This is a genomic window from Nitrospirota bacterium (assembly GCA_035516965.1).
In the GTDB taxonomy this organism is placed as follows: domain Bacteria; phylum Nitrospirota; class UBA9217; order UBA9217; family UBA9217; genus MHEA01.
This window is the reverse complement of sequence record DATIZR010000049.1, coordinates 1-84,240: the sequence shown is the minus strand read 5'-3', so window position 1 is coordinate 84,240 and position 84,240 is coordinate 1. Positions and strand designations below refer to the sequence as shown.

72 protein-coding genes and 1 tRNA gene are annotated in these 84,240 nt (G+C 59.6%); 17 read left to right on the top strand and 56 right to left on the bottom strand.

What is annotated here, in order from left to right; translation table 11 throughout:
- Positions 1 to 376 precede the first annotated feature (376 nt).
- Positions 377 to 1,636 (bottom strand): ISNCY family transposase, encoded by a 1,260-nt coding sequence (locus tag VL197_07770; protein ID HUJ17877.1) that lies wholly within the window; start codon positions 1,634 to 1,636, stop codon positions 377 to 379.
- 116 nt (positions 1,637 to 1,752) lie between these two features.
- On the opposite strand from VL197_07770, the gene VL197_07765 reads away from it, so the two are divergent.
- Positions 1,753 to 2,676, top strand: a complete 924-nt coding sequence (locus VL197_07765; protein HUJ17876.1) for a hypothetical protein — start codon at positions 1,753 to 1,755, stop codon at positions 2,674 to 2,676.
- A gap of 9 nt (positions 2,677 to 2,685) precedes the next feature.
- Here VL197_07765 and VL197_07760 read toward each other — a convergent pair whose 3' ends face one another.
- The 3 genes from VL197_07760 to VL197_07750 form a co-directional block, all read right to left on the bottom strand.
- On the bottom strand, positions 2,686 to 3,732 hold the full coding sequence (locus VL197_07760; GenBank protein ID HUJ17875.1) for a DUF362 domain-containing protein: 1,047 nt from the start codon (positions 3,730 to 3,732) through the stop codon (positions 2,686 to 2,688).
- Between the two features lie 102 nt (positions 3,733 to 3,834).
- Positions 3,835 to 4,623 carry an inositol monophosphatase family protein gene (locus tag VL197_07755; protein ID HUJ17874.1) on the bottom strand — a complete coding sequence of 263 codons (789 nt, stop codon included), beginning with the start codon at positions 4,621 to 4,623 and terminating at the stop codon, positions 3,835 to 3,837.
- A gap of 154 nt (positions 4,624 to 4,777) precedes the next feature.
- The gene (locus tag VL197_07750; GenBank protein HUJ17873.1) at positions 4,778 to 4,966 is read right to left on the bottom strand and encodes a helix-turn-helix transcriptional regulator; all 189 of its coding nucleotides are present in this window, start codon (positions 4,964 to 4,966) and stop codon (positions 4,778 to 4,780) included.
- A gap of 175 nt (positions 4,967 to 5,141) precedes the next feature.
- Between VL197_07750 and VL197_07745 the strand changes: the two genes are divergently transcribed.
- A complete protein-coding gene (locus VL197_07745; protein ID HUJ17872.1) occupies positions 5,142 to 5,390 on the top strand; it encodes a helix-turn-helix transcriptional regulator in 249 nt (82 codons plus the stop codon).
- A 13-nt stretch (positions 5,391 to 5,403) separates the two neighbouring features.
- On the opposite strand, the gene VL197_07740 is transcribed toward VL197_07745, so the two are convergent.
- From VL197_07740 to murJ, 28 genes are all read right to left on the bottom strand, one after another.
- Positions 5,404 to 6,246, bottom strand: a complete 843-nt coding sequence (locus tag VL197_07740) for a NapC/NirT family cytochrome c (protein HUJ17871.1) — start codon at positions 6,244 to 6,246, stop codon at positions 5,404 to 5,406.
- A gap of 78 nt (positions 6,247 to 6,324) precedes the next feature.
- Complete coding sequence (locus VL197_07735) at positions 6,325 to 7,338, bottom strand: aspartate-semialdehyde dehydrogenase (protein HUJ17870.1); 1,014 nt, start codon at positions 7,336 to 7,338, stop codon at positions 6,325 to 6,327.
- A 129-nt stretch (positions 7,339 to 7,467) separates the two neighbouring features.
- Complete coding sequence (gene asd, locus VL197_07730; GenBank protein ID HUJ17869.1) at positions 7,468 to 8,580, bottom strand: aspartate-semialdehyde dehydrogenase; 1,113 nt, start codon at positions 8,578 to 8,580, stop codon at positions 7,468 to 7,470.
- A 37-nt stretch (positions 8,581 to 8,617) separates the two neighbouring features.
- Complete coding sequence (locus VL197_07725; protein HUJ17868.1) at positions 8,618 to 8,965, bottom strand: hypothetical protein; 348 nt, start codon at positions 8,963 to 8,965, stop codon at positions 8,618 to 8,620.
- Between the two features lie 18 nt (positions 8,966 to 8,983).
- Complete coding sequence (locus tag VL197_07720) at positions 8,984 to 10,060, bottom strand: 3-isopropylmalate dehydrogenase (GenBank protein ID HUJ17867.1); 1,077 nt, start codon at positions 10,058 to 10,060, stop codon at positions 8,984 to 8,986.
- Between the two features lie 70 nt (positions 10,061 to 10,130).
- Positions 10,131 to 10,394, bottom strand: a complete 264-nt coding sequence (locus VL197_07715; GenBank protein HUJ17866.1) for a hypothetical protein — start codon at positions 10,392 to 10,394, stop codon at positions 10,131 to 10,133.
- Complete coding sequence (leuD, locus tag VL197_07710) at positions 10,391 to 10,891, bottom strand: 3-isopropylmalate dehydratase small subunit (protein ID HUJ17865.1); 501 nt, start codon at positions 10,889 to 10,891, stop codon at positions 10,391 to 10,393. Before leuD ends, VL197_07715 begins: the two co-directional genes overlap by 4 nt.
- A 125-nt stretch (positions 10,892 to 11,016) precedes the next feature.
- On the bottom strand, positions 11,017 to 12,273 hold the full coding sequence (leuC, locus tag VL197_07705) for a 3-isopropylmalate dehydratase large subunit (protein ID HUJ17864.1): 1,257 nt from the start codon (positions 12,271 to 12,273) through the stop codon (positions 11,017 to 11,019).
- Positions 12,274 to 12,482: 209 nt separating this feature from the next.
- Positions 12,483 to 14,015 carry a 2-isopropylmalate synthase gene (locus tag VL197_07700; GenBank protein HUJ17863.1) on the bottom strand — a complete coding sequence of 511 codons (1,533 nt, stop codon included), beginning with the start codon at positions 14,013 to 14,015 and terminating at the stop codon, positions 12,483 to 12,485.
- Between the two features lie 126 nt (positions 14,016 to 14,141).
- Positions 14,142 to 14,891 (bottom strand): CDP-diacylglycerol--serine O-phosphatidyltransferase, encoded by a 750-nt coding sequence (gene pssA / locus VL197_07695; protein HUJ17862.1) that lies wholly within the window; start codon positions 14,889 to 14,891, stop codon positions 14,142 to 14,144.
- Positions 14,888 to 15,532 carry a phosphatidylserine decarboxylase family protein gene (locus VL197_07690; GenBank protein ID HUJ17861.1) on the bottom strand — a complete coding sequence of 215 codons (645 nt, stop codon included), beginning with the start codon at positions 15,530 to 15,532 and terminating at the stop codon, positions 14,888 to 14,890. Before VL197_07690 ends, pssA begins: the two co-directional genes overlap by 4 nt.
- Positions 15,533 to 15,635: 103 nt before the next feature.
- A complete protein-coding gene (gene ilvC, locus VL197_07685) occupies positions 15,636 to 16,652 on the bottom strand; it encodes a ketol-acid reductoisomerase (protein HUJ17860.1) in 1,017 nt (338 codons plus the stop codon).
- Positions 16,653 to 16,691: 39 nt separating this feature from the next.
- Positions 16,692 to 17,375, bottom strand: coding sequence for a hypothetical protein (locus VL197_07680; protein ID HUJ17859.1), 684 nt, complete (start codon positions 17,373 to 17,375; stop codon positions 16,692 to 16,694).
- Positions 17,368 to 17,841, bottom strand: a complete 474-nt coding sequence (gene ilvN / locus VL197_07675; GenBank protein ID HUJ17858.1) for an acetolactate synthase small subunit — start codon at positions 17,839 to 17,841, stop codon at positions 17,368 to 17,370. The genes VL197_07680 and ilvN overlap by 8 nt, the downstream gene beginning before the upstream one ends.
- Positions 17,842 to 17,896: 55 nt before the next feature.
- The gene (gene ilvB, locus VL197_07670; protein ID HUJ17857.1) at positions 17,897 to 19,636 is read right to left on the bottom strand and encodes a biosynthetic-type acetolactate synthase large subunit; all 1,740 of its coding nucleotides are present in this window, start codon (positions 19,634 to 19,636) and stop codon (positions 17,897 to 17,899) included.
- A 47-nt stretch (positions 19,637 to 19,683) separates the two neighbouring features.
- Complete coding sequence (gene ilvD / locus VL197_07665; GenBank protein HUJ17856.1) at positions 19,684 to 21,336, bottom strand: dihydroxy-acid dehydratase; 1,653 nt, start codon at positions 21,334 to 21,336, stop codon at positions 19,684 to 19,686.
- Positions 21,337 to 21,583: 247 nt separating this feature from the next.
- The gene (locus VL197_07660; protein ID HUJ17855.1) at positions 21,584 to 21,823 is read right to left on the bottom strand and encodes a DUF465 domain-containing protein; all 240 of its coding nucleotides are present in this window, start codon (positions 21,821 to 21,823) and stop codon (positions 21,584 to 21,586) included.
- A gap of 226 nt (positions 21,824 to 22,049) precedes the next feature.
- Positions 22,050 to 22,565, bottom strand: a complete 516-nt coding sequence (gene rimI, locus VL197_07655) for a ribosomal protein S18-alanine N-acetyltransferase (GenBank protein HUJ17854.1) — start codon at positions 22,563 to 22,565, stop codon at positions 22,050 to 22,052.
- Positions 22,538 to 23,236, bottom strand: a complete 699-nt coding sequence (gene tsaB / locus VL197_07650; protein ID HUJ17853.1) for a tRNA (adenosine(37)-N6)-threonylcarbamoyltransferase complex dimerization subunit type 1 TsaB — start codon at positions 23,234 to 23,236, stop codon at positions 22,538 to 22,540. Before tsaB ends, rimI begins: the two co-directional genes overlap by 28 nt.
- Positions 23,237 to 23,321: 85 nt before the next feature.
- Complete coding sequence (locus tag VL197_07645; GenBank protein ID HUJ17852.1) at positions 23,322 to 24,050, bottom strand: DUF4253 domain-containing protein; 729 nt, start codon at positions 24,048 to 24,050, stop codon at positions 23,322 to 23,324.
- On the bottom strand, positions 24,031 to 24,330 hold the full coding sequence (locus VL197_07640) for an acylphosphatase (protein HUJ17851.1): 300 nt from the start codon (positions 24,328 to 24,330) through the stop codon (positions 24,031 to 24,033). Before VL197_07640 ends, VL197_07645 begins: the two co-directional genes overlap by 20 nt.
- A 37-nt stretch (positions 24,331 to 24,367) precedes the next feature.
- Entirely contained in the window at positions 24,368 to 25,951 is a 1,584-nt protein-coding gene (locus tag VL197_07635; GenBank protein HUJ17850.1) for a pseudouridine synthase, read from the bottom strand.
- Between the two features lie 52 nt (positions 25,952 to 26,003).
- Positions 26,004 to 26,537 carry a DUF523 domain-containing protein gene (locus VL197_07630; protein ID HUJ17849.1) on the bottom strand — a complete coding sequence of 178 codons (534 nt, stop codon included), beginning with the start codon at positions 26,535 to 26,537 and terminating at the stop codon, positions 26,004 to 26,006.
- Positions 26,538 to 26,669: 132 nt separating this feature from the next.
- A complete protein-coding gene (locus VL197_07625; GenBank protein HUJ17848.1) occupies positions 26,670 to 26,846 on the bottom strand; it encodes a hypothetical protein in 177 nt (58 codons plus the stop codon).
- A gap of 156 nt (positions 26,847 to 27,002) precedes the next feature.
- Positions 27,003 to 28,463, bottom strand: coding sequence for an IMP dehydrogenase (guaB, locus tag VL197_07620; GenBank protein HUJ17847.1), 1,461 nt, complete (start codon positions 28,461 to 28,463; stop codon positions 27,003 to 27,005).
- A 170-nt stretch (positions 28,464 to 28,633) separates the two neighbouring features.
- Entirely contained in the window at positions 28,634 to 29,272 is a 639-nt protein-coding gene (locus VL197_07615; GenBank protein HUJ17846.1) for an MBL fold metallo-hydrolase, read from the bottom strand.
- 128 nt (positions 29,273 to 29,400) lie between these two features.
- Positions 29,401 to 29,943 carry a methylated-DNA--[protein]-cysteine S-methyltransferase gene (locus VL197_07610; protein HUJ17845.1) on the bottom strand — a complete coding sequence of 181 codons (543 nt, stop codon included), beginning with the start codon at positions 29,941 to 29,943 and terminating at the stop codon, positions 29,401 to 29,403.
- Entirely contained in the window at positions 29,933 to 31,519 is a 1,587-nt protein-coding gene (gene murJ / locus VL197_07605; GenBank protein ID HUJ17844.1) for a murein biosynthesis integral membrane protein MurJ, read from the bottom strand. The genes VL197_07610 and murJ overlap by 11 nt, the downstream gene beginning before the upstream one ends.
- 284 nt (positions 31,520 to 31,803) lie before the next feature.
- Between murJ and rpsT the strand changes: the two genes are divergently transcribed.
- Positions 31,804 to 32,073 carry a 30S ribosomal protein S20 gene (gene rpsT, locus VL197_07600; protein HUJ17843.1) on the top strand — a complete coding sequence of 90 codons (270 nt, stop codon included), beginning with the start codon at positions 31,804 to 31,806 and terminating at the stop codon, positions 32,071 to 32,073.
- A gap of 85 nt (positions 32,074 to 32,158) precedes the next feature.
- Here rpsT and holA read toward each other — a convergent pair whose 3' ends face one another.
- The 5 genes from holA to VL197_07575 form a co-directional block, all read right to left on the bottom strand.
- Positions 32,159 to 33,157, bottom strand: coding sequence for a DNA polymerase III subunit delta (holA, locus tag VL197_07595; GenBank protein ID HUJ17842.1), 999 nt, complete (start codon positions 33,155 to 33,157; stop codon positions 32,159 to 32,161).
- Positions 33,158 to 33,262: 105 nt separating this feature from the next.
- Positions 33,263 to 33,808 (bottom strand): LPS assembly lipoprotein LptE, encoded by a 546-nt coding sequence (gene lptE, locus VL197_07590; protein HUJ17841.1) that lies wholly within the window; start codon positions 33,806 to 33,808, stop codon positions 33,263 to 33,265.
- Between the two features lie 121 nt (positions 33,809 to 33,929).
- The gene (gene leuS, locus VL197_07585; GenBank protein HUJ17840.1) at positions 33,930 to 36,407 is read right to left on the bottom strand and encodes a leucine--tRNA ligase; all 2,478 of its coding nucleotides are present in this window, start codon (positions 36,405 to 36,407) and stop codon (positions 33,930 to 33,932) included.
- Positions 36,408 to 36,589: 182 nt separating this feature from the next.
- On the bottom strand, positions 36,590 to 37,261 hold the full coding sequence (locus VL197_07580) for a PilZ domain-containing protein (protein HUJ17839.1): 672 nt from the start codon (positions 37,259 to 37,261) through the stop codon (positions 36,590 to 36,592).
- A 182-nt stretch (positions 37,262 to 37,443) separates the two neighbouring features.
- Positions 37,444 to 37,974, bottom strand: coding sequence for a DUF4124 domain-containing protein (locus tag VL197_07575; GenBank protein HUJ17838.1), 531 nt, complete (start codon positions 37,972 to 37,974; stop codon positions 37,444 to 37,446).
- Between the two features lie 165 nt (positions 37,975 to 38,139).
- On the opposite strand from VL197_07575, the gene der reads away from it, so the two are divergent.
- Positions 38,140 to 39,537 (top strand): ribosome biogenesis GTPase Der, encoded by a 1,398-nt coding sequence (der, locus tag VL197_07570; GenBank protein ID HUJ17837.1) that lies wholly within the window; start codon positions 38,140 to 38,142, stop codon positions 39,535 to 39,537.
- Positions 39,538 to 39,856: 319 nt separating this feature from the next.
- On the opposite strand, the gene VL197_07565 is transcribed toward der, so the two are convergent.
- A complete protein-coding gene (locus VL197_07565) occupies positions 39,857 to 40,435 on the bottom strand; it encodes a hypothetical protein (GenBank protein ID HUJ17836.1) in 579 nt (192 codons plus the stop codon).
- A gap of 401 nt (positions 40,436 to 40,836) precedes the next feature.
- Here VL197_07565 and VL197_07560 point away from each other — a divergent pair, with 401 nt between their 5' ends.
- Together VL197_07560 and VL197_07555 are read left to right on the top strand one after the other, a co-directional pair.
- Positions 40,837 to 48,747: an acyl-CoA dehydrogenase family protein gene (locus VL197_07560; protein ID HUJ17835.1), complete on the top strand. Its 7,911-nt coding sequence runs from the start codon at positions 40,837 to 40,839 to the stop codon at positions 48,745 to 48,747.
- 160 nt (positions 48,748 to 48,907) lie between these two features.
- Positions 48,908 to 50,110 (top strand): methionine adenosyltransferase, encoded by a 1,203-nt coding sequence (locus tag VL197_07555; GenBank protein ID HUJ17834.1) that lies wholly within the window; start codon positions 48,908 to 48,910, stop codon positions 50,108 to 50,110.
- Positions 50,111 to 50,629: 519 nt separating this feature from the next.
- Here the strand turns inward: VL197_07555 and aspS are convergent.
- The gene (aspS, locus tag VL197_07550) at positions 50,630 to 52,393 is read right to left on the bottom strand and encodes an aspartate--tRNA ligase (GenBank protein HUJ17833.1); all 1,764 of its coding nucleotides are present in this window, start codon (positions 52,391 to 52,393) and stop codon (positions 50,630 to 50,632) included.
- 339 nt (positions 52,394 to 52,732) lie between these two features.
- A complete protein-coding gene (locus tag VL197_07545) occupies positions 52,733 to 52,906 on the bottom strand; it encodes a hypothetical protein (protein HUJ17832.1) in 174 nt (57 codons plus the stop codon).
- Between the two features lie 275 nt (positions 52,907 to 53,181).
- Between VL197_07545 and VL197_07540 the strand changes: the two genes are divergently transcribed.
- Positions 53,182 to 53,934, top strand: a complete 753-nt coding sequence (locus tag VL197_07540; GenBank protein HUJ17831.1) for a cytochrome c biogenesis protein CcdA — start codon at positions 53,182 to 53,184, stop codon at positions 53,932 to 53,934.
- A complete protein-coding gene (locus VL197_07535) occupies positions 53,928 to 54,347 on the top strand; it encodes a MerR family transcriptional regulator (protein HUJ17830.1) in 420 nt (139 codons plus the stop codon). Before VL197_07540 ends, VL197_07535 begins: the two co-directional genes overlap by 7 nt.
- A 124-nt stretch (positions 54,348 to 54,471) precedes the next feature.
- Here the strand turns inward: VL197_07535 and VL197_07530 are convergent, their stop codons facing one another.
- The 4 genes from VL197_07530 to VL197_07515 form a co-directional block, all read right to left on the bottom strand.
- Positions 54,472 to 55,143 carry a molybdenum cofactor biosynthesis protein MoaE gene (locus VL197_07530; protein ID HUJ17829.1) on the bottom strand — a complete coding sequence of 224 codons (672 nt, stop codon included), beginning with the start codon at positions 55,141 to 55,143 and terminating at the stop codon, positions 54,472 to 54,474.
- Positions 55,144 to 55,218: 75 nt separating this feature from the next.
- Positions 55,219 to 56,082: a 1,4-dihydroxy-6-naphthoate synthase gene (locus VL197_07525; GenBank protein ID HUJ17828.1), complete on the bottom strand. Its 864-nt coding sequence runs from the start codon at positions 56,080 to 56,082 to the stop codon at positions 55,219 to 55,221.
- Positions 56,083 to 56,163: 81 nt separating this feature from the next.
- Positions 56,164 to 56,883 carry a futalosine hydrolase gene (gene mqnB, locus VL197_07520; GenBank protein HUJ17827.1) on the bottom strand — a complete coding sequence of 240 codons (720 nt, stop codon included), beginning with the start codon at positions 56,881 to 56,883 and terminating at the stop codon, positions 56,164 to 56,166.
- 81 nt (positions 56,884 to 56,964) lie between these two features.
- Entirely contained in the window at positions 56,965 to 57,093 is a 129-nt protein-coding gene (locus VL197_07515; protein ID HUJ17826.1) for a hypothetical protein, read from the bottom strand.
- A 193-nt stretch (positions 57,094 to 57,286) separates the two neighbouring features.
- On the opposite strand from VL197_07515, the gene aroC reads away from it, so the two are divergent.
- The 6 genes from aroC to VL197_07485 all read left to right on the top strand — a co-directional run bounded on the left by aroC (position 57,287) and on the right by VL197_07485 (position 63,617).
- Positions 57,287 to 58,477, top strand: coding sequence for a chorismate synthase (gene aroC, locus VL197_07510; GenBank protein ID HUJ17825.1), 1,191 nt, complete (start codon positions 57,287 to 57,289; stop codon positions 58,475 to 58,477).
- A 135-nt stretch (positions 58,478 to 58,612) separates the two neighbouring features.
- A complete protein-coding gene (locus VL197_07505) occupies positions 58,613 to 59,128 on the top strand; it encodes a shikimate kinase (protein HUJ17824.1) in 516 nt (171 codons plus the stop codon).
- Positions 59,115 to 60,197 carry a 3-dehydroquinate synthase gene (aroB, locus tag VL197_07500; GenBank protein HUJ17823.1) on the top strand — a complete coding sequence of 361 codons (1,083 nt, stop codon included), beginning with the start codon at positions 59,115 to 59,117 and terminating at the stop codon, positions 60,195 to 60,197. Before VL197_07505 ends, aroB begins: the two co-directional genes overlap by 14 nt.
- A gap of 18 nt (positions 60,198 to 60,215) precedes the next feature.
- Positions 60,216 to 60,908 (top strand): hypothetical protein, encoded by a 693-nt coding sequence (locus VL197_07495; GenBank protein ID HUJ17822.1) that lies wholly within the window; start codon positions 60,216 to 60,218, stop codon positions 60,906 to 60,908.
- A gap of 219 nt (positions 60,909 to 61,127) precedes the next feature.
- A complete protein-coding gene (locus VL197_07490) occupies positions 61,128 to 62,549 on the top strand; it encodes an HD domain-containing protein (GenBank protein HUJ17821.1) in 1,422 nt (473 codons plus the stop codon).
- A gap of 159 nt (positions 62,550 to 62,708) precedes the next feature.
- Positions 62,709 to 63,617 carry a selenium metabolism-associated LysR family transcriptional regulator gene (locus VL197_07485; protein HUJ17820.1) on the top strand — a complete coding sequence of 303 codons (909 nt, stop codon included), beginning with the start codon at positions 62,709 to 62,711 and terminating at the stop codon, positions 63,615 to 63,617.
- Here VL197_07485 and VL197_07480 read toward each other — a convergent pair.
- From VL197_07480 to VL197_07435, 10 genes are all read right to left on the bottom strand, one after another.
- The gene (locus tag VL197_07480) at positions 63,598 to 66,141 is read right to left on the bottom strand and encodes a DNA internalization-related competence protein ComEC/Rec2 (GenBank protein HUJ17819.1); all 2,544 of its coding nucleotides are present in this window, start codon (positions 66,139 to 66,141) and stop codon (positions 63,598 to 63,600) included. The genes VL197_07485 and VL197_07480 overlap by 20 nt on opposite strands.
- 100 nt (positions 66,142 to 66,241) lie before the next feature.
- Positions 66,242 to 67,591: a phosphoglucosamine mutase gene (gene glmM / locus VL197_07475; protein ID HUJ17818.1), complete on the bottom strand. Its 1,350-nt coding sequence runs from the start codon at positions 67,589 to 67,591 to the stop codon at positions 66,242 to 66,244.
- On the bottom strand, positions 67,588 to 68,244 hold the full coding sequence (locus VL197_07470) for a CdaR family protein (protein ID HUJ17817.1): 657 nt from the start codon (positions 68,242 to 68,244) through the stop codon (positions 67,588 to 67,590). The genes glmM and VL197_07470 overlap by 4 nt, the downstream gene beginning before the upstream one ends.
- Positions 68,245 to 69,039 (bottom strand): diadenylate cyclase CdaA, encoded by a 795-nt coding sequence (cdaA, locus tag VL197_07465; protein HUJ17816.1) that lies wholly within the window; start codon positions 69,037 to 69,039, stop codon positions 68,245 to 68,247. It abuts the gene before it with no gap.
- A 94-nt stretch (positions 69,040 to 69,133) separates the two neighbouring features.
- Positions 69,134 to 70,309: a dihydropteroate synthase gene (folP, locus tag VL197_07460; protein ID HUJ17815.1), complete on the bottom strand. Its 1,176-nt coding sequence runs from the start codon at positions 70,307 to 70,309 to the stop codon at positions 69,134 to 69,136.
- Positions 70,310 to 70,318: 9 nt separating this feature from the next.
- Positions 70,319 to 72,115, bottom strand: coding sequence for an ATP-dependent zinc metalloprotease FtsH (gene ftsH, locus VL197_07455; protein ID HUJ17814.1), 1,797 nt, complete (start codon positions 72,113 to 72,115; stop codon positions 70,319 to 70,321).
- Between the two features lie 150 nt (positions 72,116 to 72,265).
- Positions 72,266 to 72,811 (bottom strand): hypoxanthine phosphoribosyltransferase, encoded by a 546-nt coding sequence (gene hpt / locus VL197_07450; protein HUJ17813.1) that lies wholly within the window; start codon positions 72,809 to 72,811, stop codon positions 72,266 to 72,268.
- 60 nt (positions 72,812 to 72,871) lie between these two features.
- Complete coding sequence (gene tilS / locus VL197_07445; GenBank protein HUJ17812.1) at positions 72,872 to 74,272, bottom strand: tRNA lysidine(34) synthetase TilS; 1,401 nt, start codon at positions 74,270 to 74,272, stop codon at positions 72,872 to 72,874.
- Positions 74,273 to 74,383: 111 nt separating this feature from the next.
- Positions 74,384 to 74,459, bottom strand: a tRNA-Met gene (locus VL197_07440).
- 123 nt (positions 74,460 to 74,582) lie between these two features.
- Positions 74,583 to 75,200, bottom strand: coding sequence for a TraR/DksA family transcriptional regulator (locus tag VL197_07435; protein HUJ17811.1), 618 nt, complete (start codon positions 75,198 to 75,200; stop codon positions 74,583 to 74,585).
- A gap of 225 nt (positions 75,201 to 75,425) precedes the next feature.
- Between VL197_07435 and VL197_07430 the strand changes: the two genes are divergently transcribed.
- From VL197_07430 to VL197_07420, 3 genes are all read left to right on the top strand, one after another.
- On the top strand, positions 75,426 to 78,422 hold the full coding sequence (locus VL197_07430) for a ChaN family lipoprotein (protein ID HUJ17810.1): 2,997 nt from the start codon (positions 75,426 to 75,428) through the stop codon (positions 78,420 to 78,422).
- Positions 78,423 to 78,502: 80 nt separating this feature from the next.
- A complete protein-coding gene (locus VL197_07425; protein HUJ17809.1) occupies positions 78,503 to 78,745 on the top strand; it encodes a hypothetical protein in 243 nt (80 codons plus the stop codon).
- A 190-nt stretch (positions 78,746 to 78,935) separates the two neighbouring features.
- Positions 78,936 to 79,757 carry a DUF3786 domain-containing protein gene (locus VL197_07420; protein ID HUJ17808.1) on the top strand — a complete coding sequence of 274 codons (822 nt, stop codon included), beginning with the start codon at positions 78,936 to 78,938 and terminating at the stop codon, positions 79,755 to 79,757.
- A gap of 148 nt (positions 79,758 to 79,905) precedes the next feature.
- Here VL197_07420 and VL197_07415 read toward each other — a convergent pair whose 3' ends face one another.
- Together VL197_07415 and VL197_07410 are read right to left on the bottom strand one after the other, a co-directional pair.
- On the bottom strand, positions 79,906 to 83,625 hold the full coding sequence (locus VL197_07415) for a PAS domain-containing protein (protein ID HUJ17807.1): 3,720 nt from the start codon (positions 83,623 to 83,625) through the stop codon (positions 79,906 to 79,908).
- 408 nt (positions 83,626 to 84,033) lie between these two features.
- On the bottom strand, positions 84,034 to 84,240 hold a 207-nt coding region (locus VL197_07410; protein ID HUJ17806.1), incomplete at its 5' end, for a hypothetical protein.

Genomic DNA, 84,240 nt, shown 5'->3' with positions numbered 1-84,240 from the left:
ACTGGTAATTTCGCACACCAAATCTCGTTTTCCCGAGTCTGGTCTAAGTTAACAACAAAATTGAAAATGATTTCATCTTTATAAGAGTTAGAAGTGCATACCGAATCGAATTGCATTAACTTCTCCGGGGGCTCGACCTTTTGGGTCACCAAAAATGTTGCACATCCTGATAGTAGCATCTGCAAAGCTAAGAGTGCGATAGACATCAAATATGTACGGAAAAAAGGCATTTATTTCACACCTCGAAAGTTGTTTAGCAAACGCAAGTTTTTTTGACAACTATATGTCAGTACTAATCTTCTGTCAACGATGTTGAAAGAGTATGTCAAGCCAAAGTAGAAATGTCCTATTCTAAGCAAAGTAAAAATGTCCGCTTTTAGGAGGCAACGGGAAGTTGTACCGATGCTCTTCTGAGTCTTTTCCATGGGTGATCAGCCGGTTGATACTTCCTGTCAATTAATAGCGGCTTTTCTAGCTTCTCTTTAGCTGCTCGTTTCTTAACCTCCCGGTATCTTAAATCCAGGCCTCGGTGACTTATGTGTAGAGATCCATCCATGCGTTCTTCGACAGCGACCTTTTGGGCTTTTACGGCGTCTTTGATTTGGTAGAGTTTGCCGTTGTAGGCGATGGTGAAATCATTCCGCAGCGTACGCTCCTCGCGAATGCAGAAAATCTTGTCGAGTTCTCTCATGGACAGCGCGAGTCGGTGTAAATCGACTTCCGAAACGGGCTTTACCTTGAATCTCGTGTTGTGCGTTGGCAGATATTTTATCAGGAATTCATTTGCCCGCTCAACGCTGTTAACCCCGGCAAGCCTCATCTCTTTAACCAGACGATCCTGAAGCGTTCGAAAACTTCTTTCTACTCTGCCTTTTGCTTGGGGTGAATTAGCATGGTGGACCGTTACCACGAGCTCTGCTAGACTCCTCTCAAACTGGCTCATGGGTTTTTTATCTTCCAACTCATCCTCGATGCTCGGCTTGGCCGGGGATTTATACGTTGAGTGTTTGTCCAAATAGACGCTCTGGGGAATGCCGTAGCGCTTGATATACCGCTTGAAGCTGTCCATGGCTGGCATCGTCCCTTCATAGTCATAGAAACGACCAGACACCGTTCCTGTGGCATCATCAATATATCCCATTAGTACACACTCAGGACCCCGGCCTTCGAACCAGTCATGATGGGAACCATCCATCTGGACCATCTCACCGAAATGATGCTTTCTCTCGCGCCATTGCCGATGCTTTCTACCCTTGCGCTTCTCATAAGGGATGTTTTCCTTATTCAGCCATAGACGAAGAGTCTCCTTGCTTACTTTGATTGCATGAACGTCAAGAAGCTTCTCGCTGGCAAAGGTAGGGCCGAAATCATTGTACTTCTCCCGATACAGCGTAAGTGCTTTCTCTTTGATCTTCTTGGGGACACGACGATTCGAGCTCTTGCCGCGGGATCGATGGCTGATGCTATCGTCTCCTTCTTCTCGTACCCGTTTGAGCATCCGCCGAAGCTGCCTGCTGCTCAGACCAACAAGCTCCGCAGCCTTGGCCTGGGTGATCCTCTTATCCAATGCCTGGTGGATAACGTGCAGCCTTTTTGACTCTCTCCGGCTCATAGTAATCATGTCCTTTTTCGTCACACTCCCCTCCAATTGCATCGGGGCATTGTAACTTAAAATAGGACATTTCTACTTTGCCAGAATAGGACATTATCATTTTGCTGTTACATAGAATTGAAACTTCGTATAATGGGACCATGAACGAGCCGGAGGAGACAAGAGTCGAGCGGGCGTCCGCTGCGGGAGCCGATGAAGTCCGGCTGTATATCCACGATCCGTCTCCCCGGGTGGTCAGGTCTCTCCTCCAGGGCAGAAATGTGACCGAGGAGGATGTCCTGATCGTGGCGGGCAGAAAGAACCTTCCTTCCGATGTCCTGGAAATGATCGCAAAGGACAGGCGCTGGTCCGAGAGTTATCCCGTCAAGCTTGCCCTTGCCAGGAACCCCCGGTCGCCGCTCACGGTGTCCCTTTCGATCGCGCGTTTTCTCCGCGTCTTCGACCTCGAGGAATTAACGCGCAGCCCCCACGTCCCCTCCGTGTTCCGGCACAAGGTCGAGAGCATGCTCACCGAGCGCATCCCGACCATGCCGCTGGGAAACAAGAAGACGCTCGCCAAGAAGGCAGCAGGCGCGGTCCTGCTCAAACTGCTCCAGGAGCGGATCCCGGAGGTGGTCCGGCTCTGCCTCAATAATCCGCACCTCGTCGAGGCCCACCTGTTCAAGGTCATCGCCCGTGTGGATACCGTACCGGAAACGATCCTCCTGATCTCACAGCACTCGGTCTGGTCGCGCCGCCCGCTCATCCGCTACTCGCTGGTCCGGAATACCCATACACCCCTGTCGACATCGATCCGTTTTTTGAAGGACATGAAGCTTGTGGATCTCCGCGAGCTCTACGCGGATCCGTCCCTTCCGGTCACCATCAAACCCTTCGTGTATCGTGAGTTGTTGGAGCGCGGCAGCGATCCCGCAAGCGCTGGACAGGATCAGTTCTATGAGATCGGTGACGAAGAGGTTCTTGACCTGGACCCTGACAAGGTCGCAGCGGAGCTTGAACCCGGGGAAGACGATCGAGCAAAGGAAGATGACACCGGGGAAAAGAGGGATGAGTCCCCGGGCTGAACGGGATGCCTATCTCACGATCTTGAGAGCCCATCCCCTGCCGACAGTGATGGCGCCCTGGGGACAGAACTCCTGGCAGCAGAAGCAGCGGATGCAGTCTCGGTAGCGGATCTCGAGCTGTTTTCCCGCGTCACTGATCGCTCCCTGAGGGCAGTGTCCCTGGCAGATCCCGCACCGGATGCAGGCCCCGTGATCGATGACCGGCCGTGTGGTCAGGGCGTCCTTGAGAAGCCCGCGGGCCCATTCGGGCAGGCGCCATTCGAGATGTTCCCGGGGCGGGAGCCGAAAGCCCCTGACCGAAACCGCGCCAAGAGACTCCCCGGAAACCGCGATTCTGTGGAGATGCGTCTCTCCGATTCCGGCCTCGGCCGCAGCCCTGATGACATACAGCAGCGCGGGGTCCGCGCCGAGGAGAGCCCCCGAGACCACATCCACGGCAACGGGGTCCGCTCCGGCCAGTACGAGCCCGATCGTCCGGGGGTCGCCGCTCCCGGGTCCGTTCCCTTCCATGCCCACGACCGCATCCATCACGGTCAGACGAGGCTTGATCAGTGCGCACAGTTCGACCAGCATCCGCGCAAAGGCCTCGCGGTTTACGCCGGCGTTGAAATGCCACTGGACCTTGCGTCTTCCCGGGATGCAGCCGAACAGGTTCTTGACCGCGCCGGTGATCGTCATCATGCCGTGGGTCTTGAGCTTGGGAACGTTGATGACGGCATCGGCGTCATGGACCGCACGGGCTATCTCAAAATGATGGAACTGGCCGCGGTTCTTGATCTTGACCGCCTGCTCAAAGTCCGCCAGATCCGCTCCTTCCTCCTCGATGACCTCAAGGATGCCCGACTTCTCGCAGACCCGGCGGAGTTCGCCAAACCCCGGACTGTCGCCCACCACGGCCTCGGCGCCCGCCTCATGAACAAGGCGAATGACGGCGCGAAGGATCTCGGGGTGCGTTACCACGGCCCTGTCCGGCGGGCTCGCCTTCAGGAGATTGGGCTTGATAAGCACGCGTTCGCCGGGCCTGATGAATGCCGCAATCCCGCCGAGCAGGACCACGGACCGGCGAACTGCGTCCTGGATTCGATCGCGATCGTAGTCAGAACAGCGGGATATGGAAACAAGGGAAGATATTGTGCCACTCCTTTGGCTGGAGCATGCTTACGCCTTACGCCTTACGGCATTTTGAAGCACCTCGACCATCTGCTGGTGGATCCTGCCGTTGCTCGCGAGGATCTCGCCTGCATCGAGGGAAACCGGATTTCCCGCAAGGTCCGACACAACCCCGCCGGCCTCGCGCACGATCAGGCTGCCGGCTGCCACGTCCCAGGGCTTCAGTTTGAGCTCCCAGAACCCGTCGAACCGGCCGGCAGCCACGGAGCACAGGTCAAGAGCCGCAGACCCATCCCGGCGGACCTCCTGGGAGGCCATGAGCAGATCATGAAAGAAGTCCATGTTGTTCCTGTCGCTCACGGTTCGATCGTAGGGGAAACCCGTCGACAGAAGACTCCGGATCAGGGTGTCAACGGAAGAGACGCGCACCTTCCTGTCATTCAGATAAGCACCTGAACCCTTTTGGGCGGAAAAGAGCTCGTCCCTCATCGGGTCGAAAACAACGGCCACGATGACCTCGTTCTGGTGTTCGAGCGCGATGGAGACAGAGAAGCAGGGATAACCATGGGCGTAGTTCGTGGTCCCGTCCAGGGGATCGATGATCCAGCGAAATTCCGACCCGCCCCGCAGGTCCGTTTCCTCCTCCGCTATCACGCCATGCTCCGGAAAGGCGGCGCTGATCGTTCCGACGATCGCCCGCTCGGACCGCATGTCCATCTCTGTCATAAGGTTGATATCGCCCTTATACGTTATCTCCCGGGCACCGCCGAGGTTCTCCCGCAAAATGGAGCCCGCTGTCCGCGCGGCCTGGCACGCAACGCTCATGAAATCGGTCATCAATCCTCCGGTAAACGATGCGCGATAGTACCACATTCAGGGACGGGAACAAAAACAAAAAGGGTAAGGTTTGTTCAACCTTACCCTCCTGCAGAATGAGTCCAGGATCAGTATTTCCGATGGAACGGAAAAGAAGCGAACCGGTGCGCTGCGGTTACTGCACGATTCTTTCCATTTCCACACCGAGATAGTCTGCCAGAAGCTTTACCGTCCTGGGCTTCATGGTCACACCCTTCAAGGTTCGCGATACCGTCACCTTATGCATGCCGAGCCTGTCAGCGATTTCGGTGTAGCTGAGACCCCTCTCCAAACGCTTTTTCTCCAAGACATCAATCTTGTACATAGCTCAACCTCCACTCATAAGGTTTCAACCTTTTGAAACTATTGAAGGTACCAAAACCCGTTAATATGTTAACAAAATTACTATAGCACAAATCTTTGCATTTTTAAACAACCAATATAAAAATATTTTGCAACTTTTTGTTGACAAACTGTTCAAAGCCATGTATAAATGAAATATGACACTAGCCGAAAAACTCCAAAAAATGCGCATCAAGAACAAGCTGTCCATGAGCGAAGTGGCGAGGATGTCGGAAAAAGCCGTGGATAGGCGGGGAAGGATCACGCAGGGCTATATCTCCCGCCTGGAATCCGGCAAAGAGACGAATCCGAGCCTCATGAAGCTCATGACGCTCTGCCGGATCTACAAGATCCGGCCGAACGAGCTCTTCCTGAGCGGCACGAAAAAAACCCGCAAATCCCGATAGGCAGCAGGGCTGGCTATTGGGCCGTCCACCGGTGGGGGATATGGCAGGTCTTGCATGACCTGTTCCCGCGATGGGCAGCGGGATTATGCGCCTCGAGAACTTCCCGTGTATGACAGCGGTAGCAATCTTCGTCCGTGGGCTTGATGCGCGCGTGCGGCTTATGGCACTCGTAGCAGTTCAGGCGCGCCATGGGAACCTTGTCAGGGAACGATGTCTTTGACGATTTCCGGTGGCAGCTCAGGCATCGCTCGCGGTCCGGGATGAACGCTTCCTGTTTCTTTGGCGAGAACGCATGGCACCGGAGGCAGGAAATGTCCTCCATCCCCACTCCGTGGATCTTCCAATCCTTGTGGCAGCGCAGACAGGCGTCACGGTCAGGCCTGAATGCATGCACCTTCCTGCTGTGACAATCCTTGCAGGTCAGCTTTTCCGTGAATACGTGCCGCGCGTGGCCCGTTGATTTATTCACGCTCACCGATCCCTGCGAGGCATCATCCCAGTGACACCTCGTGCAGGCCTTCCAGGGTGTTTCGTTCCCATGCGGCTCGGGCGTCTTGCGGTCCGTCGTAAAGATGAATTTGACCAGCAGCCGGTTCTGCTCGATCATGCCAAGCTGGTGGCAGTCCTGGCAGACGATGTTCCGGTGGCCCGAGAGCTTCCACGCCGTATAGGCCTCTTCCATCAAGTGGCAGCTGTTGCAGAACTCGGGGTTCTTCTGGATGTAATTGTAGTACCGGACGGCCAGTATGATCCCCAGCACCGAGATGACGAGCAGGAGGGAGATCAGGACCGTCTTGTCCCTGGGGCTGAGTCCCCGCTCAAGCCTGTCGAACAGTTTTGAAATGAGCTTGTACATAGAATAGTGCACAAAGGCCAGAAGCCGGACGCCAGACCGTTTTTCATCGGTCCTTTGTCCTCCGGGTTCCTGTTTTCTTTACTTTATCAGCATCTCCGCGATCTGGACCGCGTTCAACGCGGCGCCCTTCCTCAGGTTGTCCGACACGATCCAGAGATTGAGCCCGTTCGGGACCGATTCGTCCTCCCGGATCCTGCCCACGTAAGTCTCGTCCTTTCCCGCAACGTCGATCGCGAGCGGATAGAGGTTCCTCCCCGGATCATCGTACACGAGCATGCCGGGAGCCGCAGACAGCAGAGCGCGTGCCTCGTTGGCAGTTATCTTCTTCTCCGTCTCGACGTTAACGGACTCCGAGTGGCATCGAAACACGGGCACGCGGACCGTCGTGGCCGTCACGCGAAGGGAATCGGCTTCCAGGATCTTCCGCGTTTCGTTAACCAGCTTCATCTCTTCCTTTGTATAGCCGTTGTCCAGGAAGGAATCAATATGGGGAAGGCAGTTGAACGCGATCTGATAGGGATACACTTTCGTCTCCACGTCCCGGAAATTCAAGAGCGCCACGGTCTGCTGGGCGAGCTCATCCATGGCCTTCTTGCCCGTGCCGGACACGGACTGGAAGGTGGTTACGACAACCCGCCTGATCGTAGCAGCATCATGGATCGGCTTGAGCGCCATGACCATGGCAATCGTGGAGCAGTTGGGGTTGGCGATGATGCCGGCGTGCTTCCCGAGGGCATGTGCGTTCACTTCCGGAACGACGAGCGGGACCCCGGGGTCCATGCGGAAGGCGCTCGAGTTGTCCACGACGACAGCCCCCGACCGCACCGCGGCAGGAACGAATTCGACGCTGCGATCCGAACCCGCTGAGAAGAGCGCGATGTCAACACCCTCAAAGGAATCCTTCGCGAGCTGCTTGACCGTCCGGGACTTGCCGCCGAACTCCACCCGATCGCCGGCGGATTGTTCCGACGCGAGCAGCACGACGTCGGCGACCGGGAAATGACGCTCCTCCAGAATCTCGAGCATCTCCCTGCCGACGACACCGGTAGCACCCGCGATGGCGACGACGTATTTACTCTTTTTTTTAAGCATTTTTCGAAAAAGCAAGCCTTCTTAACCACGAAGGTCACGAAGAGAACGAAGGAAAGATTCAAGCCTCAGAAAAACTCTGACCTTCCTTTAAGAAATTCTTCGTGTACTTCGTGGTTAACGTCTTATGCTTTATTTCTCCACCACGATCCGGAGCATTCTCCTGAGCGGTTCGGCAGCACCCCAGAGGAGCTGGTCGCCGCAGGTGAACGCGTTCAGGAACGTGGGACCCATGTTCATCTTCCGGAGCCTGCCCACGGGCACCGTGAGCGTGCCCGTGGCCGCCGCCGGCGTCAGCTCCCGCATCGTGATCTCGCGCACGTTCGGCACGACCTTCACCCACTTGTTGTGCTTCGCGATTATGTCCGTGATCTCGTCGAGCGGCACATCCTTCTTCATCTTGATCGTAAGCGCCTGGCTGTGGCAGCGCATGGCGCCGATGCGCACGCAGGTGCCGTCGATCGGAATCGGGTTCTTCTCGCGGCCCAGGATCTTGTTCGTCTCGGCCTGGCCCTTCCACTCTTCCCTGCTCTGACCGTTGTCGAGCTGCTTGTCGATCCAGGGGATGAGCGAGCAGGCGAGCGGAGCGCCGAAGAATTCCTTGGGATAGGCGTCGGAACGGACATGGTCGGCGACGGTGCGGTCGATCTCCAGGATCGCGCCGGAGGGGTCATCCAGGAGTCCCTTGACCGATCCGTGGGCTGAACCCATCTGCTTCAGCAGCTCACGCATGTTGTTCGCGCCCGCGCCCGAGGCGGCCTGGTACGTCATCGCGCTCATCCATTCCACGAGATCGCGCTCGTAGATGCCGCCCAGCGCCATCAGCATGAGCGAGACCGTGCAGTTGCCGCCGATGTAGTTCTTGACGCCCCGGGCAAGACCGTTCCTGATCACATTGATATTGACCGGATCGAGGATGATGATCGAGTCGTTCGTCATGCGGAGCGTTGATGCCGCGTCGATCCAGTAACCATTCCAGCCTGCCTCGCGCAGCTTTGGATAGATCTCGCTCGTATACTCGCCGCCTTGGCAGGAGATTATGGCATCCATGGCCTTCAGCTCGTTGACATTCTTCGCGTCCTTGAGCGGGGCAACATCCTTCCCGATATCCGGCCCCTTCCCACCCACGTTCGACGTGGTGAAGAACACCGGGTCAACGTGGTCGAAGTCCCTCTCTTCCTTCATGCGGCCCATGAGCACCGAGCCCACCATGCCGCGCCAGCCGATAAAACCTGTTCGCATCATTGCAACGCTCCTCGTAAGATTCAAGTTCCCGACAGCATCATTCCATCGATCGCAATCTCCGGGAAACAAAAAGCCACAGAGCTGCGGAGAAGATCGCTATTCCTGCTGCAATAAAACCAAGCCATCCTTCACCTTTCAGCCAGGACAACAAGGATACGAGTGCCGACAACAAATAGCCTGCTGCTATCAACTGTATTTCTCTAGCAGATAGTACAGATTGGCACTTTGGGCTGGACTTACTCCTGATGCGAAGCAGTATGCCGCGGGCCCCTTGCGTATAGAATAGTGCCGCAACCGCAACGGTCAGCCACGAGAGCATCTTTACCAGGAAACTGTAAAGCAGAAGGCCCGAAGCAACCGTGATGAACAACAGAGGAATATACATAGGGAATCCTGTACCCCTTTATAACATCCCCGCCACCATGTCCCCCACCTCGGTCGTGGACATGCCCATCTTCCCGGCTGCCTGGCTTTTCATTTTCTTCATGGTCGCGATCATGGCCGATTCAATGGCCTGGGAGGATTTTGGTTCTCCCAGCGAATCGAGCATCATCATGGCCGCACCGATCGCCGCCATGGGATTGATCACGTTCTGGCCCGCATACTTCGGTGCACTGCCGCCCATGGGCTCGAACATGGACACGCCTTCGGGATTGATGTTCCCGCCCGACGCCACGCCCAGTCCGCCCTGGATCATGGCACCGAGGTCGGTGATGATATCGCCGAAGAGATTTTCCGTGACCGCCACATCGAACCACTCGGGATTCTTCACGAACCACATGTTCGCGGCATCAACGTGGTTGTAGTCGCGCTTGAGCTCCGGATATTGCTTCCCGCCCATCTCTTCGAACGCACGGTACCACAGGTCCCCGCAATGGGTCAGCACATTGCGCTTGTGGATCAGGGTGATCGGTTTTGCGGCGTATTTCGCGTTCAGTGCATTCCGCTTCCTCTTGAGCTCGAAGGCATACTTGAGGCACCGGTCCACGGTGCGGCGGTCATACACCATGAGCTGCGTCGCGATCTCCTCGGTCGTGCCCACGCGGGTGGCGCCCCCATGGCCCGTGTAGATGCCGCCGGTGTTCTCGCGGATGACCACGAAATCGATGTGTTCGGGCCCCTTGTCCTTGAGCGGCGTCTCGACATTGGGATAGAGCTTCACCGGACGAAGATTGATGTACTGGTCAAGGGCAAAGCGTATCTTGAGCAGAATGCCGGTCTCGAGGATGCCCGGCTTCACCTCCGGATGGCCTATCGCGCCGAGGAACATGGCATCGAACTTCCTGAATTCGCCGATTGCGCTGTCCGGCAGCGTCTCGCCGGTCTTGAGATACCGCAAACCGCCGAAATCGAATTCGGTGAACTCGAGCTTGAACCCGCCCTTTGCGGCAGCGGCCTTCAGGACCTTCATGGCTTCTTTCACCACCTCGGGCCCGGTCCCGTCACCGGGGATCGTTGCGATCTTGTAGGTCTTGGACATCTGTTATGGCTCCTGAAAGAGAATTAAAGACCGGTCACTTGCAAAGATGCAGTGGTCTAGATCTCATTGTTCACTTCGCGTTCTTTGCGTCTTTGCGAGAAATGAAGTATTGCTTTTTTCCCGCGCTGCAATTGTTCGTCCGCATCTCGTTGCACCCCTCGTCTCCGGAGAGAAAACCGAGACCGCAGCCGTCATGCCGTACGGGTTCGTCCGATTGCAGTTTCATGGGGTCGAGGTTCTTGCTGAAGTACACGCAGGGGTTGCAGAGAGAAGTGCCGGCAGGATGCTCTTCCTTGGGTTGGAGCGCTCTCATCAGCTTGAAGCAGGCTGTCAACGCAGGCCCGCCTTCTTCCTGGTGTATGCCATGAGCCCGCCGGCCGCGATCAGTTCCTGCATGAAGGCCGGCACCGGAGCAACCTTGAAGGTCTTGCTCGACGACAGGTTCCGGATCACGCCGGCGTCGGCGTCCACTTCGATCTGGTCGCCTTCCTTGATCCCGTCGACAGCCTCCGAGCTCTCGAAGATCGGCAGTCCCATGTTGAAGCAGTTCCGGTAGAATATCCGCGCGAAGCTCTTGGCAACGACGCAGGAGATGCCTGCCGCTTTGATTGCGATGGGAGCGTGCTCGCGGGACGAGCCGCAGCCGAAGTTCTTGTCCGCGATCATGATGTCGCCGGGCTTCATCTTCTGCATGAAGTCCGGGTTCGTCGAGTCCTCCATGCAGTGCTTGGCCAGTTCCTGGGGATCGGATGTGCTCAGATAGCGGGCCGGGATGATCGCATCCGTGTCCACATCGGCCCCGAATTTCCATGCATTGCCTTTGAATTTCATTGAAAACCTCTTTCACCACAGGGATCACGGAGAAAAACACCGGATTTATTGGTTCTCCCTGAGTCCTCTGCCTGCACCCAGCGTTTACGAGTGGAACCGCGAGTGCAGGGTGTGGTTGCCCTTTATTATTTCAGTTCTTCCGGCCGTCCGATCCTGCCGAGTACTGCCGATGCCGCGGCGATCGCCGGGTTCGAGAGATAGACCTCGCTCTTGGGATGGCCCATGCGGCCGACAAAGTTCCGGTTCGTCGTGGAAATAGCCCGCTCTCCGGCTGCAAGGATGCCCATGTGGCCGCCGAGGCAGGGACCGCAGGTTGGCGTGCTGAATGCCGCGCCTGCGTCGATGAAGATATCGACGAGCCCTTCCTTGATGGACTGCTTGTACACGGCCTGGGTGGCCGGGATGACGAGCATGCGGACATAGGGATGGACCTTGTGGCCCTTGATCACCTTGGCCGCTTCGCGGATGTCCTCGATCCTGCCGTTCGTGCAGGATCCGACCACGGACTGATCGATGTTGACGGAACCAAGCTGACTGACCGGTTTCACGTTCTCCGGCAGGTGCGGGCAGGCGATCTGGGGTTCCATGCCCGTGAGGTCGTACTCGCGCACGTCCGCGTAGCTTGCCTTCCTGTCGCTCTTGTAGAACTTGTATTTGCGCTGGGCCCGCTTCGCAACGTACTTCTCGGTGATCTCGTCGGGTTCGATGATGCCGTTCTTTCCGCCCGCCTCGATCGCCATGTTGCAGATCGTGAGCCTGCCGGCCATGGGAAGCTTCTTGATCACCTCGCCGGTGAACTCCATGGCCCGGTAGAGCGCGCCGTCCACTCCGATATCGCCGATGGTCCTCAGGATGATGTCCTTGCCGCCTACCCACTTGCCGAGCTTTCCCGTATAGATGAACTTCATGCTCTCGGGCACCTTGAACCAGGCTTCGCCCGTGATCATGGCCGCGGCCACATCGGTGCTTCCCACACCCGTGGAGAACGCGCCGAGCCCCCCGTAGGTGCAGGTGTGGCTGTCCGCGCCGATCACCACGTCACCGGGGACAACGATGCCCTGCTCGGGCAGGAGCGCATGCTCCACGCCCATCCTTCCGACTTCGAAATAGAGCGACAGGTCATGCGCGCGGGAGAACTCCCGGAGCATGCTGCACTGCTCCGCAGACGCGATGTCCTTGTTCGGCGCGAAGTGGTCCGGGATGAGCGCGATCCGCGAGGGATCGAACACCTTTTTGGCCCCGGCGGCGCGGAATTCCTTGATCGCGATCGGCGCGGTGATGTCGTTCGCCAGAACGAGGTCGAGCCTGGCATTGATCAGCTCGCCGGGTTTGACCTCTTTTTTGCCGCAGTGGGCGGCCAGTATCTTTTCCGTAATGGTCATCATAGGTTTTTGAATATACAATATCCCCTTGTCAGATTCAACCCTTTTTCCTTGTTTCTCTCCTCTTTTTTTCCACTGACCCGCATGTCCCCGGAACGGACCTGCAAATTATTACCGGTGTTCGCCTTGGCGAAAGGGAACGTCCCGCGAAGTGCCGGCGCCAGGCAGGAACGGGAATGAAATAAGGCCGCCTGTTCCGCTCTCCCCGGCTATGCGCTGCTCTTCCCTTTCCCCTTTTTCCAGTACTCCAGCTTGTTCAAGGCGTTCACATAGGCCTTCGCGCTCGCCACGATGATGTCAGTGTCCGCGCCGTGGCCGGCGACCTTCTTGCTGCCTTCCTCGACCTTCACCGTCACCTCGCCCAGGGCGTCCGTACCGCCGGTGATGCCCTTCACGAGGTAGGCGTCGAGCCTGCTCTTCGTACCGGTGATGGTCGCGATCGTCCTCAGAACTGCGTCCACGGGTCCGTCCCCCTGGCCTGTCTGCTTCATGGTCTTTCCGTCCGCCAGCATCTCGACGACAGCGGTCGGTGTGCTTCCCGTACCGCTCTCGGCGTGCAGGCTCTTGAGCACATAGACCTCCTGGATCTGCTGCATCTCATCGGACACGATCGCGTCGAGGTCCTCGTCGAACACCTCCTTCTTCTGGTCCGCGAGCCGCTTGAACCGTTCGAAGGCCTTGTTCAGTTCGTCGTCGGAGAGCTCGTATCCCATGTCCTTGAGCCGGTCGCGGAACGCATGCCTGCCCGAGTGCTTGCCGAGCACAAGATTTGTCTTGACCAGGCCGATCGACTCGGGCGTCATGATCTCGTAGGTCGTGCGCTCCTTCAGCAGCCCGTCCTGGTGGATGCCGGACTCGTGAGCAAAGGCGTTCGCGCCCACGATCGCCTTGTTCGGCTGCACCGGGATGCCGGTGATCTTGGTCACGAGTCTGCTCGAACGGGTGATCTCTTCGGTGCGGATCTTCGTCTCCGCGTGGAAGAGGTCTTTTCTGGTCCTGAGCGCCATGACAACTTCTTCCATGGAGCAGTTACCCGCCCGTTCACCGATGCCGTTGATCGTGCATTCCACCTGCCCGGCTCCGTTCCGGATCGCTGCAAGCGCGTTCGCGACGGCGAGCCCGAGGTCGTTGTGGCAATGGACCGAAATGACCGCCATGCCGATGTTCCTCACCTTGTCCCTGATCCCCTTGATCAGCGCGCCGAACTCCTCGGGCATGGCGTATCCCACCGTGTCCGGGATGTTCACGGTCGTGGCCCCGGCCTCGATGACGGCCTCAACCACATCATGCAGATAAGCAGTCTCGGTGCGCGTGGCGTCCATGGGAGAGAACTCCACGTCCTCTACATACGTACGGGCATGTTTGACCATCTCCACGGAGCGCTTCAGCGCTTCTCCGCGCGAGATCCGGTACTGATGCTGCAGATGGATGTCGGACGTCGAGTGGAAGGTGTGGATGCGCCGCTTCGGAGCGTTTTTGAGCGCCTCCCAGGCGCGGTCGATGTCTTCCTTCCTGCAACGGGCGAGGCTGCAGATGACCGGGCCCTCCACCTCGGCGCCGATGCGTCTGATCGCCTCGAAGTCGCCGGGCGAGCTGATGGCGAACCCCGCCTCGATGATGTCCACGCCGAGCCGGGCGAGCTGTTTTGCCAGGGTGATCTTTTCCTCGACATTCATGCTTGCGCCCGGGGACTGTTCCCCATCTCGGAGCGTGGTATCGAATATTCGTATGATGGTGCTCATTGTTTCCCTCCGCGTCGTGATTCAGCTCATCCGACGCATTCTGTACGAGAAAGAAAAAAAGAGATCCCGTTGCTCCCGTGATCTCTCAGCCCTTTACCGCGATAACCGTTTTCCGACAGAACCCGATTACGCAGAGGCCTCCCTGGGTTTCAGCAACAACTTGTACAGCGCTTCGGTGATCCCCACCAGCATATAGGAGATGGACACCAGGAAAAGGACCAGCGCCGGATGATAGGCGACCACCGCCAGGAACGCCGCGATGCCCACGAGGATCCCGAAAGGCCGGCGCTCCTTCAGGTTCGCCTCTTTCAGGCTGTGGTACGTGATGTTGCTCACCATGAGCCCGGCCAGCAGGAACGTCAGGGCCAGGACCCAGTAATCCATCCGGACGGCGTTGGCGAGCCGATCGAGCCTCAAGCGCTCGAAGATCTGGATGATCTCCTCATAGGCGACCACCGTGGTCGCGATCACCAGCGCCGAGGCGGGCGTCGGGAGGCCGGTAAAATGCTTCTTCTCGGTGCTGCCCATCTGCACATTGAAGCGGGCGAGCCTGAGCGCCGCGCAGGCCACCAGAAAAAAGGACCCCAGCCATCCGAGCCGGCCGAAGGACTGCAGCGTCCAAGTGTAGACCAGAATGCCCGGCGCCACGCCGAAGGAGATCACGTCCGCCAGGGAGTCGATCTCGATCCCGAACCGCGTCGCCGTGTGGGTAAGCCTCGCCACCCACCCGTCGAGCACGTCGAAGATGGTCGCCGCCATGATGGCCCAGGCCGCGAGATCGTACTCGGCATTGAAGGACCTGACGATCGAGTAGAAGCCCAGGAACATGCTCATCAGTGTAAGGAGGTTGGGGAGGATATATATCCCTTTTCTCATTTCAGCACTCCAATGATGTCCCGGGCGCCCTTGATGCGGTCGCCGACCTTGACCTTGAGCTCGGCATCCTTCGGGAGGAAGAGGTCGACGCGCGAGCCGAATCTGATGAGGCCGTACCGCTCACCCTTGCTGATCCGATCGCCCGGCCTGGCATAACAGACGATGCGCCGAGCGATCAGCCCCGCGATCTGTTTCACAAGCACCCTGCTCTTCCCGTTGGCGATCACCATCGCCGTCTGCTCGTTGTCCAGTGATGCCTTGTCCACGGAGGCCACGTGGAACTTGCCGGGATTGTATTGGACCGACTCGACCGTGCCGCCGATCGGCGAGCGGTTCACATGCACATTGAACACGGACAGGAAGATGCTGATCTGCTTCACGTCCTGCTTCAGGTATGTGGGTTCGTAGACGTCCTTGACCACGATCACGCGGCCGTCAGCCGGGGATACGACGACAGCGTTTTCATCCGGCACGGTCCGCTCCGGGTCGCGGAAGAAAAAGAGGACGAACAGCGTCAGCACCAGCAGAACGAAGCCCGTGTTCTTCCAGCCCAGCACGAACAGCACGATCGTAACGACCGCGAGCGGGACGATAAAGGGCCAGCCCTCGGCTGCAACGGGTATTCCGTGATTTTTCATCATACTAAATTCCTGTTGTCACTACAGATGGACACGGATGACAATGAGCTTATCTCTTTGCTTTTCATCCCCGCAGGTCCGTGCCCATCCGTGGCCAGGGGATCTTCTAGTTTTTGCTCTTATCCACCAGCTTGTTCTTCTGCAGCCAGGGCATCATCTTGCGCAGGCGCCCCCCGACCTCCTCGATGGGATGGGCCTGGCCTTTCTTCGTAAGCGCGTTGAAGGTCGGCTTGTTCGCCATGTTCTCGAGCATCCATTCCTTCGCGAACTGGCCGGCCTGGATCTCGTGCAGGATCTTCTTCATTTCCTTCTTCGTCTCCTCGGTGATCACCCGAGGCCCGCGCGTCAGGTCGCCGTACTGCGCGGTGTTGCTGACCGAGTACCGCATGTTCGAGATGCCGCCCTCATAGATGAGGTCCACAATGAGCTTGAGCTCGTGGAGGCACTCGAAGTAGGCCATCTCCGGTGCGTATCCCGCCTCGACCAGCGTCTCGTAGCCGGCCATGATCAGGGCGGTGGCGCCGCCGCAGAGCACCGCCTGTTCGCCGAAGAGGTCCGTCTCCGTCTCCTCACGGAAGGAGGTTTCGATGATGCCCGCCCTGCCCAGGCCGATAGCGCAGGCATAGGCGAGCGCCATGTCCTTGGCATTGCCCGACGGGTCCTGATGGATGGCAATCAGGCCCGGAACGCCTTCGCCCTTCGTATACTGGGAGCGCACGAGATGCCCGGGGCTCTTCGGGGCGGCCATGAAGACGTTCACATCCTCGCGTGGCACGATCTGGCCGAAATGGATGTTGAACCCGTGCGCGAAGGCGAGGTAGGCCCCCTTCCTGATGTTGGCCTCGATGTCCTTCCGGTACATGCCGCCCTGCAGTTCATCGGGAACGAGGATCATGATGATATCAGCAGCCTTGGCTGCCTCGGCCACTTCGACCACTTTGAGCCCGGCCCCCGCCGCCTTTTCCCAGGACTTGCTCCCCTTCCGGAGGCCGACCATCACATCGACGCCGCTCTCCTTCAGGTTGTTGGAATGGGCAAACCCCTGGCTCCCGTAGCCGATCACGGCCACCTTCTTGCCCTTCAGCAGATTCTGATCGGCATCCTTGTCGTAGAAAATTTTCATCCTGTCCCCTTTCACGAGCTAAGCAATGGTTTCATCCGTTTACTTGAACCTGGCCTGCAGCTCCTCATCCTGGAAGAGCTGATTGATCGCCGCCGTCAGCGCTTCCGTCATCGTTTCTTGGACGAATGTGGTCGTATAATTGACCCTCGAGCGTTCGATCATGCTGTTCACGTTCAGGACGCGAACGATCTTCTTCTGGACCGGATCGGCGGCCACGATGCGAAGCTCCACTTTTGCCGTGACCTTCGTGTTCGCGAATGCCGTGAGCGACTCCACCCAGAGCGTCTTGATCTCGCCGCCGATCACCAGCGTCGCTCCCTCCGCAGGGACTCCCGCCTCGGTCAGGTCCCATGCGGCGGAATCCCTCCAGGCGATTCCGCGCGCTGACAGCGCCCTGTCCAGCGCCTTCGTGAGCTTCTCCGACACGGTTCCCTGGACGACCAGGTCGTTGACCGAGTCATTCAGGGAGTCGAACCGCTTGCCCGCGACCGACACAGGCTTCCCGCGTTCGTCCTTGAAGGGGCTGATCCCGACGATGGCCTTCGGCGTCTGTTCCACGGTCGATCCTTGCTGCTGCGCATAGGAAAAATTAACCAGGATCGGCCCCTTGCGGGCACAGCCGGACACAAGGCCGGCAATGAGCGCCGCCGCAACCATGATCAGGGAAATGTATTTTCCCCGCTTCCGTCCCGTTTCCTGCAGATCACACCCCGCATTATTCACGAGTGATGGCCACCTTGCCGGTCCGGACGATCTCCTTGATGCCCATGGGCTTCAGGAGCTCGATGAACGCCTCGATCTTCTTCTCGTCGCCCGTCACCTGGAACGTGTAGCTCTTCTGCGTCGAGTCGACGACCCGCGCGCGGAAGATATCGCCGATGCGCAGCGCCTCGGCCCGGTTCTCGTTCGGCGCGTTGACCTTGATCAGGCACATCTCGCGCTCGACGAACTCCTTTTCCGCGAGGTCCGTCACCTTGATGACATCGATCAGTTTGTTCAGCTGCTTGATGATCTGCTCCAGGATGCGCTCGTCGCCCGTTGTCACGATCGTCATCTGTGAGATCGTGGAGTCGAGTGTGGGCCCGATCGAGATCGTCTCGATATTGAATCCCCGCCCGCTGAACAAGCCCGATACCCGCGACAGCACGCCGAATTTATTTTCTACCAGAACCGAGATGATATGTTTCATATGATCCCCTGTCGTTTCGGTAGCTTGCCAGCTTGCAAGCCTGTCAGCAGATACATTATTTCACCGCTCTCAGCTTCTTCTCTTCCTTCTTCTTTTCTTCCCCGAAGATCATCTCGTGGATGGAAGCGCCGGCCGGCACCATGGGGAAGACCTTCTCGTACCGCGCGGTCACGAAGTCCATGAAGACCGTCCTCTTCGCCTTCAGCCCCTCTTTCAGCACCGCTTCCACTTCCGAGGGCAGGGTCGCGCGCAGTCCGATCGCTCCATAGGCCTCGGCCAGCTTGACAAAGTCGGGCGTGCTGCCGAGGTCGACGGACGAATACCGCTCCTGGTAGAACAGCTCCTGCCACTGCCGCACCATGCCGAGGAACCGGTTGTTCAAGATCACGACCTTGACGGGGATGTTGTTCTCGATCGTCGTCGCGAGCTCCTGGATGTTCATTTGGATGCTGCCGTCCCCGGAGATGCTGAACACGTTCTTGTCCGGGTGGGCGACCTTGGCGCCGATGGCCGCCGGGAACCCGTATCCCATGGTCCCGAGCCCCCCGGAGGTGCACCAGTTGCGGGGTTTGTCGAACTTGTAGTACTGGGCCGCCCACATCTGGTGCTGGCCCACGTCGGTCACAATAATGGCATCGCCGCCGGTGATCTTGTAGAGCTGCTCGACCACGAACTGCGGTTTGATCACATCGTCGGCATATTCGTACGTGAGGGGCCGCTCTTCGCGCCAGGCATCGATCTGCTTGAGCCAGCTCTTCCGGATCGCCTCCCAGGGCTCCTTGCTCTTATGCAGTTCCTTGTTGAGGTCTATCATGACGTGCCGTACATCGCCGACGATCGGGATGTCGACGCGCACGTTCTTCCTGATGGACGTGGGATCGACATCGATATGGATGATCTTGGCCTCAGGCGCGAACCCCTCCACCTTGCCGGTCACCCGGTCATCGAACCGCGCGCCGATGGCGACAATGAGGTCCGAGTTGTGGATCGACATGTTGGCGTAATAGGTCCCATGCATGCCGAGCATGCCGAGCGACAGCGGATGGGTGCCGGGGAAGCCGCCGATGCCCATCAGCGTGTGGGTTACCGGGATCCTGGTGATCTCGGCGAATTCGCGGACCTCGTCCGCGGCATTCGAGAGGATCACGCCGCCGCCGATATAGGCCACGGGCTTCTTCGCCTTCGCGATCGCCTCGGCCGCCTGCTTGATCTGCCACTTGTTGCCGCTGACCGTCGGGTTGTAGCTCCTGATCTCGACCTTATCGGGATAGTGGAACTCTGCCTTGGCCGTGACCACATCGCGGGGAAGGTCGATCAGCACGGGACCGGGCCTTCCCGTCGAGGCGATATAGAAAGCCTCCTTGACGGTCCGCGTGAGGTCATTCACGTCCTTGACCAGGAAGTTGTACTTGGTGCAGGGGCGCGTGATGCCGACGATGTCGGCCTCCTGGAATGCGTCGTTGCCGATGAGCGCGGTCGGCACCTGACCTGTGAACACCACGATCGGGATGGAGTCCATGTACGCCGTGGCAAGGGCCGTGACCACGTTCGTGGCGCCCGGGCCGGATGTCACGAGCGCGACGCCGACCTTCCCCGTGGAGCGGGCATAGCCGTCCGCCATGTGGACGCCTCCCTGCTCGTGCCGCGGCAGGATCATGCGGATGTCCTTCTGCTCGTAGAGCACGTCGAAGATCTTGAGCACGACGCCGCCGGGATAGCAGAAGAGGGTGTCCACCTTTTCCTTCTTCAGGCTTTCGAGGAGGATCTCAGCACCGGTTATCTCTTTGTTTGACATGGTCGCACCTTCTGATGGCATGCTGGTTTGCCGGCCGGTAAGCCTGACTACGCTTTTACAATCGCTCCGGTGTTCGCGGACGTGACCACCTTTGCGTACCGGGCGAGCCAGCCGGACTTTATTTTCGGCTCCCGCGGCTTCCATTTCGCAAGCCGCTTCCTGAGCTCTGCCTTGGACAGTTTGATCTCCAGCCTTCGGTTCGGTATGTCGAGGAGGATGCGGTCTCCGTCCTTCACTGCCGCAATGGGCCCGCTCTCGGCCGCCTCCGGCGAGATATGGCCGATACAGGGGCCGCGCGTCCCGCCCGAGAACCTGCCGTCCGTCAGCAGAACGACCGATTCTCCCAGCCCCATGCCGGATATGGCGGAGGTGGGAGAGAGCATCTCACGCATGCCCGGCCCGCCCTTGGGTCCTTCATAGCGGATCACGATCACGTGGCCCGGTTTGATCTTGTTCGCGAGGATGGCCTTCATCGACTCCTCTTCAGAGTCGAACACGACGGCCGTGCCCTCGAACTTTTTCATCTTGTCGCTCACCGCCGTCTGCTTGACGACGCAGCCATGCGGCGCAAGGTTGCCGGAGAGCACCGCGATCCCGCCCTCTTTGTGGTAGGCGTTGTTCAAGGTCCGGATGACGTCATCGTTCCCGACACGGCCTGCCCTCGCATGGTCGACGATCGATCTGCCGCTCACGGTGGGTGAAGGCTTGAGCACCTTGGTGAAGCGGGACAATACACCCGGTATGCCCCCCGCAGCATCCAGGTCCTCCATATAGGTAGGACCGCCGGGCAGCATGTTGCACAGATGCGGCGTCGTACGGCTGATCGTATCAAAGGTATCGATCGACAATTCGATACCAGCCTCATGGGCGATCGCCGGGATGTGGAGCGTCGTGTTCGTCGAGCCGCCGAGTGCCATGTCGATGCGGATGGCGTTCTCGAAAGCGTTCTTGGTCATGATCTTCCGCGGCGTGAGATTTTCCTTCACCATGCCGGAGATGCGTTTTCCGCTCTCAAAGGCGATCCGCCGCTTCTCGCCCGAAACGGCCAGCGCCGTTGCGCATCCCGGCAGGCTCATGCCGAGCGACTCGGTGACGCAGGCCATGGTGTTCGCCGTATACATGCCCTGGCACGAACCTGCCCCCGGGCAGGCGCAGGTCTCGAGTTCTGCAAGGTCGAGCTCGGACATCTCGCCCTTCCGCACCTTGCCCACGGCCTCAAAGGCGCTGATGAGGTTGATGCGGCTGCCGCGGTAGTTGCCGGAGTGCATGGCACCGGCGGTCACGACAATGGTCGGGATGTCGATCCGCGCCGCCGCCATGAGCATGCCCGGTGTGATCTTGTCGCAGTTCGTCAAGAGCACGAGCCCATCAAAGGCGTGGGCCATTGCCACGGACTCCACCATGTCTGCAATCAACTCGCGGGACGCGAGCGAATAGTGCATGCCCAGGTGGCCCATGGCGATACCGTCACAGATACCCGGCACCCCGAAGAAAAGCGGCCATCCGCCGCCGGCGTGCACGCCTTTTTCGATAAACCGCTCGAGATCGCGCATGCCGATATGGCCGGGAATGAGGTCGTTCCAGCTCGTGGCAATGCCGATCATGGGTTTGTCGAGTTCGCTCCGTGTGATGCCGGTAGCGAATAAAAGAGCCCTGTGCGGCGCACGCTCCAGGCCTTTTTTGATCCTGTCGCTTCTCAAGGGGATATGGCTCCTGTTCAGAAAAAATGACGGCGCCTGCTGAAACGTAAGCGCCGGTCCGTGCCGATACTTCGCAGCGAAGATCGTCAAGGGAACTTCTCAACAATTTGTTATTTTTAACATAGATACGGGAACAGAGTCAATAAAAAAATCCCCCCTACGCTTCGTCGTAAAGGGGGGATTTGTCCGATTTTCCCGGTTGTAAAATATAAAAGGCAGGGTTTCCGTCACCCCGCCTCATCCTTCGTCAGGCTCGTCCTACTGTTGACTGCCTGATCAAGTCCATCATTCTGTCCTTTGCTGCCAGCTTCATTTTCTGGATCCGCTTCCGTTCGAATTCTTCCTCGGGAGTCAGGTACCGGTGGGATTCAAAGGTCATCAACGAGTCTTCCAGTTTCTTGTGCTCCTCTTCCCATTTCTGGAACTCAGGATTCTCGATCCTGAGTCTTTCCATAACTACTGCTTCTTCTTTTACCTCCGCATTCATACGCATAGCCCTCCTTTGACCGGTTAAGTTAGGGGACAGGTTATCAGCGGTGTAACAAGAGCAACTCGCTATTTGGTAAAAAAAATGTACCACACTTGCCGGGAAAAGGCAAGACTCGTTTTAAGCCTGTAACATGTTGAAAATACAAATATATTATTTGAAATGCCAAATTAAATTCCCGATTGAATGGTGCCATCGGGCTCTTTCCTGCGGCGACATGATGTGATCACCATGCGCAGTTCGCAGAGCTTACCGTTTTTACGATATGCTCCAGCGCTCCCTGTTCGAGCGTCATGATAACGGCATCCTCGACAGGAGCATCGTAATAGTCCCTCCTGATGGAACTCCCGGTGAATCCGAGATCAGAGTATAATTTCTGCGCGCTGCTGTTCGATACCCTGACCTCAAGGAAGGCCTTCTTTGCGCCTTTCAAGGAAGCCTGCAGAAGTGCCGCGAGCACGAGACGGCGGGCGATGCCGTGTCTGCGAAAGGCGGGCGCCACGGCGAGGTTCAGAATGTGCATTTCATCCGCAACCAGCCAGGAGATGATATACCCCGTCACACGCCGCAATGCGGGGTCATCAGCGAGCGAGACGAGCAGCAACGAGACCATGCTGCGGAACTCGGAAAGGAAGAGATTTCTCGACCAGGGATGACTGAAGGATTCCTGTTCGATGGCGAGCACCTGGTCTATGTCGCTTTTCTTCATCCGCTCTATCGTGATGACTGTCTCTTTTCCCATGCAACCTCGGCTTCCGGCCGTCGAATATACCGTGGCGTCAGGCTGTCCCCTTCCGCCATTTCCCCGCGCGTTATCATACCGAGTCCGATCTCGGCCACCGCGGCCGCAGAGGGCAAGATGGCCGACAGCGGAGCGAACAGCGCGTTGCTCCCGCACCGCTCTTCGATCTCCGCCCGGAAGATGCGGGCCCCTTCTCCGGTGAAGATCGTCCTCCCCGCGATCCGTCCTCCCAGTTCGACGATCGTTATTGCCGTCTCGGGGAGCAGTCGGATCACGCGGTCGCCCTCGAACTGGTAGATCGCGGCGTACACCTCGTTCTTCCGGGCGTCGAGCATCGGGCAGACCGGATAGACGGCATAGGGAAGGTTCCAGGCAAGCGCCTGAAGCGTCGGGACCGCTGCCGCGGGTTTGTTCGTCGAGAACGCCAGCGCCTTGACGGTAGCAAGGCCAATCCTGAGGCCCGTGAACGAGCCCGGCCCGATGGCCACAGCGAAGCCGTCCATATCTCTCAAAGTCATGCCCGTATCTTTCAGCACCCGGTCCACCGTGGACATGAGCCGTTCGGAATGGGTGACCTCGATGTTCAGGCTGTACTGCGCGACAACGCCTTCTGCCGAGACGACCGCGACGCTTCCGGTCTTGGTCGATGTTTCGATCCCGAGGATGTACATGCACCCGCCTTGTCGAAAAGAACCGTATAAGAGAAATTTCTTCGCCGCCGTGGTGATATCCCTAGTGCAGGAGGAAAACGGAGTGTCAGTCCCAGATGAGGAAAAAACCGTTGGTCTTCCGCATGCGCTCTGCGATCTGTTCCACCGTCTGAGGGCCGTGTTCGCGTATATCGGGAGCGAAGGCATACACTTTTTTTGCGAAGGCCTTCATGTCTTCCGGCTGCCGGGTGAACTTCGCCTCGACCCAGTCTGGTCCCGCTCCGGTGACCATGAAGCTGCTTTCCTTCTGCTGCTCTTTGAGCCAGGCAATGATTGTCTTGGTATCGAGACCGTAATTGGCTGCCTCCGTCCCCTGGATCTTGAGAAGGTCGTAGGAGTTGTGGCCCCGTACGACAGTCACGATGTCGGGCAGGCTGCCGTAGCCCCGGTGGCTCTTGAAGATCAGGAGCCCTTTCACGCGAAGGCCAGACCGATAGGCCTGGATCAGATCGTCCGACTTTTTTGTGCGAACGCTGAAGCCTGCGAGTGTCTCCTTTTCGAACCCCTTGGCGCCCTTCAGGTTCTCCGAGGGGATCTCGACGGTCACAAAAAACGGTTCAGCCTCTGCTCCCGCGGACAGCTCGACCTGGCCGATCAGGTCTATCGGAAAGCCCAACTCCGCCCGCTGCCCCGGAGAGAGAACCGGATGCTTTGTCTTGATGACCACTGCCGGCTCCGGCTTCTTGGGCTCCACGGGCTTTTCGGTCCTGCACGCGAACTCGAGTGCGAGGACCGCGAGGAGCAGGCAGAGGTATTTACCGACTGTAGCGGACATCGAACAGCGTGAACTCCCCTTTATAAGACTCCCATTGAAGATCGACCTTCAGGACCCTGGCTCCCGGCGGCCCCTTGTAGCACCAGCCGACGATCTCCTCGACCTTCTTCTTTTCTCCCTCGAACAGGGCCTCGACGCTTCCATCCGGCAGGTTCCTGACCCAGCCGCCAACTCCAAGGCGAAACGCCTCCTCCCGCGTGCTCGCCCGGAAAAAGACTCCCTGGACCAGACCGTGGATGACAACATGAGCGCGCAGCTGTTCCCGGTCGCGGCCCTTCACCCCGCCTCACCTCGCCCGCAAGCATGACAACCGCATTCTATCGCCTCGTTCCAGGCCTGCCCGGCCCTTTCGTTCCACTTCCAGGCCCCCGCGGTATCCGGCGCGCCGCTCCCCGGCCTCCGCTGTACGTGCTCTTGTTAGGACGCGGGCCGGAACTTGTTTTTCGTTTTTCGCTGCCGGTTCCCGGTTGGGGTCTTGCGGTGCCGAATGGAGGCCGGCGGCCGCCCCATCCCGATGCGGTACTTGCCGGCGTTCGTCTCGGTTCCGGACCGGTGCTTCTCTCTTCCCGCCGGGAGGAACCTTCACTTTTCCGAACGGCGTTGTTGTCCCTAACTCCCTGGTTCTTGCGCAACCCGCTTCGGGTGTCGTGCATGACCATACGGCCGGACCCAGTACTGCCGAATGCCGTCCGGTGTCCGCCCGATCCCGATACAGGAGGTCTTCCCGGGGTTCGTCTTGAATCAGAACCGATGGTTCTCTCTTCCCGCGGGGAGAAACCTTCGCGCTTCCGAACGGTGTTGTTGTCCTTCACTCCCTGGCTCATGCGCAACCTGCTTCGGGTGTTGCTCGTGACCATCCGCCCGGATCCCGTACTGCTGAATGCGCTCCGGCGTTCGCCTGATCCCGATACAGGAGGCCTCCCCGGAGTTCGTCTTGGCCCCGGGCCGTGGCCTCTCTCGCCCCGCCGGGAGATGTCTTCGCTGCGCCGGGGGGAAGTCCTAGCCGTTATTCCCTGGTTCTTCCTCAACCCGCTTCGGGTATCCGGGATACCGGGCCGCCGGGTCGTCAGCCTTCGCTCTTCTTCCCGGCGTCCGCCGCCCTCGTTCCCGGTTTTCCCGTCTGCCCTGCGCGCCGGCACAGCCGGCTTATACACCTTGATCTGCCGACCGCTCTCGTCGGTCTTCAGAGCCGTATCCCGCAGCGCGCGAATTTCATCGCTGGTAAGATGGCGGAACCTTCCCTCCGGCAGGTCGCCGAGCAGCAGACTCCCGGTCCTGGTCCGCTTGAGTTTGATGACCGAACTGCCCACGTGATCGAACATGCGCCGGACCTGGCGCTTCCGGCCCTCATGGATCGTGATCTCGATCCAGGAGTTCGCCTCCTCCTTGCGGACCTTCTTGACCTTCGCGGGCGCGGTCCTGCCGTCCTGGAGAAACATACCTTTTTCCAGCGTCTCAATCTGGGCATCGCTCAGGACGCCCTTGACCTTTGCCAGATAGGTCTTCGGGAATTCGTGCTTGGGGTGGGTGATCAGGTGTGCGAAGTCGCCGTCGTTCGTCAGCAGCAGCAGACCCTCGGTGTTGTAATCCAGCCGGCCGACGGGATACACGCGAGTCTTGACGCCGGACACGAGGTCCTGCACCGTGGGCCGGCCTTCCGGGTCGGACATGGTCGTGACAAATCCGGCTGGCTTGTTCAGCATGATGTACGTGGGGGGCTGTTTTGGGTTGATCAGCTTTCCGTCGACCTTGATGTGGTCCCGCGTGGAGTCGGCCTTCGTGCCGGGCTCGGTCACCACTTGGCCGTTGACGCGCACCCTGCCCTCGGCGATCAGCTGTTCCGCCGTGCGGCGCGATGCAACGCCTGCCGCCGCAATGATTTTCTGTATTCGTTCCTCCATGAATTTCCTCTCTCCGGCGCTGCCCTTCGGCCCGCGAGAAATCATTATACCGTCAATCTCCCTTAAAATCAATTTGACCGCGCCCAGGCGCACCTATTCTCTCGATAAAACCCCCTATGACGGCCGGGTCTTGAAGCGCTTCTTCGTCATGCACAGGAAGGGACGGGAAGCTCCTCAGAACAGCCTCGGTGAACAGACCCGCAGCCTTGCCGGCCGCGCTGCCCGAAGGCGTAACGATCTGCGCATCCCGCACGGCGCAGCTCGGGGAGCGGGCCTTGAACACGAACCCGCGGAGGTCCAGCTTCTCGAGATCAGACAGCTTTTTCTTCGCCCATATCATCAATCGTACGGTATGGTCGATTCCGGAGGAGATCGCAACCAGCCTCCTCGATGCCCCGTCATCGATGATCTGCATGGGCTCCCTCGGCACGGGCAAGCCGCACTCCGCCTCGGGGCACACCGGCACCCACTCCACGAGCTGGCCGAGTTTGTCGCGAAGATACGGATCGAGCCTGTGCCCGCCGTCGTACCGAACGGGGTAGCCCAAAAGGCAGGAGCTTATGGCGATCTTGATCTTGTCTGACATGTGACCTGCGGGAAGATCATCAGGACGGCATCCGGCTCAACGACGCCGTTGCAGGAAGACTGGCCATCAGGAGGCGATTCGGGCAACCAGGGATATTCAGGCACCTCAGGCGCGGCAGGGTCTTGCTGCTACTTATCGCCGCTTCGCCAGCCACTCCTTGAGCCGAGGGCACTTGTTCATTGCCCGGTTTCCCTCGCAGTCGCCGCAGAGGGTCATGTCCTGGCTGCAGGGCTCGAAGCCCTCATGCAGAGGCAGGGCCTTCGACATCTTCGGTCCACGGGTTTTCTTGAACGGGATTACTTTGGACATGTTAAGTCATACGCGGCGTGCCCGCGGCCGCCGGTTCAAGGAAATGCAGATCGGCAAGGATACGAAGGGAGGGATTGTTCGCCCGTGACAGCGTCGATGATGCTGACACGGCGCCTTCTCTCCACACAGTCCCGGTCCGGGGTGAAAAGGGCCTGCTTAGTCCATCCGGTAGTTCGGCGCTTCTTTCGTGATCACCACGTCGTGCACGTGCGACTCGCGCAGGCCCGCGCTGGTGATCTTGATGAACCGCGACCGCTCCCGGAGGGCCTGCAGGCTCTCGCAGCCGCTGTAGCCCATGCCCGCCTTCACGCCGCCGATAAGCTGATGTACGCTGGCCGAAAGGGTCCCCTTGTACGGCACCCGGCCCTCAATGCCTTCCGGAACGAGCTTGGCCTTCTCCTCCTCATGGGACTGAAAGTAGCGGTCCTTGCTGCCGCGCTCCATGGCGCCGATGGAGCCCATGCCGCGATAGAGCTTGTAGCTCCGGCCCTGGTACAGGATCGTCTCGCCGGGGCTCTCTTCCGTGCCGGCGAAGAGGCTTCCGATCATCACACAGGAGGCGCCTGCGGCGAGTGCCTTGGTGATGTCTCCCGAGAACTTGATCCCGCCGTCGGCAATGACCGGGATGCCCGTCTTGTCCGCTTCCTTGCAGCAGTCCATGACCGCCGTGATCTGGGGCACGCCGGCCCCGGACACGACACGTGTCGTGCAGATGGAACCGGGGCCGATGCCGACCTTCACCGCGTCAGCGCCCGCCCGGATAAGGTCCTTTGCCGCTTCCGACGTCGCGATGTTCCCCGCAATGAGATCGAGGTCGGGGTATTTCTTCTTGATCGCCCTGACCGCGTCGATCACGCCCTGGGAATGGCCGTGAGCGGTATCGACCACGACGACGTCGACGCCGGCCTTCAGGAGCTCAGGCACGCGTTCAGAATGATCGCCCACACCGACAGCAGCGCCGACACGCAGTCGTCCAAGCTTGTCCTTGCAGGCGTTTGGATATTTGATCTTTTTCTCGATGTCCTTGATGGTGATGAGGCCGCGCAGGCTGAAGTCCTTGTCCACGATCAGGAGTTTCTCGATCTTGTACTTCTGGAGGATCTTCATGGCCTTCTCGAGGGTCGTGCCGAGCGGGGCCGTTACCAGGTGGTCCTTGGTCATCACCTCGGAAACCTTGAGCGTATACCTCGTTTCGAACCGGAGGTCGCGGTTGGTGAGGATACCGACGAGTTTGTTGCCCTTGGTCACGGGCACTCCGGAGATGCGGTACTTCTTCATCACATCCAGCGCATCGGAGATCTTGGCGTCCGGCGAGATGGTGATCGGGTCGATGATCATGCCGCTTTCTGACTTCTTGACCTTGTCCACCTCCTCGGCCTGGACATCGATCATGAGGGCCTTGTGGATGAACCCAAGGCCGCCCTCCTGGGCCAGGGCGATGGCGAGCTTCGCCTCGGTCACGGTGTCCATGGCCGCGCTCACGAGCGGGATATTCAGTATGATCCGCTTGGTAAGCTGGGTCCGGACATCCACGTCCTTGGGCAGAACATCGGATTTCGCGGGAAGCAGAAGGACATCGTCAAAGGTGAGACCGTCTCGAATCGGACCGACAACCATTGCTATTCTCCTTTTTCTCCGTGCAATCGCAGGAGACCCTCGGTAAAAGCAGGCTGGAAATGCTTGAATTCACGAACCGCAGGGTTCATCTGTTCATCTGTGTTGATCTGTGGTTGATAAACGGGTCTCTTAATTTACCACAACGCCCGTTAAAGCTCAAGGGAAACCAGTTATTCAAACCCCGACTGATCGTTCAGAAAAGGGTTTTCCCGCCGCTCATCGCCGATGGTTGACGCGGGACCGTGGCCGGAAAAGACCTTTGTGTCATCAGACAGGGTCAAAAGGTTCGTCTTGATGGAGCGAAGCAGGGTCGCGAGGTCGCCGCCCGGGAAGTCGGTCCGGCCGATGGAACCGGCGAAGAGAGCATCGCCGGTGAAGACGATGCCTTCTTCCAGGAGGCAGATGCCTCCCGGGGAATGCCCGGGAGTGTGCAGGACCCTGAGTGAGACCTCGCCGGCCCTGATCACGTCACCGTGTCTGACAAAGCGGTCCGCCGGAGGGGAGGAAACGGACTTCATGCCGAACATGGCTGACTGACGCGGCGCGGACGCGAGCACCGCGGCGTCGCCCTCATGGATCAGGATCTCGGCGCCCGTGGCTTCCTTGATCGCTTTGTTCGCACCGATATGGTCGAAGTGGCCGTGGGTGTTCACGATGTACTTGACCTTCAGGCCCTTCTCCTTGATGATGAGGAGGATGTCCTGCGCATCGTCGCCGGGGTCGATGACCACGGCTTCCCTGGTCTTCTCATCGGCCAGAATGAAGCAGTTTACCTGGAGTGGACCTACGACGAGTCTCATGAGCAGCATTTTTTTGTCCTTTGATGATGAGAGATCAGAAACCAGGCTGCGAACAGGAGTGCAAGAACTCCGAGAGAGCTACGCGCAGTCGCTTTACCCCGTGCGGGGATACTGTCCACGACCTGGCCGGGGACGGCTCATCTGCGACCATGCCCGCGTTCCCGCTTCAACAGCACTTTCTTCATCCCGATCCCGCCCGAGAACCCTCCCAGACTCCCGGACGACCCGATCACGCGGTGACAGGGAATGATGACCGGGATCGGGTTCGCACCCAAAGCCTGGCCCACGGCCCGGGCAGCATGAGGGTTCCTGATCCTGCCGGCGATCCATGCGTATGACCGCGTCTCGCCGAAGGGGATCGCCGATGCCGCCTTCCAGACCGACTGCTGGAAGGCTGTATAATAGCGGGTATCAAGGGGCAGGTCAAATGCAACGGCGTCGCCGGAAAAATACTTCTGAAGGAGAACAACTGCCTTGCTCAGGAGCCGCTCCGCTTCTCCCGCCGAACTCCGGACTCCGGGCTCACGACTATTCAACTCTCGCCCGACCGACTTCCTGTCCTTCCTCGGCAGAACGACCAGCGCCACTCCCGAGTCGGATACGGCGATCCCGGCCCAGCCGAGATCGGTTCTGAATATTTTTTTTGCTTTTCCCTTCACACCGGGCATCTTATGTCTCACGCTTTCTCCTCTTCTTCACCATTCCCCAGAGAAACGTCAGTTCCTCGCTCCTCAGTGCCCACATTGCTGCAACATAGAAGAGCGCGCTCACGACCATGGCGCCGCCCAGCAGTTCCGCCTTGTACAGACTGCCGCCTTTCATGTCCCAGACCGGATTCCGGCTGACCCACCACCCGATCGCTCCCATTGCCACGGACGCCGGGATGATCTTGAGCAGCGAGTTGACGATCCTGCGGGCATCGATCCTGCCGATTTTTTTTCTGAGCTGAATCGTAAGAAGGCTGACATTCAGCATCGATGCGAGCGAGTTCGCCAGCGCCAGGCCCCCATGGGCGAGCGGCGTCATGAAGACGAACGCGCTGCTGAACACCATGTTGGCAATAAAGGCAACAAGCGCTATCTTGACCGGCGTCTTCGTATCCTGGAGCGAGTAGAACGCCTGGGCCACGATCCGGTAGCCGGCCATGGACCAGAGTCCGACCGCATAAAACAGAAGCGCCGCAGCCGTGCCTTCCGTGGAAAGACGGTCGAAATGACCGTGCTCGAGCAGAAGGTTCACGATGGGGATGCGAAGGGTGATCAGCCCGGCCATTGCCGGGAACATGATGAAGAATACCAGCCGAAGGCCGAAAGAAAAGGTCTCGCGGAAATCGCTCATCTCCTGCCGTGCAGCCTGGGAGGACATGGTCGGCAGCACTGCCGTGGCGATCGCGATGCCGAAGATGCCGAGGGGAAAATGGATGAACCGCATCCCGTAGAAGAGATAGGTGATGCTTCCCGTCGCCAGGAATGAAGCGAAGATCGTGCTCGTAAAAATGTTCAGCTGGTTGACCGACGAGCTGAGAAAGACCGGGAGCACGAGCGTCCCGATCCTTTTCACGCCGGGGTGCGTGGGCTCGAACCGAGGCCGCGGCATCATGCCCTGCCTGCGGAGCCCCGGCACCTGGATCAAGAACTGGAACAGTCCGCCGATGACCACGCCCACGGCCACGCCGAGGATCGGTTCGGACAGGAAGCGGATGCTGAGCACGACGGCAGATATGGTCATAACGTTCAGCAGGACCGGCGAGAGCGCGGGCGAGAGAAAGGACCTGAGCGAGTTCAACATGCCCATGGCGAGGGCGGCGACGCCGATGAACAGCAGGTAGGGGAACATGATCCTCGTGAGCGCCACGCCCAGCAGGTACTTATCGTGGAACTCCGGCCGGTACTCCCAGCCGAGCGCGATCAGCTTTACCACGTAGGGTGCGAAGAGAACGCCGAGGCCCGTCAGGACGACGAGCACTACGAGCAGCCGGGCAAAGACGGCATTCGCCAGACGGCGCGCGCTCTCCCTCGACTCTTTGGTAAGGGTCTCGGTGAATACGGGGATGAACGCCGCCGACATGGACCCTTCGGCCAGGAGTTCGCGCAGCAAGTTCGGAATGCGGTAGGCGACATAGAAGGCGTCTGCCGCGATGGTCGTGCCGAATGCCCAGGACATGACCATGTCCCGCAGATATCCCATGACGCGGGATACCAGCGTGGCGATTCCGACGACTCCGGCGGCTCTGGCGACCTTCACATTCTCAGTCATGCTGATTTACCTTACACGGACGAAATGCATTTTGAACCACCGGTGAAGACGAATAGATCGTGGATATAGGGACACAGTCGGGAATTCCCGGAGCGTAAACCAGAACCGGGAAATCCCTGTGAACCGGATTTATCCCTGTCCGGATTGCCCTGCCATAATAAAAGGCTGAAATGAAGAGTAAATGTACCAGAAAAGGGCCGGTAAGAAAAGGATTTTTTTCTTGACACCCGTGCATACTTTATGATAAAAGACTACTCTGTTTTTAACCCTGAAGGAGGCACGCAGTGGCAACCCATAAGTCAGCGATCAAAAGGCAGAAGCAGGCCGAAAAGAAGCATGAGATAAATAAAGCCGTGAAGTCCAAGCTCAAGACCCTGGCTAAGAAGGTGGAACAGGCCGTCGAGGCAAAGAACACCGCCGCAGCCAAGGAGGCCATGGTCAATGCCATGAAGGCCTACGACAAGGCCGCATCCGCCGGCGTCCTGCACAAGGGCACCGCTTCGCGCAAGATCTCCCGCCTGTCCACGAAGGTCGGCAAGATCAGCGCGGCGTAATTCATACCGGCATCATCAAGAAAACACGAGAGCGCCTTCGTAGTCCGAAGGCGCTCTTTTTTTCGTCATCTCTTGAGCGTCTCCCTCAGGCGCCGCACAACCGCAGGATCATCCGCTCCAGTACCAGTCTGCCCGGAATGCCGCTCGATTTAAGCGCCTTATCCGTGGACAACAATACGGCGAAGGCCTCTCGCAGTTCGTCCAGATTGTAGCGCCGCACTTGCTCATGAAACTGGGGTGCCTGATGAAAAATAATCCTCAACTTCTTGACGATCTCATCCTTGCTCGCACCTGAAGCCTCCATCGTCTTAGCCTGAAGCAGCCGCCGGAAGTTCCATGCGATGGAGCCGAGCAGGCCAACCGGCGCCTCCCCTTCCTGGATCAGCCGTGCGAGGATCAGGAACGCCTTTTCCCGGTTCTTCGCACCGATAGCCGCCGCCAGGTCAAAGGATGTGTACTCCCTGAAGTCTCCTACCACCGCCTTCACATCGTCAAAGGTGATCGCTTTCCTGCCCTTGATATGAATCTCGACCTTCTCGAGCTCATTGCCGATCTTCCTGAGGTCATTGCCGGTGGTCTGCCACAGGTACTGGGCCGCATCCCGCTGCACCGAGAGACCGCGCCCTTTTGCCCATCCTTCGATCCACGGCACCATCTCGCGGTCAAGCAGCGGGAAGAACCTCGCAACCGCCCCCCTGGCCTCTACCGCGGCCGTCACGGTCTTCTTCTCATACCTGCCCTCGTTCGAAACCAGGACGAGACAGGTGCTCGGCGACGGATCCTTCAGGTAGGGCACCAGCTCTTCGAGGTCCGCGGCCTTGAACGCGTCGAAATCCCTTGCGATCACCAGCCGTTTTTCTGACATGAAGGGAAGCGTCTGGCAGAGGTTGACAAGCTCCGAAGCACGCGTATCCCGGCAGTAGAGCGTGTTGAAGTTGAAATCGCTCGCTCCGGGATCGACGACCTTCTTGATGATGAGGTCGATCGCTTCCTGGACCAGGAACTCCTCCTCGCCGTAAAACAGGTACAGGGAGAAAACCTTTCCCTGCTTCAGGCCGGAGATGAGATCAGAGTACTTGAGCATAGGGTTGGATGTTCAACCGGCAAAATATCAATGTCAAATAACTATGCTATGACCGAATGCCGGGGTGTCCCTGTTAAGCTTGACCATGGACATTTGAGCGTTTTATCAAAACCCTTCCAGCACCCTGCTCCGAAGGGTCCAGGCGATGTCCTGCGCGGCCTTTTTCACGGCCGCATCCTTTGACACCCGCGTTGCCGTGACGTTCTGCATCGTCACCGCATAATCCGAGAGGAACGTGGACTCGACCCCCGGCTGTTTCCAGAGTATCTTCTTTGCCCGGAGGTCCTCCAGGGTCGCCTCGACGACGATGCTGATGCGGTACTGCTGGACATAGGTCTGGCCGTTGAAGACGGTGTAGGAGAGCGGCGTCGCCTCGTACTTGGTGATGATGCCGCGAAGGACGAGTTCGGCGTCCTCGGGACCCACGATCTTCAGCCTTCCGTCGGTCATGAATTCCTCGACAACGGCCTGGGTCACTTCAACGTCAACATACGGCTCGTTCGTGGTGTTCAAAAAGACGGGGACAGCGAGCTTCTTCGCCCCCTCCGGCACGACCGCACCGGTGCCGGAGAAGTGGTAGCCGCAGGAGGCCACAGCCAAAAGAAGAATCGGGAGGAGTGCTGTTTTCACGTCGCTCAATCTTTTTTTCATGGTGACTCCTGAGTTCCATACTCCCAACACATCCAAAGAGAAAATGCAGGAAAGCACTCATCGAATTGAGCGCACCTGCACACTCAGAGGTAAGCGCGACGGTTTTAGGAGTGGTTAAGCCCTACACCACCACATTCACCAACTTGCCCTGGACGACGATGACCTTCTTGGGTGTCTTGCCGTTCGTGAACTCCCGGACCTTCGCATCTGCAAGCGCGGCGGCCTCGATGTCCTTGTCGGAGGTCCCCGCCGGCACCATCAGTTTGCTCCGGACCTTGCCGTTCACCTGGATGACGATGGTGATCTCGGCTGCGACAATCGCTTCAGGATCATACTGCGGCCACGCCGCATTTGCAATGCCCATTCTATTGCCGAGCGATTCCCAAAGCTCCTCGGCAAAGTGCGGCGCAAAGGGGGAGATGAGCAGGGTGAGCGCATCGATTGCGGCTCTGAGCACCGGCCCCTGCTTGCGGGGACTGAACTCGTTGCTCGACGTATAATCGTACATCTCGTTCACCATTTCCATGAGCGCGGCGATGGCCGTGTTGAAGTGGAACTCCCGCTCGATGTCCTCGGTCACCTTCTTGATCGTAAGATGGGTCTTGCGGTAAAGCCTGTCGCCCCGGCCCTCTACGCCGGCGGCCCTGATGCCCTTGACGTCTTCGCTGTATTTGTACACGATCGCCCAGACGCGGTGAAGAAAACGGAATGCGCCGTCTACGCCCTGGTCGCTCCAATCGAGGTCGCGCTCGGGCGGCGCCGCAAAGAGCGAGAACAGCCTGGCCGTGTCGGCGCCGTACTTGTTTAGGATGAAGTCGGGATCCACCACGTTCCCCTTGGATTTGCTCATCTTGGCGCCGTCCTTGATCACCATGCCCTGGGTCAGCAGGTTCTGGAACGGCTCATCGCCGCTGAAAAGGCCGAGGTCGCGGATCACCTTGGTGAAGAACCGCGCATACAGCAAGTGGAGCACGGCGTGCTCGATGCCTCCTATGTATTGGTCCACGCTCATCCAGTATCCGGCGGCCTTCTTATCAAAGGGCGCCTTGTCTTCCCGCGGGGAGCAATAGCGCAGGAAATACCATGATGAGTCCACGAAGGTGTCCATGGTGTCCGTTTCGCGACGCGCTTTCCCGCCGCACGTTGGGCACGTTGTTTCCACGAAGGACTTCGATTCCGCGAGCGGCGAGCTGCCCTTGCCCGTGAGTTCCACGTCCACGGGCAGCCGCACGGGAAGATCCCTCTCCGCGACCGGAACGGCTCCGCAGGCACCGCAGTAGATGATCGGGATCGGCGTGCCCCAGTAGCGCTGGCGCGAGATGCCCCAGTCCCGGAGCCGCCAGTTCACGGTGCGTTTTCCGATCTTGCTCGACGCCACATGGTCGGCGATCTTTTCTTTCGCCTCGGCATTGTTCAGTCCGTCAAATTTCCCCGAATGCACCAGCGTGCCGTCCTCGACATAGGCCTGCTTCATGGTCCCGGGGTCGAGGTTTTTTTCGGGGTTCTGGATCACGACGCGGATGGACAGACCGTACTTCCTGGCGAATTCGAAATCGCGCTGATCGTGGGCAGGCACGGACATGATCGCGCCGGTCCCGTACTCCATGAGCACGAAGTTCCCGACCCAGACCGGGACCCTTTCATTGTTCAGGGGATTGATCGCGTAGGCTCCGGTAAAAATGCCTTCCTTTTCCCGCGTCTCGTCGGTCCGCGCGGCCTTGTCCTCGCGCAGCACGCGCTGCACGAAGGCCCGCACCTCGTTCGCCTGCGGCTTTCCCGCAATGAGCGATTCGAGCATAGGGTGCTCGGGCGCGACGCTCATGAAGGTCACGCCGAAAAGCGTGTCCGGCCGAGTGGTGAAGATCGTCAGCTTCTCGACGGTCCCTTCGACCGTAAAGTCGGCTTCCACGCCCGTGGACTTGCCGATCCAGTTCCGCTGCATGGTGAGCACGCGCTCGGGCCAGCCGGGAAGTTTATCACAATACGACAGCAGTTCCTCCGCATAGGCGGTGATCTTGAAGAACCACTGCTCGAGCTCTTTGTGCTGGACCACGGAGCCACAGCGCCAGCAGAGACCGGCCTCCACCTGTTCGTTCGCGAGCACCGTGGCGCAGGACGGGCACCAGTTCACGTAGGAGAGCTTCTTGTATGCGAGGCCGCGTTCGTACATCTTGATGAAGAACCACTGGTTCCAGCGGTAGTACTCCTCGAGGCACGTCGTTACCTCGCGGTCCCAGTCGTAGGACAGGCCGAGCCGTTTCAGCTGGTTGTCGCGCATGAAGGCGATGTTCTCCAGGGTCCACTTCTGCGGGTGGATCCCATGCTTGATCGCCGCGTTCTCGGCCGGCAGGCCGAAGGAATCCCAGCCCATGGGGTGGAGCACGTTGAACCCGCGCATCCGCTTGTAGCGCGAGATCACATCTCCGATGGCGTAGTTCCGCACATGGCCCATGTGGATCCTGCCCGAGGGATAGGGGAACATCTCAAGGCAGTAGTACTTCGGCTTCGAGGCTTCCTCGGACACCTTGAAGGTCTTTGCCTCGGCCCACGCGCGCTGCCAGCGTTCTTCCACCTTCTTGAAATCGTACCGTTCTTCCAAAAAAGCCTCCCCTATCAGTAAAGCGCTGTACCTTCCCAAGCGGAGCTAACCCGTCACGAGCCTGCGGTCGCCTCTTTACGGCAAACAACAGATTTCGCTCTGATAGTGCCCAGCTATTTTGCCTCATGCATGATGCGCTCGGCACTCCGTGCCTTGAGCAATTGCGATTTGTCCCGGGTCCCTCAGTGTTTCACCCCTGCCTTCACAAACTGTTCGATGATGATCAGTTCCTTGGTGTTCAGGTTGATAAAGCTGACGCCGCTGATGACCCGCGCTCCGGAGCCGGACACCCGCACCACGATACAGTCAGCCGTGATCTCCACGTGACCGAGACTGAATGAACAGGTGATGGCGTCCCCCTTCCTCAAGGCCCGGTCGGTCTCGATCAGCATGCCGGAGATGCTGATGTTTCGGGACATGGCGAAAAAGGACTTCTCCTGCTCCCGGCCCTTGACCGATGCGCGGAGCAGCACCCGCATCTCCTTGCGCCGCGGGATCACCAGTAGTTCCGACACCTTGGAGAAGAACAGGACCGGGTCTATGGGTTTAGGAATGACGGCGTTGGCCTGTCCCCCGGCGCAGTCGGCGGCACCAGCCGCGGAGGAGTCGCAGACCATGACGATGGAGACCCTTCTCAGGTCTTCGTCCTCACGCAGGAGCGAGCAGAGCCTGGGGCCTCCCATGAGCGGCAGGTCCGCATCCGTGATGATGAGGTCCGCGCGATGGACCCCGTGAAGATTCAGGATCTCTTCCGAGGTTCGGGCGGGATAGGCCGTGACGCTTCCCCGGCTGAACAGGGTTTCGTGGCCGCCGATTAAGTGCAGGACGCTCCGCGCGATTATGACTTTTTTCATGATTCTCGGGATTGGTGCCGAGGTCCCGGACTGGCAGAACACCGGCCTTCCGGAGTGGTTAGCCCTGAGAGAGGCCGATTCTCCCAATGGCGATAGACAATCCTGTTTATCAGGACTGCCGGGGGATACCAGCCGCCACCAAGTGCGGTTTGCTTATTGCTCCTCCCGGGGTGAAGCCCTGCCTATTCCCGAAGCCACCCGGGATAGGCATCTGCCCTGCGTGCTTCCTCGGGAAGGTCGACCTCGAGCATGCGCCTGGTCTGACTCATGTCCTTTTCGATCTTCAGCTTCTTTTTTTCGAGGCTGGAGCGGGTCTTTTTCTTCTTCGTTGCGATCTTCTTCGGCTTCTGGTCCTGATCGTCCAGCTGTTTGAGGACCAGGTCGTACTCATCCTGCTGGTTCCGGAGCTTCAGGCGGTAATTCGCCGCCCTCTTGCGCCAGTACTCCTCGCCGTGGCCGTTCTTGTCCCTATGCTCCCGCGACGCGACGGTATCGTCCGGCCGAGCCGGCGGCGCCGGCTTTTCTCCCACGCTCACCCGGCTCTCGTCCGGCTTCACGGTAGTCGCGCGATCACGGTACTCCTGCGGGACCTGTTTCGGGTCGTTGGTGAAGAATTCCTTGCCGTCCTTGTCGACCCAGCGGTAAAAGTCGGCATAACAAGGTGCGGCAGCGAGCAGCAGGAAGCAGAGCCACGGCATCAGGGATCGTTTCATCGATAAGGCCTCCGGCAGGGGGAATGAGGTAAAAAAATAACACAATTAGCAGGGCTTCGCAAGATTTTTTCTTGAACCAATGCGTCCAATAATGATATAGTCCCTTCTGCAAATTCAAATCGCCGGGAACGGGCCTCATGCCCGTCCCCCAGCAGGCTCACAACCATGTCAAGACCTGTCGTTTCCATAGTCGGACGGCCGAATGTCGGCAAGTCCACATTGTTCAATCGCATCCTCGGGAGGAACTTCGCGATCGTCGAGGACCAGCCCGGCGTCACCCGGGACCGCAACTATGCCGAGGCGGAATGGGAGGGGAAGCGCTTCCTGCTCGTGGACACCGGCGGCTTCGAGCCCGAGACCGAGGACTCGATGTACATAAAGATGCGGGAACAGACCACGCTCGCCGTGGAGGAGGCGGACATCATCATCTTCCTGATGGACGGCAGAGAGGGGCTGCTCCCGGCGGACATCGAGGTGTCCCAGCGCCTCAGGGCATCGGGCAAGCCCGTGATCTACGCCGTGAACAAGGTCGACGGCGAGAAGCAGGAAGGGCAGCTTCCGGACTTCTACCGCCTCGGGATCGGCACGCTTTTCTCGGTATCGGCAAAACACGGCCCCGGGTTCTCGGACCTCATGGACGAGCTTGGCCGTCTGCTGCCTGCCGGCCCCCGGGATGAGGAGGAACCGGAAGCGGACATCCTGCCCCGGATCGCCATCATCGGGCGCCCCAACGTGGGCAAGTCATCCTTCGTGAACGCGCTCATCGGGGAGGACCGCATGATCGTCAGCCCGGCGGCCGGCACGACCCGGGACGCCGTGGACAGCCTGTACACCTACTACGGCAAGAAATACGTGCTCGTGGACACGGCCGGCATCAGGAGCCGCGGCAAGATCAGTCAGGGAGTGGAGAAATACAGCGTGATGCGGGCCATGAAGACCCTGAGCAGGGCGGACGTGGCTCTGGTGCTGATCGATGCTGCCGAGGGCATCACGGAGCAGGACGAACGGATCGTGGGGCTCGCCCACGAGGAGGGCAAGGGGATCATCATCGTGCTGAACAAGTGGGACCTGGTGCCGGACAAGGAGCAGGCCTACAAGCAGTTCATGGCCGACGTCCAGCAGCGGCTCAAATTCGCTGACTATGCCTCGGTGATCACCATCTCGGCCCAGACGCGCCAGCGGATCACGAAGGTTTTCGAAGAGATCGACCGGGTGATCGTGGAGCGTGAAAAACGCGTCCCCACTGCGGAGCTGAACAGGGTCTTCGAGCAGCTCGCGGCGCGGCACGAGCCGCCTCTGTACCGCTCCAAACGGGTGAAGTATTACTATATTACGCAGGTGTCGATCAAACCGCCAACATTTGTCGTGTTCGTCAATTACCCCGAAGGCGTCCACTTCTCCTACATTCGCTACATCGAGAACAACCTGCGGGAAGCCTTCGGGTTCCATGGGTCGCCCGTCCGGATCTACGCCAAGAGACGCAGGGACCAGGAGGAAGGCAAGCCCACGCGTCCCCGCCCCACCGGGGAAGAGGGACTAACAGGCAGTCGAAAACGCCGGTAAGCCATCTTCCTGCACGAAGTGAAGGATCTGATGCATTTGGACATGCGAGATTCTTCGCTTCGCTCAGAATGACTTGCTCGGCATGCATGGAATTCCCCCCCTATTCATCTTCCGCCGCGTGAAAACCCCCGCACCGGTCGCCGCGCAAACGGCCTGCCTTTCATTGCTTCGTTTTAAGAAAAAACCAGAATGATGCCCGGGAGAACCGGGAGGGAAACTGCGGACGGAACGGCACGTACCGGGGCAAGGATATGGAGCCGCGTCTGCAGGGAAGAGATGGTCCGGCCGGAGCCGGGCGTCTCCGGAGGTCCTTCACCTTTCAGACAATGGCATCGAGGACGATGAAGAGAATGTTCTCGCCGACAAAAACGACGACCGTGAGCGCCATGAACACGCGGCAGACCTTGTTCGGCGATACCCTGACGCCCGCCAGCAGGCCAAAACTGGCAATGAACCAGAAGACCGACACCCACATGAGGCCGAACGGCGCCACCCAGAGGATGAGCATCGAGATGAACGATCCGAGCACCAGGTAGGGCATCCAGACCAGGCGGAACATAGACCCCCCGGATGCGGAGGTTCGCCTCGCCCTGAGCGCGGTGATCAGGAACACCTGCCACCACGACCCGAGAAACATGAACATGACGCCATAGCGGTCGAACCGGTGCAGCAGCTGCACGAACAGGGGAAAACGGTGGTACTCCAGGCCGACAATGGTGAAAATAAAAATGGCCGGGATGAAAGCGATGAATCCGTAACCGCAGGCATCCATCACGACGGTCCTCGCCGACTCCGCCCCGCTCTGGTTCCGCAGGAACCGCGCCGTGCGGAAGAACTCGATGCCCGCGATGAGCGGTATGATCAGATAGGCGATCTGCTGATACCGGTAGCCTTCCATGCCAGCCTCCTCCCTGTTCCCTGACCCGCCGCGGCACGGCGAGCCACTTGCCTCACCCCGGCGCTCTCCCGATATTAATGACAGCAGCTTGCGTTGTCAAAGAAAATCGGCAGCCAGCCTCATCTGCGAGCCAAGCCGCGATTGTCATAAGAAATACTCTTATAATTTGAGAGGCGCAGGCTGTTGACCGGCACGATGAACCTGCTGTTCCGCGATGCCAAGGCGAATCGATGCACCGCCTGCGACGCGGCCGGGACTCCCTGCTTCGCACACGCCCGCTTCGATCACAGCTTTTCCCGGTAGCCACAGCGGTCCTGTTCTGTTATAATTTTTGCATCAGCACGCGAAGCACTCAATCCTCCCTTCGACTGCATCGAAACCTTCACAGAAAAGGAGCACCGATGGCGCTTCCCCGGTTCACCGTCATCATCATCGGCGCGGGCCCTGCCGGCGTCACGGCCGCGGGCGCCCTCGCCGGGGCCGGCATCTCCGTTGCCCTGCTCGAGGCCGGCGTGTATGCGGGAGCAGAAAACTGGTCGGGCTGCGTCTACTTCACCGAGAGCCTGGCGGCTGAGGACTGCTTCGGCCCCGTAGCAGTGGCGTCCGCGCCGTTCGAGCGCGCGGTCGCAAAGCGGGGGACCCTCATGCACAATGGCCAAGACGTGGTCGGGCTGGAGTTGCGCGACCGCGAGGCGTTCCGGGACTGCTATACCGTGCTCAGGCCACTCTACGATCCCTACTTCGCAAACCTCGCGGCGCGTAAGGGCGCCGTCCACCTCCCCGGCACCACGGTCACTTCGCTCATCAGAAACAACAACAGGGTGGTCGGCGTGGATACGAACCGGGGAGCGCTGTACGCGGACGTTACGTTCCTCGCCGAGGGAGACGCGTCGCACCTGGTCCGTGCGGAACAACTCGAACGCCTGCCTCAGCCGCACTTTCTCCAGGGCGTGAAGGCCGTGCTTTCGCTCGGCGAGGATGAGATCGAGAAGCGGTTCGGTCTCAAGGCCGGGGAAGGCGCTGCCTACGAACTGCTGCTGCGAAATCCGGCAATCGGGGGAAGGACCGCGCACCTGAACATCGGAGGCTTCCTGTACACGAACCGCGACAGCCTCTCGCTCGGGTACGTAGCGCCCCTCGACAATATCCGGGACAATTTTCGCGGAAGCCATGATGCCATTTACGAGTGGATGCGCGGTCTCCCTTTCATCGGGGACCTGATCGAGGGCGCGACGCTCTCGGCGTACGGCACCAAGATCATCAGGAGCGGGGGGTGGCACGAGCGGCCCCTGCTCGTCCAGGACGGCTTCGCCGTGGGCGGCGCGTCAGCCAATCTCGGCATCGACATTCCCTTCCCCAATTTTACCGGGCCCTCCTCGGCAACGGGACTCTTCTTCACCCGCGCGGTGAAGAACATCCTGAAGCGGGGCGGCTCCTTTGACGAACGGGAACTGGCCGGCGAGTATATCGAGCCGCTGCGGGAGAGCGCCTGCGGCAGGAATGCCGAACATCTCTCCCGGTGGCCGGCCTATTTCGGGAGTTCCCATGTTCTATTCGGCAGGACCCTTGATACGGTCTGCGGGACAATGCATTTTCTTTCGACCAACGGCCACGTTGAGACCGGCAGGTTCCTCAGAAGCAACATCCTCTCCTTAAAGGGATTGCGCGAAATCACGGTCGACACGGTCCGCGCTGTTGGCGCTCTCAGGCTCGGGAAACCCCTCCTCGCGACACTCTTCAATCCGGCGACATTCTGGCGATGGACCATGAACCTGGTGAAGACATCCGCGAATCGTGATCAGAAGCTGCGCTTCATCCTGCACATCCGCGGCAGGGAGATCGAACCTGCATCGCTTCCCTGGCCGGTCGGCTCGCTGTTCGAACGCATGTCCCCGGCGCTCTCTCGCGCACTCGCGCAGGTCTACGCCAATAACGGCAAGCCGCTCGGGAAAAAGCTCAGCCGGGCTGTCCGTCACGTTCTTCAAGGCTTCCGGCTCACCGACATTGCGCTCCTGCCCGCGTACGCAACGGCGCTCTTCTTCATCGCGCTCGGAACAGCCGTCGTTGATGCGTTCCGCTTTTACGTGCTCAAGACACCCGTTGACATACTCCTTGCCGAGCCCGTCATGGCATACCAGGAGTCGCTGAGAAAAGCGAGGGACCTCGACCTCGTAAAGCCGTCCCTGAGCCTCGAGGCAAAGCTCGCTACGAACACCTACCGCGTGGGTGCCGGTTCCCATATCCGGACGCTCTGGCCTGAATCCGTTGCGACTCAGCCCGCGATGTCCCGGAGCGGCCTGTGGCATGTCTGCCCTGCCCGCGTCTATGTCTACGATGTCCCGCCCTTCTCCGGACGCGGCAAGGTCACGGTCAATTTTGAAAACTGCATCAAGTGCGAATCTTGCTGGCGCGCCGAGCCGGGTCGCGCTTTGTGGGGCAGGCACACGGACCACAAACTCATCTACCGGCCCGAAAGTGCCTCATTGTCGGTTCTCCTCGACACGCTCAAGACCGGCCGATCGCAGGAACGTGCCCCCGTCAAAGACGGCGACCTCGCCTGGCAGGAGCCGGGGCCCCTGGATCCTGCCCGCCGGCAGTTCGTGCATGCTGTCCTCCATGCCTCGTCCGCATTCAGGGAAAGCGTGGAGAAGCTCCCTCTTTCCGCGGACAAGGCGCGAACGGCATGGCCCCTCTCTCTCGGCCTGAGACTTTCGGAAAAGCTGACATACCTCGATTCCGCCCTTGCAGACAGCAACGAACATGATTTGGCCCGGATGGTCCGATACGAACGCGCTGCCCTAGGGATCAGGCTTGGTGAGGGCAGGCTGTTCCATGCGCTTTATTGCAGCGCCAGGATCGAGGAGCGGATCACGGCGAGGTTTTCAAATCCAGCCTCTCAAGGCGGCAGGAAACATCCTCCCCGGGACAAGAGGGACGGACGGGGATTTTCGTATGAGCACGTCTCGGCAGTGTTTCCCGACCGGGTCGTAAAACAATGGGAAGATTCGCCCATGCCCGAAGCCTCGTGCGAGATCCTGAGGACGTTGATTTCCGATCACCGCGACTCTCCCTTTGAAATGGTGCGCGTCCTCTCCTCGGTCAATCCCGCGCTCGGACTGATCGCCTCCCACCAGCTCGCCGCCACGGGCATCCTTTCCCGGGCAGGCTTTACTCCTGACCCGGGCGTGTGCGCCGTGGACGGACATCATATCGAGATCACGCAGACGCAGGAAGGTGTCCGGCTCAAGGGATTTCTAAGCCTGGTGCCCGCTGCTGCCGGCCGCACCCTGCTTCTGTGCGCGGGCAACAGCGGATACCTGGTCCCCTTCACTCAGTCGGGCGTCACGATCACGCCTGCGCCCGCCATCGGGTTCCGGGCGGCAGGTCTATCCGATATCGGGATCGATTGCCTCGTGGAAAAGCAGGCCTTGGCCATCCAGGGACACTCCCCGGTCCCCGATGCACGCTCCTGTCTCGCCATCGCGCTCGGCGCTGCCGACTATCTTTCCCTCCGCGTGAAGGAACATGCCTCAGGGAGGGTCCAGTTCCCGGGACAGATGATCGACACGGAAGGCCGGGATGGCATCGCGAAGCTCGGCGCGGTCAAGGCGCTGATCGCGCGGATCGAAGCCTGGCGGATGCTGCTGCAAACTCTTTATGATGTTAGCTTTCACTCCGAAGTCCCGACGCGACACTCCGAACTCGGTCTTCTCTTTTCAACGATCGCGGCCAAGGCCTTCGGGCCCGAGCCCGGCAGCATGGGCTACGACGCCGGGCAGGTCTTCGGCGGCTTTGCCTATTCCGAGGACGACCTGCTCTCGCGGTTCTACCGGGACAGTTCCCTGTTCCGGTTCCTGGCCCCGGGATACGGCGCGGCTGCCGCGTTGAATCGTACGCTCGCTGGGCAGGACCTCGAGCAGGCAATACCCTTTCTCGGCAGTCTTGACACCGTGCAGGGCGAACCGCTGCAGCCTCTCGCCTTTCGGTTACACGCCATCATGAAGAAGTGCGCCGATCTGGCCGGGCAGCCGGACGCTTCGCTCGCCGGGGAAGCAAAAGCCATGGTCACCGCCCTTCGCGGAATGCTCGTCTCCATCGAGGAAGCCTTGAGCCGAGGGGAAGGGAGCGAGACGCGCGCGGCGGCTGCCGAGGTCCTGCTCGGCTTGGCGGAAGACGCTGTCATGCAGGCGTCGCTCTCCGGGGGCCGCGGTTCAGTACCTCCCTCGTCTGTCTTTCCCGTTGCGCCCCCGAGCACCGCTATCATGGAGGGCACGGACTACGATGCGTTCTGCACGGCCCCGGGCGCGCCTCACCGATCGGGGAGCTTCCTGGCGACCGTGTTCGACCGTTCGCCGCGGTTCGTTCCCGAGATGCAGATGGATGACCCGAAGCTCAGGGCGCGCTGGGCAGATCTCGTGAACTGGTTCAGGCAGAACTGCTCTGAAAAGCAATTCAACGGCCTGGGCTTCGAGCGCAGCATCGACCGGTCCCATCATCTGCCGGCGGAGATCATACAGGCGGCAAAGAACGGCAAATGGCTCGCCACCTATATCCCCCAGTCGCTCGACGGCCTCGGCTGGCGCAAGGCGGAATACTACCTCCTGAACTCCGCGGCCGGCAGCTTCGGCGACGCGTCCATTGACCTCCTGATCATGGCAAGCACGAGCATCGGCACGACACCGATCCTGCTCGGGCTCGAGGAGGAGCTTCCCCGCGTGCGCGAGGAACTGACCCCCCTCGTTGAAGACGAAGGCAGACTCGGCAGCATCGGCGCCCGGCTCGCGAGGCTCATCCGCGCCCTGTCCAGACCCAACCCGGCATGGATCAGGAAAGAATACGAAGCGATCATGAAGCTGGTGGATGACCGGATCCGCCATACCCGCGTCGTGAAATATCTTGCCGCACATTTTCTGAAAGCCTTTTACGGCGCGGGCATCGCCGGCCAGCGCGGCGATTTCGGCGCATTCATGGAGGATCTCAGGCATGCCGGCGGGCTCTTCGATAAGGTCATGCCCGACATCCGTGCCTCCCTCGAAGAGCTTCCCCGGCGCGAGCGTTGCCACCGGCTCTTCCTCCGCTACCTCGGCCACAGCGCGGTCAGCGCCTTTGCCCTGACCGAACCGACAGCAGGCTCGGACTCTGGCGGTGTCCAAACTACGGCTAAACTGTTGAAAGCAAGAATGACGCCGCTCGATGACGGCAGGTACTCCTTTCAGCCGCAGGGCGATGAGGAGAGCTTCCGGTATCTGATCGATGCGGACAAGATCGTCTTCACGGATGTCGGAATTGCCTATGAGACGCCGGACAAGCAGAAGCAGCCGATCCGCTATGACCAATACGATTACAGGACAGACCAGGGGTCCCGCTACTATCTCTATAAAGGAAAGGAATGCCCGTTCCATGACATCGGCCAGGTGCGCAGCACGGACAACGGCTCCCTGTACGAGTACTACAGCCTGACGGGCGCCAAGATGTGGATCACGAACGGGAGTATAGCGACGCAGTTCTGTTTGTACGCACGGACACCCGAGGGCGTGACCGGTTTCATGGTGGACCGGCACAGCGAGGGGCTCAAGGTCGGGGCAGACGAGAAGAAGACCGGCCAGCGAGGCTCGCCCACGAACGAGATTTCCATCGACAGCGTGCGGGTACCGCGAGAGGCCGTGATCGGGTACGAGGGACATGGCCAGGTGAACGCGCTCGAGACCCTGAACGTGGGGCGGTGCGGACTTGCCGTGGTCTCCGGTGCGCTGATGCGCAAGCTCCTGGCCGAGGCGAACGCAGCGATACCTGCTTCGGAGGAACGCGACAGGCTGCTGGGCGAGGCAGCGGCCATCCTGTTCGGCAGCGAGTCCCTCGCTTCCTACCTGATCGGCCTGTTCGACCGGCCCCATGAGTCGGTGCGCATGGAATCGGCCATCGCAAAATACGTCTGCTCCGAGGACATCCATGAACTGATCACACTCGTGGAGCAGGCCTACGGCCCTGCGGGCCAGACCGAAAAGCATCTACTCGAGAAAGCGCGGCGCGACAGCCGCATCCTCACGATCTACGAAGGCACGAACGAGGTCCAGCGCTTCCTCATCCTGAAGGACCTGATCGCCATGGCAGCAAACTGGCCGGAGCTCTCCGAACAGGAGGGCCCTGATGCCGACCGGACGCTGGCAGCATGGAAGAACCGGCTCCGTTCCTATGTCAGGGAAGCCAGCCGGACGCTCGGCGACACGGGCTGGTCCGATGCCATGCTCCAGCCCGCGCTCTTCCCCCTTTCCGAGATGGCCGGTGAGATCCTGCGGCTCGAATGCATCCGGTACCGCAGGGAGTGGCTGAATGCCCGGCGTCCCGCCTTTGACCTGCATCTCCCGGACTACGGCATGAACATGCTTTCCGCCGGCCGCAGGGCGGCCGAGAGGACACGTACGCGCCTTGAGCATCTGGAGGAGAAATTCCTGCAGAACTGGGAACAGGTCAGGAACAGCATGGACATGCCCGAGGTGCGACTGGCCGATGCAGCGCTTGATGAGATGTCGCGCAAGGAACCTGCTCCTGTCACGGCACCGGGGGCATTAGCAGTTCCTCTTCGCGCGCTTTCGATCATCAGGCCCGTTGCCGATCTGTCGCCCCGGCCCCGGTTGGCGGACGGGGAATTACGAGAACTCGTGTGGAGGATCAACCCGTCCGACCTGGCGGCCCTGACGCAGCTGCTCGCACTCAAGCCCAGCGGCGATTCATTGGTAAGTATCGACGTGCTCATGCCCGGAGGCGTGGAACTGGAATCGCTTCTCAGGATGACCGCGGGGCCCCGCGCTGACAGCCTCCATCGCCTCGATATCGCCCCTTCGAGCGGACCCGCCGCGTATGTCCCGATGATACAGAACCTCGAAGGCACTCAGCAGTACGACCTGATCGCCGTGGGTGACGCAGGTCTCGACGGAGACCGGAGCCTAGGCGCTTATCTCGCAGGCAGGCTCGATCGGCACCACGAACGGACAAATGAGATCGAGGTCAAGCCCGATGGAAGCGGGTTTGTCCATCCCGCACTTCCGTCGGTCATCAGCATTGCGGGCGCTGCGTCCGAGCCGGAACATAATATCGTAGAATCGATTTCTGCACTGAACTCGCCCATCAGTGTCATGACGTCTGACCAAAAGCTGAATGCTGTTGGAAGTTTTGACCTTCCCTCCGGAGCAAGGTCAACGTCAGCAATAAGCGCCGACCCCCTCTCGGCAGCGGAGTACATCAGGGTCTTCGCAGCGTCGGCAAGCGCGGGAACATCGCAGGATTATCGCGGAGAGCTTCCCCATCATATTCTTACGGACGGCAATGCGATCTGGGCAGTGCTCGAGCCCCATGACCCGAAGGGAAATATCGCCGTGCTCCGCGCCTGCGTCCTGTCTGCCGGACTGGTCAGCAGGAACGTCTGCGCCGTGATACCCGCTCCCCGCGACAAGTGGCCTCAGCTTCTCGGCGTGGCTCGGGCAAATGGCTGCGAGCAGGCCTATTGCCTGGATTCACGGAACGGGAGGCTCACGGAGGAGGGCAAACGGCAGATGCTCCGCCTGATGCTGCAGGCGTCGAACAGCGCGATGATATTCGCGGGCACGGAATGGGCAAGCTCCCTTGCCTACGCGGCCGGCGAGGCGGATGACCCGGGAAACAACGTCCTCCTCTGCTCAGGAGTAACGGACGTAACAAGGGAAGGCCCGGGCGCTCTTGTCTTTTCGCTCCCCGCCTATGAAGGCAGACTGATCAGGCGCCATGTCTTCGTGAGCGGCTCCGCATTCGTGACCGTCGCCCCGGAAGCTGATTTCCCGGCGCAGGCACAGAGGCGGGAATTCAAAGCCCATATCCTGGACCTTGCCGTTGATCCCGGCTGGATCATGCCGCTCCCGCCCACAGCGCCGCCGACCCTTGCACAGGCAGACGTGATCATCGACCTCGGGTACGGCATCAGGGACAACTCGGGAATCGCGCTCGCACAGGAGCTCAAGAAGAAGCTGGAGGCGCTCGGCCTTGCACCGATGTTCGGAGCGACGCGCAAGGTCACGCAGGACCTGAAGCTGCTGCCGCTCGATGCCCAGATTGGCCAGACCGGCGTTCGCGTAAACCCCAAACTCATCATCGCCCTCGGCATCTCCGGCGCGCCGCAGCATACCGACTACCTCGGCAGCCGCGCCGAGATCCTCTGCTTCAACAAGGACCGCGAAGCGCCGCTCATGAAACTGAACCAGAACCGGCCCGCCCCGCGCGTGCACCCGATCCCGGGCGACCTGTTCGTGACCGTGAGGGAATTGATCGAACGGCTGGGGTAACGCCGAGAAACGCATTCAGTCTTGTTCCGCCGTCATGCCCAATACCGGGAAATATGATTTTGGAGACGCCTCGAGATAAGCTCGCCCTTGCCCTGTCCTGCCGCGTATCCGGAACCATGCCCCGCCGGCCGATGGTATGGTTTTCCTGTATAATCAGAGCATGATCATTGTCGAGCCCTTTCCCGGGAAACCCGTCGCGGACCATCTCTTCGAGATCGTTGAACGCAAAGGCGTCGGCCATCCGGACACGCTCTGCGATTCCATGATGGACGCCATTTCGATCGCGCTCTCGCAGGCCTACCTCCAGGAATTCGGAACGATCCTGCACCACAACATCGACAAGGGCCTGCTGGCGGCCGGGAGCGTCAGGAAGGAGTTCAAGGGCGGCGAGGTGCTGAAACCCATGGAGCTCACGATCGGCGACCGGGCGACGAGCAGCGCCAAAGGCAGGAGCATTCCCGTGGCGGAAATCGCCGTGGATGCGGCCCGCGCCTGGCTCAGGAAGAACATGCGCTTTGTCGATCCCGAACAACAGGTGAACTACCGGGTTGTCCTCGCTCCCGGGTCGGAAGAGCTGACGGACATATTCTCGCGGCCGGGTGCGGTCAGGGGAGCCAATGACACGTCGGCCACGGTCGGGTATTATCCGCTGAGCCCCACGGAGCAGATGGTGCTCGGCCTGGAGCGGCGCCTCAATTCCCCGGACTTCAAGGCGAGCCGCCCCGAGACCGGCGAGGACGTGAAGGTGATGGCGCTCAGGCACGGGAACGATCTAGACCTTACCGTGGCCATGCCGCTCCTCTGCAGGGAGATCTCATCGGAAAAGGACTACTTCTGGAGGAAGGATTTACTGATTCAGGAGATGAGCGAGTTTTTACGGCAGGGCGCCGGCTCCGGGGAAGTCCGCGTGCATTACAATGCGTTGGACGAACCCGGCAGGGGCATGGACGGCATCTACCTGAGCCTGACCGGCACGTCGGCGGAGGACGCCGATTCCGGTCAGGTCGGGCGGGGCAACCGTGTGAACGGCCTCATCTCCGTAAACAGGCCGCTCGGCACCGAGGCCGCGGCAGGCAAAAACCCCGTGAGCCACGTGGGCAAGATATACAATATTCTCTCGCACCGCCTGGCGGAAAAATTGTGCCGCGAGATCGAGGGCATCCGGGAAGCCTATGTGTATCTCGTGAGCAGGATCGGCTCGCCCATTGACCAGCCGCAGATGGCGGCTGCCCAGGTCGTGCTCGAGCGCGGGCTGGAGGTCAGGGATGTGTCGAGACGTGCGGAAGAGATCATCGAACGCGAGCTCGCGGGCATCGCCGGATTCTGCAGGGAATTGAGCGAGGGGAAGCACCCCCTGGGATGAGATTGCAGGGTACGGGAGTGCAGGTAAATTTCAGCGGCTGAAGACGGCGCGCATAGCTCGTTTCACGGCAGGTCCGTGCGATTGATCCTGATGGAGCTTGCACCATACCAACTGATTACCGGGGATGTGTATATGGCTTTTCCGGAAGGGCATGCGGGGACCGTTCTTCCGGACATCCCCTGACGCCCCGGCAGGCCTGCGCCGGTGACTGACCCCGTACTTCGGCTCAGACCCTGTTGCAGGCCCGGCTGGAGATGGCTTCCCACATTTCCTCGTTGATCTCTTCGAGATACTGGCCGATCTCGAACTCCCTGCCGCACACCGTGCAGCGCAGCACTGCTCTGCGTCAGCCAAGCCGGAGGGTCACTACGTTATTGCAAACCTTGCATTTCATGAACAAACCTCAAGCCTGCATCAACCACAGAGAACACCGGGAGATGCCGGAAAACGACACAGCCCTCGTGTTGCAAACGGTTTCCAGATTCAGGCCTTTCTCTGCGCCCTCTGTGGTTAAAGTTTTTACTCGACGATGTCCAGCTTGATCGACAGCTCACGGAGCTGCGCCGGGGTCACCCGGGAGGGCGCCTCGGTCATGACGCAGACCGCCTTCTGCGTCTTCGGGAACGCGATCACGTCGCGGATGGATGTCGCGCCCGTCAGGATCGCCGTGAGCCGGTCGAGCCCGAAGGCCAGACCGCCGTGGGGCGGCGCGCCGAACTCGAGCGCTTCGAGCAGGAAGCCGAACTTCTTGCGGGCGTCCTCCTCGCTGATGTTCAGCAGGCCGAACATCTTCGACTGGACCTCGGAGCGGTGGATGCGGATGCTGCCGCCGCCGATCTCGGAGCCGTTCAGGACGATGTCGTACGCCTTGGCCCGGACCTTGAGCGGGTCCGATTCCATGAACGGCAGGTCCTCGTCCCGGGGAGCCGTGAAGGGGTGGTGCATGGCATCGTACCGCTTCTCGTCTGCGTTCCATTCTACCAGCGGGAAGTCCGTGACCCACAGGAAATTGAACCTGCTTTCGTCGATCAGGTTCAGCCGCTTACCCAGAAGCAGCCGCAGATACCCGAGCGTTTCCGCCACGACCTTCCGGTTGTCGGCGATGAACATCATGAGGTCTCCGCGCTTCGCACCGAGCCTGTCCGCAATAGCCTTGACCTGGCCGTCCTTGAAGAATTTCGCGATGGGCGATTCGAAACCGGAATCGACCACCTTGATCCAGGCCAATCCCTTCGCTCCGAAGATCTTCGCTTCGTTCGTGAGGTCGTCCACTTCCTTGCGGGAAAGCCCCGCCATGCCCGGCGCCGCGAACCCTTTCACCTGTCCGCCAAGCTCCACGGCCTGGAGGAAGACCTTGAAATCCGACGCCTTCGCGATATCGGAAATGTCTTTCAGCTCGAGCCCGAAGCGCGTGTCCGGCTTGTCAGAGCCGTAGCGGTCCATGGCCTCCTGAAAGGCAAGCCGCGGGAACGGCCGCTGAAGCTCCACGCCCTTCACGGCCCTGAAGACCTCCGCGAGCAGCTCCTCCATGAGCGACATCACGTCCGCCTCCTCCACAAAGGACATTTCGAGGTCGATCTGGGTGAACTCGGGCTGCCGGTCGGCGCGCAGGTCCTCGTCGCGGAAGCACTTCACGATCTGGTAGTACCGCTCGAACCCGGCAACCATCAGGATCTGCTTGAAGAGCTGGGGAGACTGGGGCAGCGCGAAGAACATGCCTGGGTTGACCCTGCTCGGGACGAGATAGTCGCGGGCGCCTTCCGGCGTGCTCTTGGTCAAAAAAGGCGTCTCGACGTCGACGAAGCCGTGGTCGTCCAGGAAGCGCCGCACCGTCCGGGTGATCGCGTGCCTGGTCAGGAGCACCTTTTGGAGGCTGGGGCGCCTCAGGTCGAGGTAGCGGTACTTGAGCCTGATGCTCTCGGCCACGTCCGTCTCGTCTTCGATCATGAAGGGCAGGGGCTTGGACGGGTTCAGGACCGTCAGTTCGCTCACGAGAACCTCGATCTCTCCGGTGGGAAGCTTGGTGTTCACCGTATTGCCCGGCCGGGGAGCGACCGTTCCGGTGACCGAAAGCACAAACTCGCTCCGGATCTCATGGGCGGTCTTATGCGCCTCAGGGGATGTTTCGGGATTGATGACCACCTGCGTGATCCCTGCGCGATCGCGGAGATCGATGAAAACGAGCCCGCCGTGGTCCCGCCTCGTGTTGACCCAGCCCATGAGCGTTACCGTGGCGCCCACATCCTTCCTCGTCAAGTCGCCGCAGGAATGTGTTTTCTTCATTGTTTTCACCGGTGTGGAACCTTTCTCTGATTGATGCAAAACAGGCTGGATAATAGCATCCCCTCCGTTGCAAAGTCAAGCTTTGGATGGCTTCGGGCAAGGCGCGTCCCTGCAGACGGAAGGATTCTCTGGCGGGCTGAGAGGGCAGGGAGACTAAAGAGGAACTGAGGTCGGAACACGTGGCTGGGACACAACCTGCTGATGTCCGGGGCACTTCCCGGCACTGAGATCCTGACTTTTTTCTGGCTGGAAACGACCGGGAAGAAAAGGCAAAAAAAGGCGGTGAAAGATCACCGCCTCAATCGTATCAGAACGGACCGCTGCAACCAGGATGAAAGGCTAGATGGCCTTCTCTTTCCAGCATTTATCGCAGAGCCACATCATGCCGCGTACCCTGCCCGTCGTGGTCATCATCTTTGCCGCCTGCATGGGCTTCCCGCAGCACTGGGGAACATTCAGATTCACGACCGCTTTTTTGGTCGCCGCCTTTGCGGTCTTGCTCATTTCTGCCATGGGACATCACCTCCGGGTCAAATTCAAACAAACCTGTGCATTTTAACCATATCGCAAGAAATGTCAACACAATTTTCTGCAAAAGACTGTATACCAAAGTCAGAACTTCTGAAACCGGTATCGCACGACCTAGGGAAGATGAAAATGGCAAAAGGTGCGCATGAATAATCTTAATTTGAGAAAAAGTAAATCAGAAATTAAAAAAGTTTTTCTTGACTCCCTTGAATCCGCTTTGGTATTATGATTTTCCAATAGTATGAGGGGGATGCGCCTGGATGGAACTGTCTCAGGGATTAACGCCGTATATCCTGCTGTATGCGCTCGCCATGGGCTTCATCTCGTTTGCATCTCCCTGCATTCTTCCGCTCATCCCCTCCTACGTATCGTACATAACCGGGATAAGCTACGACGAACTGGTGGACCGGGAATCTCGCAGGAAGAACATGAACATAACCCTGCTCCATTCCCTGGCGTTCGTAGGGGGATTCTCGCTGATCTTCGTGCTCCTGGGAGCCACGGCGAGCCTGGCGGGAAGCGTCCTCTCCCGGCACCTCGACACGATCCGGATCGTCGGCGGCATCCTCATCATCATCATGGGCGTTTTCGTGATGGATGTGGTCAATATCCCGTTCCTGCAGCGGGAGGCGAAGATCCATCTCAAGAGCCGGCCCGTCGGCTTTGCCGGCACCGTCGTCGTCGGGATGATCTTCGGCGCAGGCTGGACCCCCTGCACGGGCCCGTTCCTGGGGTCGGTGCTGGCCTTGGCCATGACTACGGACACGCTCGGCAGGGGCATGGCGCTCCTGGCATGCTACTCGATCGGCCTGGGCGTCCCCTTCATCCTGTCTGCCGTCGCCATCAGCGCATTCCTCTCGTCCTTCGAGCGGCTGAAGAGGCATTTCCGGGCAATAAAGATAGCAAGCGGCGTCATCCTGATCGCCATGGGGCTGCTCCTGGTGACCGATAAGATGACGATGCTCACATCCTCTATTCTGAATGCATGGGAGACGGTGAAAAAATTATGGTAGCTGACGGCCTGGACGTTTTGAAAGACAAGGATGCACCGCTCTACACCATGGGTGTTGCGGCAAAGCTCGTGGGGACCACGGCACAGACGCTCCGCCTCTATGAGAAGCACGGTTTGATCCTTCCGACCCGCGAGCGCCGGAACAGGCTCTACACGGAGAATGACATCAAGTGGCTTCGCTGCATCCGGGAGTTGATCCACGCCAAAAAGATCAGCATCGAAGGCATCAAGAAGCTTCTTGACTATGCGCCCTGCTGGGAGATCAAGGACTGCCCCGACGAGCGGCGCGCGACCTGCACGGCGTTCACGGACAAGGGGAAACCCTGCTGGGAGACGACCCGCTGCAAAATGGAGAACGATTGTACCACCTGCGTGGTGTTCCTGAAGAACGGCAAGAAGGCGGCGAAAAAATGAACCAAGTCTGTAGACCGGATTAACAACTCCGCAATACCTATCAAAAAAATCCCGGACAGAGCTCTGCCCGGGATTTTGTGTTTCGATACTGCTTCTTCGTGCGGCTCTGGTTTCGCGCTCGCGGTCAGGGATGTTCCTCCACCCATACCTCTCCCTCGGAAGTGGTCTCCTTCTTCCAGATCGGCGTGATCCGCTTCAACTCGTCAATGCAGAACCGGCAGCCTTTGAACGCCTCGTCGCGGTGCATTGCGGCGACGGCGATCAGCACGATGTTCTCCCCCACGGGCAGCGTTCCCACGCGGTGGATGATCGAGACATCGATCACCCCGTATTCCCTGATCGCACGCTCCCTGATCTCCGCAAGCTTCTTCTCCGCCATCCCCGGATAGTGCTCGAACTCCAGCTTTGACACGGCCTTGTCCCGCGAGATGTCGCGCGTGGTGCCCAGGAAGGTCACGATGCCGCCGATCGAGTTCGATGACTGCTTCATTCGTTCGAGCTCCTCGTCGACCGAGAAAGGCTCGTGCTGGACCCTGATCGGCGCCCGTCCGCTCCCGCCCGAAAAAGGCGGCATGAGCGCCACCTCGTCCCCGTCGCGGACAGGCGCGTCCTGCCTCACGAATTCCTGGTTGACGGACACCATGATCCTGCCCGGTGACAGGAGGTCCGCCAGCGCAGGATAAACGGCCGCCACCTGTTTCAACAGATCAACGACCGGCCCTCCTGAATAGGGCACCTGCAGTTCATCCCGTCCTGCCCGGTCCTTTAATATGGCGAAGAGCTTGATCGTAATCATATAAATGTCTGCAGGAGTAACCCTGAGAGGTCACTCTCCGTAAGCGGCCACAAGGGGCCGCCCCTTCGATGTACGTCACGTTTTCATGCCGACGGATTTTTTGCCATCCGCGAGAAGCGGTTTATCGGACCGGGGGAATATGCCCAGTGCTTCGGCTTCATCGAACAGCCTGCGGACCGCCCTGATTCCTTCCTCGCCCAGATCGATCGAGAAGTCATTCACATAGAGAGCGATATGGCTTTTCATCACCTGCTCGTCCATCTCCTGACTGTGCTTCCTGCAATAGTCCATGACCTCCTGCTCATGCGTCCGGGCGAAGCGGAGGCTTTGGCGGATCCCATCCTCGACGGCGAGCAGAATGTCTTTCCCGAGGGATCGTTTTCCCAGGATGCCGCCCAGGGGGATGGGCAGTCCGGAGTGCCCTTCCCACCATTCGCCCAGATCGAGCAGCTTTTCGAGGCCGTACCGGTGGTACGTGAACCTGCTCTCATGGATGATCAGTCCCGCAGCGGCCTGTCCCGTCGCGACGGCATCCATGATCCGGTCGAAGGTCATTACCTGCACGTTTTGCATCGAAGGGTCATACAATCTGAGCAGGACGAAGGCAGTTGTCATCCTGCCGGGTATCGCGATCATGCCGTGCTTCAGGTCCGGAAGGCCGGTCCCCGGCTTTGCTACGATCAACGGCCCGCATCCCCTGCCGAGGGCGCTTCCGGAACGGAGCAGCGCGTACTGGTCGCGCAGATGGCCCAGCGCGTGATAGGATATCTTGGTGATATCGAGCTCGCCCTCGAGCGCCATCCGGTTCAGCGTCTCCACGTCTTCGAGCTGTTCGCGAAACGCGATGCCGGGGACCCTGACCCTGCCGTGGATGAGAGCGTAAAAGATGAATGTATCGTTCGGGCAGGGGGAATAGCCTATGGTAAGCGTCTGTGTCATAGGTGTTGCACGGGGAAGCTGTGTCCTATCGTTAGATCCGGCATGAGCCGATCGACCTGTGTTCGAGCAGGTGCGCGCGATTCACTGTTTCCATGCCCCCAGGATCCGGAGGACCGCCCTCTGGACAGCATCGGCCGCCCGTGGAATGTCCCATTTGGAGAGATCCCGGTCTTCGACGATGTTCGAAATGGCCCGCACTTCGAGCCACGGCACCTGATGGTACTGAGCGACCTGGGCCGCGGCCGCGCCCTCCATGTTCTCGCACAACCCGTGGTAGCGCGCTTCAAGCTCGCGCGCGCGCGCAGCGGTCCCCGTGCACGTGGACAGGGTGACAAAGGGGCCAGCCTGTACGCGACCGGGGCTGGACTGGAGCGCCTGGAGGGCCTTCTTCAACAGCCCTTCCGGAGCAGGGTAGTCATTGAATATGACGGAGCCGGCGGTCCTGAGCAGCGGGATTCCCATATACTCGGTGTCCTTGAACCCCTCGGCGATCAGGACCCCTTCATCGCCCGCGATTTCCTCGTTCGCCAGCACCACATCGCCGATCGCCGCGCCGGAAGCCGGGTAGGCGCCGCCGATGCCGAAGATGATAAGGGCTTCGGGGTCGTAGCGGGTCATCAGGAGTGAAGCCCCATGGGCCGAATTGACCTTGCCCATACCGGAGACGCAGAGCAGCACGTCGCTGCCGTCGATCGTTCCCTCCATGATGGTTTTGGAGCCTATCACGGCGCTTCTTGCCACCGCTGCCCTGGCCTTCAGCAGTTCTGCTTCGGCCTCAACGGAACAAAGGAGCGCGATCATGGTATAGCTCGTCTCATCGCCGATGCCTCACCCTCTTCAAGGTCATTTCAACTCCAGCATCATGATGCCCGTTCATCTCGCTCAATTCCCGATCGTACCGGCCTTGACCTTTCCCCGGGCAGCCACTTCCCTGAGGCCCATGAGGAGGTCGTCCCAGTCCTCGAACTTGACGATAAAAACCCTGCCAAAGGCGCCTTGCGAATAGCGCATGCCACCCTCCCGGAAGCTACGGATGCCGGGGCTTGCGGATTAAACTACTAAAAAACCCCATAAAAAAGAGGAAAAATCCCCAAAATACCGAAATATACCCCGGAATATACCATACTTTCGATTGCACTTCTATCCTAAATTTGTTATGATGCGCCAAATTTCCAGGAAATTCGCTGTATTTCAGGGAGGACGCATGCTACGTTTTCTCACCGCCGGAGAGTCTCACGGCGAGCTTCTCACGGGCATCATCGAGGGAGTGCCTGCTGGGCTCCTCATCCGTATGACGGACATAGACCGCGACCTGGCCAGGCGCCAGGTAGGGTATGGACGCGGCGGCCGCATGAAGATCGAGAAGGACTCGGTCAAGATCTCCAGCGGTGTCCGCTGGGGCAGGACCCTGGGCAGCCCTATCGGGCTCATGGTCCGCAACAAGGACTGGGACAACTGGCGCGACAAGATGTCGCCCGACCCCATGTTCCTGAACACCGCCGACCCCGTTACCAGGCCCCGTCCGGGCCACGCGGACCTTGCGGGAGCGCTCAAGTACGGCACGCCGGACATCCGGAACATCCTGGAGCGGTCGAGTGCACGGGAGACGGCCATGCGCGTTGCCGTCGGTGCCGTCGCAAAGCGGCTGCTGGAAGAGTTCGGCATCGAGATCATCAGCCATGTGCTCAGCATCGGCGGCGTGTTCGCCAAGGTGCCCAAGGTCTCGCCGCAGGAGATCAGGAAGCGCGCCGAGGCGTCGGAGCTCCGGTGCTCGGACCCGGAAGCGGAAAAGCGGATGATGAAGAAGATCGACCAGGCCCGTGCAGCCGGCGACACGCTGGGCGGCGTGTTCGAACTGATCATCAGGGGCGCTCCGATCGGGCTTGGCAGCCACGTTCACTGGGACCGCAAGCTGGACAGCCGGCTCGCCGGTGCCCTCATGAGCATCCAGGCGATCAAGGGCGTCGAGGTCGGCGCCGGGTTCGGCGCCGCAAACAAGCCCGGCTCCGAGGTGCACGACGAGATCTTCTGGAACAGGAAGCAGGGCTTTACCCGCAGAACGAACATGGCAGGAGGAATCGAGGGGGGCATCAGCAACGGCGAAGCCATCATTCTGCGCGCCGCCATGAAGCCGATCCCCACGCTCTACAAGCCGCTCCGTTCCGTGGACATGGTCACCAAGAAGCCTTTCAAGGCGAGCATCGAGCGTTCCGACGCCTGCGCGGTGCCTGCCGCGGGCGTCGTGGCCGAGGCGGCTGTCGCCGTTGAGATCGCGTCGGCTCTTATCGAGAAGTTCGGCGGCGACAGCATCGATGAAATGAAGCGGAATTACCTTGCCTACGACAAGCTCCTGAAGGCACGGATGGAAGTGGAAGAGGAGCAGGCCAAGAGATAGGCCCGGAATGGCAACCCCCGCGTGCAACGTTCAAAGCACGATCGGTATATTCATGAACGCGGTGAATGACACCCTGAGATTTTCCTTCTGAATATTCTTTGGCATCTGTATTTTGACATTTGAACGGTTATTATCATGTTTAAGAACATCATTCTGACCGGTTTCATGGGCGTCGGCAAGACCAGCGTGGGCACCGGGCTTGCGAAGGATGTGGGCTACCAGTTCGTGGACACCGACCTGCTGATCGAGGCCGACCAGAAGATGTCCGTCACGGAGATCTTCTCAACGAAGGGCGAGCCCTTTTTCCGCGAGGTCGAGTCGCGAGTCATCGGGGAGGTCCTGCAGCGGGAGAGCCAGGTGGTCTCAACCGGCGGCGGTGCGGTGCTCCGGGACTCGAACCGTGAAGCCTTCAAGAAGGCCGGGTTCGTCGTTTGCCTCACGGCCCGGCCCGAGGTCATCTTCGAGCGCGTCAGACACGAGACCCATCGCCCCCTGCTCCGGACCGAAGACCCTCTGGCGAAGATCGGGGAACTGCTCGAAAGCCGGGCGCCGTTCTATGCCCAGGCCGATGCTGTCATCGATACATCGGAGAAGTCTGTCGAGGCCGTGATCACGGAGATCAAGGAAAAAATCCGTTATGCCTATTGTTAACGTGAGCCTGGGGGACCGGAGCTATGACATCGAGATCGGCGCGAGCCTCGACCGCGCCGGCGAACGGCTCCAGGGCCTCGGTTTCGGCCGGAAAATGGCGCTGGTCACGAACCCGACCGTCAAGAAGCTGTACGGCAGCCGGCTGGTCGACAGCCTCAAGGCCGCCGGGTTCCTGGTCCTGTCCATCGAGGTCCCGGACGGGGAACGGTACAAGAACCTCGATTGGGCCAATGCGATCTACACCGCGCTCCTGACCAACAGCTTCGACCGTCAGTCCGCTCTCGTTGCTCTCGGCGGAGGCGTGATCGGCGACCTCACGGGCTTCGCGGCGGCGACCTACATGCGCGGCGTCCCGTTCGTCCAGGTCCCCACGACGCTTCTCGCGATGGTGGACAGCAGCGTCGGCGGCAAGACCGGCGTGAACCACGGCATGGGCAAGAACATGATCGGCGCGTTCTACCAGCCGAAGAGGGTCCTGATGGACCTCGACGTGCTCACCAGCCTGCCCCGGGAGGAGTTCCTCTCGGGCATGGCCGAGGTCATCAAGTACGGCGTCATCCGGGACGCGGTCCTCTTCGAGTACCTTGAGACGAACCGGGACCGTATCCAGGCCCTCGACCCCGATGCCCTGGGGCACATTGTCCGGCGCTCCTGCGAGATCAAGGCAGAGGTGGTTGGCAGGGACGAACGCGAGGGCGGGCTCCGGGCTATCCTGAACTTCGGGCACACGGTGGGGCACGCCATCGAGACCGCAGAGCAGTACACCGTGCGCCACGGCGAGGCGGTCGCCATCGGGATGGTCTATGCATCGCGCCTTGCCCGGGAAAGCGGACTGTGTGACGCGTCGGTGCCGGAGCGCGTGGAGCGCCTGATCCGGTCCTACGGCCTGCCGTGCGATCTTTCGGCGCTGAAGCGGAGGCCGGGAGTGACCGAGCTCATGGATACCATGCAGGTCGACAAGAAGGCCGAGGCAGGCAAGGTCAAGTTCGTCCTTCCCCGCCGGATCGGCGATGCGGTCATCACGAAGGAGTGGGACGAAGGGCGTCTGCGTGGGCTGCTTGCGGGGTGATCTCCCCGGGAGGAAGGAATGAGTGAATATCAGTGGCACTGTCCATTCTGCAATCGAGACCAGATCGTCACCGACGCGGGGCGGCAGGTGGCATTCGCGGACCTCACCCTCGAGAACGCCGAGGGACCACGCCGGCTGGTCGTCAAGTTCGTGGTCTGCCCGGACCCCGCGTGCCGCCAGTTTTCCCTGAGCGCTTCCCTGCACGGCCTGGAGATCTCCGGCAAACGGTCCTACACCGGGAAGCACATCAAGACGTGGGCCCTGATCCCGCCGTCGCGCGCGCGGTCCTTCGCCGTTGACCTGCCTCCCCGCGTGCTCGAGGACTACCGGGAGGCCTGTCTCGCCCTCGAATTTAGTCCCAAGGTGGCGGCGGCGCTCTCCCGGCGCTGCCTCTCGGAAATGCTGCGGGACTTTTGGCAGGTGCAGCCGGCCAGCCTGAGCGACGAGTTCCGCCAGATCAAGGGGACCGCAGACCCGCTGACGTGGGAGACCATCGAATCGGTCAGGGGCACGGGCATGATCGGTGCCCGCATGGACGGCGGGAGCGCCGAGGTCCTCGACACCGAACCGGGAGAAGCCAAGCTCCTGATCGGCCTTATCGAGACGCTCGTCCAGGACTGGTATGTGACCCGGCAGGAGCGGCGCAAGCGGCTCGAGACCATCCGGCAGATCGCCGGTGCGGGTGCTGAAGAAAAATCGCGGGAGATGTGACGGCGTCGCGGTGGCCTCAACCGGTTCTTCGATCAGAACAAGGCAAGCCTTGCCGACGCAGGCCTGGAAGAATCAGCCGCATCGAACATGATGAAAGCAGCTAACCATATTCCCTCCTCGTGACCCCGCGGCCGCAATTTTGCTCGCAACCGGCTCTAGCGGGGCCGGATACCGGCGGTCGGAGATGACGCGAGTCTTGCGGTATACTGAGAACCATCGATGAATCCCGCCGTCCTGCCATATCTCGCTTCCCTGCTTCGCCTGACGCCACAAAGGGTTTATCTCGTCGGCGGGTCGGTCCGTGATCTGCTGATCGGCATCGGTGACATCAAGGATTTCGATCTTTCAATGCCATCGGGCTCCGAGTCGGTTGCGCAGGCGTTCGCGGACAGGATTGGCGGTAGTTTTTTCTTTCTCGACGAAGAGCGGAAAATCTCCCGGGTCGTCAAGCGTGATGCCGGCGGGGATGTCCAGTTTGACTTCACGAACTTCGAAGGTCCCGATCTGACTGCCGACCTCGGGCGCCGGGATTTCACGGTCAATGCCATGGCGCTCGACCTGAGGAAGTTCCTCGCAACCGGGGCGGCCGACGGACTGATCGACCCCTTCGACGGAAGCAGGGACGTGCGCGAGAGAATCGTCCGGGTTACGAGGCCGGACGTTCTCGATGATGACCCTCTTCGCCTGCTGCGCGCCGTCCGGTTCGCGGCCCTGCTCGGTTTCCGCATTGACCCGAAGACTCAGGACCACATCCGTTCACGGGCTGACCTCACGACCCGCCCGGCTCCCGAACGCATCCGGGACGAGCTTTTTCAGGTGCTGGCGCAGCGCGGCGCCGGCAGCTCCCTGGCCCTTATGGACGGCCTCGGGCTCTTGTCACCGCTTTTCCCGGAGCTGGATGCGCTCGGCGGTTTCTCTCCGGGAATGTATCATACCCATGACGTCCGGACACATTCGCTCAAGACCGTGGAGCAGCTGGACTTTGTGCTCGACGACTTGCAGAAGATATCACCGGATCACCACCTTCAGGTCCTGGAGCACCTCGACGAACACCTGGAGCACCCCGTCCCCCGCAAGGCGGCGCTCCGGTTCGCCTGTCTCCTGCATGATATCGCGAAGCCCGACACCTTCACGCACGATGAGAGCGGCCATATTCATTTTTACGGCCATGACAATCTCGGAGCGCTCAAGGCAAAGGACACCTGCGGCCGCTTCCGGCTCTCGCGCGACACTGAGTCCATGGTCACGTCGGTCATCAAGCACCACATGCGTCTCTTCAATCTCTCCGCTCCGGGGGGGCCGGGCAAGAACGCCATGTACCGCTATTGTCGTGACCTGGGCGACGCGCTTCCCGAGAGCCTGCTCCTCTCCCAGGCCGATGCCCGTGCAACCTATGACCTGATGCCGAGGGACAGGTTCATGGACACGGAAAAACCCATGGCCGCTGTTCTCGACTACTACTATGTGAAATTTCTGAAGACGGAGGCAAAACCGCTCGTGACCGGACAGGACCTGATCGACGCGGGACTCACGCCGGGCCCGCGGTTCCGCGAGATCCTTGACCTGATAAAAGAGCGCCAGGCTGAGGGAACGCTAAGGGACCGCCAGGAAGCTCTCGATTTTATTGACAATATGAAGTGATCCTTTCATCGGATTATAATCCTTTTTTATAGTAACCTTATGTTTCCTTATAATCTGCTTGACAACAACAACCGTTTGATTTATAAATGAACCTTGCAGCCGCAGCCTTCGGATAGTGCATCAATTCCACTACTCCACCTTTTACGATCCGTCTAACCTATGGAAGATCATAAACTGAGAGTGTTCTGCGCTGTCGCGGAGACGAAGAGCTTTTCGAAGGCTTCGGAGCTGATCCATTTGACGCAGCCGGCGGTCAGCCTCCAGGTGCAGGCCATGGAGGAGCTGTACGAGACCCGGCTGTTCGATCGTTCCGGCAATTCCATCAACCTGACCCCTGCGGGCGAGATCCTGTACAAGCGGGCCAAGGAGATCCTGGCGCTCTACGCGGAAGCCCAGAAGAACATCAGCGAGATCACGGGCTCGATCAAGGGCTCCCTCTCCATCGGCGCCAGCTCCACCATCGGCAACTATCTCCTGCCCTCGATCATTGCCGCCTTCAAGAAAAAGGTTCCCCAGGTCAACATCTCGCTCGTGGTGAACAATACGAAGACGATCACCGAAAAGCTGAACGCCGGCGAGATCGACATCGCGCTCGTCGAGGGCGACGTGAGCAAACAGCGCTTCACCGTGGACACGCTGCTATCGGACGAGCTCGTGGTGATCATGTCGCCAGCCCATCCCTGGGCCGAACGCAGGAACATACCGGCCATCGACCTGACCAAGGAGCCGATGATTCTCCGGGAAGAAGGGTCGGGCACCCGCCAGATCATCCTGAAGCATCTGGACGACCACGGCATCAAGCTTGACAACCTCAGGATCGCCCTCGTGCTCGGCAGCACGGAATCCATCAAGAGCGCCGTCGAGGAAGGCATGGGCGTCTCCATCGTGTCCGCCTGGGCTGCGCGCTCGGCCATCAAGTACGGCAGCCTGAAGGCGACCATGTTCAAGGACATCAAATTCCACCGCAACTTCAGTATCATTTCCCCGAAGCGGAACTACTGCACCCATACGGCCAAGGAGTTCCTCGGCTTCCTCAAGGTCTACCCGATCAAAGCTCCCATTTCCTGATCCACACCCGCTTCCAGTTCTCCCGCTCGAGCTGCAGCGATGTTTCCCCGATCTCCCTGATGCGGGAGAGTTCCCGGTCGCTCCACGCCATCGCCTGCAGCCCCCGGTCGTCGTCCCGGATGAATACCGCTCCATCGCGGTCCGTCCGATAGATGCGCGATCCCGTTCGCTGATACCGCTCGATGACCTCTTCCGCAGGATGGTGGTAGCGGTTCTCCCGGCCAACGGTCACGACCGCGAGCAAAGGCCGCGCGGCAGCGACGAAGGCCTCGGAGCTCGAGCTTCTGCTCCCGTGGTGCGGCACCTTGAGCAGGTCGCACTTCAAATCTCTCTCCCCGTGGAGCAGCGCCCCCTCCGCCCCGGTCCCGATGTCTCCGGTGAACAGAAGTACGCGGTCACGGAACGCGACCCGCAGAACGAGCGAACGGTCGTTCTCTGCGGCATAGCCCTTCCGCTCCCGCGAGTGAAACGTCGGCACCGGGTGCAGCACATTCAGCTGCGCATCTCCCAGCCGGACCGTTGCGTCACGGGCTGACATGACCGTATGCCTGACCCGTTTGTCCCGCATCACCCGGACAAGATCGTCATATCCCGGAAGATCCCCGTCCATTCCGTGCGTCCAGACCTCCCCAACATCGAACGCTTTCAGGATGAACTTGAGGCCGTTCATGTGATCAGGGTGGGGATGCGACAAGACCACGAGGTCAAGCCTGCGGACCCCCCTGCCCCAGAGGAAGGGGGCGAGGACTCGGCGTCCGACGTCAAAACGGTCGTCATAGGTCCCTCCCCCGTCGATCAGGATCGTCCGGCCTCCCGGAATCTGGACCAGCGCCGAGTCGCCCTGCCCTACATCGGGGAACGAGACTTCGAGCCCGCGCTTCGGAAGGAAGGCCGGAACTGAGAGGGCGACCAGAAGGAGCGCCGCGCCTGTCGCTGCCGCCACCGCTGTCCGGCTGATGCGGAATGACGAGGCAAGGGGCTTGAACCTCGCCAGGAGCCAGGCGCGCAGGAGGACAAAGCATGATGCAGCAAGGACGGCATAGGCCGTCAGCCACAGGAGCCCCGGCGAGCGCGGATGGAACACGGCGAAGGGCAGCCGGGAAAAAAAGACGACCGTGCCGATGAACCGGTCCGCCATGAACTGGTTCAGGCCCGCGAACGGCAGCGCGTCCATGAAGAGCGACAGCACCCCCGAGAGAAGTCCGAGCGGTACGATGACCATGCCGGCAAAGGGGACCACGATTGTATTCGACACCAGGCCGGCAAGCGAAACCTGGTTGAAATAACGGGCGACGAGCGGGCCCGTAACGAGGCTCGTCGAGAACGAGATGATCATGAGCAGCGCCGCGTCCCGGAGCAGGCCGATCACCCGCCCCTTCCGTTCCCAGCCAAGCTCCTGCCAGAGACGGACGACGAAGGCGATGCTCAAAACGGACAGGAACGAAAGCTGGAATGATATGTCGAACAGGGCCTGAGGGGTCACGGCCAGAATGAGGAGCGCGGCAATCGCGAGCGAATGGACCAGCGCGGTCTCCCGGTCGAGGATCAGCGCCGCGAGAGCGGCAGCGATCATCACCAGCGACCGGACCGTGGCCGTCTGGCCGCCGGCCAGGAGCGTATAGAAGATCACGAGGGGGAGCGTCGCCCAGGCAGCTATCTTCCTCGGATCGGCATGCAGGGTCAGCCAATGATACCAGCGCTCGGGCATGAGCCGCAAGAGCAGCCGTATCAGGCCGAAGCAGATGATTGCGAACATGCCGAGGTGCGAGCCCGAGATGGAGATGATGTGGGTCACTCCGGCGGCCATGAACCAATCCCGCATCTCGTCCGTGAGCCCTCCCTCCTCGCCCAGGACCATGGCCTGCAGAATGGCCGAGCCCGGCCCCCTGGTCGAAGCGAGAAACGCCCGCCTGATCCGCTCGCGCCAGTCCTGGATGGTCCTGAAGACCCCCGCGCCCGGCACGAGGACCTGAATCTGATCGAGGCCTTTCAGGCTGACCACTCGATGAACACCCGATTGCTCAAGGTATGCGGAGTAATCGAACCCACCCGGATTTCTGTATCCCCCGGGCCTGAAGAGTTTCCCTGAAAAGAGAATCCGATCTCCGTACCCGATCGATGCATTCGCCTCCCGGATGCTCACGCGGACCCTGCCCGAAGCCGGGACGGCATCGATCCGATGAACATCGACGACGAAGCTCGTCCTGTCCGGGTCCCGGTCCAGCGATGAGGCTATCGTTCCGGACATCTGATGAGGTGCTTTGGTCTCCGGGAACAGTCGGGTATAGTGATCCGATGGCAACCAGGCAGCCGAATAGAGATAGGCTGCCATGCCTGCGAGCCCGGGGATGGTGACCAGGAGAAAGCGTTGCAAGGAAACCCTGCCGGACAAGGCGAAGATTCCCGCTATGAGGAGGGATACGATAACGAGGATGATACCGGCAGCGGGAAAGTAGAGAAACCCTTGCCCAAGCAGCAGGCCTGCAACGTACGCGAGCGTGAGGACGATGAGGGGTTTCTGCATAGGAGTTGCTGAGCCCCGATCGGAGTATGTCGGGACGGGCTCTCGACCCTGTTCAGGACTGATTCTTATATCATCGTTCTTTCATCTCCAAGAGAGAATGCTACCCCAGCTTCTCCCTGATGATGCCGGCCAGGCCCTGGGCAAGGTCGTTGATCTCCTTTTCGCTCTCGCCCTCGATCATCACGCGGACCTTGGGTTCCGTGCCGGAATAACGGACGAGGAGGCGCCCCGTACCCTCAAGCTTCTTCTCGATCTCCGCCATCCGGTTCGCGATCTCGGGGATGGACGCCAGCTCCTGCCTCGCCTTCACCTGCACGTTCACAAGCGTCTGGGGGTAGCTCTTCATGCACGATGCCAGCCCGGACAGAGGCTTCCCGGCCTGCCGCATCACGGAAAGGACCTGGAGCGCCGAGATGAGGCCGTCTCCGGTCGTGTTGTGATCGAGAAAGATAATGTGCCCGGACTGCTCTCCGCCGAGATTGTATCCGCCGGACAGCATCTTTTCCATGACATAGCGGTCGCCGACAGCGGCGCGCACCAGCCTTCCGCCCGCTTTCTTCATAGCCAGCTCCAGCCCGAGGTTGCTCATCACCGTGGCCACCAGCGTGTTCTGCTTGAGCCTGCCCTCCTTCATCATCTGGAGTGCGCAGATGGCCATGACCGCATCGCCGTCCACGACCGTTCCCCGCTCGTCGCACAGGATCACCCGGTCCGCGTCGCCGTCAAAGGCGATGCCGATGCTGGCATCGTTCGCGACGACCGCCCTGCTGATCACCTCGGGATGAAGCGAGCCGCAGCCCTGGTTGATGTTCATGCCGTTCGGTTCATCGTACAGGGCGATCACGTCGGCGCCGAGTTCGGTCAGGATGCGCGGACCGATCTTGTAGGCCGCCCCGTTGGCGCAGTCCACCACTACCCGCAGACCGGCAAGGTCCATGCCGCGCGGGAACGATGACTTCACGAACTCGTTGTACCGCCCGATCGCATCGTCGACCCGGAAGGCCTTGCCGATCTCGGACGCCGTCGGCCGGACGTGGTCGATGGCATCGGAAAAGATGAGTTCCTCGATCTTGTCCTCTGTTTCGTCGGGCAGCTTGAATCCATCCCGCCCGAAGAACTTGATGCCGTTGTCCTCGTAGGGGTTGTGCGATGCGGAGATAACGACTCCCGCATCGGCGCGGAGGCTCCGCGTCAGGAACGCTATGCCAGGCGTGGGCACGGGCCCCACGAGCAGCACATCGACGCCCATCGAGCAGAGCCCGGACGTGAGGGCACTTTCGATCATGTAGCCGGAGAGCCTCGTGTCCTTGCCGATGACGATCCGGTGGCGGCGGGAGGAATCGCGGAAGACATGCCCCGCCGCCCTGCCGATCCGCATGGCCATCTCCAAAGTCATCGGGTCCTGGTTCGCAACGCCCCGGACCCCGTCAGTGCCGAACAGCTTTTTCATTGTCCCGTCCTCTCAATATTCACGCGCACCGTGATGTTCTTCTCCAGGAGCTTAACCGGCTTTCCCTGGTAATCGATCCGGGGCTCCACGCTCATGCTCTGGCTCGCCCGCTGGATGTCGATGGGCAAGGTTTCAAGCCTGTCGATCGTCTGCATGACGCTTGCCGGCCCTTCCAGCACGATCTTCGCCGGCGTCACCGCAACGCCCGCCAGCCGGTACCCGGCGGCGGGCGTACCGTGCAGGACCGGCCTCAACCGGAAGGTTTTCCGGACGAGCCGTTCGAGCTTGATCTTGACCTCGGTCTGCGACAGGTGCGTGATGATCGTTCCCGCCGGCCGCCTGATATCATCGGGGGACAGCGGGACCGCGTTCTCGCCCTCCTTCGTCAGGGACAGATCGAGCAGGGCGACGATCTTCTTGCTGAATGCGCTGTCCCCCATCACGCGCTCCTGGCCCTGCACGCGCACTTCGAGACTGCCGGTGACGTCTCCCACGACCGTCATGCCGGCCGGTATGTTCCTCAGCTCTATGGGGACCGTGAGCGTCAGCTCCGTTTTTCCGGTCGAGGTGACGTAGAACCAGAGAGCGACCGCAAGGCCGAGCGAGAGCAGCTTGATGCCCCAGTTGTCGGTGAGCCATCGGCGGATGTCCATTTACGGCGCTCCGTTCTTCTTTCTGATGAAGATCTCCTGGAGCGTCTTCCTGAGCGCCTGCGCATCCGCATTTTGCTCGATTGCGCCGTGCTTCACCACGGAGATCTCGCCGGTCTCCTCCGACACGACCACGACCACCGCATCGGACTCATCGGTCAGGCCGATGGCGGCCCGGTGGCGCGTACCGAAGGACTTGGCTATGTTTGACGACAGCGTGAGGGGCAGGAAGCAGCCCGCCGCCGCGATCCGGCCGCTCCGGATGATGGCCGCCCCGTCATGGATCGGCGAGTAGGGGAGAAAGATGCTGACCAGGATCTCCTTCGTGACCCTTGCATCCAGTTCTGTCCCCATTTCCACGATCGTCGAAAGATCCGTGTCCCGCTCCAGCACGATCAGCGCGCCGATCCGCTTGTTCGCCATGGACACAGCGGCTTTGACCGTCTCTTCTATGAACGTGGACTTTTCCACGGCCGACAGGGACTTGAAGATGTTGTTCTGGCCGACCTGGGCCAGGGCGCGCCTGATCTCGGGCTGGAACAGGATCACCATAGCGAGCACGATCTGCGACCAGAAGCTATGGATGAGCCAGTCCAGAGTGTAGAATTCGAACGCCCGGGATGCGACGAGGGCGATCACGATGATGCCAAGCCCGATGAGCATCTGGAACGCCCGTGTTCCCTTGATGATCAGCAGGATGCGGTAAAACATGTAATAGACGAGCGCAATGTCCACCGTGTCGTTGAACCAGCGGTAGTGGGCGAGGGCGGCCCGTATTTCGGCAAAGTTGGTCAGCATGGAATAAAGATAGGTTCCCCATTACAAATCATCGAACCAGGAGGCGATCCAAGCATGAGATCACCATGACCGGACGTCTATCCGTGGCGCCTGGTCATTGGTTCCCGCGATTGGATGACGAAAATCCTGTGGTTGTCCTCATTATCGCATCGGTCATGCGCGCGACCTGGACCGTCTCGGCAACGTCATGGACCCGCAGGACAGAGGCGCCCCGCTCGATTCCCAGCGCGATCGTCGCCATCGATCCCAGCACGCGGTGATCCGGCCCGGGAATGCCGAGTACCGTGCCGATGAACTTCTTCCGCGACGTGCCGAGCACGATCGGCCTGCCCAGCGTCCGGAACTCCTCGAGCCTGCCCAGGATCGTAAGGTTGTGCTCGAGCGTTTTCCCGAACCCGATCCCCGGATCGATCAGCACCTTTTCGCGGCTGACGCCTGCCCGTTCGGCGAGCTCGATCCCCTCCGCGAGAAAAGAAGATATCTCGCCGATGACGTCGGCATAGACCGGTTTCTGCTGCATGTCGCGCGGCGTGCCCTTGATGTGCATGATCACGACGGCTGCGCCCGCGTCGGCTGCGATCATGGCCATGTCCGGCGAGAACCGGAGCCCGCTGATATCGTTCACGATCGAGGCGCCTGCATCGAGCGCCTTTCTGGCGACGGAGGACTTGTACGTGTCGACCGAAAGGGGAATGGAAAGCTCCGCCGACAGGCGCTCAATGAGCGGGATGATCCTTCGCAGCTCTTCTTCCTCGGAGAGGGGAAGCGCGCCGGGCCTGGTCGACTCGCCGCCGATGTCGATAATGTCCGCCCCCGCGGTGACCATGTCCCGGGCATGGGCCAGGGCGCGCTCCGGATCGGCATAGCGGCCGCCGTCGGAAAACGAATCGGGGGTGACGTTCAGGATCCCCATGATGTGCGTGCGGCTGCCGAGGTCGAGCACGGTCCCCTTGCAGCTCATTTTATAATCCGAGCGCAGGTAGTTGTCAAGGTGCGACGATATTTTTTCGGCTAGAGCGCGGGCCCGGCCGCCGTACGCAGCGATGATGCGGGAGGCTTCTCTGATCTGGTCGGCGGTGCCGGTCAGGACCGGCACCGTGGCGCCGTCCCGGAATGTCTGTTCCGAAAAAGAAGGCGGAGCGGACTTCTGGTCCGCCCCGCCATCAACGCTGCGCAAGGCATTACGGATTTCGCCTGACTCTTCAGGGGTCAGACCGTGCAGAACCACCGTGATCGCACCATGCCCCGAGATGCGGAAGACAGGCGCCATGCCGGCCTCCTACGCCGTGGCCGGCTGGCCGTTCACGATCGCTTCGATCTCCGGCCCGTCGAGGGTTTCCTTCTCGAGCAGTGCCCTCGTGAGCGTGTCAAGCGTGTCGCGGCGGTCGGTGATCAGCTTCTTCGCCCGTTCATAGTTCTGGACCACGATTCGCTTCACTTCCTCGTCGATCTCGACAGCGGTGTGCTCGCTGTAGTCCCGGTGCTGGGCGATCTCGCGGCCCAGGAAGATCTGCTCTTCCTTCTTGCCGTAGGTGAGCGGACCGAGCTTGTCGCTCATGCCCCACTCGGTCACCATTTTGCGGGCAAGCAGGGTGGCGCGCTCGAGGTCGTTGCCCGCGCCCGTGGTCATGTGCTTGAGAGCGATCTCCTCGGCAGCCCTGCCGCCGAGCAGGATCGCTATGTTGTTCAGCAGGTGATCCCTGTCATAGGAGTACCGGTCGGCGGTGGGCAGCTGGAGCGTGACGCCCAGCGCCATGCCGCGCGGGATGATAGAGACCTTGTGGACCGGGTCCGTGCCGGGGATGAGCTTCGCCACCATGGTATGGCCCGCCTCATGGTATGCGGTGTTCTTTTTTTCCTCGTCGCTGATCAGCATGCTCTTGCGTTCGAGGCCCATCAGGATCTTGTCCTTGGCGCGGTCAAAGTCGTCGTTCTCAACCTGGGTCTTGCCGGCCCTGCCCGCGAGCAGCGCCGCTTCGTTCACGAGGTTCGCCAGCTCGGCGCCGGAGAGGCCCGGCGTCCCGCGGGCAATGGATTCGATATCCACATGGGGCGCCAGCTTGATCTTCTGGGTGTGCACCTTGAGCACGCCGACGCGGCCGTTCAGATCGGGCCGGGGAATCACGACCTGGCGGTCGAACCTGCCGGGCCGGAGGAGCGCCGGGTCGAGCACGTCGGGGCGGTTCGTAGCCGCCACAAGGATCACGCCCTCGTTGCTCTCGAAACCGTCCATCTCGACGAGGAGCTGGTTCAGGGTCTGCTCGCGCTCGTCATGGCCGCCGCCCAGGCCGGCACCGCGATGCCTGCCCACGGCATCGATCTCGTCGATGAAAATGATGCAGGGGGCATTCTTCTTGCCCTGTTCGAAGAGGTCGCGCACGCGCGAGGCGCCAACGCCGACAAACATTTCGACGAAGTCCGATCCGCTGATGGACAGGAACGGCACGCCCGCCTCGCCGGCAATGGCCCGTGCAAGCAGGGTCTTGCCCGTTCCGGGAGGCCCGACGAGCAGCACGCCCTTGGGGATCTTGCCGCCCAGCTTCTGGAACTTCTGCGGGTCCTTGAGGATCTCGATGATCTCCTGCACCTCGACCTTGGCCTCGTCCATGCCGGCCACTTCACTGAAGGTCACCTTCTTGGAGCTTTCGTTCAAAAGCTTGGCCTTGCTCTTGCCGAAGGACATGGCCTTGTTCCCGCCCATCTGCATGTTCCGCATGATGAACAGGAACCAGAGCGCCATCAGAATGAGCGGCGCCCAGACCACGAGGAAGTTGTACCACGCCGACTCCTTGACGGGCTCGACGTTGATCTTTACGCCCTTGGCGCGCAGGTCCTTGACGAGATCGGGATATTCGGGCAGGTTCGTTCTGAAGGACTTCGCCGTCTTCAGGTTTCCGGACATCTCGTTACCCTTGATCGTGACGTCGTTCACGTCGCCATTCGCGATCTTATCCATGACGGAACTGAACGGCAGCTGCTCCGATGCCGTGTTCACGGGATTGAAGAGATTGAAGATCAGCACGGATACCACGACGAACAGCAGTATCAGCGCCAGATTTTTGTAGAATGAGTTCACCGATCAAAACCTCCTGAAAAAAGCGGCAGGCCCCGGGGCCTGCGAAATATTGAATTCTAACATATTGACCGGCCGGAAACAACAGTTTAATCCCGTTCTGGATGGACTTTCCTTACGGGAAGTCCCCTTCCCACGCCTGTCAGGGGTAGCTTATGAGGACTGCCGCTCCTCGAGCGGCAGCACGGCAATGTAGGGCAGGTTGCGGTAGCGTTCCTTGTAGTCGAGGCCATAGCCGACCACGTATTTGTTCGGGATGCGGAAACCGGCATAGTCCGCCTCGATCGGCACCTGACGCCGGTCGGGCTTGTCCAGCAGCACGCAGACCTTGAGGGATTCGGGATTCCGGGCAACAAGCATCTTCTTCAGGTAGTCCACGGTCAGGCCGGAGTCGATGATGTCCTCTACGAGCAGGATATGCTTGCCGCTGATGTCCTGCTTCATGTCGGCCAGGATCTGAACGGGGTGCCCCTCCCTGTCCTTCGAGGAAGCACTGGTGACATGCATGAAATCCATGCAGACCGATATCCTGAGCGAACGGAGCAGGTCGGACATGAAGAAAAGGGCTCCCTTTAGCACGCCGACGACCAGCAGATCCCTGTCTGCATAATCGGTCGATATTCTCGCTCCCAATTCGTGGATCTTCCTTTGTATCTCCTCGCTCGTAAACAGCGGCTTCCCAAAATCGATGCCTACCATGGCATGGCCTCCGTAATATCCGTAAAGGGTAAGGCGGGATCTTGAGACGTTCCCGTTGCCTCACTCCCCATGTCTCGCGCCTGACGGTCTGATCAGCACCGTCAGCACCGTCCGCGTTGCTTCCGTTACCAGGAACCGCTCATCGGTCCTGAGGCCAACCACCCACAGGATATCCTCTCCCGAGCAGAGCAAGGGTACCCTGTCCCGCTTTCGGCGCGGCACTTTCGCGTCCACGAAATAGTCCTGGAGCTTTTTGCTCCTGCCGGCCATTCCCGAGGGGCTGAACCGGTCGCCGGAGTGCCTGCTCCTGAGCGTCAAAAGCGGCCCTATCTTATCATAATCGAACTGCGCCTGCCATATATAATTTGAAAGCTCCGGCTCGGTCCGGCGGCCCTCCGCGATCAGGGTCTTGACCTCGAGTCCGAGCTCCGGGACCATCGTGGCGCCGGGGTGCGACAGGGTTCGGGAAAAGCCCGGGCGAGCCGCCGGCGAGCTGAAGACGAACCGGTCGTATTCCCGGGTGACTGAAAGCCCGGGGGACAGCATGATCGATTTCCCCGTCTGCGTGCTCAGCATGAACGACAGCGCATCGTCGATCTGGCCGAGCGACAGGAATGAGGCGCCCCTGTCCGTCATGTCCGCGATCTTCCTGAGCAACCTGCGGCGGAAAGCGGGCGGGAGCGTGTCGAAGGCATCGCGTTTGATCGAGACCGTCTCGTCATCCTCCCGGTGAGCGGCCTCCGTGACCGATCCCAGGTAGGCGTCAACGGCCTCATCCTCGTCCCGGAGCAGGGCAGCTTCGGCCGCGAGCGTTTCAACGATACGGGGATTGAACTGCCGGAGGACAGGGATGACATCCATCCTCACCCTGTTCCGCGTGTATACCGGTTTCGCGTTCGATGGGTCGGTCCTGAAGCCGAGGCTGTTCTCCCTCAGGTAGTCCAGTACCTGGTCCCGGGTGATCTCGATGAGCGGTCTGATGATCATCCCGCGCCTCGGCGGGATGGAGGACAGACCCGAGACGCCTGCGCCGCGCAGGAGCCGCAGCAGAAAGGTCTCGGCCTGGTCATCCGCGGTATGGCCCGTCGCGATGCGGCTGGCGCCGGTATCGTGCGCCACCTGCTCCAGAAATCCGTACCGGACCTTGCGCGCGCCCTCCTGGGCCGACAGTCCCCGTTCCCGGCAGAAGGCCGGCACGTCGAACCGCTCGCTCGTCGACGGGATGCCGAGCTTTTTCGAGAGATCGGCGACGAACTGCGCCTCTTCCGCCGATTCCTCGCCCCGGAACATATGGTCAAGATGGGCCACGTGGAGGGAGAGGCCGAGGTTCTTCGCCATGGTGTGCAGGATGGCAAGAAGACAGACCGAGTCCGGCCCGCCCGATACCGCGACAACCACCCGGTCTCCGGGGTCCAGAAGGCCGTACTTCCTGATGGTATCTTGAACGTTCAGAAGGAGCATGAGCGAGAGAAAGAATTACGCAGCTAAAACACCATGGCAACAGGAACACGCTTTGGATATCTTCCAGTGTTCAGGGGACAACGACCGCGGAAAAAGAGAGTGGGGGAAAAATGGTGGCGGTGCAGGGACTCGAACCCCGGACACAGGGATTATGATTCCCCTGCTCTACCAGCTGAGCTACACCGCCCCGGAAAATCAGAGGCATACGATACTGGATTACGGACTTTTTGTCAAGAAAAACCTGATTCTCTGACACGACAGGGACAGGTGAGAAGCATGTCCTTTCGGGACCGCCTGACCTCCCAGAGATTTATTCCTTGAACCTCGTCTCTTCCTTCTGGATCCGCTCGATCTCCTCTTTCTTCGTCTTGCAGGAGATGCAGTACCGGGCGAGCGGGTTCACTTCAAGCCGCTTGATGTCGATCTCTTCGCCGCACTCTTCGCACAGGCCGAAGGTGTTGTTCTGGAGCTTACGGAAGGCGTCTGCGATGTCCTTGTACTGCTCGTACCGCATCTCGATGAGGGAATAATCAATGCCCTGGTCCATGTCCTGCGATGACATGTCCGCACTGTCCATTGCCGCGTCGATCCGCTGCCCTGTCTCCCGCGTCAGTTTGCGGCCCATCTGGGCTTCGAGGCCCGCTACCACCTCGTTCCGCTTCTTGAGCAGGATCTTCTTCAGCACTTCGTTCCGCTTCTGCGTTGCCGGGGTGATGCGTGCGGGACGGGACGGGACGGCTTGTGCAGCCGTGGTTTTCTTTTTTTTCACGGGCTTCGCTGCAGCTTTCTTCGGTCTGGCCGTGCTGCGCTTTTTCGGCGCTGCTTTTTTGACGGCTTTTTTAGCGGCTTTCTTGACCGCCTTTTTGGCCGCTTTCTTGGGCTTCGGTTTTGCGGCGGTTTTCTTTTTTGCACCTTTTTTTACAGCCATCTATTTGGAAACCTCCCCCGGAGTCGTTGTAAACTAGATGGCCATTATAATTGCGAAGCCTTCCAAATACAAGCTAAATATCATGAAAACACGGATGACGATGGTCCGGAACCCGGGATTTCCGCGGGACCGCCATGAGCCATCATCGCGCCGGAGATAATAACTTATGGATAAATATGATTTTTTTTGCTATGATAGCTCTACGGTCTTCTTCACGAGGCACCTATGCCGAAACTGATTCGCAGTCTCTTTCTTATTCTCATCCTGCTCTCCCCGTTTCCGGCTCGCAGCAACGAAATAACGCTGCCGGAATACAGCCTCACCGTCTCCATCGACCTTCCCGCTTCTCGCCTGACAGGCGTTGCCACCATCGCGCTCGCTCCCGACATGCCGGTTACGATCACCACGTCGGACCTCATCATCAAGAACGTGAGCCTCAACGGTGTTGCCATGGATCGTGCGGTCACGAACAACAGGATCGCGATCAGCACCGCTCCCAAGGAAGGCGGACGACTGACGATCGAATATGAAGGAGTGTTCAAGGGCGGGACAAGTTCCGGATCGGGATCCCCGCCGATCAAGGAGAGGGTCATCGATGCCAATGGGATATTCCTGACCGGCGCCTGGTATCCGAAGATCGAAGGGCCCGCGCGATACCGGCTCAGGGTGAATCTGCCGGCGGGGTACGAGGCCGTGTCCGAGGCGGACGCGATCGAGAAGAACATCCGCGATGGCCAGTGGGAATTCCACTTCCAATTCGACCATCCCCTCGACGGGCTGAGCCTTGTGGCCGGCCGCTACGCGCTGCTCAGCAACGAGATGAACGGCGTCGAGATCGTTACGTACTATCTTCCCGAAGACCGGGGCCATGCAGCCATACGTCTCGCGGAGGCCAGGGACTACCTCGAGCAGTACGAGAAGCTCCTTTCCCGGTTTCCGTACCGGAGGATATCTCTCGTCGAGAGCGTGCGATCCTTGTCCGTCGCGCAACCGACCATCGCCCTGATCGACCGGGGCGACTTCCGCCTTTCCCGTGCGGAGGCCCCCCTGCGCGATCAGATCCTGAGCGAATGGTTCGGCAGTGCGGTCTTCGTCGATCCTGAACAGGGTAACTGGGCCGCCGGACTCGTCGCCTATCTGGGAGAACATCTGAGCGAGGAGCAGGCAGGCAGGGGCCGGGATTTCCGAAAACAACTGCTCCTCGACTATGCCTCCCGGGTGAACGCCAAGAATGAGACGTCGCTCCGGGGTCTCCGGGACGGCACGGACGGCGCTGCCCGCGCCATTGGCCGCGGTAAAGGAGCTCTCGTCTTTCACATGCTCAGGCGGTCGCTGGGCGACACAATGTTCTTTGACGGGCTTCGGGAACTGATCACGGAAAAGCGGTTCCAGCGCGCCTCATGGGACGATGTGCGGCTTGCCTTCGAGCGCCGCGCAGGCTCTGACCTTGCCCCCTTCTTCAAGCAATGGGTGGACAAAGAAGGGCTTGCCGAGCTGGTCCCGGACAAGCCCGCGGTCCAGCGCTCCGGTGACATCTTCGAGGTCACTTTCACGCTGGACCAACATAATCTGTCCATTCCCGTCGAGGTTCCGGCCGTCATGACGCTGGCGAACGGCGCTGTTACGACGGAGCGCCTGAACATCGGCTCCGGGAAGACAGACATCACCCTCCAGCCTCCCGAGGAGCCGCGGAACCTCGTTATCGACCCGGATTATGACCTTGCACGGGAACTGACCGAGGAGGAGTCGCCCCCCCTGATCGAAACATTCCTTGGGGACGACAGCCGCCTGGTCGTGCTCCCCGTTGCCGGCCGGGAGTCCTACCAGAGAGTGATTGATCGACTGAAGGAACAGGGGGCCCTAGTAAAGGAGGCGGCAGACCTCACCGATGCTTCGCTCAAGTCCTCCTCGCTTGTAGTCCTCGGCAGGGACAACCCCATTATCGACCGTCTGTTCGGAGGGATGATGAGCGGTACCGGCGCAGCCTTCGATCTGATTGCAAGGAAAAATCCCTGGAATCCGCGCAAGGCTGTCCTGCTGATGCATGCGCGCACCGACAGGGACGCGGCTGCGGGGTTTGCTCAGATGCTGCAGTCCGGCAGGTACAGCCGCGTGACCGTCGACCGGGCGGGCGGCCTTTCCCGGAAGACCGACGAGTCGCAAAGGGGTATGCTCATGGAGCTCAGAGAAAGAACGATGGCAATCGACCTTTCCTCGGTCAAGACGCTGACCGAAGCCGTCACCGCGGCGGCCGGGAACAGGATCATCTACCTCGGCGAGTATCATGACAAGTTCGCGCACCATGCCGTGCAGCTCCAGGTGATCAGTGCCCTCCACGAGAAGGGGCTGAGCCTCGCCATCGGCATGGAAATGTTCCAGCGGCCCTTCCAGAAGGTGCTTGATGACTACATTGGCGGCACGATCGACGAACGCGCGTTCCTGAAGCAATCGGAGTACTTCAAGCGCTGGGTCTTCGACTACAACCTGTACAAACCCATCCTCGATTTCGCGCGGGAGCACCGGATACCCGTGGTCGCGCTCAACCAGCGGAAGGAGATCACGGACAAGGTCTCGAAATCCGGCCTCGATTCCCTGACCAGTGAGGAGCGGAGCGAGGTGCCGCGGCAGATGGATTTCTCGGACGCCGGGTACCGGGACCGGTTGAAGTCGGCCTTCGACCAGCACCCGGGTGCTGCCGAATTGAGCTTCGACTACTTCTTCGAGGCCCAGGTGCTCTGGGACGAGACCATGGCGGAGTCCATTGACGAGTTCCTGCGGAAGAACCCCGAACGCCGCATGGTCGTGATCGCCGGCAGCGGCCATCTCTCCTACGGGTCCGGCATCCCGAAGCGAGCGTTCCGCAGGAACAGCCTCCCCTACTTCATCGCGCTGAACGACAGCGAGGTCGAACCGGACGTCGCGAACTACCTGCTCCTGCCGCAGCCGCTCGAGGGAGTCGCGCCGCCGAAGCTCATGGCGGTGCTCAAGGTCGAGAACAGCGCGGTCAGCATCATCGAACTGCCCGAGGGCAGCGTGTCGAAGAAAGCCGGCATGACCGTCGGGGACAGGATCCTGTCGCTCGACAACGAACAGGTTGAGAGCGTGGAGGACATCAGGCTCGTGCTCTTCTTCAAGAAGAAAGGCGAGACCGTGAGCGTGAAGGTGATCAGGAAGCGCTTTTTCCTGGGTGACCGGGAGATGCAGTTCGACGTAAAATTGTGACGCGCAGCCAAGTCAGAATCGGCGTTGCGATTATGATCTGCATCATAGACGGCGCGTGATTGTTGAGGTAGAATTAAATCATGTTCAAGGAAGGATGCCCAGGAAGTACTGAAATACGGTCGCCCAAGCCGGAAGATATCCGGTGCCAGAAGTGCGGCGAGAAGGTCGAGATCTGGAGCGACGAGCCGGACACGGCATGCAAGAAGTGCGGCCACGTGAATGCCCGGCCCATCGGCACGTCCTGCATCGAGTGGTGCGCCTTTGCGAAAGAGTGCGTGGGCGCCGACAAGCTCGAGCGGCTCAAAAACGCAGTCAAAAAATAAGTGCCCCGAATTCCTTCAGGGAAGGCTTCTGCCGATGAAGGGGAGAAGACCTTTCCATGTCCGGCCGTCCAAAACGATTCGACCCCCTTCCCCGGCCGAAGCTATCACTCCGCTCCCGTTTTAAAACCTTCTTGCAATGCACCGGGACAAGGTGTATTTTTCATTGGATTTCCCGTTGAATGAGACGCTTATGTCCAGGCTCAGAACACCCCTCGAGGTCTATAAGCTGCTGCCCAGATCGAACTGCGGAGAATGCCCGCCACGAACCTGCATGGCTTTTGCTGCGGCGGTCATCAAACAGGAAGCGCAGCTCTCCGGCTGCCCCCGTCTGGACAAAAAAATCATCAGCGAGTATAGCGGGAAAATAGACCGGCAGGTGAACCTGGAGAGCGTCCAGCAGGAACAACTGAAAAAATTACAGAAGAAGATCAGAACTATCGAGCTGCCCTCGCGGGTGGAGTGCCTGTGCGGCAGGGTGAATGATTCTTCCCTCGTCATTTCCTGCCTCGGCAGGGACTTCGAGGTCGACGCTCAGGGAACGGTCAGGTCCCAGTGCCATACGCACGCATGGTTCTCCCTGCCCTTGCTCGATTACGTCGTAAACTGCACGGGCGCGGAAGTCACCGGGAACTGGGTCCCCTTGCGCGAGCTTCCGAGCGGTCAGACCTGGAGCCGTCTCTTTGAGCAGCGATGCGAGAAGCCGCTGAAGCAGATCGCCGACAGGCATGCGGCCCTTTTCGAGGACCTGATCAGCATGTTCAGCGCCGTCTCATCGTTCAATGATTTCAACGCCGATATCTCCGTTGTCCTGTATCCCCTCCCCCGGGTGCCGATCCTGATCTGCTACTGGAAACCGGAAGAGGATATGGAGTCCAAGCTCCATGTATTCTTCGACGAGAGCGCCGAAAAGAACCTTCCCATTGATTCGCTCTTCACGCTCGGGACCGGCATCGCCATGATGCTCCAGAAGATCATGCTCAAGCACAGCGGTGCGGGTAGCCTGCTGCCGTAATAACCCCGCCATTCGCATGGCCAACAGCGAGTAAATCCCGCGATCGCACCTCATTGCCATGCTGCCAGCACAAATGCTGACTACAGCAGATAACACCTACAAGGTTGCTCTGTCGATATGATGACGAGGGCAAAGAATTCCGGTTGTATCAGGCAAGCAATGAATTCAATATTCTCTGCAGATCTCCTACCCGGTAGGGTTTCTTGAGGAAGGCCTGGAATCCCAACTCACGGTAATTCGACAGAGCCGCGTCATCCGAGTAACCGCTCGACACTATTGCCTTCACCATTGGATCGATCTGGAGGAGCTTTTGTATCGTTTCTAATCCCCCCATGCCACCCCGAACGGTCAGATCGAGGATGACGATGTCAAAGGGAGTTCCTGCGGTCATTGCATTCTGATATTTTTCGAGCGCCTCCTGGCCCTTTTCTACGACCTCTGCAGTATGTCCTAGCTCAACGAGTAACTCGATGCTCAGATTCCTAATGACTTCTTCATCATCCATGACCAATACTCTGGCGGCGCGCCGCGGTGCCATGACTGCCGCCGGCTGAAGGGGCTCTCCGTGCTCCTGAGTGTCTGACGCGGGAAGGTAGATATAAAAAGTGCTCCCTTTGCCTACCTTGGAGTTCACGTTGATCAGGCCGCCATGGTTCCTGATAATCGAATAGGAGGTCGCGAGTCCCAGACCGCTGCCCTTTTCCTTTGTCGTAAAATAGGGGTCGAAGATCTTCGCACAATGCTCTTCCAGAATGCCGATGCCGTTGTCCTTGATCACGATTGCCACGTATCGGCCCTTCGGGAGGTCGAGGCTAGGTGTCTTGCCGATGACCTTAACATTCTTCACCATGATCGTAACCAGTCCGCCCTCCGGCATGGCCTGGTCGGCGTTTAAAACAATGTTCTGGATCACCTGTGTGATCTGGCCCTCGTCGGCCTCCACTTGCCAGAGAGCGTCTTCAGCAACGACTCGGTAATCGGAACGTGATCCGCTCAGGGCGAACTTTGCGGCATTCTCTATCAACGGTCGAACATTCGTCGGTTTAATCACCGGCTTGCCGCCCTTCGCGAAGGTCAAAAGCTGCGAAGTCAGATTCACGGACTGGTGCAGGGCTTTTTCCGCCTGTTCCAGCATGACAAGCGATTTCTCTTTCTGGTCGTAGGTCAGTTTCGCCATGGATATGTAGCCAAAAACACCCTGCAAGAGATTGTTGAAGTCATGGGCAATGCCGCCTGCGAGGGTGCCGATGGACTCGAGCTTCTGGGTTTTGAGACGCTCCAGCTCAAGGAGATGTTGATCCGTGATGTCCCATACGATACCATTGACTCTTAAGGGCTGCCCCTTGTCGTCGTGGATCAGCCTGCCGCGGGCTGACATAAAATGAACGCTTCCATCAGGCCAGACAACGCGATATGACCCCGGCTCATAAAGTGTATCCTGCTCAATGGCCCTCGTTATTGCGGCCTTTATCTTTTCGCGATCTTCAGGATGTACGACCCGAAAGAATTCCTCCGGTGTCCCGGTGAACGTGGCCGGATCTATCCCAAACAGCTGGCAGGTCAGGTCGTCGAAATAGCGCCTGTTCTCCTTGAGCTCAAAGCGCCATACACCCATATGTGCAGACCGCAGTGCAAGGTCTAACCGTGCCTGGTTCTCCTGCAGCACAGCTTCCGCCTGTTTGCGCTCGGTGATGTCAGTATGTGTTCCGATCATGCGGAGGGGATTACCATCCGTATCACGCTCCATGATTTTGCCGAGAGACAGGATCCATTTCCAGTTTCCATCTTTTGTCTTCTGTCTGAACTCGACCTTATATTCCGGTAATTCACCCTTAACATAAGCTCGGTATACAGCAGCAACGGACTCCCTGTCATCAGGATGCAGTCTCTCTATCCATTTTGCATTGGTCTCATGAAATTCAACGGGGTCATAGCCAAGCATAAGGGCATATTCCGAGGTTACAATAGCTTCGCCTGTTCTTAAGTCCAAATCATAAATCCCCTGCTCCGCCGCTTGCAACGCCAGGCTCAAGCGCTCTTCGGATATCCGCAATGCCCTTTCCGCCAGCTTGAGCTCGGTGATGTCACGGGTTATATTGACGATGTGCTGAATGTTATTGATCTCGATGATCGCCGCAGACATTATTCCGTCAATGACTCGCCCGTCCTTTGTACGGAAGCGTGCCTCCAGGTTCTTAACCTCTCCCAGCTTCCTCAGCCCTTCCAGTAATTTCTGACGATCATTCGGATCGGCCCAAATGTTTAGCTCAAGCGAGGTTTTACCGATAACCTCGGCCGCAGTGTAGCCGGACATCCTGGTGAAACCGTCATTCACTGAGACGTACATTCCGTCCTGGAGTCGATTAAAGTTAATCGAATCAGGGCTGGTCAAGAATGCCTTCCGAAATTTTTCCTCGCTTATCCGTAGCTCGTTCTCCATCTGCCTGCGTTCGGTGATGTTCTGGGCTGTGCCGCGAAGACCATATATGTTTCCATTCGTGTCGCGCTTGGCTTCGCCCCGTGCGACGATCCATCGTGTGGTAGGAGTCGGGTGGGCCAGTTCAAGGTCGACCTCATAGGGCTCGCCGGTTTCCATGGCCCGCTTTACCACAGCGTCGAGCCGTCCGGCGCTCTCCGGGGTATAGGCCTTGAGATGCTCCTCGTAGTTCGGCGTCGGATTCTGCGGATCGAGGCCGTAGATACGGTAATACTCGTCCGACCACCAGATGGTGTTCTTGACCGCGTCCCAGTCCCAACTGCCGATATGCGCCAGACGCTGCGATTTATTCAATTCCGATTCTTGATTACGCAGCGCATCCTCCGACTGCTTGCGCTCGGTAATGTCATGGGCTACATAGACCGTCCCTACCGGAACGTTACGATGGTCCGTCACCTGGGACGCGGATACGATGACGTCGGATTGTTTCCCGTACCTGCCGGGCCAGACCATCTCCCTGTCGAGGGAACGCTCCCCTGCCTGGACAGCGCTCATTTCTGCAGGAATCGGAAGAATGGACGTCAGGTCCCTGCCGAGAATCTCCGATTTTTGATATCCGAGCATTTCCAACGCTACGCGATTGGCCACCTGGATCCTATCCTCCAGGTCCGTGACGATGACGGCCCCTTGCATGGTCTCCAGAATCTCACCCGCAGCCGTTTCGGGCGTTATGTCCACGAGCTGGTACCGAATGACAACGTAGGTACAGACAACAATAAAAAAGAAAATGGGAATGTATCCAAAGGGATAGACCGGAACGCCGAGCGCGGGCAGAAAATCGACAGCCCCCAGGTAACCGCCGCTGAAGGCAAAGAACAAGCCTTTGTTCCTTTTCCTGTTCCTCTCATTGGTACTGCCCCGATACTGACGCCAGTAGAGAAATAGTATGTAGGCCATGATACCGAAGAAAAAAATAAGAAAAGCAAAACCGAGCAGTCCGTAGTGGGGGTAGTTGCCCCAGGAGAAGCGTTCGGTAGTGCGGATAAACTGATCAGAGAGGAAAATGCCGAGGCAAAAGAGAAATGACAGGCCGATACTGGCCGCAATGAAAAGGCTGTACCGATGGTACAAGTCGAAGAGCACCAGCGTTAACAGAAGGGCACTGCTGGGGATAAAGACAACACCCAGGTGTGATATCCTGATCCAGAAAAGTGACACGCTGGCGTCTGTGCTCGAATAATTAAAACCGAAGGATACCAGGAATAGACCGACGCTCAGGCACAGGAAGAGGAACGAAGCGCCGACGCCGGACCCGCGCTCCCGGAAGAGAACAAAGAATCCGAGGCAGGCGATTGCGATACCGGCGACCAGCACGGGGATCGCATAGCCGTTCAGCACGTAGTTGATTGGATCTGCCAGTTGAAGGATCACGATTATCCCGCCCCGTTGCAGAACGTTGTGGAGAAAATAATTATTGCTTTCCCAGCCCTTATTGTCTGAACGGAACCATCAGGCTCATATACGACAACCCTTTGTTAGTGGATTTCGCAAGAAAGATGCCCGCAGGTTGTAAGGATAAACATCATTCCAGACAATTCCGAAAAATGATAATATCTATAATGATTATAAACTGATTTAGGGAGATGTCAACTGACTCTGAATTGACATTTTATAGGATGAAGCTAACATGTACCGAGTGTAAATTTAATGGCTGCTAAGAATGGAACCTTCAAAACTTCAGGAAGGATTATGCCCAGTCTGGCGCTGGACCTGCAATGCAGTTCCAGACACGAATGCGCTCCGAGGAAGCAGCAGCGGCCAACTTACCGTCCGCAGTGATTAGCACCGCAGCCGAGTTCGGACCGAGAGCAGAGTATCGACCGCGAAGAATAGTAACTGACTGGAGTGAGTCTGATAGTCGAGAGCGTGTTTTTTCGCCATCTGCTCCACTGAAGCATGGACAGATGGATTCATGAGGCCGGTGTCATCAATCTCAATACGCCCGCCCCAAGCAGCAATGACAAGACGCCGCATTGCCGCAAAGTA

Coding starts and splice junctions, on each gene's coding strand:
- VL197_07515 (HUJ17826.1), bottom strand. CDS start 57,093: ATGCGCTATTCGCAAGGCGCCTTTGGCAGGGTTTTTATCGTCAAGTTC.
- ilvC (HUJ17860.1), bottom strand. CDS start 16,652: ATGAAAATTTTCTACGACAAGGATGCCGATCAGAATCTGCTGAAGGGC.
- murJ (HUJ17844.1), bottom strand. CDS start 31,519: ATGACTGAGAATGTGAAGGTCGCCAGAGCCGCCGGAGTCGTCGGAATC.
- VL197_07635 (HUJ17850.1), bottom strand. CDS start 25,951: ATGGAGGAACGAATACAGAAAATCATTGCGGCGGCAGGCGTTGCATCG.
- VL197_07530 (HUJ17829.1), bottom strand. CDS start 55,143: ATGATTACGATCAAGCTCTTCGCCATATTAAAGGACCGGGCAGGACGG.
- VL197_07625 (HUJ17848.1), bottom strand. CDS start 26,846: ATGTCCAAAGTAATCCCGTTCAAGAAAACCCGTGGACCGAAGATGTCG.
- aroC (HUJ17825.1), top strand. CDS start 57,287: ATGCTACGTTTTCTCACCGCCGGAGAGTCTCACGGCGAGCTTCTCACG.
- VL197_07575 (HUJ17838.1), bottom strand. CDS start 37,974: ATGAAACGATCCCTGATGCCGTGGCTCTGCTTCCTGCTGCTCGCTGCC.
- VL197_07745 (HUJ17872.1), top strand. CDS start 5,142: ATGACACTAGCCGAAAAACTCCAAAAAATGCGCATCAAGAACAAGCTG.
- VL197_07545 (HUJ17832.1), bottom strand. CDS start 52,906: ATGGCAGAAATGAGCAAGACCGCAAAGGCGGCGACCAAAAAAGCGGTC.
- VL197_07505 (HUJ17824.1), top strand. CDS start 58,613: ATGTTTAAGAACATCATTCTGACCGGTTTCATGGGCGTCGGCAAGACC.
- VL197_07750 (HUJ17873.1), bottom strand. CDS start 4,966: ATGTACAAGATTGATGTCTTGGAGAAAAAGCGTTTGGAGAGGGGTCTC.
- VL197_07720 (HUJ17867.1), bottom strand. CDS start 10,060: ATGTCCAAGACCTACAAGATCGCAACGATCCCCGGTGACGGGACCGGG.
- VL197_07420 (HUJ17808.1), top strand. CDS start 78,936: ATGTCCAGGCTCAGAACACCCCTCGAGGTCTATAAGCTGCTGCCCAGA.
- leuD (HUJ17865.1), bottom strand. CDS start 10,891: ATGAAATTCAAAGGCAATGCATGGAAATTCGGGGCCGATGTGGACACG.
- asd (HUJ17869.1), bottom strand. CDS start 8,580: ATGATGCGAACAGGTTTTATCGGCTGGCGCGGCATGGTGGGCTCGGTG.
- aroB (HUJ17823.1), top strand. CDS start 59,115: ATGCCTATTGTTAACGTGAGCCTGGGGGACCGGAGCTATGACATCGAG.
- VL197_07485 (HUJ17820.1), top strand. CDS start 62,709: ATGGAAGATCATAAACTGAGAGTGTTCTGCGCTGTCGCGGAGACGAAG.
- VL197_07755 (HUJ17874.1), bottom strand. CDS start 4,623: ATGACCGATTTCATGAGCGTTGCGTGCCAGGCCGCGCGGACAGCGGGC.
- VL197_07560 (HUJ17835.1), top strand. CDS start 40,837: ATGGCGCTTCCCCGGTTCACCGTCATCATCATCGGCGCGGGCCCTGCC.
- tsaB (HUJ17853.1), bottom strand. CDS start 23,236: ATGTACATCCTCGGGATCGAAACATCGACCAAGACCGGAAGCGTCGCG.
- VL197_07700 (HUJ17863.1), bottom strand. CDS start 14,015: ATGAGCACCATCATACGAATATTCGATACCACGCTCCGAGATGGGGAA.
- VL197_07525 (HUJ17828.1), bottom strand. CDS start 56,082: ATGACACAGACGCTTACCATAGGCTATTCCCCCTGCCCGAACGATACA.
- VL197_07580 (HUJ17839.1), bottom strand. CDS start 37,261: ATGAAAAAAGTCATAATCGCGCGGAGCGTCCTGCACTTAATCGGCGGC.
- mqnB (HUJ17827.1), bottom strand. CDS start 56,883: ATGATCGCGCTCCTTTGTTCCGTTGAGGCCGAAGCAGAACTGCTGAAG.
- ilvN (HUJ17858.1), bottom strand. CDS start 17,841: ATGAAACATATCATCTCGGTTCTGGTAGAAAATAAATTCGGCGTGCTG.
- lptE (HUJ17841.1), bottom strand. CDS start 33,808: ATGAAAAAAAGATTGAGCGACGTGAAAACAGCACTCCTCCCGATTCTT.
- der (HUJ17837.1), top strand. CDS start 38,140: ATGTCAAGACCTGTCGTTTCCATAGTCGGACGGCCGAATGTCGGCAAG.
- VL197_07435 (HUJ17811.1), bottom strand. CDS start 75,200: ATGGCTGTAAAAAAAGGTGCAAAAAAGAAAACCGCCGCAAAACCGAAG.
- VL197_07630 (HUJ17849.1), bottom strand. CDS start 26,537: ATGTCAGACAAGATCAAGATCGCCATAAGCTCCTGCCTTTTGGGCTAC.
- pssA (HUJ17862.1), bottom strand. CDS start 14,891: ATGAGAAAAGGGATATATATCCTCCCCAACCTCCTTACACTGATGAGC.
- VL197_07765 (HUJ17876.1), top strand. CDS start 1,753: ATGAACGAGCCGGAGGAGACAAGAGTCGAGCGGGCGTCCGCTGCGGGA.
- tilS (HUJ17812.1), bottom strand. CDS start 74,272: ATGCTCCTTCTGAACGTTCAAGATACCATCAGGAAGTACGGCCTTCTG.
- VL197_07535 (HUJ17830.1), top strand. CDS start 53,928: ATGGTAGCTGACGGCCTGGACGTTTTGAAAGACAAGGATGCACCGCTC.
- VL197_07430 (HUJ17810.1), top strand. CDS start 75,426: ATGCCGAAACTGATTCGCAGTCTCTTTCTTATTCTCATCCTGCTCTCC.
- folP (HUJ17815.1), bottom strand. CDS start 70,309: ATGGCGCCTGTCTTCCGCATCTCGGGGCATGGTGCGATCACGGTGGTT.
- VL197_07725 (HUJ17868.1), bottom strand. CDS start 8,965: ATGTATATTCCTCTGTTGTTCATCACGGTTGCTTCGGGCCTTCTGCTT.
- VL197_07495 (HUJ17822.1), top strand. CDS start 60,216: ATGAGTGAATATCAGTGGCACTGTCCATTCTGCAATCGAGACCAGATC.
- VL197_07555 (HUJ17834.1), top strand. CDS start 48,908: ATGATCATTGTCGAGCCCTTTCCCGGGAAACCCGTCGCGGACCATCTC.
- VL197_07645 (HUJ17852.1), bottom strand. CDS start 24,050: ATGTCCGCTACAGTCGGTAAATACCTCTGCCTGCTCCTCGCGGTCCTC.
- VL197_07690 (HUJ17861.1), bottom strand. CDS start 15,532: ATGATGAAAAATCACGGAATACCCGTTGCAGCCGAGGGCTGGCCCTTT.
- aspS (HUJ17833.1), bottom strand. CDS start 52,393: ATGAAGAAAACACATTCCTGCGGCGACTTGACGAGGAAGGATGTGGGC.
- holA (HUJ17842.1), bottom strand. CDS start 33,157: ATGCTCAAGTACTCTGATCTCATCTCCGGCCTGAAGCAGGGAAAGGTT.
- cdaA (HUJ17816.1), bottom strand. CDS start 69,039: ATGCTGACCAACTTTGCCGAAATACGGGCCGCCCTCGCCCACTACCGC.
- VL197_07735 (HUJ17870.1), bottom strand. CDS start 7,338: ATGCTTAAAAAAAAGAGTAAATACGTCGTCGCCATCGCGGGTGCTACC.
- leuC (HUJ17864.1), bottom strand. CDS start 12,273: ATGACCATTACGGAAAAGATACTGGCCGCCCACTGCGGCAAAAAAGAG.
- VL197_07565 (HUJ17836.1), bottom strand. CDS start 40,435: ATGGAAGGCTACCGGTATCAGCAGATCGCCTATCTGATCATACCGCTC.
- ilvB (HUJ17857.1), bottom strand. CDS start 19,636: ATGTCAAACAAAGAGATAACCGGTGCTGAGATCCTCCTCGAAAGCCTG.
- glmM (HUJ17818.1), bottom strand. CDS start 67,591: ATGAAAAAGCTGTTCGGCACTGACGGGGTCCGGGGCGTTGCGAACCAG.
- hpt (HUJ17813.1), bottom strand. CDS start 72,811: ATGGTAGGCATCGATTTTGGGAAGCCGCTGTTTACGAGCGAGGAGATA.
- VL197_07660 (HUJ17855.1), bottom strand. CDS start 21,823: ATGAATGCGGAGGTAAAAGAAGAAGCAGTAGTTATGGAAAGACTCAGG.
- guaB (HUJ17847.1), bottom strand. CDS start 28,463: ATGGTTGTCGGTCCGATTCGAGACGGTCTCACCTTTGACGATGTCCTT.
- VL197_07615 (HUJ17846.1), bottom strand. CDS start 29,272: ATGCTGCTCATGAGACTCGTCGTAGGTCCACTCCAGGTAAACTGCTTC.
- VL197_07490 (HUJ17821.1), top strand. CDS start 61,128: ATGAATCCCGCCGTCCTGCCATATCTCGCTTCCCTGCTTCGCCTGACG.
- VL197_07470 (HUJ17817.1), bottom strand. CDS start 68,244: ATGGACATCCGCCGATGGCTCACCGACAACTGGGGCATCAAGCTGCTC.
- VL197_07740 (HUJ17871.1), bottom strand. CDS start 6,246: ATGTACAAGCTCATTTCAAAACTGTTCGACAGGCTTGAGCGGGGACTC.
- VL197_07540 (HUJ17831.1), top strand. CDS start 53,182: ATGGAACTGTCTCAGGGATTAACGCCGTATATCCTGCTGTATGCGCTC.
- VL197_07425 (HUJ17809.1), top strand. CDS start 78,503: ATGTTCAAGGAAGGATGCCCAGGAAGTACTGAAATACGGTCGCCCAAG.
- rimI (HUJ17854.1), bottom strand. CDS start 22,565: ATGGGAAAAGAGACAGTCATCACGATAGAGCGGATGAAGAAAAGCGAC.
- VL197_07480 (HUJ17819.1), bottom strand. CDS start 66,141: ATGCAGAAACCCCTCATCGTCCTCACGCTCGCGTACGTTGCAGGCCTG.